The organism is Legionella sp. PC1000 (genome assembly GCF_014109805.1).
Taxonomy (GTDB): domain Bacteria; phylum Pseudomonadota; class Gammaproteobacteria; order Legionellales; family Legionellaceae; genus Legionella; species Legionella resiliens.
On sequence record NZ_CP059400.1, the window covers coordinates 799,042 to 914,384 of the forward strand.

The window sequence follows — 115,343 nt, forward strand, 5'->3', positions numbered from 1 at the left end:
TTGAATATCAAAAGAATCAGGCATGGACTTGGGAGCACCAAGCTTTATTAAAAGCGCGTATTTTGACAGGAAACGCAAGGATTAGGCATGCTTTTTTGCAGTTGAAAAAGTCCGTATTGTTATTGGCGCGCGATAAACCTACATTACTGCATGATGTGGTGGCGATGCGATCCAAAATGGAGCAGCATCACGATCGAAATCCTATTTCTGGTGGTCTATTGGATTTGGAATTTTTAGTACAGTTTTTAATGCTTCATTTAGGAGATCCTTCCTTAGCCCGATATACAAATACATTAACCCAACTTCATCATTTATTTTTAGCAGGGGTCTTAAATAAAAAACATTACTCTTTGTTAAAGAAAGCCTATAAAAAACACCATCAATTATTGCATCAAAATTTATTGCGCCCAGGGATTGGAGAGTACAAAAACATGCAGGATGAAATACTGGCTGTATGTAAAGCGCTTTTTAACACAGCTTTTGTATAAGAGATTAGGGTGTATCTCCTAATCTCTCTTGCTGCCAAAGAGAACCTTCCTGATGGTTTCTTTGGCCAAAAATAGGAGGGATTAGTTATTATTTGAATTCAGCGTAAAGATCGTACTCATCACTATCCGTAATCAAGACCTCTGCAAAAGACCCCACTTTGACCCCGGGGGTTGGCGGTAAAATAACGACACCATCAATTTCCGGAGCATCACTTTGGCTTCGTGCAATGATTTGTTCCTGATTGACTTCATCAATTAATACGGTTTGCATACTGCCAATTTTATTTTCGAGCTTATCGCGGCTAATTTCTGCTTGTAATTGCATGAAGCGATGATAACGTTCTTCTTTAATTTCTTCCGGTACTGGGTCGCTTAACTCATTTGCTTTGGCGCCTTCAACTGGAGAGTATTTGAAACAACCTACTCGATCTAGCTGAGCTTCCTCGAGGAAGTCGAGCAGCTCTTCAAATTCTTCTTCGGTTTCTCCGGGAAAGCCAACAATAAAAGTCGACCGCAGGGTAATCGTCGGGCAAATTTCTCGCCAAGAAGCAATGCGCAATAAAGTATTTTCACTGCTTGCGGGGCGCTTCATTGCTTTGAGTATTCGCGAATTGGCATGTTGTAATGGAATATCCAAATACGGGAGGATAAGGCCGTCTCGCATTAAAGGTATAATTTCGTCTACATGGGGATAGGGGTAAACATAATGCAGACGAATCCAAATGCCAAGGGCCCCTAATTGCTCGCATAAATCATAAAAACGGGTGTTAACGGTTTTTCCTTTCCAGCTTACTGGTTGATAGCGTGTATCCACACCATAGGCACTCGTATCCTGAGAAATCACTAAGATTTCGTTAACACCTGCATCTTTTAATTTTTGGGCTTCCGTTAGGACTTGAGCCATTGGGTAACTTTGCAATTTTCCACGCATGCTAGGAATAATGCAAAAAGTACATTTTTGATTGCATCCCTCAGAGATTTTCAAGTATGCATAATGACGTGGAGTTAGTTTAATTCCCTGAGGGGGAATAAGTTGGGTAAAAGGATCTGCAGGCGGGGGTAAATGCTGATGAACCGCATTGACCACTTCTTCATAGGCGTGTGCACCACTAATGTGCAGAACATCTGGGCATGCTTCTTTAATAATCTCTGCTTTAGCACCTAGGCAACCCGTGACAATAACACGCCCGTTTTCTGCCATTGCTTCTTTAATCGTATCTAGCGATTCTTTAACGGCGCTATCAATAAATCCACAGGTATTGATAACTACTACACCTGCATCTTGATAACTGGACACTAATTCATATCCCTGAGCACGCAATTGGGTGATGATGCGTTCTGAATCTACCAGAGCTTTGGGACAACCCAGGCTAACAAAACCTACTTTATGATTCATAAAACTCTAACTGTAAAAAAAGTGAACGAATTATACCTCTTAATGCGCCTTTTTGTCGACAGGATTATGGTAAATTTAAGTTATTTTAAGTTGCGGTTTTTATGGTACTTATGAGGCTTTTCTTAAAATTTTTTCATCCCGTTTCACGCTCCTTCCTACGTACCACGCTTTATGCGCGGTATCCAGGAGATCGATCTCTTTTGAAACTGAACTCAAATATATCTTGGTATCTTTCTGGATACCGCGCATAAAGCGCGGTACCTAGGGGAAATTATATGACAGTAACCTATTCTTTAAGTTTGCGACTACCTCCCTAGCAATCATCTTTGTCTTTTTATTATTGTGTCTATTGGATTATTTTGATTTAAAAATGCATGTACTTTGGCCATGGTTTCGTTCCACGAGGGGAAATTGTGATAAGCAGCAAGCGAAGAAAAACTCATCTCTTGTAATAATCCCCGGTTTTTAATTAATTTTATAATGTACTCCCTGAGCATGGTACTGTCGCCAGGAGTTATCAAGAACCCGTTAATTGCATCATTTACAATCTCAGGCACGCCGCCAGTATTCGTCGCAATGACTGGAATGCCTGCTCCCATTGCTTCCGTATAAACAATTCCGTAGCTTTCGAAATAAGAAGGAACAATGAGTAGGTGCTGCGAAAGGAGTTCTTTTTTTAAATTTTCAATATCAAGTAAGCCATGAATTTTTATATTATCCTCAAGTTTTAAATAAGTAATCATCTTGAATATTTTTCTTGTATACCTCAAATCAAAATGAAGATCGCCAACAATTGATAATTGCCAAGAGTTGTAATCTATTTGTGATAGAGCCTGGAGCAGGACATGCAGCCCCTTGTTATACAAGAGGTTGCCAATAAAAATAATCATGAGCTTATTGTCTTGGCATTTAAGCTTGATGTTATCCCTTAAAATATCCAGTTGCAGGCGATCTTTTCCAGGATAGGCAATTAAGGAGTTATGGTTTTTCCCAATAATTTTCGAAATGGATTTTTCTGTGGAAATGCTATTGAAAATAAAACCGTTTACCGATTTAAGGTAGATACTCTCTATTTTTTTAGTGAGCCATTTCCTTAAAGAATTTTGCAATGCATTTGCCTGTAAAAGATGAACAATACTTATAATGGGAAAATTTGCTATTTTTTTTAGTTTTTTATTTAGAATAAATAATGAATTAAAATTCATCTCATCTTCTAAAAGGACATCAGGAGAAAATTCAATAATTTCATGGATTAGTTTTTTCGAAAAATTATTTCTGATTAATCCCCAAAAATTCTTTTTCTCTTGCGAAAAAATCTTAACAACCACACCTTGTGAACGTAAATATTCAACTAACTTATAATCATAAATATATCCACCGGTAGTGGTAGTGATAGACCCATAAAGAATTAATCCTACGCGCATTTGGTTTCTCTATAACTGGCTTGAGCAATATCATCCTCCCATAATCTAATCGTAATTTGACTGTCAACCGGGAGGTCAATGTGATTATTAAATTTTTGCCAGAGAATTTTAGAAAACAGTTCGAGACTCGGATTTTGGTTTTTAAATTCAGGAAGCTCATTTAATATCTTATCCTGAAAATAAGATATTAATTGATCGATATGCGCCCTGACTTCAACGATATCAATCAGAAAATTGAACTCGTCAAGCTCTGTATTTGCAATTTCCAATTCAAAACTATAGTGGTGGGAGTGTCTTAAATTTTCTGCTCCAAAATCTTTCCCAATCAAGAAGTGTTGTGCAATGAAATTTTTTCTTAACATTAAATGATGCATCATTTTACTCCCCATAGGTTAAAGTGATAAATAAAGTATCATGTGGATTAGAATCCAATAATTGATAGGCTTTATTCGCATCAGTAATATGAAATTTATGAGAAATGAACCGTTCCGGCTTTATTTTCTCCAACATTTTAAAAACAACTTCGAATCGTCGATCTTTTGTCCATCTCCCTTGGAGTTCAGAGGCAATCGTACTGACCTGACTTGCAATGACTTTAATACGATTTCGATGAAAACGCCCCCCTAAATCAATAGCACATGGTTTTCTTCCATACCAAGATCCCAGAATGATGCGCCCTTCATAAGCAGCAAATGAGATAGCGCTATTGAGTGCATCAGGATTACCTGTCAATTCATAAATAAGATCGATCGTGTTTGATTTTACGTTTTTAAGGTAATTGGTTACCTGCGAATGAAGATCAGATTGGGATGCATCAAAAGTACGTTCAGCTCCTAACTGCATACAAAGATTTCTTCTTTTGGCATGTAAATCAATCCCAAGAAGACTGGTTAACGGGAATTGTTGCAATAAAGCAGCAGTAAGAAGGCCCACAATTCCAAGCCCCAAAATAAGTACGTTTTCTCCGATTAAAGGGGAACCATCCAATACCAGGTTTATTGCTGTTTCCATATTGGGTATAAATAATGCGTCATAAGGAGATATGTGCTCCGGTAACACAATAATTTGTGTTTCCTTGGCACAAAAATAACTTTCGTGTGGATTAAATACAAACACCCATTGATTGAGTAAATGGTTTAATTTTCTATTACCTGCTTCAATTACTTTCCCAATAGAACAATAACCGTACTTGAATGGGTAACTTAGTTTATGTTTCAGAGAAGGAATTGTTTCATCCAGGCACAGCTCAGTGGGCATTAAGCCGCGATAAAAAAGCATTTCTGTACCCGAACTTATTCCTGAAATAATGTTTTGAATCAACACTTCATCCGTTTTCGGTCTTGGAATAGATTCTTCTAAGACAGATACTTGCTTGGGTTGATTAAAATAGAGCACATGATTTTTCAAGTTGGATTCCTTTCTATATCAGCCATGATGATAATGTCTTTGCCTAATTTATACTGAAGTACATTTTTTAATTCAGGAAACCCCAAATTTTCCTTAATTTCTTTGGATAAAACAGAAACTCCGCCGACAAAAATTGGAGCCACGGTAATGATTACTTTATCCACATGATTTTCATTAATGAAATTAGTAATAATGGCTCTTCCCCCTTCAACCATTACTGTTTTAATACCAAAAATAAATAATTTCTCCAGAGTTTGACTTAAATCAATACGACCATCTGCAGTTGCATCCACTACCACAATTTTAGCATTCATTTCTGTAAGAAGTTTTTGTTTTTCAGGATTGGCTTGCTTTGTTGTAAAAATGATGGGGGGATTGGAGTTTTTTAAAACTCGCGCAGTTAAAGGAGTGCGGAGCTTACTGTCTAAAATGACCACTTGTGGATTCTTTCCTTTATAATGGCGTACGGTGAGAAGAGGATCATCCGCAATAACCGTACCTACTCCAACCAATATTGCATCATTTTCAGAGCGTAATTTATGGGTCATTACCAGCGATTCTTGAGAACTGAGCATCAGTCTTTTTTTTCGGTGAAATGAAATAGACCCATCCAGGCTTTGTGCATAAGCCAAGGTCACTACAGGTTTTCTTTTTTTAAAGAAAGAGGAACATTTTTCATACAATTCTTTAAGATCATTCTCTTCAAAAAAATGATTCATTTTTTGTTTTTTAGTTAACAAGTAAAAAGCATTTTGAGGATGAACAGAACCTTTAATAGGAACTCTTGAAGTAACATTCAAATTATACTGATTCAGCGCTTCTATTTTTTGAGGATTATTAGTAAGCAACCGCAGCGATTTAATTTGTAACTCTTTTAAAATATGAGCAGCTACCTCATAAGATCGTTCATCTTCCTCATGACCTAGCGCGAGGTTGGCGTCAACTGTGTCTTTTCCTTGATCCTGCAAATTGTAAGTATGCAATTTGTTAATTAAGCCAATCCCTCTTCCCTCTTGTCGGAGGTAAATAATAATGCCGCGTCCTTCAATAGCAATTTGACTCATGCTCATTTGCAGTTGTTCCCCGCAATCACAGCGCAAAGAGCCCAGGATATCGCCAGTCATGCATTCTGAATGAATTCGCACTAAAATATCATCTGCATGGTGCACTGCTCCAAAGGTGAGCAAAAGATGTTCTTTATCATCTTGATTCGTAGTAAATAATGAAAGTTCAAAAGAACCATATTTTGAAGGAATTGCAGCAGAAACTTCTTTTTTTACAATGAGTTGATTATCCATAATCAAATCCTTAGACGGAATCTCCGACTCTTATGTTTTTCAGTGCCTTTATAACTATAGTTCATTAAAATTATGGGTCAAATTTTATTCAAAGAAATTATAAAATAGTCAAACCTAAGAAAAACCTGGGTCAGAAGGCCAAAGCAATTACATGACAGGGAGTTAAAACAATGCTGCAGCCTCTGTAGTTTATATACTTCGCAAAATCCCCCACAAGCCATAATTCTTTCTTAATGCCCAATAATTATACTACCTGAAAATAAATTATCTAAAACTATAAAAAAAGCAATAAATGAATGTAAAAATATGGAGTCGCTAAAATGTCCCAGATAACTGGCCGAGATATTTACTCACTTAATGAATGGCAAACTATTTTGCTTTCTTCAAGTTATAATAAAGAAAATAGAATTATTATTGAAATAACGGATGCGATAACAAAATACCACCAAATTGAAAAGAAAAAAGCAGACAACATCATTGGCCGCAAAGAAGCGTTATGTCGCATAGAAAAATTGTGTGAGATTTATATTGCAGGGCGTGGAGACGCTTTATGCCAAAAACCAAAGGGGTCCCCCAAAAAACTAGAAAGCAGTATCGATTACTGGATTTTGTCATTGCAAAAAAAGTCTAATCATAAGTCACAATACCTTAACAAACTAGAATCGTTCTTAGCTAATGCTAAATCGCATCATATTAATCGCAATGAAATGATTGAACATCTAAAAGTACGCAACAAATCGAACACACACTCGCGATTAAAATTATTTAGTGGGACCTATCTCGAAAAAATTGATCCATTACATCGTCAATTTGAATTTAATATGAATAGATTACCTAATAAAAAATTCGGACTAAATTCTGCATTTTTAGACTGGGTAGAAAGCAATGAGACTACTTCATTCTTTCTATGGCTGGAAGATCATGAGGTATTAACCCAAAATCGAGTTTCTAAAGAAAAGTACGAAATTAGTTTGATTGATTATAATTTGAAGGCTGCACATATTGCGACATTTAAAAATATTGATGGGCAAAATTATATTGTTTCAAATCCCCAAAATAGCGATGAAGAAACTGAGAAATTAAATTCAAGACAAATGAAAAATTACAGCTTTAAAATGGGTACGGCATATGGATCAACAGCATTTGTATGGTGCATTGATAATGAAAATCAGTTTCTTACCCATCCTCATCAAGCTGGCAAATTCCATCATTCTTCATTGAGTGCGGGGAAAAGTGTCCGATGCGCAGGTATGTGGGTAGTAAACGATGGAATTATTACACACATAAGCAATAGCAGCGGACATTACAGGCCAAGCTCGCTTTCGTTTTATTTGCTCATCAAATTCTTAGAAAGCAAGCAAGTGATTAATGATAATACGAGGGTAGCTGATTTGCGCAAACCCGATGAACTTGTCGATCCCAACCAACCATTTGGATCCACAAAAAGCCTCTATGCTCCCCTAAGAGCCTATCTTGATTGGGCTGAGCAATTATCTGAAGTACGGGAATACCTACAGACCGTCAATACAAGTGACGATACACCAAACGTGAAATGCATTATTTTTTAATTCAATCTCCAAGCCATCGCCTCTGAATGTGAGGCTAAAATGGCGGCTTTTATACCGAACAAATAGAACCATGGGATGGTCAACATTGTTTGTTGTATTTTCAGGATATTGTCTCCAGGTTCTAAATTAATTTCTTTTTAAAGTTTCGGGCATCAAAGATAAAAAAAGAATCAGGCCAATCAGTGCAAAGAAAGCCAAAGTATAAAAGCCCATATTATAATTATATAATTTTACAATGTATCCGCTGGCAAAATTACTAATTGCATAGGCCAAACCTTGGCAAAGAACCATCAATCCAAGCATAAAATTAAACCGGCCGGAATGTGTCGCAAGTTCTGAAACCATTACAATGCCAATTACACCAAAAATACCGCCACTTATCCCATCCAAAATCTGTAGTGCAATAATAAAATAGGGGTTGTGGGAAAAGGTAAACAAAATTGCCCGTATAAAAACACAAAGAAATGCAAGTAAAAATAAAGGCTTACGCGGAATATTTTTAATGAAATATACTAAGAGAATTGAAACGAACATCATGACTATATGGGATATTATTATACTATTTGCCATAAAAATGGAGCATGCTTTTGTGCTGACTTGCACAAAAATCAAGCCAATCAGTGTCAATTGTGCTGCACTAGAAAAATGAAATAAAAAAACAGAAATCAGGAAAATAATATTGGTGCGCGAGAGTAAGATTTGTTTAAGAGATACAATTTCCTTTTTTTCAGTATCCAAATCTACAGGTGCTAATTGGCGTGCAATATCATGATCAATATCCTTTTCTTTAATCAGGAAAATTGGCAAGATGCCTAAAATGGAAAAAAGGCCATATGAGTAGATAATCCAAATATTTCCGCTGTAATAAGAGCATACGCCAACAATTAGGGCGAGAATTATATTGCCAGCATGACCTAATGTTTCATTAATGCTTTCTCTTTGTGGAAATTTTCTTGTTCCAACTAAACCAAGTGTTATGGCTACGATTGCTTTGGGCATAATTGCCGTTGCCAAACCAATCAAAATTTGAGCGCTTATTATTGCTGGAAAATAAGGAAATTGGGCAATGAGAAAACAACTTATTGCAAAGATTAAACAACTTCCTACCAATAAGAGGCGTTTTATTTTGTATGCATCAATAAGTAATCCACTAGGGATTTGATTGAGCATATTTGCAAAATTCATTATTCCGAGAGTAATACCAATCTGACCAGGGTCCCATTGCAATTCTGCTTTTAGATAAATTGTTAGAAAAGGGCTGATGCCAGTTTGGAGACCGGCAAGTAAAAGAATGACACAACTTAAAGCAAAATAGCTTTGAAATGATGTAATTTTTTTCATTTATGGATAATTCACATTACAAGAGTAATCAATATTTATCATCTTAGAGACGGTGAACAATTCGCCCGGGGGTGCCTGCAACCCGCGTTTTATGCCTAAGAGTTTTTCTCATAACCTAAACAGGAAAAAATTGTTCTACAGTCTAGAGTGCTGCTTAAAAGACTGTCATCCCTGCGCAGCAGGAATCCATCGACAATGTACATCTAAACTTAGTCAGAATATTCTATTGATCCCCCAATGTGGCAATACTGCTCTATCGCATTTGGACTCTACGTTGATATTCTTGCAGTAAAAAATATGGAACTATATATGTGGCGTTCCAGTAATTTAACATAACGTATCTAAGAACATAAAAAAAATTTAGTCTATGGATTCACTTCTAGTCTATCTTTTTTAAAGTGTTTAAAAATTTACTTGCAGAAATTTCACCAACCAGTTTGAGCCCCTTGATCTCATTGCCTTGAGCATCTAAAAATATAAAAGTGGGTGGGGCTACAACATGGAAATAATTAAGTAGCGCTTTATCGTCAGCATTATTTTTTGTGACATCAATTTTAATTACGCTAAAACGTGCTAAGGCCTCTTGTACACGAGGATCTTTAAATGTAGTTGCATCCATCACCTTGCAGGATGTACACCAATCGGCATAAAAATCAAGCATTACCGGTTTGCCCTGAGCATTAGCGATTGCTTGCTTTATAGTGCTTAAATTTTGTTCTTTCTGTGTTTTGGCCGGGGCAGCGTTTGCTGATTGGATTGTTAAGGGTTGCAAGGGATTTGTTGCACCCATGCTGGCACCTACCAAAATCAAGAATCCATAGACGAGTAGAATAAGTCCCACTCCTTGGTTGAATTTTTCGCGATGCGTTGCAGAATACGTAAGAGCACCACTGTAAATTCCTGAAAAAATAAGTAAGCATGCCCATAAGATCATGCTGACTAATGGAGGGGCTATTCGAGAAATAAGCTCAATGGCAGCAGCAATAAAAAAAATGCCAAACAGTGCCTTGATGGTATTCATCCAGCTGCCTGTCTCCGGCAACCATCTACCTGCGGAAGTACCGATGAGAAGTAATGGTGTGCCCATCCCCAAACCTAAAACGAACAAAGTCAGGCATCCTAAAAGAACATTTCCACTTTGGGCAATATAGGTTAATACTCCAATTAATGGAGCAGTAACACAAGGTGAAAGGATTAAAGTAGATAAGCAGCCCATGACTGCAGCCCCAAGATAGTGGCCGCCTCGTCGATTACTGGAACCGTGTATTTTCGCCTGCCAAGAATGCGGTAATTTGAATTCATAAAATCCAAACATGGATAAGCCTAATAGAATAAAAATTAGACTAAATATCCCAATGGACCAGGGAGATTGCATACTAATTTGCAGATTGGCTCCAAGCAAGGCCACTACTGCACCGATGATTGAATAGGTAATGGACATGCTCAGTACATAACTTAATGAGAGAAAAAAGGCTTTGCTTGTGGTAATTTCCTTACCATGCCCAATAATAATCCCGGATAAAACAGGGACCATGGGCAAAATGCATGGGGTGAATGATAAAAGCAAACCAAAACCATAAAAGGTAAGCAGAATCAGGAACCAATTGTGGCTTAAAAAGATTTTAGTGACGCTGTCATTTTGTGATTCTTCAGTGTCTGCTGTCTGGGTGCTTGAAGGTCCCTCCAGACTTACTTCCGCTAAAGCCAAACCTTCATCTATGGTGAGCTGAATTGTTTTCGTTTCTGGGGCATAGCAAAAACCATCATCAGAACATCCCTGGTAATGCAAATCAATTAAGGCTTGTCCTGGATTATTCCCTAAAATTCCAACAGGAATGGAAACTTGGTTGCGATAAACAGTATACTTATGTCCTTGTTTGTCAACTTTGTGTTCTGTCGGTGGGAAACGCAAAGGGCCTAAGTGAATTGTACCGTTTGTATTTGTTGTTAATTTAATGCGATCACTATAAAGAAAGTAATTAGGTTTTACCTCGAAATTGATGGCAAAAGTATTGGGATCAATTTTGTTTACATTAACACGAAATACTTCTGCAGCAGGAAGTGGGTTTGCATGTAGAGCAAATGTAGTTATATAACAAAATAATAGTAAAAACCATTTTCTCATTCTGAAAACCTTTATAATACAGAGGAGTAAATTTATATATGTAACTATATCAGAACATCATGGGGTATGAATAAAATTAAAACTAAAATTTTTTTTTATTTTTACCCTTGAAACTCTTTGTCTTGTCCCCATATGACAGTCAGTAACATTGCAAATTGACTTTAAAGTTTAATTAATCAGGAGATAAAAGTATGAAAATTCGTCCTTTACACGATCGAGTTGTTGTTCGTCGTATGGAAGAAGAGCGTACCACAGCGGGTGGTATTGTTATTCCAGATAGCGCTACTGAAAAACCAATGCGCGGTGAAATCATTGCTATTGGTGCGGGTAAGATATTAGACAATGGTGACGTTCGTGCTTTGGCAGTAAAAGTGGGTGATATCGTTCTGTTTGGTAAATACTCAGGTACCGAAGTGAAAATCGACGGTAAAGAAGTGGTTGTGATGCGTGAAGACGACATCATGGGTGTAATTGAGAAGTAATCGTTTCATTAGGAGAGAGAGATAATGGCTAAAGAATTACGTTTTGGTGACGATGCGCGTCTACAAATGTTAGCTGGTGTTAATGCATTAGCGGATGCAGTACAAGTAACCATGGGTCCACGTGGACGAAATGTAGTATTAGAAAAAGCTTATGGTGCACCTACTGTAACTAAAGACGGTGTGTCTGTAGCTAAAGAAATCGAATTTGACCAACGCTTCATGAATATGGGCGCTCAAATGGTTAAAGAAGTTGCTTCTAAAACTTCTGATACTGCTGGAGATGGTACTACTACCGCTACTGTATTGGCTCGTGCGATTGTGGTTGAAGGTTATAAAGCAATTGCTGCTGGCATGAATCCTATGGATTTGAAACGCGGTATTGACAAAGCGGTAACTGCAATCACCAAAAAATTACAATCAATGTCTAAGCCTTGCAAAGACAATAAAGCAATTGCTCAAGTAGGTACTATTTCTGCTAACTCTGATGAAGCAATTGGTTCTATTATTGCCAGTGCAATGGATAAAGTAGGTAAAGAAGGCGTTATTACTGTTGAAGACGGTAATGGTCTTGAAAATGAATTATCTGTTGTTGAAGGGATGCAGTTTGATCGTGGTTATATTTCTCCATACTTCATCAACAACCAACAAAACATGACTTGCGAGCTTGAGCATCCATATATTCTATTGGTTGACAAGAAAATCTCCAGCATTCGTGACATGTTGTCTGTATTGGAAGGCGTTGCAAAATCAGGCCGTCCATTATTGATTATTGCTGAAGATGTTGAAGGTGAAGCTTTAGCAACTCTGGTTGTAAACAACATGCGTGGTATCGTTAAAGTATGCGCTGTTAAAGCTCCTGGTTTTGGTGATCGTCGTAAAGCAATGTTGCAAGACATCGCAATTCTGACTCGTGGCGAAGTAATTTCTGAAGAAATTGGTAAGAGCTTAGAAGCTGCTACTTTAGAAGATTTGGGTACTGCAAAACGTATCGTAGTAACCAAAGAAAACACCACGATTATTGATGGTGAAGGTAAAGCTGCTGAAATCAATGGCCGTATTGCTCAGATTCGTGCTCAAATCGAAGAAACTACTTCTGATTACGATCGTGAGAAATTACAAGAGCGTGTTGCTAAACTTTCTGGCGGTGTTGCGGTTATCAAAGTGGGTGCTGCTACTGAAGTGGAAATGAAAGAGAAGAAAGCTCGTGTTGAAGATGCATTACATGCTACTCGTGCTGCAGTAGAAGAAGGTATTGTAGCGGGTGGTGGTGTTGCTTTAATTCGTGCACAAAAAGCTCTGGATTCTTTGAAAGGCGACAATGACGACCAAAACATGGGTATCAACATTCTGCGTCGTGCTATTGAAGCGCCAATGCGCCAGATCGTATCAAACGCAGGTTATGAAGCTTCTGTCATTGTAAACAAAGTATCTGAAAACAAAGACAACTATGGTTTCAATGCTGCCACTGGTGAGTTTGGTGACATGGTTGACATGGGTATTTTGGATCCTACTAAAGTAACTCGCATGGCATTACAAAATGCTGCTTCTGTAGCAAGTTTGATGCTGACTACTGAGTGCATGATTGCTGATTTACCAAAGAAAGATGAAGCTGCTGGTGATATGGGCGGCATGGGCGGAATGGGCGGTATGGGAGGCATGGGCGGCATGATGTAAGCCTCTCTCGTTCCTATTCCTTTAAAAACCCGCCTTGATGGCGGGTTTTTTATTACTGGATTTCTGATTTATATATGGGATATACGCAGCTTAGATTTGTCTAATTACGAGTTATTAGTAGCAATTAATCTAAACGCGATAATTCAGTCCAAAGCTCAATTGATTACTGTAGACTCGCAAAAACCTGGTGGGAGCGCCATTGGCTGGGACACCGTTTGAAGCTATGGTATCGTATTGTCCGCTATTAGTGGTTTGACCTATGGTTAAATAACTGTAATTGATATCGACGTCTAAGTGCTCCGTCACTCGAAAAAGACTGCCTGCACCAACTTGCCATGCAAAGCGGGTGATAGTACGTCCAAATTCATGTTGAACCGCCAGGGGCCAAAAAATAGTATTAGTTTTTGAGGTTGCTGCACCTACGCCGCCACCGAGATAAGGCTCAATTCGTTGATTCAGGGGGTAAGATAAATAGCCATTGATCATATAGGTGTAGGTGTTAATACGTCCATGAGCTGTTTCATTTCCATCATCTGTAACTGAGAAATGAATGTCTGGCAGTCCTTGCACTCGAAAATCTGTTCGGAAAAAAGGATTGAAACGATAACCAACTCCTAAGGAGTATCCCCAATTATCGCCTATAGAAGCCGCTGGTGGAGTAATTGCATTTGGAGAAAAAAAGGAAGCAGTCTCTGCTCGGTTAAAATCAAATGCATTGTAGGTGGCAAGTCCCACTCCATAAAAACCCTGCTCCTTTTTATAAGGTACAGGCCCCATATCACCTGAGTAAGCAGGGAGTATTGCTGCCGAAAAACAAAAGATCGCGACTTTTTTTAACCTAAGATGCATACCAGACACTCCGTTGTAAGATGAAATTCATCAGTTAGATGAAGATGGCTCAAGCAAACGATAAGTTAACGAACCCCCAACTTTATAGTTACAAAAAATAACTTTTAACACAATAAGCAATGTCGTTAAGAATTATGAAGCCCTTCAGGCAATTGGGGTAGTGTTGTATAGCACAGAAGAATTGCCGAATAAAAAACTAATTATAAATCCTAATTCGTTGATTAAAAATTCAATTGACTAGGTTCCGTGAACCAATTTTTTTAATTACTTGAAAAGTAGGCAGTTTTTATAGTGAAATTCGATTGCGATCGTTAACAACACTAATGGAACTGCCTACATGTATAATAATATATCAGAACGAGTCTGGGATACAATTTATTCTTTTCTGCAAGGAGTAAAAGGATTGCACATTAAGAATAATGAGAAGACAAGATGCTTTGTGGAAGGAGTCTGGTATGTATTACGTACAGGCTGTCAATGGCGCCTGCTCCCGCCCTATTACGGACATTGGCGTAAAATTCACAAGCGATATAAAATGTGGTCAGATCGCGGCATTTGGACTGGCTTAATGTCTTCAGTTAGCGATGTTGATGATCAAGCCGTCATGATTGATGCCACCATAGTGCGCGCGCATGCGTGTGCATCTGGTTACGACAAGGAAGGGAATGATGCTCAGGCATTGGGGCGCAGTAAAGGAGGTTTTACCACTAAAATTCACGCTTTGGTGGATGGACTGGGGAATCCGATTAAGTTTATCCTGACCGGGGGACATCGAAACGATATTACTCAAGCAGCAGAGCTATTGAAGGAGCAGCGTGACACGATAGTTCTTGCAGATAAAGGATATGATTCACAGGCACTTGTTGACACACTGGAGAGTCAAGGCTGTATTGCAACCATTCCGTCAAAAAAGAATGCGAAGAACCCAAGAAAAATCGATAAAGAGCAGTACAAAGAGCGGTTTTTAGTTGAAGCTTTTTTCTCCAAAATCAAACACTTTCGGCGTGTTTTTTCTCGTTTTGATAAAACAACGACCGCTTTTTCCGGGTTCTTACATTTGGCCGGAGCGCTTATATGGATGCGCTAGAAAATTGGTTCACGGAACCTAGCGGAAATGGGAACAAGCCCTGGAATTTTTGCAATGTATCGTCCACAATGATGGGGAATTATAAAGTCAGGAGTAATGATGGAAGCAATAATTAAAAAGTTGGAAGTGGTTTTGGCCGATACCTATGCCTTATATCTTAAAACACAAAATTATCACTGGCATGTTAAGGGAGCTCAGTTTAAAAGCTTGCATGAATTGTTTGAAATGCAATATAGAGCATTGGCAGAAGCGGTGGATGAAATTGCAGAGCGAATTTTAATTTTGGGACATAAGGCGCCTGCTACCTTTACTGTATTGAATCAATTAAAAACAATTGAAGACGGCAATTCCAATATTAATGCGAATCAAATGGTGAGCGAGTTGGCTCAGGATCATGGGATTTTGGTTAAAGATTTAAACAAAGCAGTAAAACTTGCTCAGGAACATGATGATGAAGGAACGGTAGCATTACTTAGTGAGCGTATTGCTGCTCATGAAAAAGCGCGATGGATGCTGAACGCCTCCGTTGCTTAGAGTTCGTTGCACATCGATACATATAGCCCGGGTGCAGGCGAAGCCGTAACCCGGGTTCCGCTTCGCTTCACCCAGGCTACATTGCTGCGGTTATTTCGTCTTCATCATTTCTTTTTCAGCTCCTTTTTTAATGACGATGATGCTGATTCGTCGATTTTCTGGACTGAAAGGGTCTTTGGTATTCAGAAGCAAAGTTGATCCGAAACCGGATACACGAATCACTTTATCGGGATCCAAGCCTGCTTTAATCAAAGCACGACGGGCGGCATTGGCTCTCTGGGTGGAGAGTTCCCAGTTGGTATATTCTAATTCATCTGGGTTATGGTAAGGGTGGGCATCGGTATGTCCTTCAATGGTAATTTTATTGGGAACTGTCTTAAGTAGATTGGCGATCTGTGTAAACATCGGTTCCATCCCCGGGTTAAGTATGTCTGAACCCACGTCGAACATGGGTTTTTTCTGATTATCGATTAATTGAATGCGTAACCCATTTTTTACTACTTCCATGATTAATTGATTTTTTAAACCAGAAAGAGAAGGATCTTGTTGGATACTTAAATTAATTTTTGATTTTAATTCTTCGAGTTTTTGCGTCTCATTTTCAGTGGATTGAATTACCTGAATGTTTTGCGGTTTTTTATTTGGTGCAGATGAGAGCTCGGTTTTAGAAACTTGCCCATTGGTATCTTTGAGATTAGGCCCGCCGCCCTTAAGATTAATTTGCTGATTACCCACATTTTCACCACCAAAAAAAGTTATTTTCATGGGTTGTTTAAAATACTCGGAAATTCCATCTTTTTGTGCTTTATTTAGTGAAGCAATCAACCACATCAACAAAAAGAAAGCCATCATTGCGGTAACAAAATCTGCAAAAGCAATTTTCCATGATCCCCCATGCAGTTTGTGCTTATTCCTTTTTATTTTTCGAATTATAGGGGTTGGACCAGTTTTTCCTTTACCGCTGTTTTCATTCATACTCTAACCTCATTAGCTCGGTGTAGCTTCAGCAGCAGAATTTTCTCCAGAACTGGATGAGGATGCTGCTGGTTTGGAGTTTTTAATTTCTTCATTGAGTTGGGTGAAGGAAGGGCGTTGGGCAGAAAACAAAACTTTACGGCCAAATTCAACAGCAATAATAGGTGGATTATTGTGCAGACTCGCTAATATTGTGGCTTTTACACAATGCAGCATCAATTGAGTCTGATTGGCATGATGTTCCATTGCTGAAGCTACAGGACCGACAAATCCATAACCAATTAAAATACCTAAAAAGGTTCCTACAAGAGCATGAGCAATGAGTACTCCTAGTTCGGGCGGCGGTAAATTGATCGATTCCATCGTATGCACCACGCCAAGGACTGCAGCAACAATACCGAAAGCAGGCATGGCATCAGCGAGTTTTGCTAAGGCATTTGCCGGGATCATTTCTTCTTCATGATGCGTTTCAATTTCCATATCAATTAACGCTTCGAGCTGAAAAGGTTGTATGTTCGAAGTAATGATCAATCTTAAGTAATCGCAAATGAACTCAATGATATGATGCTTTTTCATGAGCGCAGGATAAGCATTAAAAATAGGACTTTCTTCGGGGTTTTCGATATCTGTTTCTAAGGACATCAGTCCTTGTTGCCGCGACTTATTCAACAGATTGTATAATAAGCCTAATAGATCACTGGAATTTTCCTTAACTGATTTTTCACCTCGAAAAACTTTAGGTAATGCTTTTAACAATGATTTTAACACCGTAGCACTGTTGGCAACAATAAGCGATCCGATTGCTGCTCCGGCAATGATAAGCAATTCTATGGGTTGAAAAACCGCCGCAAGATGACCCCCAGCGAGCGCGAACCCGCCAAAAACACAGAGTAATATAATTATATAGCCTATTAGAATTAACATTTATATTCGATCTCCAAGTCCTTTTAAATCGTTCAAATTCTTTATTTAAGATAATCGTGAACAACACGACCATAAGGTGAGAGCCGTTAATAAATGTATACCGCTTACTCTACGTCGTATGGGCAGATTAGCTACCGGAGCCAAGGCATAATGTGCTAATTGCAACTGAGCTGGTCCTTGCCACGCCCCTTTAATGTCAACCTGTTCAAGAGAATATTCAACATAAGATGGACTGATGAGTGGCATGGCAAAAGCATTCGTTATTACCTCTGCTTCATTCATTTGCAGACTCCTCTTTTAAATGTTTATTGGGAGCCATGTCGTATACAGCAATACCCGTTGTTTGTGATACGCGCTGGTCCCAAGGGGATTTTTTTATGGCTTTTTGTCCATCAAGATAGCCATTTTTTATGCGTTCCGAAATACTTTTTCTGGAAAACTCATAATCTTTTGAAGAAAACTCGGTTTCATCGTGTTCATATAAAAAGCGCACCAAAGAAATCGTAGATTGATGCCCACGCGCAATACAAAGTTTTAGCTCTGGATTATCTCGTTCTTCTTTAGGAACATAGCGTGAAAGAATATGAATGGTATTTTTTAACGCATGAATCTGTTGATACATTTCAACTGCCTGGGCAAAACGACTTGAATATTCTATATCTTTTTTGCGTTTCATTACCGCATCTAATGAAGTAGGATACAAACCATAAGAGTCAAATAAATGAATCGCGAAACACAGTAAGTTTCGGGGACATCGATTTACCGATAATACGTAAGTTGCTGGGGAATTACTGGAAATCCCGCCATCCCAATAATATTCTCCATCAATTTCAACAGCGGGAAAACCAGGAGGCAATGCACCACTTGCCATAATATGCTCTGGCCTTATTTTTGTCTCTTGTGAATCAAAATACACCATTTCTCCCGAACAGATTTCAACAGCGCCAACGCTTATTCGGGTTTCTTTAGAATTGAGGCGATCAAAATCGATAAATTGTTCTAAAGTAGATTTTAAATTTCTAGTATCGTAAAAACTTAAGCTATCGGGAGCATCATAATACCCCATAAGAAGAGGAGGAAAGCGAGGTGCAAAGAAACCTGGCTGGCCAAAAAGCAATGCGAATTGTGCGGATAAGAAATGTTCAACCTTTCGACTCTCATCATCGTTGGGAAGAAGGGTACTCTCGATAAAAGAAGGTGTGGCAATGCTCTCCCAAAATTGATACATTTTTTCAACACGTTCTTTAGGTGGATTTCCAGCTGCAATTGCAGCATTAATCGCGCCTATTGAGGTGCCAGCAAACCAAGTTGGATCATAACCTGCTTCATCAAGAGCATGCAAAACACCTACTTGATAGGCGCCTAAAGCGCCTCCGCCTTGAAAACAGCAGGCAATATGGTGATGCCGCTGTTTTTGGGGTTTAGCTTTATTCGTCCGAGCCATAGAATTTACTCCATGAACCACCCATGACTAACAATTAACGATTGACCTGTAAGGGCATTTGATTCGAAAGAAGCAAAAAATAAAGCAGTTTGCGCTACGTCGTCCGTGGTAGTGAACTCTCCATCCACTGTATCCTTAAGCATAACATTCTTAATGACTTGTTCTTCAGTGATTCCTAATTCTTTAGCTTGTTCAGGAATTTGTTTATCAACTAGAGGCGTGCGTACGAAACCTGGGCAAATGACGTTGGCTCGTACATTATGGGTTGCCCCTTCTTTGGCAACTACTTTACATAAACCAATCAAACCATGCTTTGCAGTGACATAAGGTGCTTTCAGTTTAGAGGCTTCTTTGGAATGGACTGATCCCATATAAATAATGCTTCCTCCTTTACCGGAGGCATACATATGTTTTAATGCAGCGCGTGTTGTTAAAAAAGCTCCGTCCAACTGAATGGATATTAATTTTTTCCAATCAGAAAAAGCCAATTGTTCTACAGGGCTAATAATTTGTATCCCTGCATTGCTGACCATAACGTCAACGCCACCAAAGTATTTAGCAACATCATCCACGCCTTTATCAACTTCTTTTTCATCGGTGACGTTCATGGCAACCGCCATAGCCTCTCCACCCTTAGACTTGATTTCTTCAGCTGCACTCTTTGCTTGCTCCAGATTGAGATCAGCAATAGCAACTTTAGCCCCTTCTTTTGCATAGACCAAGGCGATTTCTTTACCTATTCCACTGGCAGCCCCGGTGATTATTGCTACTTTGTTTTTTAAACGCATGATTAACATTCCTTGTATTATTTTGAGTGAATGATCAATCGCTTACGCTTGATCTAAAAATTCTTATAAAAGTATAGCAATGGAAATTTGATATTGCCTCTATTCACTAAGATTTTTTATTTTTATCGTTTACATGAAATATACTTGGCTTAACTGATTAAAATTTAAAACCCTTAACCTCTTTTGGAGGTTAAGGGTGTATTTATTTGTATTGATATTAGTAATAGTAGTAAGGACGATAGTAACCAGAACGATAGTAACTAGGATAGTAACCTGAACGATAGTAATATCGTCTATCTTGTTCTCGGCCAATTGCATTCCCTACTAGTGCTCCAGCTCCGGCGCCAATTATTGTTCCTGCAGCACTACCTCCGGTCGCAGCATAACCTATACCAGCTCCTGCAGCACCACCAGCAGCGCTACCTACTTGAGCACCAGTACAACCCCCCAGCATAAATGCCGATATACCAGCAAAAAATAAGGGAGCGATAATTTTTTTCATAGTGAACTCCTTTTTATAGTTTTCAGGATCCCTGCATTGATAAAGCAGATATTCATAACAAGAAAATCCTGGTTGCTTCATCTTCACTATGATTTTAGTACAAAAAAAATATTTAATGCAAAATAAATGAACATAATTTGTTTTAACAATCATTTTTTTAAATATCAGATTTTGCTCCGACCTTCATTTTCCAGTAGTATTAACATAAGAATTATAAAAATAGGGGACCTTATGTTTAAAGGAAGCATTGTAGCTTTATTAACTCCCATGAAAAATGATCAGGTTGATGTGCCGTGTTTACGGGAGTTGGTTGAGTTCCATATTGAGATGGGTAGCCATGCTCTGGTTGCGGCAGGTTCTACGGGTGAAGCAGGTACTTTATCTCACGAAGAAAAACTGTTGGTTATAAAAACAGTAATAGACCAGGCTAAAGAACGAATTCCTGTTATTGCAGGTACCGCTATGAATGCAACACGCGATTGTATTCAACTGACCCAGGAAGCGATGGAATGTGGAGCTCACGCTGCATTAATTATGACTCCTGCTTATATCAGACCTACTCAAGAAGGCTTGTATCAGCATTACAGTCAAATAGCCAAAGCAGTTGCCATACCGATTATTCTTTATAACGTGCCAACACGAACTGCTTGTGATATGTTGCCTGAAACAGTAGCGCGACTTGCCAAGATTTCTAATATTGTGGGAATAAAAGACGCTACGGGACAGATGACTCGGCTACAACAAATTTTACGCCTTTCAGAAGGCAGCATCGATGTATTTAGTGGCGATGATTTTACTGCTGCATCCTGGATGTTGTCTGGAGCTAAGGGAAATATTTCCGCAGCGGCTAATGTGGTTGCCAAATTAATGGCTAAGTTATGCGACTCAGCTTTAGATGGTGATCATGCTTTAAGTTTACGTTTAAACGAACAGCTAATGCCTCTATATGAATTATTGTTTATTGAAACAAATCCGATTGCAATAAAATGGGCAGCAAGCAGAATGGGGTTAATGGAGAATGAATTAAGGATGCCGTTAACTCGTTTATCTAAAGAACATCATGAACCATTGGAAAAGGTAATGAAGAGTTTGGAGTTAATATAAGTGAAAAAGTTGAGTTTTATTGTTTTTTTTGTGCTTTTGTTCTCTGGGTGTAGTCGTTATGCCAGTAATGGTGAGCATCTTTACCTCAGTAGTCGTAATGGCCCCTCATTAGAAGTTCCACCGCCATTAACGAGAACAAATATCAGTAGTTTTTATGATTTGCCGCAACAGAATCAGAATGCACAGGTAAGTATGGCTCCACCTGTATCATAAGGGGTTTATTATGACACCATCAGAATCAGCTGAGTTGCTTATTATACAGGAATTATCGCAGCGTATTGTGGAAGCGCAACGCAAGATCAGGATTCTTGATAGTATTAAATGGGATGAGACAATAAAAAAGGAATTTTTTAAGAATAAAGGCAAAAAGCTTCCAGCTGTTGATAAAGAATATTACGGCAAAAAGCCTTTGCCTTTTGATGTTCATGACAAGCAAGAAGAGTTTCGTATTATTTTGCGCGATACACAAAACCAACTTGGACAATATTCTACCCTAACTCGTTTAATACGTCGTCAGTGTGAAGAATACAGTCGAGCGACACAAATGCTCGCTGTGCGAGGTACTCCTGCATTTTCTGAATTAGCAATGGAATTGTATGGCAGCCCAAACGATGTGTTCTATGCGGGCGGGCCACGCATGTCCGAAATGGGGACTTTACTCTTTGATGTGTTAACCGGACTTAGTGTTCAATTGCAGTCTGAAGCTGATGTAAAACGTTATACACCACAACAGGCTCAAGAAATTTTGCAAGCCCGTTTAGGGCAGTTTTTTGATAAGCATCCTGGTAAAGTAACCGTTATGGTCAGTGACGATATGATCGCAGATGCTTCTGCTGGAGCGGACAGCATTAAATTGAGTCAACAGGCAATGTTCAGCGATCGTGATCTTCGTTATCTGGAAGTACATGAAGGTTGGGTGCACGTCGGAACAACCTTGAATGGTTCGATGCAACCCAATTGTTTTTTTCTTTCCAAGGGCTCACCTTCCAGCAGCGTTATTCAAGAAGGTTTGGCAGTAATTACGGAAGTTGTTACATTTTCTTCATACCCCAGCCGCATGTTAAAGATTACCAATCGCGTGATTGCTCTAGACATGGTCACGCAAGGGGCAAACTTTCTGGATATTTATAATTATTTTATGGAATGCGGTTTAAGTGAAGAAGACAGTTACAATCAATCGGTACGTGTCTTTAGGGGGAGTACGCCAACGGGCGGACCTTTTACCAAAGATTTATCTTATGCTAAGGGTTTTGTATTAATTTACAATTACATCCGTTTTGCGATCAGTCGAAATCATGTTGACTCTATCCCCTTATTGTTTACCGGGAAATTGGTACTGGATGATTTACCCTTACTTACCGAATTAAAAGAGCGTGGGATTTTAACTAATCCTGTTTATCTTCCACCTCCATTTCAAGATTTGGCAGCGTTAAGTGCATGGATGAGCTTTTCCTTGTATTTGAATCAGTTTGATTTGAATGAAATTCAAAAGAATTTTCGTTTTTTGATTGTGTAAAGTGCCTCTAAAGTTTCTCTACACTTATGCCTAAAAGGTTGTCCTCCCTGCGAGGCTTCAATCTTCTAGGCATTGCTGAAAAACCAGTCAGCGTTCCTCCTACGCCCCGCAGCTTGTCCCTGAACGATCGTCAGTTTTTTAAATTTATCATGTACCACTTAAGTTTTCTCTACGTACTGCTTTCCTACGTACCGCGCTTTATGCGCGGTATCCAGAACGATATTTTAAGATGCCGCTGAGCATTTCTCTAGCAAGATCCCCTGGATACCGCGCATAAAGCGCGGTAGGTAGGCGAAAAAATTAAGGGGGGGTACGTAGGCGAAAAATTTAGTGGAGGTTTCTCAAAACTGACGATACCGCATGTAAACAGACCCTGAATGATCGTCAGTTTTTTGAATTTATCATGTACCACTTAAGTTTATCTACGTACTGCTTTAAATTTCTCTACGTACCGCGCTTTATGCCTGAGAGATGGTCACTTTTTGTGACCATCTCTCAGAGCTTGTCCGCGGGGCGTAGGAGGGATCCAATTTGAATAGAAACTAAATAACTTTTACCTGGGTTGCTTCGTTTCACCCAGGCTCCGGTTTTTTTAGATTTCAAATACGATAATCAGGACTTGCACGCTACGGTTTGCATAAGCTCCAGTGATTCTTCTTTTTCTTGTGGTGTAAAGAATCGTTGAGCGAGAGTGTAACTTAAATTGGGCTTCGCTTGGTGTTGTAATGCTCTTTCTAATTGAGGATATTCACCTACGAGCAATTTCGCTTGTTCTTTGATGTATGAATCATCAGATCGATTAATCATCGTTACGTAATGCGCTGCCTTTTTCAGATCGTCAGGCTCCGTTGAGTTACCCAATATTTGGCACATCACCAACATTGCATTGGTACACCCCAAATTAGCAGATTGGCGCATAGTTTGTTTGTACTGAGAAGATGTTGGTGGATAAATATGAGCTAAATGATATAAAGCCATAGGATTATCCTGAGCTAAAGCCATCATTTTAGGTAAATGTTGGACCACAGCTTGCTTTAAAACAGGATCATTAGGTGATCTGTGTAATTGATTTACCAACGTAGCAAATTCATTACTTGAAGACATATCCTACCCCTAACTTTGACTCATTCCCTTGTAGGATAAAAGATCAAGGTTAAGGTAAGATTAAGAGGGATAGGCTTTACGTTTTTTTTACATTATCAAATACTGCCCACCCTAAATGGAACAACATATGCGCAAGGATTGCTACAATAAGTCCATATTGCCAAAATAGATATCCAAAAAATAAAGATTGGTAAAGGCTAAGTAAAATTAGAGAATAAATAAAACGACGGTTTGAGGTACAACCGGCGGCGAGGTAAGCGGGGAGTTGGCTTACTGCAAATACCAAGCCACTAATAAAAATTGAAATCCAAATGATTAAGACAGGATATTGTTTCGTAAAGAGCAGTGCGAAAAAGGTAGTAAGATTCATTAATCCCCATCGGGCTATGATTTCCTCTACTACACCTCCATAAAGAACACAGCCATCGAGGCCAAGGGCCATGCGTAGATTGGTCATGATTTTCATGTTTTTTTCATCCATGATGCGAGCAATAACACCATAGTAAAGGACCAAAAACACCAGCAATCCAAAAAAAGCATACAAAACAGTAGGTAATAAAATAGGAAGTAATGCATTTATTCCTACAGTACCCTGTAACAGTTCTTCAAGTATTGTGGCATGTAAGCCAGTAGTGTTTGATAATACAGCGCCTGCAATACACAGGACCAAAACCATAAATAGGGTTTGCAAGATGGCGAAGCGACTCGCCCGTTTTTTTAGCTCTTCGGAATTATCTGGTAATAAAAAATAAATTAATCGTTTTATTGCAATGACAACACCTGGGATGGATAAGCAGAACAAAACGATAATTAACGGCCAATTGATTGTCATTTATTATCCTTAAATATAAGCGCTCAGCCTAATCAGTGAACAGCCAATCAATGCTCACATACTGATGTATGCTGCGCTTGCTTAGAAAAATTTTCTCACAACCTGCACTCAAATCCAACTGTTCAAGTTAACATGGGAAACGAGTTAATTACTCTTAAATAGTACAGCATAGAAAAATCCATCCATACCTTGTTCCCCGGGTAAAATTTGCAGGCCATGCTTGGTTGCATGTCCACTGATCCCGTATTCTTTTATTATCGTACAGTCTGGATGGGTTGCAACAAAATTTGCAATTTGTTGCTCATTTTCGGCAGGCATCACAGAACACGTCGCGTAAACCAGTAAACCACCTTTTGTGAGCAAAGGCCATAAGCAATCGAGCATGTTATTCTGGATTTTAGTTACAGTAACAATTTCTTCGCTGTTACGTAATAATTTTATATCTGAATGGCGTCGAATGACACCGGTTGCAGAACAAGGAGCATCCAGCAGAATACGATCAAAAAGTTGACCGTCCCACCATTTGGCAGGAGCTAAAGCATCACCATCTATTAATGTTGCATGCAAATTAAGACGGTCTAAGTTTTCTCGAACACGTTTCAATCGCTTGGGATCAACATCTAAAGCAATACATGCCGACAAATTAGGTTCTTTTTCTAAAATATGGCAGGTTTTTCCTCCAGGAGCACAACAGGCATCGAGAAGACGTAACCCTGGTTTTAAAGACAATAAAGAAACAGCTAATTGTGCTGCACCATCTTGAACGGAAATACATCCTTCTGCAAAACCAGGGAGTTGGCGTACGTCGCAAGGCGTAATTAAATTAATTCCTTCCGGTGCTACAGGATGAGGTTCAGCAGCAATGCCTTCTCGCTTTAAAACGTGTAAATATTCGGCAACAGAATTTTTTTGTACGTTAACTCTTAAGGTCATGGGGGGATGCATGTCATTTGCTTGAGCGATGGATTGCCAGTCATCAGGCCAATCTGCTTGCAAGCGTTCCAGTAACCATTGGGGTTGGCCATGAATGAATAAGGGATCAGTACTAAGACGTGCCAAAATTTCTTTTTGCTGACGGCAAAAATTGCGCAAAACAGCATTAACCAAGCCTTTTGCCCATGGTTTTTTGATTTTTTCAAGTAAGGCAACTGTTTCTTTGACTACGGCATAATCGGGTAGCTGCATATAGTATAATTGATAAAGACCGATAAGCAGCGCGACCCAAACATCCACTTCTTTGGGTTTTTTTTGCAGCAGGCATTCCGCTATAGCGTGTAAACGAAAATAATGACGACAAAAGCCAAAGCAAATCTCTTTAGTCATTGGGGCGACTTCAGCTGATGCAGGCATGAGTTGGGATAAGGATGATTTTTCAGTGAGTAGGCGAGTTAAAATTTTTAAGGCATGCAGTCGTTCATTCTTGTTCATGAAAACACAAATCCTGCGTGTACCTGTGATTTGGAGGAATTTAACCAATCTGCTATGGAAATCACTTTAGCGCCTGGAAGCTGGATTCGTTCTACGAGCAAACCTTGCTCTCCGGTGGCAATCAGCATCCCTTTTTTATCGATGCTGACTATAGTACCCGGTGTTTGGGAAAAGGGTAGGGCTACTATTTTGGCTTGATGGATCCGCAAAATTTCTTCACCTAAGTGTGTGTAAGCGATTGGCCAAGGATTGAATGCGCGAATTTTTCGATCGATTTCTACTGCAGTTTGCTGCCAGTTAATGTGTGCATCTTCTTTGTTAATTTTGCTGGCATAGGTGGCTAATTCATTATTCTGAGTTTCAGATTTTGCGGTTTGAGCCGCTAATTCATCTAAGGTTTGCAGTAAGGGTTGTGCGGAGATTTCTGCCAGGCGGTCATGCAAGCTTTGTGCGGTTTCTGATGTACTTATTGGACAGGTAATTTTACGCAGCATCGCACCGGTATCCATGCCGGCATCCATTTGCATAATCGTTACCCCAGATTCTGTATCGCCATGAAGAATGGCCGATTGAATGGGGGAGGCACCACGCCAACGAGGTAATAAGGAAGCATGCACATTAATACAGCCCAGGCGGGGAATTTCCAGAACTGCTTTAGGCAAGATTAATCCATATGCGATAACCACGATGACATCCGGTTTGAATGCTGCAAGCTCTGCGATTGCTTCAGGATTTTTGAAGTTGGAGGGTTGATAGACTGGGATTTGATGGTTTAATGCCCATTCTTTCACCGCAGAAGCATGTAGTTTTCGACCGCGCCCAGCAGGACGGTCTGGCTGAGTATAAATCGCTTGAATATGATGTGTTGAATGCAGTAGTGCACTCAGGCAAGGCAAACCAAATTCTGGTGTTCCAGCGAAAACAATGTTCAATCGACTCATGATAACTACTCACCTCGAACAAGGAGCGCTTTTAAGAGACGCGTCTTGAATGAAAAGCCTGTGAAAAAAATGCAGTGTATTATTTCAGAAATACCCCGCAATGCTCTCACCTTACGTACTTTTATCCAGAGGTCTTATTTTAAAAAAGAACCCGGGAGTGTGTCCCAAAAAAGTGTTCTGGATACCGGCGCATAAAGCGCAGTACGTAGGAAGTTTATAAAAGTTTATTATTTAACAATAAACTACTTTTTAGTTTTGTGTTCTACCACAGACATTATTTACGTGCGTGTTGACGTTTAAATTTATCCAATTTTTTACGAGCCATGGCTTTTTTTAATGGAGAAAGCAGATCAATAAACAGTTTACCATTCATATGATCAATTTCATGTTGCAAACATTCAGCGAGCAAGCCTTCGGCTTTAATCTCATAAGAGTTACCCTTTCTATCCAAAGCCTTGACTGTAACTTTTTCTGCACGTATAACCGTATCGTAAGCTCCGGGAACAGAAAGACAGCCCTCTTCAAATTTGTTTTCGCCCTCTGATGCAATGATTTCAGGATTGATAATCACCAGTTGATTCTGTTTGTCGCCTGCAATATCAATCACCGACAAACGCAGGCTAATACCAATTTGAGGTGCAGCAAGACCAACGCCACGAGCGTCATACATTGTCTCAAACATATCGTCAATTAATATTTGCAATTTGTCATCAAAATGAACAACAGGTTTTGCAACCGCTCTTAATCGAGGGTCAGGTAAATATAGAATTGGATGAATAGCCATTGTTTATCTGGTTCTCTACACAAAAATCATGCTAATATTATCCTTCATATATTGTAAGGCTGCAAGATATTCCAACAAAGGATTGACTCTAATGAGATTTATTCTCCTTATATTCTTCTTTTTTTTCTCCAATTTGAATTATGCTTTGAGCTTAAAATCAGATGCCCCAGAGCGGTATGTGGTTCAACATGGTGATACTTTATGGGGTATAGCAGGTCGCTATTTAGATAATCCCTGGGAGTGGAAGGAACTTTGGCAGGCGAATCCAAAGATAAAAAATCCACATCATTTATATCCGGGAGCAGTTCTGATTCTAGCCTATTCTGGAAGCAGACCCTATATCAAAGTACTATCGAATGGCACCATAAAATTATCACCCAATATTCGTCCCTTACCTTTAGATGACCCCATTCCTGCAATTCCTTTAAACGAGATTAAACCTTTTTTAAATGAGTCGCTTATATTGGACCAAGATGTTATCAATCGAGCTCCTTACATTGTATCTCTAATAGGAGAACACATGTTGGCTGGGCAAGGGGATAAAGCTTATGTCAAAGGATTGCATCCTTCACGAGTATTGCCTGTAAGAGGAGTTCCTGCCTATTCTGTTTTTAGAGGCGGGAAAGATTATGTACATCCGCTAACTAAAGAACTTTTGGGATATCGAGCGAATTTGGTAGCTAATGCGGAGTTGCTTGCTGGGGGGGAGCCTGCCACTATTTTATTAACCACCATTAATGAAGGAGTTAAAGTAGAAGATAGTGTAATGATTAATAATAGCTCTGAATTTAATTTGAATTTTGTACCCAAAGCGCCCCTATTCCGTGTCAAGGGATTTATTATTGATATGCCTAATGCCATGTCTGGGGGGAGTGTCGAAGGGGCTATTGGCGGCGTGGTCGTGGTTAGTTTAGGTGCTCGAGATGGGCTCGAAGCAGGGGATGTTCTGGCAATCTATAAAAAATCACGTACAGTCAGAGATCCCAAAAATAAACTATACCCTATTCGATTGCCTCCCGAACGCGTTGGCGAGGTTTTGATTTTCCGTGTGTTTACTAAAAGCAGTTTTGCTTTAATCGTTCGCTCAACCCGACCTATATATTTATTAAATTTAGTGGCCAACCCATGAATAATTTATCCTGTTACCTCGCATTAAACCGAATGGAAAGAGTGGGGCCGCGTACGGCAGGCAAACTACAAAAGCGTTGGCCTGATTTACAACACATGTTCCAGCTTTCAGCAGTTGAGCTGGAACAAGCAGGTCTACCCTCTGCTTTGGCACAAACGATAGCTGGTTTTGATTTGAGCTTAGTGCAAGAAGATCTCAGCTGGTTGGAGGCTGCAGACGATCATCATATACTCACTTGGGATTCGCCTGAGTATCCCTCTTTATTGAAAGAAATTACGGATCCTCCTATCGTTTTATATGCAAAAGGACAGCTTTCCTGTTTAAAGCAACCTACATTAGCTGTAGTAGGTAGTCGCAATCCTACTGTAACTGGGAGTGAAAACGCACGGCAATTTGCAAAAGCAATCGCATCCCATGGCGTTACTATTGTAAGTGGCTTGGCACTAGGTGTGGACGCCCAGGCTCATCTAGGATGTTTGGAGGCAGGAGGGCAAACAATAGCGGTTTTAGGTACGGGAATCGATCGAATATACCCTCATCGGCATAAGGCATTATCGCAACAAATTGCTCAAAATGGTTTGTTAGTGAGCGAATTTTCCTTAAAAAGTCCACCGATCGCTGGACATTTCCCTAGAAGAAATCGTATAATAAGTGGTTTATCATTGTGCACTTTGGTTGTTGAGTCGGCAATCAAAAGTGGTTCGTTAATCACAGCACGAATGGCCTTGGAACAAAACCGGGATGTTTTAGCAATCCCTGGCTCCATTCACAATCCTCTGGCTCGAGGGTGCCATTACCTGTTACAGCAAGGAGCCAAATTAGTTACCTCAGTTGTTGATGTTCTCGAGGAGTTACAGATTGATTCAGAACAACAAACAGCTGATAAAGCTATTTTACCTCTTGCCAGCGGGAATAAAAACCTAGTAAAGTTCATTGGCTTTGAAATGACAACTGTTGATCAGATCATTTTACGTAGTGGATGCACCGTTGAGCAAGTCCTTAGTGAGCTTGCAGAATTAGAATTAAATGGGGCTGTAGTTTCTGTGCCCGGTGGCTATATGAGGTGTTAGTATATGAAAGATAACTTATTTGAAATGTTATTGAGTTTATTTGAAAAAAGTCTTACCCAGCTGCAAAAAAGCCATAAAACCGCTGATCAGGATGCATCGGAACAACTTAGTGGAGAAGATATTGAGGCTTCAGAGGAACAAGTGTTGCATTTGAAGTTGCAAGAGCACACCTCCACACGAATTTTTACTTATGACGAGCAAATGAAACTGACTAAGGCCAGTTATCAATTTCTCATGCGTATGCAATTATGGAAAATTCTTAATCCAGAATCGTTTGAAATGATTATGAATCAATTACAATTTTCTGAATCTCGTATCGTAACTCTTCAAGAGACTAAATGGACCATAAGAAATGCCTTGGCGAGTTCATTGAATGAAGAACAGCTTGCTTTTCTGGATTTAGTTCTTTATCAATCAGAAGATGAATTGACATTACATTAAAAAAATCATCTATGCCCAAGAAACTTCAAAATGCTCGTTCTAGACGATTTGTTTTTTTTGTTCTGGAACGTAAAAATAATAGGTTAAAGAGAGTTTTTTGGAGTTTTCTTGAGTATATTACCTATATTACTAGAAGTTGGTGATATTTCATTTTCAGCGCCAATGGGCCGTACTTTTCTTCAGGTTCGGTCATTCCCGGTGCTAAGGGATGAAGTGAAAAGGATAAGGTTGACGTTACTATGAGTAAACATTTGGTGATCGTTGAGTCACCCGCCAAAGCGAAGACAATTCAAAAATATTTGGGTAGTGATTATGAGGTAGTAGCCTCTTATGGACATGTCCGTGACTTGCCAGCCCGCAAGGGTTCGGTCAATCCCGATAAGCACTTTGCAATGACGTATGTGCCCATTGAAAAAAATTCACGCCACATCGAAACCATTGCAAAAATGCTCAAAAAGTCAGATTCCTTACTGCTCGCAACGGACCCTGATCGTGAAGGCGAGGCGATTTCCTGGCATATTTATGAATTAATGAAAGAAAAAAATCTAACCAAAGATAAACCCATCCACCGGATTTTTTTCAATGAAATTACCAAATCAGCAATTCAGGATGCAATAAATCATCCACGTTCTATTTCTATGGATTTAGTGAATGCCCAACAAGCACGACGGGCATTGGATTATTTAGTGGGATTTAATTTATCTCCCTTGTTATGGAAGAAGGTTAGAAGAGGACTTTCTGCAGGGCGCGTACAAAGCCCGGCTTTGCGGCTTATTGTCGAACGAGAAGAGGAAATTGAGCGTTTTATAGCTCAAGAATATTGGAAAATCTTAGCTCAATGCATGCATACAAAGGTATCCTTTGAAGCGCGTTTGACTCATTATAAAAATGAAAAATTACAGCAATTTACGATAACCAAAGAAGATCAGGCACAACAAATCAAAGAGCATCTGATTCGTCAGGCGCAAGGTTATTTACTGGTTACGCAAATTGAGAAAAAGCAACGCAAGCGTAAGCCTTCACCGCCGTTTATTACTTCCACGCTACAACAGGAAGCCGCACGAAAATTAGGCTTTACTGCTCGGAAGACGATGATGGTCGCCCAGCAATTGTATGAAGGGATAGACATTGGGACAGGAACAGTCGGTCTTATTACTTATATGCGTACGGATTCGGTTAATTTATCTGCAGAAGCAATAGAAGAAACGCGACAGTTTATTACCGAGCGTTATGGAGCCGACAACTGTCCTGAAAGCCCAAGAGTTTACAAGACCAAATCAAAAAATGCCCAAGAAGCACATGAAGCGATTCGACCAACATCGATTAAACGTTCACCGGAAATGGTGCAAGCATCATTAACCGCAGATCAATACAAACTCTATAGTTTGATCTGGAAGCGTACGGTCGCTTGCCAAATGGCCGATGCGATATTGGATACGGTTGCTGTAGATTTAAGCTGCGGTGAAGGAATAATTTTTCGTGCCAATGGTTCTACAATTACTTTTCCCGGATTCCTTTCCGTATATGAAGAGGGTCGTGATGATAACAAAGAAGATGAAAATGAAGGTTCATTATTACCCCCATTGGTTGTTGGTGAAAAAGTCAAAGTAGATGACATCTTAGCCAATCAGCATTTTACCGAGCCGCCACCAAGATACTCGGAAGCAACACTTGTGAAGGCACTGGAAGAATATGATATTGGTCGTCCTTCAACTTATGCGTCCATTATTCACACCTTACAGCAGCGCGAATATGTTGTTGTTGATAAAAAAAGATTCTTTCCAACAGATGTTGGTCGTATCGTGAATCGCTTTTTGACCGGTTATTTTACACGTTATGTAGATTATAAATTTACCGCAGAGCTTGAAGACACTTTAGATGCTATTTCACGCGGTGAAAAAGAGTGGATTCCAGTTTTAGAAGAATTCTGGCAGCCATTTGTGCAACAAATTCAAACCACTGATCAACAAGTGCAGCGTAAAGACGTAACCTCTGAAGTTCTGGACGAAAGTTGTCCAAAATGCGGAAAACCACTGTCAATAAGATTAGGTAAACGCGGACGCTTCATTGGATGTACTGCTTACCCTGAATGTGATTACACTCAAGATATGGGGGGGCAGGATAACGAAAAGAATGAACCCGAAGTTGTTGAGGGAAGAGTCTGTCCAGTATGTTCCAGTTCCTTACATGTCAAAACAGGACGTTATGGCCGTTTTATAGGCTGCAGCAATTACCCGCAATGCAAACATATGGAGCCTATTGAAAAACCAGCTGATACTGGCGTGGAATGCCCCAAATGCCATGAAGCAAAAATTTTGCAACGTAAATCAAGGAAGGGAAAGATTTTCTATTCCTGCGGTAATTATCCTAAATGCGATTATGCCTTATGGAATGAACCGATTAACCAACCCTGTCCAAAATGTAATTGGCCAATATTGACGGTAAAAGAAAGCAAAAAATTTGGCCGGCAAATTCTTTGCCCACAAGAGGGGTGTGGTTACTCTTCCAAGGAAGATGCGGATTAGAGTCAAACAGACCTGAGGGATCATCAGTTTTCATCATCCTATTTCTACGTCCCGCGGCTTGTCCGCGGGATCCAGTTTTATTGCAAAGTTCTAGATCCCGCGAACAAGCCGCGGGACGTAGGAGGTAGTAAGCAAGTAGAATGTTTATTGAAAATGGCATACATCAGGGTTTCTTATCAAAAATACTGACGCTCCCTCAGGTCAGACTAGAAATGAACGTGCGAAGAAAGATTTTTTGCGAAACAACCCTGAGGGATTGTCCGTTTTTCATCATCCCATTCCTACGTCCCGCGGCTTGTCCGCGAGATCCAGTTTTATTGCAAACTTCTAGATCCCGTGAACAAGCCGTGGGACGTAGTAAGCAAGTAAATACCTTAGAAATCCTGGGTTACGGTTAAGCCTTCACCCAGGATGCATTTTTTTAATTAGTAAAAATCAATAGTTGTTGTTGTCACATCTAGAGGTCCCACTGGGTAAGAATAAACGGTTACCGGTTGAACAACAGGTGTCACAACACGGGTAACAACAGGTGTGACAACTGGTCTGACAGCAACCGGCCTATAGGTAACTGTTCGTGCATAAACCGGTGTATAGGCTGGTGTGTAGTATGTAACACCACTGGTACAACAACATCCAGCCAAAACAACACTTCCCAACAGAATAATCCATTTCATTATGAAGTCCCCTTTAATGGATGCTTTCACAAGGAAGTGTAGATTATTTGTTCATTTATCTCAAGATTTGATCATATCTAAGGTGTTCCATCCGGGATGCTAAAAGCCAATCCCCGGGATTATCCAGAGGGCAATCACCCCAGCTCCCAGGCGATATAAATAGGAAAATTATCAGCACCAATATGCCTTTTAGCCGAGGATACAAACTGATTCTTCCTGTTCATTTTGAATCAGTATATACTCATCATCTCTTCATAGAAAATACTCAACAGGATGTAGTGATGTTAGACAGGACCATTATAGTTGATGAGCAATTTTTAAAGCGAGTAGAGCAAGCGGACTTCCCAAAACCCAAGAGTACAATGAGTCCGGAAACGGCGGAATTGGATAAAAAAACTGCCATAGAGCTTTTTGATTCGCAAATTAAATCACGCCTTCTTGATTTGATTGCCAGACAGCTTAAGGAAAAAGGCTTGTCTTTTTATACTATAGGCAGCAGTGGACACGAAGGTAATGCGGTTTGGGGGCAGGTTTTTCGCCCAGACGATATGGCATTTTTGCATTATCGAAGTGGGGCTTTTTATTTACAACGTGCCAAGAAATTACCCGGTGTAGATGGTGTTAGAGATATCTTATTTTCTTTAGTTGCTGCCGCAACTGATCCGATTTCAGGAGGACGCCATAAAGTTTTTGGTAGTGTTCCTTTAAATATTCCGCCGCAAACATCAACAATTGCTTCCCATTTACCCAAGGCTTTGGGCGCTGCGTTATCAATTACGCGAGCAAAAGAATTAAACATTCATAGCCACTTAAATCCAGATTCAGTCATCATTTGCTCTTTTGGTGATGCATCAACGAATCATGCTTCGGCGCAAGCCACTTTAAATTCTTGCTCATGGATTTCGCAACAAAATTATCCGTTACCCATTGTGTTTATTTGTGAAGACAATGGAATTGGGATTTCAGTACCTACGCCATCGGATTGGATAGAACGTTCAGTTCGAGCTCGACCTGGATTGCATTATATTGCTTGTGATGGCTTGAATGTCGCTGATGCGTATGCGAGTGCCCAAGAAGCAGAATATTTGGCCCGTGTAAAAAAACAACCTGTTTTTTTGCATATGCGTTGTGTGCGCTTATTGGGTCATGCCGGTTCTGATATTGAGTCACAATATTGTACACCCGCTGAAATCGAAGCCAGAGAAGCTCAAGATCCTTTATTGCATACAGCCGGTATTCTTTATCGCGAAGGTTGGATGACTGTTCAAGACATGCTGAGTCTTTATCGGAATAATAAAGATTTAATTGAAGCAAAAGCGGTAGATGCGATAAGACAACCCAAACTTTCCAGTGCTGAAGCAGTAATGTCTTCGTTAATTCCTAGCATGCCAAAAAAACAAGCGTTTCCTCTACCTAGTGAGGAAAGGCGGACAGAGGTCTTTGCGAACGCATTCTCACAGTTATCCCAAAAACGCAATTTATGTCAGCAGATTAATTTTGCGTTGACTGATTTAATGCTGCAATACCCCAATATGGTGGTATTTGGTGAAGATGTGGCCAAAAAGGGGGGGGTTTATCGAGTGACTGCTGATCTGCAAGCCCGTTTTGGAAAACGCCGGGTATTCGATACTCTTTTGGATGAAACGACAATTATAGGCACTGCAATTGGCATGGCGCACAATGGGTTTATTCCCGTTCCGGAAATTCAGTTTTTGGCTTATTTGCACAATGCAGAAGACCAGCTACGTGGTGAAGCATCCACATTATCCTTTTTTTCCAGCGGCCAATATCAAAATCCTATGGTCCTTCGTATCGCCTCATTGGCGTATCAAAAAGGATTTGGCGGCCATTTCCATAATGATAACTCGATTGCTGTATTACGCGATTTGCCAGGAGTGATTGTCGCATGTCCTTCAAATGGGCCCGATGCTGCAAAAATGTTGCGTACGTGCATGCGTTTGGCTTATGAAGAAGGAAGGGTGGTTGTCTTTTTAGAGCCTATTGCTTTATATATGACTAAAGACTTGCATGTACCTGGCGATAACGGATGGCTTTTTAATTATCCAGCCCCAGATGCCATGATTGCACCAGGTGAAGTAGGCGTGTTTGGCGAAGGGGCAACGGTTATTTTAACCTATGCCAATGGGTATTATTTATCGCGGCAAGCGGCAGCGGTACTGCAAGAAGAACATAGCATTTCTGTGAAAATAGTGGATTTGCGTTGGCTTAGTCCCTTGCCGGTTAAAGCAATTTTGAAAGAATTAGCCAAAGCAAAACAGGTACTCATTGTGGATGAAGGCAGGCAAAGTGGTTCAGTGAGCGAGGGCTTGATGACTTTATTGTTAGAAGAAGCCTCATCCAGGTTGAAAATCAAACGAATTACCGGTAAAGATTGCTTTATTCCCTTGGGTAATGCATGGCAATATTTGTTACCCAGTAAAGAAAGTATTATTGAAGCCGTAATTGCGTTACAGTCTGATAAAAGGGAGAAAGAAAGTGGACGACTTGTTGTTTCTTGATGAGCAGTTGAATGGTGATGAGCGCATGATACGTGACAGCGTAGCGCGTTTCGTCAGCAACGATGTAATGCCTTTGATGGTTGAGTCTTTTGAACATGCTCAATTTCCACGCGAGCTTATTAGAAAATCCGCAGAAATAGGTTTATTAGGTTTGACTTTGCCTGCAGAATACGGCGGTGCTGAAGCATCTTATGTAGCGTACGGTTTAGTGTGTCAGGAACTGGAGCGCGGTGACAGTGGATTACGCAGTTTTGTCTCAGTACAAAGTTCCTTATGCATGTATCCTATTTTTCGTTATGGTTCGGAAGAGCAACGCGTGCGTTTTTTACCAGGAATGGCTACAGGCGAGATCATTGGTTGTTTTGGTTTGACCGAACCTGATTTTGGCTCGGATCCGGCGGGTATGAGAACTACCGCGAAGAAAGTTAAGGGCGGCTGGTGTTTGAATGGCGCAAAAATGTGGATAACCAATTCACCAATCGCTGATATCGCGATTGTTTGGGCAAAAACCGATGAAGGTATTCGTGGTTTTATTGTGGATACGAACTCTCAAGGATTAAGCCGTCCTGAAATCAAATTAAAAATGTCATTACGCGCCTCCATTACTGGGGAATTGGTTTTTGATAATGTGTTTGTACCTGACGAAAATTATCTACCCGGTAGTGAAAAGGGTATAGGCGCACCTTTAAGTTGCTTAAGTCAGGCACGCTATGGAATTGCTTGGGGGGCTCTGGGTGCTGCAATGGCATGTTTTGATATTACCCGCGACTATTTGTTAGAGCGTAAACAGTTCAACAAGCCATTAGCTTCTTTCCAGCTTATTCAAAAAGACCTGGCAGATATGTATACTGAAATTCTTAAGGCACAATGTCTTAATTTACAGATAGGCCGAATAAAAGATAATCATCGTGAGAATCCAGTGATGATTTCCCTTGCTAAGGGCAATGCTTGCCGTGAGGCATTGAACATTGCGCGAAAATGCAGGAATCTATTAGGAGCAAACGGAATCAGTCTTGAATACCATGTGATTCGCCACATGCTTAATTTGGAATCAGTATTTACGTACGAGGGTACGGATAACGTCCATACTCTGGTACTGGGAAAACATATTACAGGAATTAATGCTTTTGCTTAATCAAGGACAAAACGGTTAAGCACTAAGATCAATGACTTTTCGTAACCCGGAAACCCAAGCCGGGTTACACTTCGTTTCACCAAAGCTTCAACGTCATTGGCATCAGTAGCGTTTAATAAGGAGGTTTCTTTTTCTCAAAGTAGAACTTATTTTTCATGCATAGGATTGTGTGAAATAAAACAGGTTTATTGAGCAACTTACAGGAGTATCTATGGTTAAAATAATTTCAACAAGAGCGTTAATATTAAGTTTAATTGTATTCAGCATGAATGTGCAGGCCGGGCCAAGTAAAGAATTTTTGGCCAACCAATGCTACGAGTTGTCGCGAGTCATCATCTCTTTAGCAGAGAATCAGGAAAAAAATGTCTGCTCCAATAAACTCCATATGGCTTCAGTACAGATGAGCACCGCCGCTTTTTTAATTATGGAAGATTCCCCTGATCTGGCAAAAGAGATATTAAATAATGCAGTAGCTGCTCTGCAATATGCAGAATTGCTCAGTTGCAAACACTACATTCAAATCTCACACTCTAAATTTGAAGCTCAGAAGATTAAAATATTATTGTAATCATGATACTCTTCAAGTGCTTTGCAGAAGCCTTGAAGAGTTGCCAGGAGCTTAAGTGTATTCATATTTAAAAATTCTTTTTTTGATTCTCGCGATTTTTGTTATCGGTGTAGCAATTGGCGTCCGCTATCATCCATTAATTCATGTGGTGTTGGAAAAAATCTGGAATAAAACTCAAGAACCAATAACCGAAACGCTTCATTTTTGCCCTCCACCGCAAATTGTTAGAGAACATCAATATAATCCTGAAGTATTCCAAGTAGAAAAATTATACTGGCAGATGGATTATCAGGGATGGAAAGCACCGGACAAAGTTGGTTTTATGCAGGCGCTGATTAATGAGAACAATAACTTGGTTTGTTATTATCGCTGGCCAAATCCAGAAGATAAAGGAACCTATTTATGGATGACCATTCACTTATCGCCCTCAGTGAATCAATTAGTGAAGCCCTATGGTTCCTATTGGACAATACAAAAAGAAGAAAAGCAGGCTTTATGCCGATCAGGAATTAATGCATGCGGCTTTATTCTTTCAGAAAGTTCTAAAAGAGTTATCCCTCAGAAATAAATGCAGATTGTAGCCCGGGTGCAGCCTAGCGGAACTCGAGTAGGGAAAAATTTATGCAAAAATCCCGGGTTCCGCTGCGCTGCACCAAGGCTACAAAATAATAGTGAATCGATAAGCTCTTGTTATTTCCCTCAGACTTAGTTATCATTTGCCACCAAGTCGGGGCGTAGCGCAGCCTGGTAGCGTACTAGCATGGGGTGCTAGTGGTCGAAGGTTCAAATCCTTCCGTCCCGACCAAGCCCAGTAAGGGTTATAATAAATCCCCATTCACTAATATAAAATCTTGGCTACACTTCTGGCTACACTTTCTGGAAATGGTCCAAATGAGCGTAATAAATATTAAACCTATTTCTGAAATTTATCTTCGTGTTCGGGGTGAGTTAAAGTTATTGAAAATTGCTCTGATAAATAAAGACTTAAAAAAAATTATGCGGCATAGAACCACCTTGCATAGCTTAACAACAAATTTTGAAATTAGTTTAAAGCATAATGAAAAAAATTTACTTATCCATTATAGGATTAAAGAAGCATCTAAGAATTTATTGATGCTTGTGCAATCCACTCTTCATACCGCATCGCACTACCTTTCGATGAATTTAGGGTGTCTATGAGTGGCTTCCAAAGTTGTTTTCGAATTTTTTCATTATATGTTGAATTGGTTGCATGTATCATAATTGACCATAAATGCCATTTATAGGCATCTTTTCTCATAGAATTAATCAATCCAAGTCTATGTAATATGTTTTTTAATTGATTTAGAGGTTCTCCGGTTAAAAGAGATTTAGTTTGTGGTTGCAATTTAATTGAAAAATTTGCATTGAATTCTTTAACTCCCGTTTCAAAAATAGTTTTTACTATTTCTGAGTAATCTGAGGAATTTCGATATTTTTGGAATAGTTGTGCAGGACTTCCACTAGCCAGAATTTTATATTCAATCTTGATGTCTTGAGGGTTAAAACTATTTAATTGATCAAAATATTCCCTGACAGCTTTTTGCACGTTATATTTAAAATCATTCAAATTTATATCGATTTTTCTTGGTTCAACAAGCAAATTAAATTCATTTTCAGTAAAATCGCATATTAAATAGTGTATGCTTTTATTTTTGGCATCCCAATAAAATGAAGTTCTTATGTCCATATTTTTCTCCAAGAGTTAAATATAATATAGAACAATAATTAATCACTTTGTTGTTGAGTTACAGTATTAAGCCCCTAAGAAAGGCTTAATGATAAGAAAAATGAGGGTAAATTCCAAATGTATCTTGATTCCAACCAAATTGTATTCTCACCGTCAGATCTGACTCAGTTTATGGAAAGCCCCTTTGCATCATGGATGGAACATCTTGCAATAACTCATCCAAACTTAGTGCCTACTCCTGATGAAAGTGATGAATTGTTGAGTGTTTTGCATGACATGGGAAATCAACATGAATCAGAAGTATTAACTGCATTTGAAGCTAGAGGATTAACGATTGCTAATTTGCGCAAGCGGACTGATTCATATCAAGCAACTATTGATGCTATGAAAAATGGGGTAGATGTAATTTACCAGGCGCATTTGGAATTGTTACCGTTTAGAGGGTACGCCGATTTTTTGATTAAAGTCCAAGGTAAAAGTATTTTTGGAGATTATTGCTATGAAATTTGGGATACTAAATTAGCCAAGTCCGTTAAGACTTATTTTCTGGTGCAATTATGTTGTTATGCTGAAATGCTTGCTGTAATGCAACAAACAACTGCCGAGCATATCACTATTGTTTTGGGTAATAAGGAACAAAAACGATTCAGGGTTAATGATTATTTTTATTTCTACCAAAATCTTAAGCACAAATTTTTGTCTCTGCACCAAGAATTCGATCCCGTTAAATGTCTTGATCCGGCCTCATCAAAAAGTTGGGGAAGATGGAGCATACATGCTGAGAATCTACTATTGGAAGCAGACCATCTGATTCAGGTTGCTACCATTACTTCTGGACAAATCAAGAAATTGAATAAAGCAGGTATCGATACCATGACTGCTTTAGCTAACGCTAATAATAAAAATGTAAAAGGAATAAAACCTGAACTATTTGAGCGGCTAAAAGCTCAGGCCAAAATTCAAAAAGAGAGCATTGGAAAAGATATTCCTGCTTATCAGTTAATTGATAATGAAAATGGAAAAAAACAGGGATTGGCTTTGCTACCACCTAAATCAAAAAATGATATCTTTTTTGATATCGAAGGGTTTCCTTTAGAAGATGGAGGTTTGGAATATCTTTGGGGCGTAACTTATTTTGATGATAATAGTCAGCGTCAATACATGGATTTTTGGGCACATAATAAAGATCAGGAAAAAGAAAGTTTCAGAGCATTTATTGAATGGACTTACCAACGATGGCAGCAAGATCCATCCATGCACATATATCATTATGCAAGCTATGAAATTACTGCTTGCCGTAAACTAATAAGCAGATATGGCGTGTGTGAGTATGAAGTTGATCAGTTATTACGTAACGAAGTATTTGTTGATTTATACAAAATCGTAAAAGGCGCGCTATTAATAGGAGAGCCGCGTTACTCAATTAAAAATGTTGAGCATTTATACCGCTCCAAACGAGATACAGAGGTAGGCTCTGGTGGAGATTCAGTAGTTGTTTATGAACGATGGCGAGAAAATCCTGATGGTAATACTTGGCAAACGTCAAAGGTATTAAATGATATTCGCACTTACAATATTGATGATTGTAACTCTACCCAGGAATTGGTTACCTGGTTAAGAGAAAAGCAGGAATCCAGTGGCATTTGTTTCCTTGGCAAAACAGAATTAGTTGAGCCTGAGATTAAAGAAGAAATTAACGAACGCATTAAACTTCGTGACAACTTGCTTGAACAAGCTTCACAATTGAAAGGTGAGGATCAGGAACAATTATCAAAAATTAATTCTGTTATGGCTTGGTCAATTGAATTTCATAGACGTGAGTCAAAACCCGTTTTTTGGAGGATGTTTGATCGGTTAGGATTAAGTGAGGAAGAATTACTTGAGGATATTGATTGCTTGGCCTATTGTCAGCGAACTGACAAATCGCCGTATAAGCCAACGCCTAAAGCCCGCAACTTAGTCTATGAATATTCGTTTGATCCAGATCAGGAATTCAAAGGTAATGCAAAAGAGTATTACTTGTTAGGCTGTGAGACACCAGATGGTAAAAACATAAAAGCTGCTTGCCACGCGGAAGGCAGTGATCTGGAGAATGGAATTATTGCACTGCAAATAAAAAGTGAACCTGATAGCCCTATTACCTTAATTCCAAACGAATATGTTAATCCTGATCCAATACCTCAAGCTATTACAAAACAGGCAGAGGCATTTGCAAAAGGAGCACTAACTCATACTGTTATAATTGATTTTTTGGGTAAATCTATCCCAAGAATTAAAGGACATATGTCCGGTCAAGCAATAGCCCCCAGCCATGATCCAAATCAACGATTGAATGAAATTATTGAGGCAGTTACTAATTTGAATAATAGCTATCTGACTATTCAAGGCCCACCAGGTGCTGGCAAGACATATACAGGTAAGCATTTGATTGCTGAACTGATTAAAAAAGGTAAAAAGATAGGCATATCTTCCAATAGCCACAAAGCCATCAATAATTTATTAATTAACACTGCCCAATATTGCCATAAAGAAGGAATTACAGGACATTTTGCTTGTACACGCAATACTGACTCTGCCATTGACGATTTGAAGATTAGTGTGCTGGAAAATAAAGATATTGCTGGTTTTGTGCAAGCAGGCCGTGTCGTAGGAACAACTGCTTGGGGCTTTTCCAGAGATGACCTTGAAAATGGGTTTGATTATCTTTTTATCGATGAGGCAGGGCAAGTTAGTGTTGCAAATTTAATTGCTATGAGCAGAGCAACAGCCAATATCATCTTGATGGGTGACCAGATGCAATTGGGTCAACCTTCTCAAGGTAGCCATCCAGAGGACAGCGGATTATCCATTCTCGATTACCTGTTACATTCGACCCCAACTATCCCTGATTCAATGGGCGTATTTTTGGGAACAACCTATCGAATGCACTCGGCAGTCAATCAATTTATAAGTGAGGCAGTATATGAGGGTAAACTTGAAACCGCTCCAGAAAATGATGAGCAATTGATAACTATCCCTATTGGTTATAATGGTATTTTAAACAAGGAGGCTGGAATAATAACTGTACCAGTTATGCATGAAGGCAATACACAAGCCAGTGATGAAGAAGTTGAGAAAATTGTTTCTTTAGTTCATGAATTATTGGGGCGGACTTTTAATACCAAAAATGGTAAACAAAGAACAATTGATTGGGAAGATATTCTTTTTGTTGCTCCATACAATTATCAGGTTAATAAATTGAAAAAAGCCCTTGGAGATAAAGCCAGAGTAGGCAGTGTTGACAAATTCCAGGGACAAGAAGCGCCAGTTGTATTTTTAAGCATGTGTGCAAGCAGTGCTAATGAGTCTCCCAGAGGGTTAAATTTTCTATTTGATAAGAATCGCATTAATGTTGCAGTATCAAGGGCACAATGTATGGCAGTTATTGTTTATTCTCCAGCATTGTTAGATTCTGTACCAAATAACATCGAACAAATCACTATGATGAATTTATTTTGCCAATTAGTGAAAGACTGATACTTTGTTTGATTGCAATGAAAACAAGTTATGAAATAAATAACCATTTTGTGGTTTTGTATAGATCATGGTGTAAAAAATGTCACCTCAACTTAATTGCCTTGATGAGATAATAAATCTATAATCGGAATCTGTTATACAAGGTAATTAATAAGGAGATGTTATGAAAGTATATTATTCTAATAGAATTGATGCCGATGAAGATAAGGACGAATATATGCCTTGGTTATCAATGGAGATATAAGTATCTCCTTTGATGGTTTTATATTGATATGAAATTAGTTTTAAACAATGATGTTTTTGCAGTAATTGATGACTTCTTAGAGCTATCAGCTTTTGAAAAAATTTGGAATTTTATTCAAACTGAAAAATTCAAGTTTGTTCATACTTCTAAATGGGTAAATGCTTTTAGTCTTGAGGATGGCTCCCCTTTATGGGGTGGTGTTACTATTTCTCACCCTAGACCTGAGTCTTGCACTACAGAGCAAATTTACCCTACAAACACAACAATTGATTTATTTATAGAGGAATTAATTGCAGGATCCACTGACTATTCTCATTTAATAGGTTTCAAAGATAAAGATTGGGATTTTTTCTATGCTAGATCCTATTTGTATCCAAGAGGGGCAGGACTATCTTGGCATACAGATGGTAAGTACAAAATATCAGGTGCATATGTATATTACTGCCACCCCACTTGGGACATAAATTGGGGAGCTGAATTATTAATTAATCCTACACCCCAACTAGATTTTGATTATCCTGAAGTGACGTTGATTGATGATAAGAAGAAAAAAGTAGGGTTCCATCTTACTAGTTCTGAGTTGAATAAGTTTGCTGCTGATGGAATAGGCTATTATATTGTACCTAAACCTAATAGGTTGGTTATTTTTAAAAATAATATTTTGCACTGTATAAAAAAAGTAGAGAATGCAGCAGGAAATCATGTAAGGGCATCGATAACCGGGTTTTTTATGAGTAATGATAAAATAAATGAAGCGAAAGAGGCTGAGCAAGAACATTCAAGCTTATAATTATTAGTTTTAGTCCCGCCAAATTATAGATGACTCCCAATCTTAATATGCTTGGAATTAAAAAATGAATTTAGTGCACGAAATCTCCCCTAGTCAGGCTCAAGAAAAAGTAAATTTTGTTATTTTGGTACCCAATACTAAAGAAGTTACTTTATATAACTTTATACTTAGGGAGGAAGAAGTTCCTTATAATGAACAACCAAGTCATTATCAATTTAAAAAATGGTCTGCTTGGTGTTCTGCTCATTTTTCCTCTTATTACTTCTTGGTGAAATATAAAAATGCTCTCTTAAGATGTAAGCAATTTTTGTATGACTTTGGACCTTTATCAACATTAGATCACGCTGCTTTATACGATCATTGGGTTTGGGAAATGAACCCCCACGTTTTGAATCAGGAAAGTATTTGTTGGATTGGTTATGATTATTCGAAATCGAAAACGTTAAGTTTTTTATCCCATGGGACTAATATTGAACTTCGTCTACTTGAAGGAAATTTAAAGGATGAGGAGTTCTTAGAACTTTGTAAATTTTTTTCTCCTCTTTCATCATCAAGTGAAATCTTAGAAAAGAGCTTTTTTGAACTATCGTATTGGTCACGCTACAACAACTGCGTAGAAAATGCATGCATTAATAGAAATGAATATAAACCACCTTCAAGTTTATGGAATTTAAGATGGCCAATGCATAATATCCTTAGTGGAAGCAAGCCAGATCACAATCTAAAGTATTTAAACTATCTAAATTTGGATTTTATTGCCGATAGTCAAATTATTTATGGCAATAAAGATCAAATAGAAGAGATTCAACTGGTTATGTTTCCGAAGAATGGAAAGAAAAGCCAAATTGCATGGTTTCGTGTTTTTAATAAAGCCTCTTTTCCAATAAAGAAACCACCACTTTCTAGATTGCCCAATATGAATTCATTTAGTGGATACAGTAATTTTAATTTAACTGTCCTAAACCCGAAGAGTGATATGATTTCCAGCAATATATACATTGCCAGTGTTAATAATTGTTATGGGCCACATGATGCTCTTTGGTGGGATAATGAAAATGCTTATCTACTACAGCTAAGTGCTAGTGTAAATAACTCTATAGAGTTATTTAAGGAAATTTTTTGTCAACTTATGGATGACAAATGATCAATGGACTCATTCACTTTTAGTATGGATATATTAAGCTAGCACCAAAAGCTACCAGTAAAGCTCCAATCCACTGATATTGGGAAATCTTTTCACCAATAAAATAAGCAAATATTTGCGCAAATACTACTGAGGTATTACGAAGAGTAAGGGCTAGACCAGCTTCAGCATGACGCAATCCTATTAAAAATAGCAAGAAAGATAATGCGCTTATAATTCCTCCTAGAGAAGTCATTTTCCAATTGGATTTAACTTGTTCTTTGAATGTTTGTCTTTGTTTTTTCTTCATCAAAAGAAAAACACAGGGCAAAGCAATCCATAAAGCTGCAGAAAAGAGCGCTGCTGGGTTTGCACCATATACTAAAGAACGACCATAGCATAAATGATAACCAGCAATGCAGATGCCACATAGAATAGGAAATAATAGTTGTCTTGATTGATCAGGGTTAAAAGTTTTGCTTGTTAGTATCAATCCAAAAAGAACAGAGGATACACCAATGATGCTAAATAAATTTATATTTTCACCAAGGAAGCATGCTGAGATAAACCAGACAATTACCATGGCGCTTCCTCGCATAATAATGTAGGCTTTCCCAAGCGAAGACTGACTTAGACTTATAGCTAATGTGATTATATAGCCGCCTTCAAATAAACCAGAGGTTAGTGCCCATAAAAAGGAATCAGATGTTTCAAACAATGGGCCAGAGAAAAAAGGAATAAATAGAAGCGAAAATACAGTTGCAAAACTCATAATTCCCAATACTTCGTAATAGGGTGTTGAATTGCGTTTGGCAAATGTATTCCATGCTGCATGGAGTATTGCGGATAAAATTATAAATACACCAGAACCCATTTTAGTTCATTTTGAGTTAAATAATCGATTATTGTAACATTGAATCAACGGGCTATAATACTTGTTTAAAACCTAATAGAAGTTCCAAAGGGATTTTAGAGTTTAAAGTAGTAGAAAAGAAGCCCCAAAGAGGGGCTTAATAGCTTGAAAAAATATATGCCTGTCCACCAAACTCTACCGAACAATAATCACTAATAAAAAGATCCCGAGCAAAAGCCTCAAAATCAAAATAGCAGATCAAATTATCCGGTATTTGATGGGCATAACAGTCATCAAATAACTGCCTGGAAAAATCAACCTCTGAATCATAACAACCTTGATAATGCTCCTCCAACATAGTTTGTGCTTCATCTATCGAATAATCACAGAGAAGGGCTAAGCCCAGTTCCCCATGCTCTTTAATAAATGATGCGTACCCAACAATATTGCATATTGATTCGTACTCATGGATTTTGATGCTGCCGAATCCTTCATAATCGTGTATGGCGTATTCTTCAGCATTGGGTTCAGGGCTGTTATCCAGCATTTCCCAGATTTCTTCCATAATGTCATCTTCGCTTTGTGTGGCATCTATCCAAACACCATGCAGGATGGCATTGTTGTATGAGGCTAAACACGCGACGTAGATTGAAGGGGTGTCCATGGGATTATCTCCTTGTATTAAGGGAGCAATCCCACACAGGAGCTTGCTCCCGTGGTAGGGTATGATTAAAACGGAATTTCTTCTGAATCGGTTTGCAACATTTCACGCATTTGCGCCATGTGGTGCTCTGCGGTCTTGTTGCTAGATTCATCAGCAGATTTGGAGTGACTGAGTAGCTGGATATGATTGACGACGACGCTTAAGGTTTGATGTGTCTTACCTTCATTGTCAGTCCATTGATTAGAACGCAGTTTACCTTCAAGGTATACTTGTGAACCTTTCTTTAAATATTCAGCTACTTTGGTAAGTTTTCCAAAAAGCACCAGTTGATGCCATTCCACTCTGGTTTGCCATTCATCATTTTTTTTGAATGATTCATTGGTAGCCAAAGTGGCAGTGACAAAAGATTGTCCGTCTTTTCCGGTGATGCTTTTAGGATCAGCGCCGAGATTACCGATTAATTGAACGCGGTTTAAAGATGCAGTCATTGTATTCTCCTGTTATTGTTAAATGTGAGCCGCATAACAGAAAAACATCCGCATAGGCAGGTGGTTTTCTGTTATGCGGATAAGACTTAATTTGCTTCAATTAACAAGCAATTCGTTGAGTATCAAACTGTTTGACAAAGGAAATCAGGGATTCCAATTTGTGCAAACTTAACTCTGCTTGCTGAATGTCATGAGGATTGATTTGGAGTCGATGGCGACTTAAATCATTGACACAACAATTCAGTTCAAATAGCAAATGTTCAATCTCAAGATGTGCTGGTTCCTGTTGTTGCATGGTAGCTCCTTGGGATAGGGAGGATTAGCCCCAAAGGGATAATTCATCCCAATTGGGTTATGCAAAAAAGATCACCGAAACATCGGTTGATTTACCTGGTTATTAATGATGATGTGCTCGAAGCACTCCTCGGGCGCAAAGCCGTAAAGACAACTCCTGATGGGGTTTCCCTGCTAAACACTTTGCCATGGAATTAGGGAACAAGATGGCATATCACAAGACCTATAGGTTTCGTCAGAATTGCGCTGACTCATCAGTTGTGTTGCTTTCAGATTATCAAGCTAGTACTCGAAAGCAAGGATTTTTTCTTGTTGATATTAAATGAGCTCAATTGAAAGCATGGTATAATTTTCTCCAATTCAGTGTTAATTCATAATAGAAGTAATCAAGTGTTAAATCACATTGGTTTAGATGTAAGTAATGTGTAGCACTGGAGGAAATTATGAAAACCAAAATAGTTAACTTTCTTGATGAAGAACATAAAATAAACCTATTATCCCTATATCCCTATATCCCTATATCCCTATATCCCTATATCATGATACATGGTGGTCTAGTGATCGAACTAATGAAAAATTGAAAATATTTATTTTAATAAGGCCAATCGATATTTTCCAATTTCTTGAAAGCCAAGGGCTTTATAAGCGCGTATAGCAGAATTATCATTGGTGAACAAAATAGCTCTTTTGACTTTCTTCATAGCAGCTTGCTTTAAACAAAGATACACAGCGGCCCTGGCAAAACCTTTATTTCTTAAAGAGGGAGGGGTATATACCGGACCTAGCTGCACAATATCAGGTAAATGGGCATTGAATCCACACAGTGAAAGGGGTGCATTATTTACAAATAAAACCCAACGATTTTGACTAAGCTGTTTATCTTGAATTTCATTAATAATGGATTCTTCAAGTTTGGGATTGTTAGCATCGTCTCCAAGTGCTTCTATATGATAGGCGATAAGCCATTCTTTGATGACATCCATTTCACAATCCTGCACTGGTTTGAGTGTGCAGCTATATGAATGAATTACTTGAGGTGTAATCATTTTTTCAAGATTAAGTGAGAATAATTTTTCCTGATAATTAATAGCGAATAGGGATGATTGTAAGTCCAGCTTATCAATGACAACATTGGCTTGAGAGTCTTCACCTAGTATTCCGGCAATTAACCTTGTCCTTTTAAGTTTAAATTTTTCAACTAATGCTGATAACGCAGTAAAATTTTCAGCCTGCATCATCACATTACCATTCCAATAATGAGCTAAAACTCCATTAAGTTGGTTGTTCTCGAAGGAACCATAATACTCTCCGTGAAATGGCTCATCTTGGTAAGTTATACCTGAGTAATACAAATTGTTCCTAATGAACATAGTCGTTTCTTGATAATGATTGAGATAGGATGACAGTTCATCTATATACAATTCGTCTAGCTTTTTTATCACAATCATTTTTTCCTCGGTAAGATGAATATTTTTAATGCACTTTTAAGACATATGCTAAGATAGCCCAATATTGGTTGTTATTAAATACAAAACATAGCATATGATTACCTTACTCCCTCATAATCCTGCGTGGATAGCAGCATTTAGCATTGAAAAACAACAGTTATTGCAATTGGGTATCAAGAATATAACCCAAGTTGAGCATATTGGCAGTACAGCTATTTCTGGCATTTATGCAAAACCAGTGATTGATATTTTAATTGGTGTTAAGTCTTTGAGTGAATTTACTTCTGAGGATATCCAAAAAATTGAATCCTTGGGTTATCGGTATAATCAAGTTTTTGAAACAGTTTTTCCACACCGGCGTTATTTCCAAAAAGATAATGAATATGGTGAGCGCACGCATCAGATTCATTTAGTTAATTATCCATCTTCTTGGTATGCGAAGCATCTGTTGTTTCGCGATTATTTGCGCGTTTACCCCGGTATTGCTAAAGAGTATGAAGCACTTAAGCTCAATTTGAGCAAAATCCATGACAATACGATTGAATATGCCAATGCCAAGAGTGAATTGTGTCAGGCTATTGGTAAGAAAGCTTTTTTGCATTTTGGAGTTAATAAACCAATCATAGAAACCTCTCGGCTTATTGCATTTATTCCCCAAGTAGCTTGTCACGAAGACTATGCAATAATGCTTTCAAATCTTGAGTTTATTCAATGTTATGGTGTTTCATACAATGAAGGCCAGGCTTTAAATCGTTTGGAATCGGATATGACGCATTACAATCAATATGGTTTTGCTCCCTGGATGTGGTATGACAAGGAAACCCATGGCTTTGTTGGGAGAGCTGGATTAAAGACATTTGTATTAAATGAAAAAGAAGAAGTTGAGTTAACTTATCAAATAGCCCAAATCTACTGGGGAAAAGGTTTAGCGTTTGAAATGGGGCAAGCATCATTGGATTATGCTGAAAAGCATTTAAATTTGGCCAGTACTATTTGTTTTACAGCACACAGTAATTATTCATCATTGCGAGTTATGGAAAAATTAGGTTTTAAATTTGAGTTTGATTTTGAGCATGCTGGAATCACGCACAAGTTGCATCGAAAATCTACAATAAAGAAGCAATAGAGGCCGCCTTAATGGATAAAGTCAAAATTAACATTCACTTAGTCGAAAAACTGATTACTGAGCAATTTCCACAATGGCAATCACTGACTATTCATCCAGTTGCTCAAAGTGGTTGGGATAATCGAACGTTTCACTTAGGTGAGGAAATGGTGATTCGTTTGCCTAGCGATAAGCAGTATGAGCCACAAATAGAAAAAGAATATCAATGGTTGCCATGGCTCTCCAAACAGCTCTCATTTCAAATCACGCAACCTATTGCACTAGGAAAACCATCACCAGCTTATCCATGGCATTGGAGTATCAATCGCTGGATTGAAGGGGAATCTGCTTCAAGACAGAATATTCATGATATAAAGTGTTTTGCGGAAACATTGGGTAACTGTTTAAACGAACTTCAATCTTTAGATGCTACAGGTGGGCCTCAGGCTGGTGCACATAATTTTTATCGGGGAGGTTCATTGAAGGCCTATGATCATGAAATGCGACTTGCAATTCCTAAAATTAAAAACGCTCATGAACAAAGTCTTGCAGTATCATTATGGCAAGATGCACTTTCTTCTGAATGGCGCTTGAGTCCTGTTTGGGTTCACGGAGATATAGCGGTTGGAAATATTTTGGTACATAGTGGAAGATTGCAAGCGATTATAGATTTTGGCCAGATTGCTATAGGCGATCCAGCATGTGATTTGGTGATAGCATGGAATTTTTTTTCCAGTGAAGAACGGGGTGTGTTTAAAAATGCAGTTCAACTGGATAATGATACCTGGATACGAGCTTTAGGATGGGCATTTTGGAAAACCTTATGTTGGCCAATTAAAGGCACTGATGTAAAAGAGGTTTTGCATGAAATTTATAAGGATTATAATGCGCTTAAATAAACATGCCGGAAGTATTCAATGATTAAGGTTTGGGAATATAAATGCAGCGTTGGCATTATAAATATTCGTGAATAACAGAAGTACAAGTCAAAGTTTTATCCCAACTATTTGAGTTTAATCAATTATGAACATGAATAATGAGAACAGATTTCATTTTAAACCAGTGAGTAAAACACAAGAAAACCTTGTTCTTGATTGGATTAGTCAGCCACATATTAATGAATGGCTTCATGGAGATGGTTTAAGTAATACAATAAAAGACATTCATGAATTTTTGAACGATGGGGAACCGTGGGCTACTCATTGGATAGCCTATGATAATGAAATCCCCTTCGCTTATTTAATTACTTCTGAAATAGAGAAATCAGAAGAATATCCTGATGGTGCAGTTACACTAGATTTATTCATTTGCAGATTGGATTATATCGGTAAGGGATTGTCCGTAAAGATGATTCATGAATTTATCTTAAGTCAATTTTCTGATGCCAAAATAGTGCTTATAGATCCTGAGATCGCTAATGAGCGTGCGGTTCATGTTTATAAAAAAGCTGGTTTTGAAATCATTGGGGAATTTATAGCTTCATGGCATCCTGTGCCACACTATAAAATGCAATTGTGTATTGAAATGCTAAAAACAAAAGGGGTCAGCCTAAGTAGACCCTGACTATAGCGATACGAGAATGGCCCATCTCAAGGCTTATAATTTCCCGGGCTTTGCGATCTATTTCTTTTTGATTTTCAGGTAAATGTTTCGATGGGATGCCTCCTTCAATAGGGCATTTAAATGGTTTATTGTCTGGAGATAATTGACTGGTGAGTTCATGATAACGCCTTTGGGCATAGGCGTGGCGTAAGCCATGGCAGTTTTTTAATCCCATCTTTTCTGTCTCAGTTTGGTATCGTCTTAGATGCTGTTTATAGGTTTTACCTTTGGGGATTAATGATTGATTGTGTGGAATTTGACGAAAGGCTTTCTCTAACCATTGTCTTTGTTCATTACTAATAATATCAAGAGTTCTCCCTATACCGCCTTTGGTCCAGCTGGGCTTGATGACTAAATGATTTCCTTGCCAGGCTTCACTAATGACCAGTTTCATTGATTCTTCACGCCGCAGACCAAAAAGATACTGCGCTTCTAGCGATAAGCGTATCATTGGGTCATTGCATTTGGAAAAATCGACATCTTTAATGGCTTTATTATAGGTTGGAGCATAACTGCGCCGACTAATTTGATAATGATCATTGCTTGGTTTGACGAGCTCTGGTTTATTTAGTAGGACGGACACCTTCCGTAATTTAGCCATGTAATTTTTGATGGTGGCAGGGTTTTTACCCTGATTTTTCCAGTGCTCAACTAAGACATGAATATGTTTGGGTTTTAAACCTTTGATATGCGCGACCATTAACCCATGTTCGTGCAGATCTTTAATACAACGATTAAGAATATGACGCATGTCTGCCTTGCTGGCGTAGGAGTATCCTTTGAGATCCTTTAGACATCCATTTATCGAATAAAGTGCGTTTTTTAGTTTTGATTTACTCATGCAGGTATGACCATAGTGTGTTTCGAGATTTAATGCCCATTTCATCGTGTAGGAGCAAGTAGGTTTGGTAGTTACCTAGAAGTGGCAGCAGATATTCATACATTTGCTTGGCATAAAGATAACGCCAGGATTTTTTTGCTGGTAAGTCATGTTTTGCAAGGGTATTGTGCCAATCTGACCGGATTTGTTTATAGCCCAAAAAGTGTATCAGGCTGATACCATTAGTTAGTTGGTTTAAATCAGACAGAATTTGTTTTTGCACTTCATTTCTGATGGGAATCATCCTGTCAGCAGAGTTAAATGCGATATCACGGGTAATCCAGAGTTTTTGTTCTTTGATATGGATACCGGGTTTGATGTGGAATGTTTCACTAAAAGTTAATCCGAATTGTGTTTGCAATGCCATGATTAATTGAGAGGTACTATCAGTGAATGATTCCCAGATATTGGGCTTCCAGTCTAAGCGTTGGCCTGATAGTCTTTGACGGTTTAATTGCAATGATTTGTTATCTATATTAGGTATTGGGCAATCGATACTCTGTAAATAGTTTCTAATGATGGTCATGTGACGCATGATGGTTGCATCTTTCAGATGGTATTTTCTCCAATGCTCAACCAGTTTTTTGATATGCTCTTGTTCCAAGTTATTCCATGATTTAGGTACATCACCAATACGAAATAAATCATCTATCATTTTTTGAATGACGTAAGCCCGTTGTTTTCTCTCTCTGTAGCTGCCGTTATTATCAAGTTGTAAATAACGGTTGGCTGTTTGTCGTAAGGAATATTTTCTCATCGTCCAATCCGAAAATTCATTTGCCCTGTCTCTGGTTTAGTGTTGGTCGAGCGGCTCACTCAAAGATGAAACCCGGCAAAAGCCGTAAGCTCGAAGTAGGGGGGCAAAACAATCGTTATATGGCAAACGATCTCGCCTGTTTACAGCAGTTTTTTGTGTCGGTGTTTTCTCCTTATTAGTTGATTAATAAAAATGACAAGACAATGGGCCTTATCACAAGTCCATGGTCAAATTGAAATAAATTGACTTAAACTCCCGAGGGAGTTGCCCTGCCGGATGACAGAGATTCCTAGATGGTTTTCCCGACTAAACGTCCAGCCACAGAGTTAGGGAATGAAGTGGCGTTGCATAAGACGTCAGAAGACGTTTCGCCGGAATCGCACCAGCTCATCAGTTATGCTTTATTTAAAACTATCAAAGCGGTGCTTGCTGCGCAAGGGTTTAAGGAGAAGAATTTTGTCCTGACGCGTGAATCGCGCCAGGACAAAATGACTGAATGTGTTGATTTTACTGGGTAAAATCAAGGTTGGTTTTCTGCGTCACTGCACATTTTTGCAGTGACGCAGAACAGAGGAGTAGAATACGATGCATTAATGATTGGGTTATATATTGTCAAAGGATACTCTGAATCAGACTTACGTTCATTGCCCCTCAAAAATTTGTTTTGTGTAGTCTAAACTTGGAGGGATTATATGTACGCAGAAGAAGGATTAATATTAACTTTATAGAACTGGGGCACATGAAAATTTTTATTGGAATATCAAAAAAATAAGGGGGCATGACTCGCATGAAGCATATCAGACTGTCTAAAATAGAAAAAATGAGCCTTTTTAAGGTTATTCTTACTGTTATTTTTTTCTTCACAGAAATAAACGCCTATGCAGGCATGGAATCCTATCATATTAAATATCATAAAGATTCCAAAATAAAAAATGTATCTTTATCCAATATCGAGATATTAATAGAGTTCCATCGTAATGGAAATTCAATTGGGAGAATTACTACAAAAACAAGTAATACTCAAGATATTAAAATAGATAACACCTATGGAAAAAATTTGATTATTCATATCCTATCAATGAATATAGATGGAAAAAGGATAAGATGCTGGGGTGTATCAACACGTAAAATAAATACCATTGAGATTCAGTGTGATAAAGTTGTTTCATTGAAAAAGATGGAAGAAGAAACTAAGCCCTCTGATTCAATTAATTGAGAAAGGGATGCGACAAGCAATAATTCTCCTCAGTTCTTTTGATTATGTCTTTTGGTTTTAAAACCCCATGACTTAGAAAGAATAAAAAAATCCAGGATTGCTGAGCTAAAATACTGACTATTGACACAGAGAATCATGTAGCATGACACTATAAAGCACTAAAATCATCAGGGAAAAAACCAAAATGACAAATAAAATTCGCGGTAAAGTAAAATGGTTTAATGAAGGCAAGGGCTTTGGCTTTATTGAAAGTAGTGGCAAGGATTATTTTGTCCATTTCAGTGCCATACAAAGTAGCGGTTTTAAAACCCTTCCCGAAGGGGCAACCGTTCTGTTTAAAGTAGGCAAAGGACAAAAAGGGCCGCAAGCAGAGGACGTTGAACTCGTTAAATAATTAAATAACCAAATCAAGGAGGAAGGAAGGTGAATAAACGAATTGCTTTAGTAACGGGAGGAACTGGTGGCATTGGAACAGCCATATGTCAAGAAATGCAAAACCTCAATTATCAAGTGATTGCTTGCTACTTCAAACATGGCCATCACGAATTAGCAAGAGAATGGCAGAAAAAACAATCCACGCAAGGATTTGATATCGACATTGCCTATGCGGATATTTCTTCCTTCAATGATTGTGAAAAATTAACGGATTTGGTGATAGAGAAGTACGGCAAAATTGACGTTCTAGTTAATAATGCAGGCATTACCCATGATACCAGCTTGAAAAAAATGACACCGGAACAATGGCAAGAAGTCATTAATGCTAATTTAAATAGCGTTTTTAATATGACGAAAACCGCATTATCCAACATGCTGGATAATGGTTATGGGCGTATTATCACGATTTCTTCAGTTAATGGACGCAGAGGTCAATTTGGGCAATGTAATTATGCTGCCAGTAAATCAGCACTCTACGGATTCACCAAAAGTCTCGCGCAAGAAGTCGCAAAGAAAGGGATCACGGTGAATACGGTCTCCCCTGGTTATATTAAAACGGAGATGCTCGCCTCCATGAGAGATGATATTTTAGAAGCAATCGTTGCCCAAATTCCAGTTGGACGAATAGGGCAGCCTGAAGAAATTGCTCGGGTCGTCGCTTTTCTTGCTGATGAACAAAGTGGCTTTATCACGGGTGCTAATTTTGATATCAATGGCGGGCAATACATGTAAATAACTAAGCGTCAATTTGGAGTTACTTTTGGTTTATTAGGCCTTGATATTATAACCGCCATCCACATAAAGGATCTGACCGGTAATGGAGGCGGCTTTATTGGATACCAAAAAAGAGGCTGTTTCACCAATGTCCTCTATTGTAACCAGCTGATGCAAGGGCGCTTCCTTTGCCGCCTGTTCCATCAGCTTATCAAAATCAGCTAAACCTGAGGCCGCACGAGTGCTTATTGGCCCTGGAGAAATGGCATTGACTCGAATCTTTTTACTGCCAAGTTCCATGGCGAGATAGCGCACAGAGGTTTCTAAAGCCGCTTTAACAGGTCCCATGAGATTGTAATTTTTAACCACTTTTTCAGCACCATAATAACTCATGGTCATAATACTCCCTCCATCGACCATCAGTGGTTCAGCGGCTTTTGCCAATCGGATGAGCGAATGACAAGAAATATCCATCGCCATCATGAAGCCATCTTTCGAGCAATCGACAACACGACCTTGTAAATCAGTTTTTGGTGCAAAGGCAATCGCATGGATAACAAAATCAAGACGACCCCAGCAGTCTTTTATTTTCTGAAATAGGGCATCAAATTGTTCCTTATCCGTCACGTCCAAAGGCATAACAATAGGAGATGACACTTTTTCAGCCAAAGGCTGTACATAACCCTTGGTTTTCTCATTTTGATAAGTGATGGCTAGTTCAGCACCCGCTTCATGTAATACTTTGGCACAACCCCAAGCGATGGAGTGCTCATTGGCAATTCCAACAATCAATCCTTTTTTATTCTCCATCAGCTTTTACTCCCGTTTGACGTTCAAGAAGTGACATGGCATGAATTGCCATCATGCGTTCTTCATTGGCTGCAACAACCCGTGTTTCAAAAGGCTTAAGAAATGTCACATGACGCAAGATAGTGCTTCGCACAAAGGCTGAGTTCTCACCAATACCGCCCGTAAACACGATGGCATCCACCCCACCTAGGGTTACTGCCATCATCCCCATGAATTGGGCAGCTTTAAGACAGAAATACTCTAATGCAAATTGAGCCTTTGCATCTTTGCTGTCTTGCAAGGTTTTGACATCATTGCTTAGGCTCGATAAACCAAGAAGCCCTGATTCATTGTAAAGAAGGGACTCAATCTCATTGATAGACAAACCTAGATTACGCATCATAAACGTCACAGCTCCGGCATCTAGACTCCCACAACGAGTTCCCATGGGTAATCCATCCAGGGCTGTCATGCCCATCGTCGTATCAACGCTTATTCCACGGTGTATGGCACACAAACTCGCTCCATTGCCAAGATGGGCTGCAATAAGCCGTCCCTCAGTCAATGACGGCTCATATCGCCGCAAGGTGTGAACAATCCATTCATACGATAATCCATGAAACCCATAACGACGAACACCTTGTTCCCTTATCTTTTGTGGCAATGCATACTCGGTGAACAAAGCCTTATGATGGGCATGAAACGCTGTATCAAAACAAGCAATTTGAAGTACCTCTGGTTTCAGAGTACCGATGAACTCAATGGCTTTGAGATTATGGGGTTGGTGTAAAGGAGCCAATGGGGCTAATGCCCATAATTTCTGCATGACGTGTGGATTGATTAGCACACTGCTTTTAAAGAGGGTTCCACCATGCACAATGCGATGAGCAACTGCAGTCATCTGCCACTGTTCACTCCACTCCTCAAGCCAATCCAAAATACGGCGTAAAGCCTCTTCGTGCGAGCAATTATCAGAAAGTATTTTTTTGTCAGCCAGCTTATTCTCCGGGTTTAGCATGGCATCGGTGGCTATAAAGGAAGGTCTCCCGCCAATATCAGTTACCTTCCCTTGAGCTAAAAGTTGCGGGTTTAATTGTCTTGAAAAAAGCTGAAATTTGACGCTGGAAGAGCCCACATTAATCACAAGAATACTGGCTGCTTTGATTGCAGTCATTTGATTCGTCCTTCCTTTCGAGCTGCCGCCAGCTTAACAGCCAGGGAACAAGAGAAAAGCCGCGTTCGAAGTGAGTCTGCTCGGCTCACCAGAATGATTGGAACACGAGCACCCAAAACAATTCCGGCAGCATCCGCATGACCTAAAAAAGTCAATTGCTTGGCCAAAATATTCCCAGACTCGATTTCAGGAACCAAAAGAATATCCGGATCGCCTGCCACGAGAGAAATAATCCCTTTTTCTTTGGCTGCCTCCTTGTTAATCGCATTATCAAAAGCCAAGGGACCGTCAAGAATGCCATCATTTATCTGTCCTCGGTCAGCCATTTTGCATAAAATAGAAGCATCAACCGTGGCTTGCATCTTAGGGTTGACGGTTTCGATGGCGGCCAGGATGGCTACTTTGGGCTTCTTGTCCTCGCCAAACAATACTCGCCAAAGATTAATGGCGTTTTGGCAAATGTCCGCTTTGTCGGTGGCAGTAGGGGCAATATTAATCGCAGCATCTGTAATGATGAGTGGTTTGTGGTAAGAAGGGATATCCATGACGTAGGCGTGACTCACACGATGTTGCGTGCGTAAGCCCGAGGCGGTGGGTACAATAGCCCCCATTAATTCATGAGTGCTTAATGAGCCTTTCATGATGGCATCAATCTCGCCGGAAGATGCCAATTCGGCAGCCTTGCTTGCTGCGGCATCGCTGTGCTCCGTATCAATCGTTTCCCACTGTGATAAATCAATACCTGCCTCTTGAGCTGCAGTCTTCATTTTGACCAAAGGGCCAATCAAAATGGGAATAATGAGCCCTGCTTTTACCGCATCGTTCACCGCTTCCATGACACTCATACTAACCGGATGCACAATGGCCGTGCGAACAGCACCTATACAGCGACACGCTTTGATTATCGCCTCGAAGCGATCGTGGTTATGTATTTCTATAGACGGTAAATGAGTCCGTGCAACCCGTACTTTTTTCGTTGGCGCAAGCACGGTTGCCAAGCCCTCGATGACCGTTTCCCCGTGCTGATTCACACCCTTGCAATTAAAAATCACACGGGGCTTATTCGCACCCTTATCCTTGACGATGATGGTGATGGTGATCGTGTCCCCTAAACGCACTGGCTTTTTAAATTGAATGTCCTGTTTAAGATAAATGGTGCCTGGACCAGGTATAACAGTACCAAGAAGTGTTGAAATCAGCGAGCCAGACCACATGCCATGACCCACAATACCATGAAAAATATCGCTTTGGGCAAACACCGGATCCATATGAGCAGGATTCACATCGCCTGACATGGCAGCAAATAAATTGATGTCGTCTTGAGTGAGTGTTTTACTTAGACTCGCTTGACGGCCCACCGTAAGCTCATCAAAAGTCACATTCTCAAGAAACTCCTTGTCCATTTTTCTTCCCTTTTATTTCTGCAGTACATAAGTACCTGGTGCAGCGGGTAGTGAGGTATTCATGACCAGTGGAGGGACGCGTTTTTTAGCCGATTGCTGCACTAACCAATCATGCCATTCTTGCCACCAGGAGCCTTCTTGTTGTTTTGCGATCGCAAGCCAACTCGCAGGATTGAGGTAAGCATCACCTTTCTTGCTCTCATGAACACGATAAGAGCGCCCAGGATGACCTGGTTCACTCACAATCCCTGCATTATGTCCGCCGCCGGTAAGAACGAAGGTAATATCACCCTTCGTCATCAGGTGAATTTTATAAACAGACTGCCAAGGCGCTACGTGATCTTTTTCGGTACTGACTGCAAAAAGTGGCAACTGAATGTTTTCAGCAGCCACTGGTTTTCCTTCCACGGTATAACGGCCTTCTGCAAAATCATTGTTTAAAAACAGTTTTTCAAGGTATTCGCTGTGCATTTTATAAGGCATTCGGGTGGCATCCGCATTCCAAGCGGTTAAATCAATCATCCCACGCCGCATCCCGTGCATGTAGTCTTGAACCATTTTGGACCAAATTAAATCGTAGGCACGCAACATTTGAAAGGAACCGGCCATTTGTTTGGTATCAAGATACCCTTGTTCTCCCATCATGTTTTTAAGGAAAGCCACTTGGCTTTTAGTAACAAAAAGCATTAATTCCCCGGCTTCAGTAAAATCCCCTTGGGCTGCAAGAAGGGTGAGGCTATTTAAGCGTTCATCCTTATCTCTACTCATCGCGGCCGCCGTAATCATGGCTAGTGTGCCACCTAAACAATAGCCCATCAGATTAATTTTTGTTTGAGGCAGAATGGCTGATACCGCATCAATCGCAGCCATGGCGCCTTGGCGATAATAATCATCCATTCCTAAATTACGATCCTCTTTATCTGGATTGCGCCAGGAGATGATGAACACGGTATGCCCTTGTCTAACAAGCCACTTTACCAAGGAGTTATGGGGGGATAAATCGAGAATATAGTATTTCATAATCCAGGCAGGGAGAACCAGTATGGGCTCTTTATACACGGTTTTAGTCTGAGCTTCGTATTGAATCAATTCGATTAAATGATTTTGAAATATTACCCGTCCTGGGGTAATCGCCACTTGTTTGCCAGGGATAAAATGTTCAGAGCCTGTAGGAGGTGCGCCTGTTAGCTTTTCGAACCAGTCTTCCATAGCGATTTGGCTGCCTTGAATGAGATTAAGTCCCCCAGTGCGAATGGCTTCATGGAATAAATCAGGGTTAGACCAAACACAATTGGAAGGCGATAGGGCATCGAGGAATTGTCGTGCCCAGAACGAAACGGTATGCTCCACCTGGTCGGGTAATCCTGGCACATGGGTTGTGGCGTGTCGCCACCAATCCTCCACCTGCAAAAATCCTTCTGCATATAAACGCCAAGGCATAGGCTGCCAACTGTCTTTTTTGAAACGTACGTCTTTGCCACCGGCAGCACGCTCAACACAAATGATGTTATTAATGCAATCATTAGCATGAAAAACAGGATAAAAGGCCAGTTCCCATAATACTTCTGGGGATTGTGCTAATTGCCAAAGCCAAGTGGAGTAGGAAGAGCCTATCGCTGCAGGACTTATCCCCGCAGTCCATTTAGCAAGGTTTGCTTGAAATAACTGACCGAAAAAAGCAAAGGCATTATCTGTAGTATCTGCATCATCGGGTACACAGCAAGAGTCTATATGTTCTGAAGATTCTTCCTGCTTAGTTAATATAATGTTCTTGGGGCAGCATTCCTTTTCTAGTCCGTTCATCACCGATATCCCTGGTATTAAGCTATAGAATCAATAAAATATAGTAAATCATAGCATAAAATTTAACCTGTCATTCCATTTTCAAAGAGTTCTAACGCCATTTTATTACCAAAAAGGTGGTTTATGGTGTTCAATATCTGTTGAACTGATTAATTCAAAATTATATTAAATCTAATTTATTGTGACAAAACCTTTCGGGCGTACACATAAAGATAAATGCTCCTTTTATTAATTATTCGATGATTCTAGGGGTGTGGCATAACATGCTGTACAACACGTTATATTAGTCATTTTTCATTTCAGGAGCATTGACTCAATACCTAGAGTACGCTCATCTCTTTTTCAAAAAGTGACAATGATTGGCAGCGCGTGTTTTTAATAGTGCTATTATAATAATAAGTTATCTAATGATACAGGTTGTTTTTATATTGATTCAATAATCGCCTTATTTCATTGCAAGGAGCATTGCTATGCAACCTATCAGACTATTTAAAGTAGTTATTGGGGTAGTGATATTATTAAGCTCAACCCTTCTGTTTACCTCGTGTGCTTCATCAACAAAAGCCACTAATTCACATACTGTTTCTCATACCTATGAAGGGCACAATACTGGAGGGATTGGTTGGCATTAAGCTTAATGGCTTTTCGATGCCTTTCAAAGCCTATTCTTCTGCAAATTGAGTTGCTCAGGAGGTGAAAAAATATTAGTGCCTTCTAGGATGAGCAACCCAAACGCGCCCAACAGATGCTTTACTGTGTTTGTCGCTATTCTTATTATCATTACTTTTAGACTCATTGGTTGTCGTTGTCGCAGAAGTACACGCGCAAACAAAAAAGGTAAAAATTATCACTAAAAAAGTAATTTTTTCTAACCTGGTTAACCTAGCCATTTTTGCCTCCCTAAAATTAAGGTTATTTATTTTAAACAAGAATTTCTATTAGTGATGAATGTCCTTTATTTCTTTTTAGCAATTTTGTGCGATAAGGGCATTGAAGTCCAATGGTGTCGAGTAACCACTCCTCATTGTTTTCTAAGTCGTTTAAGTGTTCTTTGTGCTAAGCTATATATTAATTGTTGCGGCAAACGAGACGGTATTTTCATGGACGAACATAATTTAAAGCGAGCGAAAGACGCTATCCCCAAAGAACAAAAGTCCTCATTGACCGAGGTATTTTCTCAATCTTACCCACTTTGGAATGATTTGTTTCATTATCACATTGATTATTGGCAGCGAAGTGTCCTATTTTTCGACACACTTCGTCAGCGGGCCAATGACATGATGGAACATGAACAACAAGGGATGCCACCACCTCTGTGCTTTAGGTATGAGCTGGTGCTGGATGGCAGAACCTTGGAACCCAAAACGAATTATGCGCTACTTAAAATTCTTGAAATTGATGATGTGTGTTTTGAACAGTGTTTCGACCCCAATAAGCCGCCAGTCATTATTGTTGACCCAAGGGCAGGTCATGGGCCAGGGATTGGTGGAATGAAACGGGATTCTGAAATAGGAATTGCGCTACATCGGGGTCATGCCGTTTATTTTGTCATGTTCTACCCTCAACCCATCCCGCATCAAACATTGGCTGATGTATTGGCAACAATGAAGCAATTTGTTGCACAAGTGAAAACCTGGCATCAAGACCAACCACCCATTCTTTATGGCAATTGCCAGGCGGGTTGGATGTTGGCGTTACTGGCTTCTGATTGCGCAGGCTTGGTGGGCCCACTCGTGATGAATGGCTCTCCCATTTCTTATTGGTCCAGTGGCGAAGAAGAAGTAAATCCCATGCAATTGCTCGGCGGGCTTTTAGGCGGTGTGTGGCTTACTCGTTTCATTACTGATTTGAACGATGGAATCCTTGATGGGGCATGGCTTGTACAAAATTTTGAACTGTTAAACCCCACTACCGCCATTTGGGATAAATACCACCATCTCTTTGATGCAGTTGACACGGAGCGCGAGCGCTTTTTAGATTTTGAACATTGGTGGAATGGATTTTATCACTTCAGCACAGAGGAAATAACAGCAACGGTTGAGAATCTTTTTATTGGTAATAAACTAGAGCGAGGTGAAATTGCTATTCATCATGATTGTGTTTATGATTTAAAGCGCATCCATAACCCTATTGTGATTTTTGCTTCGCAAGGGGATGAAATTACACCACCTTATCAAGCCCTGCATTGGTTAAGAAGAATCTATCCAACGACAAATGATTTAAAAAAAGCCAAGCAACGCATTATTTATCTTTTGCATCCTACCATCGGTCATTTAGGCATTTTCGTTTCAGCCAAAGTAGTTCGCTTTGAACACCGCGCCATTTTGGAACATTGCGCGGCCATTGAGAAGTTACCACCCGGTTTATATGAAATGATAATCACCAACCCAACAGGCAATCCAGATTGTAGCAAGGAGCAATATGAGGTTTACTTTAAAGAACGTGATCTCGCAGAACTGTGTTCCAGCAATCCCATCGAACCCTTCGAGAGGGTGCGCAAACTGTCTGAGGCAAACGACACATATTATCGCGCTCTTTGTCAACCTTGGATTCAGGCAATCAGTAATCCTCTCCTGACATTCTGGCTAGAGAAAACGCATCCCATGCGTCTGAGCCGCTATGTCTTTTCTGAAAAAATAAATCCAACCATGCGGCTCATTTTATTGGTAGCAAAAGCAGTCGAAGCGAATCGTCAGAGGCTAGAAGGTACTAATTTATTTAAAAACAACGAACAGCTGTTTTGTGAGATGGTTCGCTCGTCATTGGAGGCAGTGAGGAATGTGCGAAATAACCTCATGGAACACTTATTTGAATCCCTTTTTGGTGGAGATAACAAGGATAAAGGATGATGAACACAGAACATGACCAACACCAACAGACCAAAAAATCCGGGTTTCCTTCTGCGCGTGGATTTATCCTAATTCTCATTTTCGTGATTATCGGTTATTACCTTTTCACAGAACACAAAGCCCATGTGATCGGTTTTTTGGCGGCTTTTCCCTGGTGGATACTGTTGTTTTTATTATGCCCTTTAATGCATCTTTTTCATGGTGGGCATGGGGGACATAGCAATCACAAAACGCAACATGATAAAAAAGATAACAACCTGGATTCGAATGAAAAGGATAGATGATGGAACATTCTAATGCTTATGGTCTTTGGCTTTTAGTGATGGTTAACTCAGCCATTTTTATTCTCTTTGCCCTCAGTTTTACTCAACTCAAATCCAAACGCGATTGGAAGAGCCTTGGCGCCTTTTCTGCCTTTGTCATCGCTTATTTTACGGAAATGTATGGATTTCCTTTAACCATCTACTTATTATCCGGATGGCTTTCTAACCATTACCCTGGCATTAACCTCTATGGCCACGATTCGGGTCATCTACTGCATACGCTATTAGGGCTGAAAGGTGATCCGCATTTTGACTTATTCCATATCTTGAGTAACGTATTCATCTTTGGCGGTCTTTACCTCATTTATTCGGGGTGGAGTACCCTTTATGCGGCGCAAAAAACCAATCAACTCGCCACCACAGGACTTTATGCCTACGTTCGGCATCCGCAATACGATGGGTTCATTCTAGTGATGATTGGATTTTTATTGCAATGGCCAACGCTTATTACCTTAATCATGTTTCCCATCCTTGTTTACGTCTACGTACGTCTTGCTCACCGAGAAGAACAAGAAACGCAAGCGTTGTTTGGGGAAGCCTATCAACGTTATGCGGCAAAAACACCCGCATTTATCCCCCATCTTTTTCACAAACGCCAAAGAAAAGGAGATCTGCCATGATGTTTCTATTTCACACAGCTATGACGCTGGGCTTAATTGCTTTTTCATTAGGTGTAAGTCTCATTATCTGGGGGCTACGCAATCAAGGAGCTGGCGTACAATTGGCAAGAGTACTGGGATCTTTAGTCGCTATTATTGCTGTGATTAGCATGCTATGCAGTAGTTATTATGTCATTAAATATTGGCATGAGGGTTACTTTGAATCACCTGCTGCTATAGTGAAAGATCGGGGATAAAAACCTATAAATGAAGTCGAATACGAAACATATTATCTTGACGTTCCTGTATTGCCGATAAAAATGGAACGCTTATTCACATCAATCCTGATTTGATCAAGATGATTAATGAGATGGAAATAGCACGATCTGCCAAATGCTGTGATATAAGAAATTATTTTTTGCAGAACATTGAGGTCATTGCTATCACAAGGCTGTACTCTAGTGATAGGTAAAAAACAAAGAGAAAAAAAACAAAGAGAATTGAAAATGTAATGCATTTGTTATACAATTTAATTATAAGATATTTTGGAGTAAATAACATGAGTAAGGCAGCGACAATTAATGCTCGTATTGAGCCTGCTCTTAAAATGCAGGCGGAAGCGATATTGCATAAAGTAGGTTTATCTACAGCCGAGGCAATTCGACTGTTCTATAGTCAAGTTTGTCTTCAAAATGGTCTCCCGTTTGAGGTAAAAATACCGAACAAGAAGACACTTGATGCAATTAAAGAGCTTGAATCAGGTAAAGGAGAGCGATTTAAAACCATGAAGGATGTTTGGGATTCTATAGATAATGCTTGAATTAGAATTAGCCACTCAATTTAAGCGCGATTTAAAAAAGATAGTGAAGCAGGGGAAGGATAGAAAGCTAATCGATTCGATTGTGGGGCAATTGCAAAGGGAAGAACCATTGCACCCAAAGCATCAAGATCATAACCTTTCTGGAAATTGGCATGGCTATCGTGAATGTCACATCACCCCTGATTGGCTATTAATTTATAAAGTCATTAAGGATGAGTGTATGCAGTTGCTAAGATTATCGAGAACTGGCTCTCATTCTGATTTGTTTAAATAGGCATAGGTTCAATTGAATTTAATTATTTTAGTTCTTATTTAAAAACGTTATTAACCCACCGAACAAATTCAGTCACATTGATTAAATCTATTCTTCGTTTTAACTGGATGGTTCGTTACACGATGATTACGTGTTAACCTTGTGTGCATTTTAATAGCATGGATGTAGCGATCTGCCACCTGATTATGGTGATTGGAAAAGCTCTCAAAGACGTTTCTGTCGTTGGCATGGTAAAGGGCTATGGGAACGCTTGCTTGAGATTTTAGTTAACGAGTCTGATTATGAATGACTTATGATTGATGCAAGTAACCTAAAAGTACATGCTCATGGAGCGCATAAAAAAGTGTGAGGTAATTAGTCGAGAGGCTACTCGACTAATTATATTTTTTATGTCCATTTAGGCAATGGTGAGTCCCATGGCAGAGGACCTCAAGGCAGCTATTAAGTAGCCGATCTTGAGGTTTGGGATGAGTAGAACGGCTAGATCATTCCAGCTGAACTCTTCTTTTTTGATTTCTAACGAATCAGTGTCTAAGCAAATAGCCTAGCATGCCAACTGAAAGCCAAAAGACACATCTCATCATCATACAGCCTGACTACTGAATCAAGGAGTAGTCGAAGCACCTGAAAGGGAATAAGTGGCGCGAATTTGTTCAAGCACCTTTTGCAATTTTTGCCAGTTTACCTTCGTGCCTTCTTTATCGTTAGCGTCACCGGTTTTATCAAGACGCTTTGCCAATTGCTCAGTGTATCCCACGTTTTGCTGAAGATTTTTTAATTGTTCTTCGGACAAGTTTTTACTTAAACCAGGTAGTGCTTTGACTAAGTCCCGAATCGCAAACGCATGCTGATGAATGGTATCCAACTGATTGTTGGCAAGTGCTTTATTAATTGCTGTCGTGCGTTCATCTATTGCCTCCCAAATGGCCGGAATGGTGGTTGGGATGGATTGAGCCTGCTCATCAGGGTTGGTTGCGGCATGCAAAGGGGATAATAAAGCCAATAAAACCACCAGCAAAGAAAATAAATCCACTGCTTTCTTATTAATACATTCCATTATTCGACTCATCATGACTCTCCTTGAGGGTTTTGGTTTTCCTTTAAATACAAATGCTGCTCACGCCATGCTTCGATGGCATTATAAACTGTTGGTACTACAAACATATTTAAAAACGTTGAGGTAAATAATCCTCCTAGCAATACTTGGGCCAAAGGACGCTCAAGCTCCTTCCCAGCAGGAGAACCCCACAACAGAGGGATTAAGCCAAGAGCGGCCGTTGCTGCTGTCATTAACACGGGCACCAAGCGGTCAAGGGTGCCCTGAATGACCACTTGTTCACGGCTTTGTCCTTGGATGCGCAATTGATTGTAGTGACTCACTAAAATAATCCCATTACGTGCCGCAATTCCAAATAAGGTGATAAAACCAATCATGGCCGCGACACTCATGTCACCACTGGCAAGATACAAAGAAACCACTCCACCAATCAAAGCCAGTGGTAAGTTGAACATCACGAGCAGTGCTTCACGGAACGTGCCAAAGGCCTTATGAAGCAGAATCAACATAATGAAAATAGCAAGCCCACCAAACACAATAATTACGCGTGAGGCTTGTTGTTGACTTTCAAATTGACCACCATATTGAATAAAATAACCGCTCGGTAGGGTGACCTTTTCCTTAACTCGTTGTTGCACTTCTTGAATCACACTACCTAAATCCCTCTCTTGCACATTAAAGGCAATCACTAAGACGCGCTGGACGTTTTCGCGGTTAATCGCAAAAGGCTGAGGCTCTAAGCGAATATCAGCCACAGCACGCAAAGGAATTTTGGTTTCCTGATTTGTCACTCCATGGGCATCAATGAGCATGTTTTGAATGGCTTTAATGCTGTCTCGCCCTGTTTCATTCATGCGCAAATACAAATCGAACGTTCGCTGGCCTTCGAGAATACTTGATACTGTTACACCATTGAGAAGAACTTGCACATCCTCAGAAATTTGCCCGACATTAACCCCATAACGAGCCGCTTTCTCTCGGTCAATGTTGATGATCAACTGTGGTACATTGATTTGCTGCTCTTTGTTAATATCCACTATTCCTGGAATGGTTTTCAAAATGGCTTCGACGGACTGGCCTAGTTCGTTAAGGGTCGCAAGATTATCACCAAAGAGCTTCACCGCCACTTGTGCTCTGACGCCTGATAGCACCTCATCCATGCGATGGGCAATAAATTGCCCTACGTTAAACAGTGCTCCTGGGATGTTCGCTAGATCTGCGCGAATGCGTTGCAACAACTCATCCGGAGACATGGTTTTGTCTTTGTCAAAATTTAAGCGCACATCAAACTCACTAACATTAGGTGGTAGTGCGTCTTCATCCAATTCACTGCGTCCTGCCCGTTGGGCAATGGAGATAACTTGCGGATACTTCAGCAAAGTTTTACTGACCTGTTTACCTAATCGCATGGACTCATCCAAAGAAGTTCCAGGCAACGTGCTCATCACAATAATAAAATTACCCTCATGAAATTCAGGTAAGAACGAAGTCCCAAAAAAAGGAAGCAAGGCCAAGGCGAAAAGAAAGGCACCGATTGCCATGGCCACGACTGTTTTACAATGGGCCAGAGACCAATTTAACCCAGTTAAAAAATGTTTTTTTAACCAAATCACAAAACGAGTTTCCGCTTGAGCGTGTTGGGCCGCTTCTTCTTCCGTCAAATGATAACGTTCTTCTTGCGATAAAGCATGCATCACTACTTTAGTATCCTGCTGTTTTTCCGTTTTTCGTACTAAAAGAAGATAACAAAGAGCTGGCACCATAGTAATAGAGACCACAAGAGAACCTAATACTGAGGCGATATAAGCAATCGCTAAAGGGCTAAAAATTCGCTCAGGAATACCTGACAAAAAGAAAATAGGCAAAAACACCAAGCTAATAATAATGGTCGCATAGACCACTGAACTTCTAATTTCCAAAACCGCATCAAAAACAATTTCAATGGCGGGTAGAGGTTTTTTGGCCAATCGATTAAGTCTTAGTCGATGTACTACATTTTCAACTGTGATAATACCATCGTCCACTACCTCACCAATAGCAATTGCCATCCCTCCTAACGTCATAGAGTTAATGCCAAAACCAAAATAGTGAAGTACTAGAATACCCACAATAAAAGAAACCGGCATGGAGAGAAAGGTAATGAAGGAAGCTCGCCAGTTCATTAAAAAGAGAAACAATATAGCAATCACAATGATGCCCCCTTCAATAAGGGCTTTGGTCAAATTGTGAATGGCTGATTCAATGAAATTGGCTTGACGAAACACATCGGTGATTAACTCAACACCCGCTGGCAAAGATTTTTTGATATCGGCTAAAGCGTGTTCCACTTTCTGAGTCGTGGTTACCGTATCGGCACCGAAGATTTTAGAAACGGTACCAATGACCGCGTTTTCTGCATTATAAGCCCCATCCCCTCGTTTGATTTCACCACCAAAAGCGACAGTGGCTACGTTGTTAATGGTGATGGGTACTCCATTACGAACCACAATGAGTGTTTTTTTAATGTCTTCCAGCGTCTTAATACGCCCAATGGTGCTCACAACGAATTCAGTACCTGCCTGATGAACAAAAGCACCAGGCACGTTTTGATTTCCTGTCGCTAACGCTTGGCGCACTTCTTCAACCGTGATGCCATAGGCCAGCATGCGCTTAGGGTCAAGTCGTACCTGATATTGCTTCACTTCCCCACCTAGAGACACCACGGAAGCGACGCCACCAAGAGCCAAAAGGCGCGGACGGATGGTCCAGTCTGAAAGTGTACGTAATGTTTCAGGGCTTGCAGTTCGACTAATAAGCGCATATTTAAGTAGCCACCCCACTGCCGAGGTGACGGGCAATATCACTGGTGACGAGACACCTGGAGGAAGACGGTTTATTACTTGTTGAATCCGTTCATTAACCAATTGGCGATTGCGATAGATATCCGTTTTATCATCAAATACCACAGTAATCGTCGATAGTCCGACGGAGGTTTTTGAGCGAACACTGGCTACTCCTGGCGTTCCATTGATGGCACTTTCTAAGGGATAGGTCACCAAAGTTTCCACATCTTGGGTGGCCATACCAGGCGCTTGGGTTTGTACCACCACTTGTGGTGGAGCAAATTCAGGAAAAACATCCACGGGCATTTGTTTTAAGGTATAGCCACCCAGTAAGCAAAGGATAATCGTTAACGCCAAAATCAAAGGGCGATTATGTAAAGACCAGGCAATTAATCGCGTAAACATTTAATGATGCTCCTCTTGGCCTGACTGCGGTTTACTGCCCCCAGTGAGCCATAGTGTATAAAGTTCGCGATTGCCTTGAGTCACAACGAGGTCGCCAGGCACTAAGCCGTCTGTAATCTCTGAGTAGTCATCGTCTACTGCACCTACTTTAACGTCCACTCGTTCATACTCATCCCCATTTTGCACAAAAACGAATTGCTCATTATCCGCCTGTAAAAGGGCGGTATTAGGCACCGCAAGTGCCGCTTCATTATGAGCTAAAATGACATTGGCACGAACAAACATGCCCGGTTTGAGTAGTTCTTTCTCATTATTCAAAGTAATTCGCAGGTTCACTGTGCGAGTTAACGGGTCAAGATTGGGTTCAATTAAAGTGACTTTGCCTGGAAAAACCAGCTTTGGGTAACTCAACGCATGAATATTGACTTCCTGTCCTACCTTAACCTTGCCTAAATCTTCTTCATAAACCTGGGCAATGACTAACAGTTTATCGCGGTTGCTGATGTGAAAAAGAACCGTATTCGGTTCAACGGCTTGACCTAAATTGATGTTTCTCGCATCAATGATGCCGGCAATGGGGGCTGTGACCGCCACACTGGGTGGGGGATTACCCACTAGTCTTGATTGCACAGTAGCTAAGCGTTGTCCTGTCTTGACACCATCGCCTAAATTCACATCAATGGCCGTCACGCTCCCACTAATCCGAATACTGACATCCGCCTGCGCATCGGGTAAGAGTTGAATTTGGCCATTCAAACCAAGCATTTGCGCCATGGGACGATTGGTTGCTTTTGCGACTTTGATTTCGAGCATTTTGGTTTGTTGGGGTGTCAAATGCACAGGACCTTTGGCTCCTCCTTCACTCACTTCGATTTCTTCTCCATGGGCAAACACTCCCTGAGCATGGATGAGGAGACCAAGAAAAACACTGGTGAGTAAAATTGCTCTAATTCGCTGTTGTAATGCCATCATCATAACCATTCCTTTGATAAGCTAAGTAAGGACAAAATCCTTGTGTGTGGCCAGGGCCAATGGCCGTACATAAAGCCACATACACTTGTAAATACTTTTCTAAAGTCGTGAGATAAGTCATTTGCAAATCATTTTGTTGTTTTTGCACTTGCAACACATTCAAAAGCGAAATTTGTCCGTTTTCATAAGAGTCACGCGCCAGTTTCACGCTTTCAACGCCTATTTTAAGAGATACGCTTTGCGTTTCTCTAAGGCTCATCCTAAGTGCTTTCAATTGGGCATAGTTACTCGCTATTTCTGTTTCAATGCTTAAATTCAAGGCGCGTAACGCCATCATCGCCTGAGTTCCCGTGCGACTTGCCTCTAAAATTCGTCCCTGATTCTGATTTAAAAGAGGAAGTGGAACAGAAAGCGTCATGCCCAAAGTGCGATCGGCTGGTTGGGGTGGTCCCTCTTCCACCACAATTTTATCTTGTTGGACACCAAGCCCTACTGTCCAATCAGCAAAGCGCTCCGCTTTTGCCAAGCGGCGATCGGCAATGGCGCGGTTAATTGATAGAGCAATGGATTGGCGGTCAGGACGATTATTAAGTGCTAACGTTTTTAGCGCAGGTAATTCAGGAAAATTTTGCCCTGTATTTAGGTCAGCCTTAAGAGATAAAGGAGAATTCGCATCTCGGCCCATCAATTGGTTCAGTGTGGCCATTTGACTGATGCGAAGGCTATGTAATAAATGCTTTTCTTGAACAATGCGCAGATACTCAATGCGAGCTGCATTCTCATCCAACTTTGAAATTTCAGCGGCATGATAACGATTATGGATGACGTTCACTAATTCTTTGTTGATTCTTAATAAATAATTCAATTGTTGCAGGCGACGCTCCGTAATCACCGCGGCATAAAATGCATTCGCCACTTTGGCACTGAGTTGACGCTCGGCCTCCCTAATTTCGGCGATGGCTTTCATGACATCGAGGCGTGCGACAGTCTTTTGTTTTGCAATACGTCCAGAAATAGGGAATGCTTGACTAAAACCAGCACTGCGCGAATACTCTCCTTCATCATTAAACAAGCGATCATCATTGTTTGAGAGATTAAGGTTTGGATTAGGCCAAAGACCGGCTTGGATCAATCGGGCCTTTGCAATAGCTACATTATAACGAGCCGCTTTTAAATCCTTGTTATTTGCTAGAGCAATTTGGGTTATTTCCTGAAGGATCAATGCATTCCCTGCTATTGCCGAATAGGAGCACAACAGGAGCACTATCCAACAGGAAAACTGCCAAGCACGATAATGTTTCATAAACGGGAAGACTCAAAATGATTATTAATTTGTCTTACAGCGGTAGGCTTTACCCGCCATCCCATGATCCGCCACAAAATCATTTTTGGGATTGCCTTCATAAGTTTGCTGATGTTCGGTTACCCGAAGTGTATTTGCTCCTAAAAGCGCTGCCTTGTTTCTTAAGATATTGAGTTCATCCTTAATCAAATGCTCATGGGATTGATAAGATTGGCTCATCCCATTGCGATCGTAGGCTCTGACCTCACCTAAAAAAGTGCAATTCTTTGTAGGCTTTCCTGACTGTACAATGGTTACTTTTTCGCCTTCAGGAGTTAACTTGGCATTATAAGAACAACCAACAAGGACTGCCGGAACCATTAATAGGAGAGTGCGTTTCTTTAGAAAATGTGTCATTAATCAATACCTTTTTTTTGTTATTCTATCCTTTCAGTATCTCTTATCCAATGTGATTAAACAAGGCATGACATCAAGAAGAAAAAGGGGACTCATTAGAGTCAATGAACTGTTATTGAGAGACTGGTTTTTGTTGGCTTTTACTCCTTATGGGGTAATCTGATTTCCACTAAAATTGATTGCATTATTTTTTGTCGTAATCATGGAATTATAGACACAAACCGAACCATTGATTTTTCTTTGTTTTGCTGCATAACAGGCCAAGTCAGCTTCTTTAATCACGGTATTCACTGAAGCCGAGTGGTGATTCATCTGGGTAATGCCAATGGAGCAACCCAGATTAAGCTCAGATAGAGTACCTTCTTTTAGAGATTTTTTCGTCACCGTAATAAGATTCTCAGCAATCTTTTTTGCCTCATCCATGGAGGTGTTCTCCATCAAGACAATAAATTCGTCCCCACCATAACGAGCCACTACATCATCCCTTCGCAAGCGCTGCCTTAGGAGTCCACCAAACATGTGTAACGTGGTGTCACCTACCTCATGACCATAGCGATCGTTGACCGTCTTAAATCGGTCCATATCAATAAAAAGAACAATAACAGAGCCTTCATTCATCTTGACTTGTTGAAATCGTGTGTTCATCATCTCAAAAAGATACTCTCGATTATTGCAGCCTGTCAGCGAATCATAGGTTGCGTGATGCCGTAATACTTCATAGCGATTTTTAAAATCATCCATCAACTCCATTTTTTGAATGGTATTGGTCATAAGACGACAAGATGAATAGATATAGGTAGCACCTAATAAAAGCACGCTGGCATAAAAATTATTAAGACAGTGGGGATCGACTAATAGACCGTAAAAAATGCTGGCTGAATAACTGAGAATAAAAACCGCAATAAAAGCAAGATAACTGAACCACTGCCTGCGATAATGATTTGTTTTTTGAAGTAACTTATTGATTAAATAGGCTCCACTGATAAGAAGGACAATACCTAACACGATCATTACGACTGGGAACACCATAATTTTGCCTTAAAAACAGCCTGATTGATTCCTTTTAGTATAGATTCTGTCTCTTGATTTGTCAGAAACATTTAAGGGCGCAAATAAAAAAACAGCAAAAATTAATAAAATTGTCTAAAATTGAATAGCGGCCTGTCATTATCGGCCATCGTGACACTATTCATCGTTTAAGGGAGAAAACCATGAAGATTAGATTATTTTTAATTCCGGCCATATTATCATTTGGCCTTATCAGTTCATTGGCGCAGGCAGCCGACACAGAAAATAAACAAATGACGGCGACGTTTAAAACACAGGATGGAAAGACGATACAGTGTTTGATGGCTCCAGAGGGCAGTAAGGACATGAAGACGGGTGACATGATGGAAATGATGAGCATGCATAGCATGCAGGGAAGCCACATGAAAGGATGCCACATGCAGGGAAACCAGATGAAAGGATGCCCCATGAAGGCGATGTTTAAAACACAGGATGGAAAGACGATAGAGTGTTTGGTGACCCCAGAGGTCGGTAAGGAAATGAAGGCAGGCGAAAAGATGGAAATGATGGGTATGGGTATGCAGAACATGGAAGGAAGTGGCATGGAGGGAAACCATCAGTAATTTGAGGATAGAGGTATGGCGTGCGGTTTGTTTGGGCATGGAGTTTGCAGGGAAAAATTAATTTGGACCTGCAAACTTAAATAAAGATGGCACATAAGACATTGATATGTCTGTGTATGTTTTATCTCTTGCTGCCCTCCTTATTTCTATTGAAAGCTTAGGGTTATAGACACAAACCGAACCATTTATTTTGCTTTGCTGCTAAATAGGCTAAATTAGCATCTTAATCACGGTATTAATTGATGCAGAATGGTGGTTTGTCTGAGTGACACCAATGAAGTATCTTAAATCAAGAGTTGATAGTATTTCGTCTTTAAGACGATGGCTTGCTACAAATATCAAGGCTCTCAACACTTTTCTTGGCTTCATCCATGAAAATACTCTCTCGCCATCATAATGAATTGGCTGTTAAGCATATTGTTTAAAAACAGTACCTATTATTGCTGTGTTTAGAACCTCAATTGAGCATGATTCATGTCGTACTAAAATAATGTTGTTGTGTCCCTTGGGCCACGACGGCTTCGCCGTAACGATTTAGGGCGTGTATATAAGCTGCTGTACGCATATCAATTTTATTCTTTTCCATTATTTGATACACTTTTAAAAACTCAGGTACCATAATATCATGTAACCGTTGTTGTACTTGTTCACCACTCCAGTAATATCCAGTTTTATTCTGTACCCATTCAAAATAACTGACAGCAACCCCTCCCGCATTAGCTAACACATCGGGTACTACTAAAATATTTTTATTTTTTAAAATAGGTTCAGCATCTAGCATTGTTGGGCCGTTGGCAATTTCTACAATCACAGGTGATTTTATTTTTGCTGCATTATCTTTGGTAATTTGGTTTTCTAATGCGGCAGGGATAAGTAAATCAACATCCAATTCCAGAAGTTCTTCATTTGAAATTTTGTTCGCTTCAACTAGTTCACATTCGCATACTGATCTAGTGCAGTAAACTGCTTGAATATTCTTACTACTGTTTTTTTTATGAATCAACGTAGGAATATCAAGTCCTTTTGCTCGATAGATACCTCCTTGAGAATCACTTACTGCTACTATTTTATAACCTGACTCATATAGACAGAGTGCGATGTGCTGTCCTGCATTTCCAAATCCTTGAATTGCTACACGAATGTTTTGGGGTTTCCAATTTTTTTTCTTAGCTAATTCATTAATGCAATAAAAAGCACCACGACCAGTCGCATCCTCCCGTCCATAACTGCCACTTAAAGCAATGGGTTTCCCGGTGATAACAGCAGGACTGTATTCTTGTTTAAGTTTAGAATATTCATCCATCATCCAGCCCATAATCATGGCATTTGTATAAACATCGGGTGCCATAATGTCTTTGTTAGGTCCAATAAAACTGGAAAAATGCTCCAAGTAAGTCCGGCTTAAACGCTCCAATTCCAATCTGGAAAGTTGTTTTGGATCAACTACAATTCCACCTTTCGCACCTCCAAAAGGAATACCAATTACTGCGCATTTAATTGTCATCCAAAACGACAGAGCCTTTATTTCTTCGAGAGTAACGAGAGGATGAAAACGAATACCCCCTTTAGTTGGGCCACGAGTATTGTTATGATGAACTCGATAGGCGGAATACATAGCTAAACTGCCATCATCTTTTCGAAGAGGTAAAGACATTTGAATGATTGCTTGAGGATGCTTCAATCTCTCGATAGCTTCTGGATCAATTTCTGCATACTGATAGGCAACATCTAATCGTGCTAATGCATCCGTAAAAATGTTATCCATTCAATATTCCTTATATGGGTTTTGAGAAGAGTCCGGTCGGACTGTTCCAGCAATTCTTGTGTCTTATCTTCTTATGGGTGTTTAGTATAGTGAAAGAAGAAGTTATAGCCGTTATAGCTTTCGCTTTCTTTCACTTTTTATGTTTTATAAAGATCGTACAGTATCTTAAGCTGCCTAAAACCTGTATTTACACGATTAATAAAAACACAAATCACCCAAATAACATAAGTTATATTTCAAAATAAGGAATTTATCAACGGTACGAAATTATTTTGCTATTAATTAACTAATTAGTGTTGCTGCCATTAAAGTTGATGAGCAATATAAAATAAAATTATTTATGGTCTAACTCAATAGTTGATTATTTACATAATACACAAATATTAGGCTCTCCTTGAAATAATTGAGTTGGAAATAACCCTCCGTTTTATTTACAAGAATAAACTTAGTAAAAGGTAGTATTGTATTTAGTATCTTTTACTAAGTTTATTCTTGTAAATAAGTTAGTAACCTATATAATAGGTAGTAAATAAATTACTACTATTTAATAAAATAATTATGATACAAAATAATTGGCATTATGCTAGGTTCCGTGAACCAATTTTCTAGCGCATCCATATAAGCGCTCCGGCCAAATGTAAGAACCCGGAAAAAGCGGTCGTTGTTTTATCAAAACGAGAAAAAACACGCCGAAAGTGTTTGATTTTGGAGAAAAAAGCTTCAACTAAAAACCGCTCTTTGTACTGCTCTTTATCGATTTTTCTTGGGTTCTTCGCATTCTTTTTTGACGGAATGGTTGCAATACAGCCTTGACTCTCCAGTGTGTCAACAAGTGCCTGTGAATCATATCCTTTATCTGCAAGAACTATCGTGTCACGCTGCTCCTTCAATAGCTCTGCTGCTTGAGTAATATCGTTTCGATGTCCCCCGGTCAGGATAAACTTAATCGGATTCCCCAGTCCATCCACCAAAGCGTGAATTTTAGTGGTAAAACCTCCTTTACTGCGCCCCAATGCCTGAGCATCATTCCCTTCCTTGTCGTAACCAGATGCACACGCATGCGCGCGCACTATGGTGGCATCAATCATGACGGCTTGATCATCAACATCGCTAACTGAAGACATTAAGCCAGTCCAAATGCCGCGATCTGACCACATTTTATATCGCTTGTGAATTTTACGCCAATGTCCGTAATAGGGCGGGAGCAGGCGCCATTGACAGCCTGTACGTAATACATACCAGACTCCTTCCACAAAGCATCTTGTCTTCTCATTATTCTTAATGTGCAATCCTTTTACTCCTTGCAGAAAAGAATAAATTGTATCCCAGACTCGTTCTGATATATTATTATACATGTAGGCAGTTCCATTAGTGTTGTTAACGATCGCAATCGAATTTCACTATAAAAACTGCCTACTTTTCAAGTAATTAAAAAAATTGGTTCACGGAACCTAGGCCTTCATTGGCAAAAAAATATCTCGATTTATTTGCGTTAGGATTAACTTCTGCTCGAGGATTATTTGCTAGAAGAAGAATGGGAAAAACCGAGTTTTTGAAAAAAGATTTTATCCCCGCAGCAGAAAAAGCTGGTTATGTTGTTGTATATACAAACTTATGGGAGTTAGAGATAGATCCTGCAACAGCATTAGTATCAGAATTTTATAAAATGGTAGAGCCTAAAGGATTTACAAAAATCTGGGATAAATTGAATCAATCAATAAATTTCAAAAAATTTAAAGCTTCTGGAAAAATACCTGGCATTGGTGAAGGATCCGTAGAAGCAGATTTATTAGATCCTAAGAGAGTCACAGGTACATTATTAATGGAAGCAATGAACTCTTATGATCGCAAAAAAATAAAAATGGTGTTAATTATAGATGAAGCACAAGTTTTAGCTTATGAAGAAAACTCACATTTTGCCCATGCTTTAAGAGCTGCTTTAGATGTTAGAAAAGAGGGTATCAAAGTAATATTTGCAGGAAGTTCTGAAACGACGCTTAGACGTATGTTTGGGGTTGCATCTGAGCCATTTTACAATTGGGCACCATTAGAGTCGTTTGAATTATTGGGTGAAGATTTTGTAAAAGCTATGGTAGAGAAGGTAAATACCATTTCTAAATTTCCCTTGGCTATAAATGATGGTATTAATGCATTTGAACAACTTAAAAATACCCCTGAATTTTTTCGCAGATTTATAGAATATTATTTGAGTAATCCAGAGCAAGGGCCACAATCAGCTATTGAACATACCAAAAATAAAGTATTTAGTGATAAAAACTTCCATAAACAGTGGAGTGCATTATTACCTACCGATATGGTTGTTTTATCAATGATTGCAGATGGAATAAAAGACTTATATGGCCAATATGCTATAAAAAGACTTGGTGAATCTCTTGGAGTAGGGGGGAATGTAAATAAAAATACCATTCAGAATTCATTAAGGAGATTAGAGAAAAAAAATTTAATTACCAAAATTGATTATGGCACGTATCAATTTGAGGATGAGACTTTTTCAGATTGGGTAAAATATAAGGAAGATTAGAACTTAGAAGCTGTCTAGAAAGTTGCAAACAGAGTATTAAATGCTAAATGAATAATAAGGGAGTAATCATGGGCTGTGATATCCATATTGAAATAGATATATATCAAAAGGGTAATTGGGCTGGTAATCCCCCAAAACTTCCTGACTTTCTTGAGTCACATCGACTCTTTAATTCATTTTTCTCTTCACTTTCAAGATATCATGTATCCCTATTTAGTGGTGCTTATAAAATCCAATCCCTTTTATGTCCGTCCAGGCAGTCGTTTGATGGCACATAAAACATTGATCCACCTGTGCATGTTCCTTTCTCGCTACCTTCCTTGATATCATGCGAAAATGCTCCATGTAATGACTGGGTGGCGCTTGATGACATTGGGAGCAATCCTTTGACCTAGGGGATGGATGAATGAATTCTGGGATGTTCCAATCTGACGTTTCATGGCAGGCAGAACAATTGTTGCCAAATAAAGTAAAGTGTTTGTCTTCATTTTGATGACACGTGGTACATTGCAGGGTGCGCTCGGCAGGGGATACGTGCGGATTGATGAGCGGTGATTGTTTTGGAGATTCATTCATTTCCAAGTAGTGCTGAACTTGCTCAAAAATCAATCGTTGCTCTTCATTTTTGACTGCATTTTTTTTAAGTTGCTTTAGCTCAATTGCAACAAACGCATTATGATCCATTTGGGTGGGACGTCTATTTTGGCCTTGATGTTCCGAATGACATTCAACGCAACTTCCAATGTCGGCATGAAATGAGGTGGGTTGTCTTTGTAAAAGAGCAACATCATTCGCATGGCAGGTGATGCAGTTTACGGCTTCCACTCCTCTGACAGGCGTATGGCAGGCATTGCAATTGTGACTGAGAAAGGAATGCGCTTTAGATAATGTTCCGGGACTTGCCATTCTTTGCCATTCAACAGGATTAAACCAATTCGTAGGCCCTCCTTGTTCATGGCTGGGCGCATAATAGGCTGCAACAAACAGTGAAATTAAAACAGCAAGGGCAGCAAATAGGGCTCCACTCAATTTCATTGAAACCACCTTAGCCCAAAGTAAATTCCAGACCAGACATGCAAGGCAAGCAAACCATACAACACAAGGGCAATCACAATATGCAGCTTCAACCATGTCCGAAAGGCGCGTTTGAATTGTTCATGAAATTGAATGGCGTATTCCAGCTCCGCAATGGCTTCAACCAAACGTAAGGCACGTAGACTTGCTGGGGCTGTGTTTTCGCCAGTTAATACGTTCTCATTAAATAGCCAAGATGCGAAACGCGCTCTCATATAATGAAAGCGTGTTAGGGTTTTCTTTAAATCAGGGTTCGTTTGCATTTCCTGAGCTACCCTTTGATACTGATTCTGAAGGCCTGAAAGGAGTTCTTTTTTCTCACGAACTTCATCGGCTATAAAACTCAAGAGGTAGCGCCCCACAAAACCACTTATCGTGACAATTAAGGTCATCCCGGTCAGGGCAATACCCAGCACACTTTGAAATTTATGTCCGGTATGAATCAGTACTAAAATGGGGCCAATAATGCCTGCATAGATATGCCAGGAAAGTAAGGTGTTCATGGAAACATACTGGGTGACCCAATGTTTTAAAATAGGGATACGTTTAATAAAAAGGTAAAATAAGGGCACGAGCATTAACACGGAACCACTAATGCCAATGACGCCACCCCACAAGCTTCCTGCAAAACGAGGAGACACATGCACCGTAAATCCCAGCCATGTCATCATCATGAGCAGAATCAATCCGAGTGCCATCATGCGTCCTGGTGCATTCATCACACATCAACCTCAATATTCTCATCGGTTTTGGCCTGGCATGCCAGGATAAAACCGTGCTGCTTTTCTTCCTCTGAAAGCGCATCATCACAATCCATGGATACCTTGCCTGTGAGTAATTTCACTTTACACAGCCCACACTGGCCTGTGCGACACGAGTTATCAATAGAAACACCATTGGCCTCGGCGATTTCAAGAAGCGTGTAGTTGGGTAAGATTGGGGCTGTTTTATGAGAACGCGTAAATAAAACAACTGCCTTATTTTCTGGTGCAATAGCCTCCATTTGTTGCGGGGTCAATGGTGGCTTCATGGCCGTACCAAACGCTTCGGTATATATCTGTTTTTCAGATACACTAAGCTCCTTTAAACTATTCAGCACCGCATTCATCATGCCCGGAGGACCACATACATGGATGCGACGCTTGGCGACATCCGGCACCAGATAGGAAATGATGCTGGTTGTGAACTCGCCCTTTAAACCCATCCACACCGTTCCTGATGCGCGTAACATGGTGGCAAAGACATTGAGGTTAGGGTACCTTTTTTGCAGCCGCTCTAATTCGTCACGAAAGATAAAATCGCTGGTTGTTCTGCAGCAGTACAGTAAATAAATATCACCGTGCCATCCTATATCCGTTAAATAACGAATAATGCCCATCATTGGGGTAATTCCCACCCCGCCACAAATAAGGACAATGCTCGATGCTTCTTCTCCGGTAAAAGTAAATTTTCCATTGGGCCCCATCACCTCAAGCACATCGCCTTCTTTAACCTCATCATGCAAATAACGTGAGAACAAACCTTGTTCTTCGCGTTTCACTGTGATGGCACAATAGTGAAGTTGGGTAGGCGTTGAGGCGATAGTATAGCTTCGCTTCGCCCGGGTGCCATTAATGGTGGCTGTGATGGTGATGAATTGACCAGGGAAATAGGTAAAGGGCAAGGCCACTTCTTTTAATGAGGCGAGCCAATAGGTTTTTACCCCCGGTGTTTCATCAAAGATACGGCACACACGCAATTGCCCCTCCCACTGGTCAAGGGGGATTGTTAGCGTACGCATGACCGGAAACTTTGGCGGTTTCGCAGGTGGTGCTAATCCTCCAGAGGATGGATGAGTCTCTTCAATGACCTCAGAAGCGCTTGCAGGAGGAGGACTTATTGGGCTAGTGGCTGAAACATCTCCTTTACTGGCCAAACTTTCAAGTAATGCCGATGCCCTGCGCATTTTAAAAAAATACATCCAAATCATAATGATAAAGAAGACAAGAAACAGCGCGATAATCGTCAAATGAAAAAGCGGGCCACCTAAAAGAGTATGGGTGGCTGGTGCCAGAGGGAGTAAATTCATTTCCTGTTTGAACCATAACAAGGCCACTTGGCGCGGTACCTTTCCCTCGGCAAGCGCACGAGATGCAGCCAATCCACTATCATACTGTGAAAGACCTTCACGTATCGAAGCGACTGCATCCTGCATCTGAGAAAAATTCGTCTTAGCCGATGCTTTAAGAAGCGTATCAATCCCTTTAGCCATCAAAGACAGACCCGATTGCATCCGTTCTTGTGCCAATTGTTGTATTTCACTGCGCCTTTCCAGTGGGATATCGGGCAGACTCATCAACGAAGGATACAGCGCTTTTCGTTTCGGCATGCCCATTTGCTTCATCATCTCACCCATAGCACCCATCATGTCTTTACCAGGAGTTTGTCCAGCTACACTCGGAATGACACTGAGATTACCCTGGCTGCTTTTATGATGACTGGCATGCTCATCGGATGCCTGAGCATTGGATGATGCGGTGGCGCCCATTAAAATCATAACCAACAGCACTTTCAGTAGGGGATGCCATTGGCGAATTGTCTTATTGGTGTTGTGATATCGAATCATTCTTTTCCACGATAAAGTAATATTTCCGAGCTATGCCTATATTATGCTATTGATATTAGTACTATTTTACAAGGGGTGTGTCCTCGCCAATCATCCCCCTTTCGAAACCAAAGAGGGCGCAAGAGATAGGTCCTCACTCAATGTCCAAGTGGTGTTCCTTCATGTCATTGCCAATAATCGCTTCCGCACATCGGATGATGTTCTGAATTTCTTCAGTAATTTCTTCTTGACGCAGTATATTAAGATATTTTTTTAATGCGCTTCGTTTATTCTCTAAGCTATCCAAGGCATGATTCAAATGAAACAGCCTTTGGTGGTTTTCGCCATAAAATGATTTATAAAAAATGGAATAACACATTGAAAATAAATACTGTTCAGCAAACTCAGATAAAAATTGCTCATGGGATAAATTGAGAACCGGTGGAACGGAACATGGCTTGTCATTGGTTAAAAAAAACTCTTGGAATGGGCGCACTGTTTTTACCTCAATTTGATTTTTTTCCTCCTCATTGAACAGGATCCCCCACTGCCAAGAGTGCCATTCCATACGCTGTTGTGATGCTACTTCCTCAAGAGACTGCAACAGATGTAAAATCACCGCAGGAATTTCTTCGAGGGCATTAGCGCCATCTAATGCCTTGATGACACGCGAATCGTTTGCCATTTTCAAAGCCAATTTACGCCCTACAACAAGGAATACTGGCAAAAATTCAGGGTCTTGTTGTTCCCTCTCCGCTATCCAGTGAAGCACATTATCATTAAAACCACCACAAAAACCTCGTTCAGAACCAATAAGAATATAAAGGGAAGAATTACCATTTGGTGTATTCATGGGGGAAATGGGGTAAGCACTAAAAAAATCATGCCCTGCGTCTCTAATGGTTTGCATGACTTGTTCCTGCATAGGAAGAAATTTGGTGATTTTATTGAGCTCAATAGAACAAAGAGTTTTCATGGCGGTCATGATATTACCAATGTCGTCTAAGGCCGTAAAATGATCGTTTAGTTGACTACGCTTGGTCATAAATTTCTTCCCAAAATTCAATGTGCCTGAGAAACAGGCATGGTACTACCCATTTAACCAGCCTTTGACTGCATTGCTCCATTCCTCGCGAGAACTGGCCAGTGACAAGTTGCTTTTTTTGACTTCTTGCTCTATTTTTTTTAGAACCTTCGGGATGTCGTCTAAACTTAAGTGGGCAAAAAGTCCCTCATTGTAGGCAATCAACCAGGCGAGTTGGAATTCAATTGGCAAGGGCGAAAGACGCTCTTGTTTAAACACTTCTCTTAACAGTCGTCCATTTTGAATGTGTTGTTGCATTTTAATATCAAGCTTAGCCCCAAAACGCGTAAACAGTTCCAAGTCAAGAAATTGCATGTAATCCAACTTCATTCGACCCGCCTCTTTTTTTATGTTGGGGTGTTGGGCTTTACCGCCTACGCGAGAAACGGATTTGGTGATATCAATTGCCGGTAGAAATCCTGCTGAGAATAAATGTTCATCAAAAAAGAGTTGCCCATCGGTGATTGAAATCAGATTTGTGGGGATATAGGTCGCAATTTCCCCTTGTTTTGTTTCTATAATAGGAAGTGCGGTCATACTGCCCCCTCCCATTTCAGGAGACAGGCACGTTGAGCGTTCTAATAAGCGAGCATGTAAATAGAAGATATCCGCAGGAAAAGCTTCACGCCCAGGAGGCCTGCGCAGTAAAAGCGACAGTTCACGGTAACAGTTGGCATGAGCACTCAAATCATCGTACACGACCAACGTATCAAAGCCTTGCTTCATCCAATGCTCCGCAACAGCACATCCTGCGAAAGGGGCGAGATAAAGCAATCCGGGTAATGAGGTGGCCAGTGCCACAACCACCGTGGTGTATTCCAACGCCTGAGTTTCTTTTAGCAATTGGATGGTATTGGCAACCGTAGAACGTTTTTGGCCAATTAACACATAGACACAACGCACGTTTTTATCTTTTTGATTGATCACAATATCAATAGCCAAGGCGCTTTTTCCCAACCCATTATCACCTATAATGAGTTCCCGCTGTCCTTTTCCAAGAGGAATGACATTATCAATCATTTTATTACCGGTATAAAAAGGGCGCGTCACAAAATCACGGTGAATAATAGGGGTCGATAAAATGTCAAGTAATCCTTGTTCATCACAGGGTGGTGGTTCCTCTTCATCTAATGGATGCCCTAAAGGATCAACCACTCGCCCCAAAAGCGAATCCCCTACAGGAATACTTAATGAACGCTTCAGATGAAACATAGGCATCCCGGATTTTAATTTTTTAGTTTGCAACAACATGATGGCGCCTACAAGGCGTTCGGTGAGATGAAAAACCATAGCGATACAACAGCCATCGACTGAAATAAGAATTTCATCAATAGCTGCCGTTGGCAGCCCTGCAATCCAGATAATTCCATCGCCCACTGAGACAACATGCCCCACTTCAGAACGCCTTACTTCAAAGTGATAGTTCTCAATTCGTTGCCGCTGATGCTCAAGAATGGAGTGGTTGTCGGGTAAGTTCATTGTTCGTCTCGGTAAAGAATTTTAATTCATCGCGAAGATTCGCTTGCAGAAGGATTGAGCCCATTTGAAGTGTTAACCCTGCCAGAAGCGCTGGGTTTTCAACCCATTCTATAGTTGGTTTTTTACACATTATTTTTTCAATGGCCTGGCCTAGGCGGCGTTGTTGGCTTTTATTGATTGCATAAGCACTTTGGACAACAAGAGCATCCTGTTCAGAAACATCCGCCATTAATTGCCATGGTTTTTCTGGATAACGATTAAGGTCTTCGATTGTTTTTTCAATGATTTTCTGTTCAAGGTGCTCATCAGCAAACTGGATTAACAATTTTTCTGTAAATTTTCCGGCCAGTAACAGCGCTTCTTTGGCATTTTTTTCAATATATTCTTTGGCCTTTTTCATTTCACGTGCATTTAATTGTTCTTGATCTTTTTTTATTTTTTTTTCAAAATGGAGCATTTCCTCCGACTTCCATCGTTCCATCGCTTGTTGGAATTCCTTTTGCAACGTATTCTTCTCTTGTTGCCAATCCGCGAGACGATGTTCATATTTTATTTGTAACTGCTGGGCTTCATTGTGACGTTGTTCCGCATTTTCTAATTGTTCTTGGACCATGTGCCTGCGCTTTGCAATGGTTTGCTGGATTGGGGCATAAAAAAAATAGTTTAAAATCCAAATCAAAACAAGAAAATTAATGAGTTCCAATAAAAAGGTTGACCACGATAGCTCCATTTTTTAGTCCTTATTGGGAAACGAGGTAAGACAATAATGGATTTCTAAATAAAATAATCAAAACAATCACCAAGCAGTAAATAGCCAATGATTCGATCATGGCTAAACCGATAAATAAGGTTCTGGTTATTGATTTTTCAGCCTCTGGCTGCCTTGCTAACGCATCAAGAGCATGACTTATGGCACGCCCCATGGCGATCGCAGGACCTATAGTCCCAATAGCAATCACCAATGCGGCAATCACTGTTGATGCTAAACTAAACCAGCTGATGCTGTTCATGACCACTCTCCTTGTTTCTTCAACTCGTGGGATTGAATACCCCCGGCAATATAGATTAAAGCCAGCATACCAAAGATATAAGCTTGTATCACTGCTTCAATAATATGAAGCATGAGAATGGGTATCGGTGCTAAGAATCCAGCAATCATCAGAACAATAAGTGCCGTTAACTGAAGACTCATGACGTTACCGAACAAGCGGATAGCCAAAGCCAATGTTCTCGATAATTCGCTGATTAAGTGAAACGGTAATAAAAAGGGCGTAGGCTTCAGGTAATGCTTTAAGTAGGCTTTCCACCCCTCCGCGCGAACTCCAAACCAATGCACGGAAAAAAACGTCACCATCGCTAGAGCCGCCGTAACCGATAGATCCGCTGTAGGCGAATAGAATCCTGGAATAATGCCAATTAAATTGGAAATAAGGATAAAAATCCATAACGTAGCAATAAAAGGAAAGACCAAATCAACAGAGGTCAAAGGCAATACTTCTTTCATTGTATCCTGCATTGCGACCACAATACCCTCTAAAACAACTTGGCAATTCCCCGGAAGAAGCGATAAGTGTCGCGCCGAAAGCCATAAAAAGAGGAACAAAGCCATCATAATAAGCCAGGTGGTTAACACACTTTGTGTGATGACCACTGAGCCTAGCGAAAAAGATAGTGCGTTTAAAATCCCTTCTTCCCCCATGGCTATTCCTTAATCAGGAGGTACACATTCACCGCACCAACGATAACCCCAATAATAATTAAGTTGATCGTCCAGCTAATAGAAAAACCCTTCAGTTTGCTGTCTAACCAAACCCCTAAGTAGGCCCCTGCAATAATGGGCAAAATAAATACAAATCCCAAGGTGCCTAAATAAATCGTTTGCGCTAGCACAGTGGATTTCTCCTTTTTGGCTTTGTTGATTTTGCTCACGTCCCATTTGACGTGTTGTGCCAGATCTTTTTTTGGATCTTTAAATTTCATAAGCATTCTGCCGTTTTAAATTCCATAGACGCTGTAATATCTCTTCATCCAAGCGATGTAAACTGTCGTTGATACTGATAAGATGGTCTTCTTCACTCTTTAATTCGTTCTCTAAGATATGCTGTATGGCTTGATACTCTTTGTGACGAACATAATGTCGCGTAGCGAGAAACAATTGATTGTCTTTAAAATAGAAGATTGCTCCTGGCAAAGCCAAATACTCCGTCTCATTACTATCGTAACGAAACCATGCCAAACCGAAATGTAAGCACGTCATCATTTGGGTATGCTGGGCTAAAATACCAAACAGGCCTGAAGCATCTTCACCAACAAAACTGACGACATTAGGGATTTTTTCACATTGTGTCGAACTCTGTAAGTATAAATCGAAACACGCCATTTTAGTTTTAGCTCCTTTTCATGGTTCCTATCATGTAGCACTCATCCTCAGATAATTCATCGAAATCACCATTGATGAACGCTTCGCAATCGGCTAATGTCTCTGCTAATGACACCGACTGTCCTTCCATGGTCGTTTGTTGTTTCGTCACATGAAAAGGCTGGGTAAGATAGCGTTGCAGTTTGCGTGCTCTTAATACCATAGCACGGTCTTTAGGGGACAGTTCTTCAATCCCCATCATGGAAATAATGTCCTCTAATTCATCATAACGTGCTAAATGCTCTCGTACCGCCTCTGCAATCGAATAATGGCGTTCCCCCAGCACGATTTTATCCATAAATTTACTTTTAGACGCCAAAGCATCCACTGCGGGATAAATGCCTTTGCCCGCTTGGGCTCGAGAGAGCACCACAATGGAATCCAAATGGGTAATAATTCCAGTGACTGCGGGATCACTCATATCATCCGCGGGAACATAAACCGCTTGCACTGAAGTCACAGCACCTTGAGCTGTTGACGTAATACGTTCTTGGAGCTCTGCTATCTCCGTCATTAATGTAGGCTGATAACCGACATTAGCAGGCATTCTGCCTAATAACCCTGAAATTTCACTGCCGGCTTGTACAAACCGATAAATATTATCGACTAGAAACAGTACGTCGCGTGCCACGGTGTCTCGCAAATACTCCGCATACGTTAATGCCGATAACCCTGCTCGAAAACGAACGCCAGGCGGCTCATCCATTTGACCAAAGACCATCAAGGTTTTTTCCATCACACCCGCTGCGTTCATTTCATACCACAACTCATGGCCTTCTCGTATGCGTTCCCCAACCCCTGCAAAAACTGAAATGCCCTGATGCCATTGAATAATGGCATGCATCAATTCCATCAGCAGTATGGTCTTTCCTACGCCCGCACCACCAAACAATCCTATCTTACTGCCCCTGACGAAGGGGCAAAGCAAATCAATCACCTTGATTCCCGTCTCAAGAACAGTCGCCTGGGCTGTCTTCATTTCAATGGGCGCAGGACTTGCTAAAATATCGCGATATTCCTCAGTGTGTAGCGGCAAACCCCCATCAAGCGGTTCGCCAAAAATATTTAAAAGTCGGCCCAGGCAATGGGGAGAGACTGGAATGTGCAGTGAGTTGCCTTGGTCATACACGGCGAATCCGCGCTGCAACCCAGTGGCCCGATGAAGGGTCAATGCCTTCACATGATGTTGATCAAGATGCTGAAACACTTCTAGAATATATCGGTCCGTATCGGAATAGGTATTAAGCGACTGGTGCAAGGGCGGCAACCTATCGCACCGTATGGTGACAACAGGCCCATTGACTTCGACAATATGGCCGATTAATTGTTCATTATCCTTAACAGCAACCGAAATGTTATCCATTTTTTTAATTAGGCTCATCACACCAAATAGAAAGCTTATACCTTGCCTTCTGGGCTTGCAATAGAAGGAATCTTCATAAAGCAGGATGTCCTGTTATGAACCAATCCGACTCACTTAGGTCAAATTAAATAACCCCACCACTTATAACCTATGAATCATACGATTAGAACGCGTTTATCAAAGATATGGACTCGCTTTATTAATGACTACACTAATTGATGGAACGGATCGCATCGAACTCATCATCCCAGTCCAAGACACAGTTTGGTTCGTTCTTTTCATGAAACTCTTTCTTTTGTGGCCGCCATAATGCGGTTTCTTTTTCTTCTTCTACACATTCTTCGACTAAGGGTTTTAAGACCTCCGTATCCATCCTAATCATTCCTTGTTATGAGAGTTATTATCACGAACCTCAACATGATTGGAGCATGAAAAAAATTAAGCCTTTCATTCTGTTGAAAGGCTTTCTATTTAAAATATCACGGCAACACCGAAAGACACCGTCGTCTGAGTGGTCGATTCTCCTAAATCAGTAAGAATCCTCTTGTAGGCACCATAATCTTTGTCATACTCAAATTCAGTATAGACATTTAAACCAGGCATAACGCGATAATAAGGTCTAATGATATAACGCATTTGATTTAAGCCAGAACCAAGCTCATTTTCGACCACGGTATGAGTGGCGAGAATGCTGCGGATCCCCGTTAGGAAGAAGAAGTTATTGGTAAGCTGGGTAGCCCGTGATAACTGAATGTCAAACTTAACACTGCCATCACGATAATAAGTTCTAATGTTGGTGTCAATGTAATAAGGCATCAACCCTTCGATGCCAATACCGGGTTGCCAATAAGGTCCTCCAGGGCGATAAAAATAATTGACCCCGCCTTTAATGGCCCAGAATTGACTAATCAAATGCCAATAAAAAACGTCGATGTCCGCATTTTCAACAATTCCTTGATAAATTTCAGCATCCTCAGTATACAGCTGGAGTTTTTGGTAATCAGTCCCATAATATCCTCGAAACGTCATTTCTTGAGCGTTATGAAAAGGATCGGCATTCACCTCAAGAAAATTGGCGCGATAGAACCCTTGATGATGTCCTGCGGGGTGAGTAATAAGGGCCTTATCAATAGGCATCACCTCATCGACTCGTACAATCGGTCGATTGATATAGGGTGTTGGAGCAATTTCCGTTTCAGGCTTGGCTTTTCCGTTCACCACGTCGATAATGGTTTCATATTGGAATACTCGCGCCATACCCGACGTCATGTGAAACAGATGATGACAATGGAAAAACCATTGGCCGCTGGCCTCCGTATCAAAATCAGCCACAGCAGTAGCACCGGGATCGACTTCAATGGTATGCAACAAGGGATCATAAACGCCATGACCATTGCGTAAAATAAACCAATGGCCATGAATGTGCATGGGATGGCGCATCATGGAGTTGTTGGTAAAGATAATACGATAGCGTTTTCCAGGTTCAATGACAATCGGTTTTGCTTTGTATTCCGGCAAGCCATTAATCATCCAAATATACCTGTCCATATAACCAAACAATTCCATGCGGATGATCCCATCGACGGGTATATCCGGGTTGTTGGTAGGAACCGCTGCGGTTAATTGTTGGTATTTTGTTCCTACGGTTTTAGCGCTTATGGAATTGGGCGCTGAAATCGTATCCCCGATAATGGTTGGTTCGATGGGCATGGTCATGCCATTATCCATGGACATCCCATTGTTCATCGTATCGTCTTGCATGCCTCCATCACCCGACATCGTAGCGTGTTTCGTCTGCGTGGTAGACTGGCTCCCCATCGAACCCGTTGACATAGAACTCATGGGAGGCATGCCTTTGGGTTTCATTGGTCTGGAGGCTGAAGTGGACTCGTTCATTGAAGAAGAGGGGGCTGTCGACATTTTATTTTTAAGCATGGACGCATGATTCATCCCCGACATCCCTTGGTCTTGTTTCATAGAGGACATGGAGTGATTAGAGTGCTTGGTATTACCCGGACTATTTTGAGAAGTCATTGCTGGCATGTTGTGTTGATTACCTTGCGAACTCATCGTTTTGGAATGGGAAGGCATGGCCATAGGTTGTTTCATTGCCATACCCCGCTTATTACTCATGGAATGATTGTTTTTTGCCATCGAGCCATGATTCATCCCTGACTTCATCATGTTGGCCATCATCTCTCTTGTGACAGGAAGAGGCTCTGGAAAGGGTACAATGTGCTGATAATCAACGGGTTGTCTGGGCTTAGTCACTAAGGCGCCATAGACTTTGCCCAGCGTATCAATGGATTCAGCATAAATAATGTAAGGCCTGTTTTTTTGAATTTTAACCAAGACATCATAGGTTTCCCCAGGTGCAATCCAAAAATCATCGATGAGATAAGGGCGCACATCATTTCCTTGGCTGTGCACCATTTCCATTTTGGCATCAGGAATTTTAACGCGATAGATAGTACTGGCACCAGCACCAATGAACCGTAACCTTACGGTGTCCCCAACTCGAACAGGTGCCGTCCAGGGGGATGATTTAGGCTGACCATTGAGTAAATACGCATCATAAGCAATGTCGCTTAAATCATAAATACTCATGCGCATTTGCTGCATCATTTTGTAATCAGCGATTAATTCTTTACGTTCTTTAGCTGGTGCTTTGCGATAGTCATGCAGAAATTTCATGAGCGAGGGCTGCAATGGGAATCGAGGGCTATAGTAATCCCCATCTTTTTTTAAATTAGCAAACACGTTATCGGCAGGGGTGTTGCTCCAATCGGATAATACCACCACATGATCTTTGCTGTATTTGTAGGCTGGGGGGCTCGGTGGGTCAATAAGAAAGGCGCCGTACAAACCCTCTTGCTCTTGAGCCTTGGCATGGGCATGGTACCAATAGGTTCCTCTTTGATAAAGAGTAAATCGATAATGGAACACACCTCCTGGCGGAATGGCTTTCTGACTGACGTCCTCGACACCATCCATTTGCCAGGGGACAAGTAAACCATGCCAATGAATGGAGGTTTCCTTATCCAAATGGTTGTACACATTAATGGTGACCTGCTCACCTTCCTTGAAATGTAGGGTAGGGGCAGGGATTTGACCATTGACGGCAATGGCACGTCGAGGTTTACCAGCAAAGTATACGGTTTTATAAGCCACTACCAAATTAATCGTACGCGCTGGGCCACGTGGAAGGGACAGGGGTTTTATTGCCCTGGCAGGTTTCTTTTTAGCCGTTTGTTGTTCCGTTTTTTTTCCCGTAGGTTTGGATTGAGACAGTGTCGTCTTGGAAGAAGTCTCTGTTGGGGTCGCCGCACCATGCTGTTCATGTTGGGCAAACAAAGCAAAAGGACTGAACACCAAAAGGAAAAAAATAAGAAAATAGTTCCTTAGTACATGATGGAAGTCCTTTTTTAACATGTTACTATCCTTCTATAAAAATTTAATGTTGAAGTACTGCTTTTTGTGCTTGGGTAGGTGCAAGAACACCATAACCATAGCGATAGACTAACTCTCCTCCATGCCAGGCCGTTGTTAACAACAGTGCTTGGACAATGAACAAAGCAATCAAGAAAGCCAGGGTTGGTTTTTGGGTTTTACTATAACGCAAAACAGACCAGAAAGCCATTAATAGGATAGTGCTTGCTGTGACGAGAGCCCAGTTTCGATGAATCACTTTCGCTGCATGCATGACCTCATCATGCTTCACCGTGTAATAGGCATAAAACCCGGCTGCTACAGTAGTTAGAGTACTCAGTGCCCCTAGCCACAAACACCAACGAGCCACTATTTCAAATTCGACAACAAAAAGATGTGTTTTCCAGCGGGTATAAGACGCCAAATAGACTAAGGCATACAATAGAGTCGAAATAGTGAATAAGGCCACTGTAAAATGGACAAAAATAGGATGCCAATTAGGGATGATTTCGATCATTGCCTGTGTCCTCCTTGCTGATTTGGGAAATAAGCTATTTCTACCACTATGTCATGAAACACTTCGGCCGCAATAATAGAAAGGATACTATTGCCTCGAATCAAAGATGACCTATCACTCGAAATTACATTGTTCACAGTATTATCCGCCGCAGCCTCAGCGCATTGATAATAACTGAAACAGAAGAAAGCGCCATAGCCAGTGCGGCGATGATTGGACTTAATAGTAATCCTGTGAATGGATACAAGATTCCCGCAGCCAAAGGGACACCCAATATGTTATAAATAAAAGCGAAGAAAAGATTTTGGCGTATATTACTCATAGTCTCTTCTGACAAACGGCGAGCCTTGGCGATACCACGCAAATCACCATGCAATAAGGTAATACCAGCACTCTCAATAGCCACATCAGTCCCTGTTCCCATGGCAATACCAATATCAGCTCGTGCCAGTGCCGGTGCGTCATTCACCCCATCTCCTGCCATTGCCACGGTGAGTCCTTTCTCTTTTAATTCACTTATAATACGGCTTTTATCCTCGGGCATGATTTCAGCCACTACCTTTTTTATGCCAAGTGTACCTGCCACAGCTTCTGCTGTTTTTTTACTATCCCCTGTCAGCATATAAATTTCAATGCCGCTTTGTTGAAGAGATCGGATAGTTTCAGGAGTAGTTGATTTAATTGGATCCTCTACCACCAAAAGAGCTACCGTTTTATCATTGATTGCCATAAACATCACAGAGGCACCTTTGCCACGAAATTCATCTGCCTTTTCAAAAAGAGAAGCATTATCGTTCCCATGCTCTTGCATTAATTTGATATTACCAATGGCAACACGATGACCATTTACTTTACCCACTACTCCTTTCCCAGTTGGGGCGTCAAAATCTTGAACTGGTTCAAGAGCCAACTGTTTTTCCTTTGCAGCACTCACGATGGCTTGGGCAAGCGGATGTTCGCTTTGATGTTCAAGCGATGCTGCTAGCACTAATGCCTCTTCCTCATTTAAGCCTTGATCAGTTACAATCTGCGTCAATTTGGGGTGCCCTTCAGTGAGGGTTCCTGTTTTATCTACAACAAGCGTGTTCACCTTTTCCATTCGTTCAAGCGCCTCAGCGTTTTTAATCAATACACCACTCTGAGCACCTTTCCCTACTCCTACCATAATAGACATCGGAGTTGCCAAGCCTAAGGCACAGGGACAAGCGATGATTAATACAGATACAGCAGCAATTAAGCCATAGCTAAGTGATGGTTGTGGCCCCAACAATGCCCACAAAATAAAAGATAGCATTGCAATTAAAATCACAGCAGGCACAAACCATCCAGATACAGTATCTGCTAAACGTTGAATAGATGCGCGGCTTCGTTGAGCATCGCTCACCATCTGAACAATACGTGAAAGCATGGTATCACTACCAACGTGAAGTGCTTTCATAACAAAACTACCCGTTTGGTTAATCGTCGCACCAATAACTTTAGCACCTGCTTCTTTAGTAACCGGAATAGGCTCCCCAGTCACCATGGATTCATCTACAAAGCTTCGTCCTTCTTGTACTTCACCATCTACCGGTATTTTTTCACCAGGGCGAACGCGCAATAAATCACCGATATTAATCCTATCCAGTGATACTTCCTCCTCACTTCCATCATTCTTAATACGATGTGCACTGTCAGGTGCTAACTTCAATAAAGCACGGATAGCACTGCCTGTCTGCTCTCTTGCTTTTAATTCCAGCACTTGTCCTAATAAGACAAGGGTAGTAATGACAGCTGCCGCTTCAAAATACACAGCGACCACCCCTTCTTGACTTCGAAAAGCTATAGGGAATACCCCAGGCAGCAGTACTGCCACCACACTAAACCCATGCTACCCCAATACCCATAGCTATTAGAGTAAACATATTCAATTGACGTGTTTTAAGAGTTTGCCAGCCACGCTGAAAAAATGGCCAGCCACACCATAACACAACAGGTGTAGCAAATAGCAGTTGAATCCAGTTTGAAACACCGGCAGATATAATGTTTTTCAACAAATGTCCGCCCATCTCCAATACCACAACAGGTAAAGTAAGAATCACTGCCATCCAAAATCGGCGCCTCATATCAAGGTATTCAGGATTTATTTCACTTTCGGCGGTCACTGTTTCCGGCTCTAAGGCCATACCACAAAGAGGGCAAATCCCGGGATTAGTCTGACGTACTTCAGGATGCATGGGGCAAGTATAGATGATTGCACCCTCTGTTTTGGAGGAAGCATCGCGTGACTTCTGTACCCTATGTTCCTGATGACAACAAGCGTCCTTTTTTCCAGTGTTTGTATGCTTTTGTTGATGATGGTCGTGTTTCATTGATCACCTATTCGTATTAGTAGTTTCACTTAAGCAGAGAACATGTTTCAATGCCCACCGCCATGGCCACCCGCACTGTGTCCACCATAGCCTCCATCGACCTCAGTCTCTTGCGAGCCATGCTTCATGGCACCATCACAGGCACTTAAAAAGAACGCTGCCCCGATTAGTCCAACAAAAACAATAAACACCCTCATTGTTTTAAAAATTGACATGTAACACTCCTTGTAAATAATAAATGTAATCGTCTTACTTATCCTTTTAAAGCCTTTGCTAGTTTGTTTTTTACTAACTCCTCCACAATCAAATCACTCACATCAATGGTATTGGTTATATGACTTACCGTATTACAAGTAATGATTTGCGTGCCTTCCATTTCTGATAATAGGGAATAGGCATCTTCTGCAAAAAGCGCATGCACACCAATGCAAGTCACTGACTTAACTCCTAAATCTTGCAAATGCTTCACCGTTACTATCATGGTTCTGGCTGTGGAAATAATGTCATCGACGAGTACCGGCGTAGAGGATTGAAGCGTGGGGACAGTAGGCACGGAAATCACCACCTCTTTATCACCCCGTCTCTTTTTTTCCAAAATCACATAGGGAAAATCTCCCTTTTCTGCAATGTCGGCAACCCATTGCTGACTTTCCATATCGGGCCCAATAAGCACTGGCTTATTAATGTGGCTTGTAATCCATCTCGATATATTTGAAGTAGCATGTAAGACAAAAGTAGGAATGGAGTAGACTTCATCTAAAGAGTTATAACGATGCAAATGGGGGTCGATGGTCATGAGCCAATCAAATGAAGTGGAGAGTAATTCAGCAAAATAACGCGACGTAATCCCTTCACCCTGATGAAAACGTATATCTTGACGTAAATACGGAAGATAAGGGGCAATCAAGCCGATTTTTTTAGCTCCTAATTCTTTAGCTGTTTTAGCAAAAAACAGCAAAGGCAGTATTTTTCCATCGGGTCGGTTTAAGCTATCCACTACAATGAGGCTGCGATTTTTAACTTCCGAATTAATTTTTACGTACCACTCTGTATCTGGAAAACGATGCAACGTGACATCACCCACCTCCACTTGAAGCGCTTCTTTTAAACGTCTACTGATTTCTGAAGCATCAAATAATGAAAATAAAATGGGCTTCAAGGCTTCTCTCCCAGAACAATGGTATTTTGTTTATCGCGAATAAAATCGCGAGCATAAGTCATCTCTCCTGAAGACTCTGAATGGATGGTGAACAAAGGCTGTCCTTTTTCAACTTGGTCGCCAATATGAACATGCAAATCAACCCCTGCTGATTTAGACTTAGGGGCCCCTGCAAGCTTGGCAATTTTTGCGAGAATTCGATTGTCAATGAGAGATACTTTACCTGCTTTCTCAGCACCAATAGGGTGAGTAAAACGTGCCGCCGTCAATTCCCGCATGCCTCCTTGTGCCTCACAAATCGCCTGAAATTTTTTAAACGCCTCTCCGCTATCTAATAATTGTTTGGCTATCGATTGACCTAAGCCAGGTTGTACTGTTGATGAAAATTCCAGTACTGCTCCTGCAAGAGTTAATGATTTTTCGCGCAAATCCTTTGGGGCATGAGGCAATCCTTGTAATACCGCCAACACATCGCGTGCTTCCAGGGAAGGGCCAATACCATTTCCTATCGGTTGTGCGCCATCAGTAATTAGGGTATGGACCACAAGGCCTAACTGTTTTCCTACTTCTTCAAGGGATTGCTTAAGAAGTAAAGCCCTGGACTTATTTCTGACTTTTGCGGTAGGTCCCACTGGAATATCAATAACGGCATGGGTTGCTCCTGTGGCAATTTTTTTAGAAAGGATTGAGGCGACCAATTGACCTTCACTATCTAACTCAAGAGCACGCTCCACCCGAATAAGCACATCATCGGCAGGGCTTAAGCTCACAGCACCTCCCCAAACGATACAACCGTTTTCCTTTTCAACCACGTGACACATAGCCTTTGGGCTCAGTGACACCGGTGCTAAAGTTTCCATTGTATCTGCAGTACCTGCTGGAGAAGTAATTGCCCGAGAGGAAGTTTTTGGGATAATCAAGCCAAAAGCAGCTACAATGGGAACCACAACAAGGGTGGTGCGATTTCCTGGCAAACCACCAACACAATGCTTGTCTACAATCAAAGGAGATGACCAGGATAAGCGATCGCCACTGTCAATCATGGCTTTTGTAAGTTTCATGATTTCAGTATTGCTTAAACGTTCTGCGGCACTGGCCGCTAAAAAAGCAGAAATTTGCAAATCAGAAAGACGACCATTTAAAACGTCATCAACGATGGCTTTGATTTGTTTAAAAGAGAGTTCATTACCATAAATCTTCGTATGCACATAACTTAATGATTCCAGAGGTTTAGGATGGGATAATTGGATTTCATCCCCTTCTTTAGCATTTAAAGAATCCCAGGCATAGTGTGACAAGCTGGCTTCCCCGGGCTTAAGCAGCTCTGAGGTAACGACATTAAGCGTTGCGATAATGGAGCGTTTGCCAAGGGTCACTTGAATACGTGTCTGCACTTCAAAGCCTTCTGCATGACACACATGACAATCCTCTCGCATGTAAATAATGGCTTCATGATACGTCTTGATGCCTAAATATTTTAAACGCAAGGCATGACCCACTTCTTTTGTCACGACAAATCCTCCACATGCTGGTAAGAAGGAATCATGCAGGTGAAACCAAATTGCTGTTCAATCTTGTCTTTGAGCGATTGTGCACTGTGAGGTTCACCATGAGTGATAAAGACTTTTTTGGGTGGCCGAATAAAGTGCTTTAGCCAACCTAACAGTTCCTGATAATCGGCATGCGCAGAAGTACTGCTCATGACAACGACCTTGGCGCGTATAGGAATCATACTACCATGAATTTTGACCTCACGTTCCCCATTGACAATCCTAGCACCACGAGTGCCTCCTGCTTGAAAGCCGGTAAAAAGAAGGGTGCTCTTAGGATCAGGGGCAAAGGCTTTCAAATGATGCACAATACGACCACCCTGGGCCATCCCACTGGCGGCTATAATGATTTGAGGCATTTTATGACGATCGAGTTCTTTTGACTCCTCAGGGGTATTGATATAAGTAGCTGCGTTACATAAGCCATGGCATTGTTCCTCATTTAAACGATGATCCTCTTTATAAGTGCAGAGCAAATGGGTCGCATTGATGGCCATTGGGCTGTCTAAAAACACTGGAACGTCTTTGTGAACCTCTCCTTTTTGTTTCAGTTGATAAATAAAATAAAGAAGACTTTGCGCACGCCCTACGGCAAAGGCTGGAATGACGACAGAACCCCCTCGTTTGATGGTTGTATTAATCACTTGCCCCATTTGCGGCAACGGATCAGTTGCATCATGCAATCGGTCGCCATAAGTGGATTCCATGACCAGATAATCCGCTTCTTGAATGGGAGTTGGTGCCTTCATGACCGAATCATAAGGTCGACCAATATCCCCGCTAAACAAAAGGGAACACTTACTTGTTTTTATTTTGATCATCGCGGCACCCACGATGTGTCCTGCACGATGAAATTCGAAACTAAATCCATTAAATAATTGGTGCGGCGCATTAAAATCAACGGTTTCAAAATGGTTTAATGCCGTTCTAGCGTCTTTTTCGGTATAAAGAGGAAGCGCTGGCTTATGTTTCGAGAACCCGTATTTATTGGCTAATCGTGCTTCTTCTTCCTGAAGATGACCACTATCCGGTAATAAAATAGCACACAATGCTTTTGTACCGGGTGTTGCATAGATTTTTCCTTGAAATCCATTTTTTACTAATAGGGGCAAATAACCGGTGTGGTCAATATGCGCATGAGTGATAATCACAGCATCAATATCGCGCGGGTCAATAGGCAATGAAGCCCAGTTACGTAATCGTAATTCTTTATACCCTTGAAAAAGACCACAATCGATGAGAATTTTTTTAGAATCGATGGTCAAAAGGTATTTTGAACCAGTAACGGTTTGGGTTGCCCCTAAGAACGTTAATTTCATCTTGCCTCCATTAGACTTCCTTGTTTTTTCAAATCCACTTGCCAGCGCCACATCACATAAACCACGGGAATCACAATTAAAGTCAGCAATAGTGCTGAAAAAATCCCACCCACCATGGGAGCCGCGAGGCGTTTCATCACATCAGCACCAATACCTGTCGCCCACATCACCGGTAACAAACCCAGTATATTCGCAAGCCCTGCCATCGCCATAGGGCGAATACGCGATACGGCGCATTGCTGCACCGTTTGAATCAAGTCCGGCAAGGTTTTGAGTAATCCTTTTTCTTTTTGCTCGTTGTAATCAGAATCAAGGTAAGCGAGCATCACCGCACTCGTTTCAGCAGCCACTCCAGCAAGTGCAATCATCCCAACCCAGACCGCGATACTCATGTTGTACCCTAATAGAAGGAGCAGCAAAAATCCGCCAAGTAGAGCAAAGGGTACACCTAGCATCACCATCAATGTCTCAGTGATGGTGCGGAAGGTAAAGTAAAACAAAATAAAAATAATGGCTAAGGTGAGTGGTACAAAAATTTTAAGTCGTTCATACACGCGTTGCATGAATTCGTATTGACCTGACCAGGCAAGCGTGTAGCCCGGGGGTAATGTGACTTTTGCCTTGACCACTTGCTTTAACTCTTCCACGTAGCTTCCAATGTCTCGTCCGCTAATATCAATGAACACATAACCTGCTAACATCGCATTCTCATCGCGAACCATGGCAGGACCTGAACGAAAGGTTAAAGTCACCAATTGAGCAATAGGTATTTCAGCACCACTGGGTGTTTTCACTAAAATACGATTGATCTTATCCGGATCATCGCGTAATTCTCGCAAATAACGCACATTAACAGGATAACGTTCACGGCCTTCAATTGTGGTCGCTATGTTTTCACCACCCACGGCTGATTCGATGATACGATTGACATCCATAATGGTTAAACCATAGCGCGCAAGCTCGTCTCGATGGATGTCAAAATCAAGAAAATACCCTCCAGCCACCCGTTCCGCATACACCGTACTTGTCCCCGGTACTTCTTTGGCTACCATTTCGATTTCTTTGCCAATGGCTTCAATTTTTTTAATGTCAGGACCAAAAACTTTAATCCCTACAGCGGTTCGAATTCCTGTGGTGAGCATGTCATTACGCGCTTTAATGGGCATAGTCCAGGCATTGCTCACACCGGGAAATTGCAAGGCTTTGTCCATCTCAGCGACCAGGCTTTCATAGGTCACGCTTTTGCGCCAAAATTTCTTAGGCTTAAGTTCAACAATCACTTCCATCATGCTAAAAGGAGAAGGATCGGTTGACGTATTAGCCCGTCCCGTTTTTCCAAACACATAAGCCACTTCCGGGAATGATTTTAATTTCTTATCCATTTCCTGGAGCAGTTCTGTGGCTTGTGTGACCGATATGCCAGGTAAAGTAACAGGCATATATAAAATCGTACCTTCATACAGAGGCGGCATGAATTCTGAGCCAATGAGTTTATAGAGGGGAACCGTGGCTAATGCTGCTACCACAGCAATCGCTACTACAACACCACGGTAATGCAGTGCTAATTTCAAAACTGGTGCGTACATTTTTTGCATCACGCGGGTAATGGGATGTTTTTGCTCGGGGATGATACGCCCACGCACCAAAATAGGTAATAACATGGGGATTAAAGTAATGGCCAGCAAAGCACTCATAAAAATGGCTAAATTTTTTGTATAGGCCAAGGGTGAGAATAACCGTCCTTCTTGGGCCTCCAGGGTAAAAACCGGCATAAACGATATGGCAATAACCACTAATGATGCAAAAATGGCAGGGCCTACTTCTTTCGCTGAATCAATCAACACTTTGTTGCGATCGCCGGGACTTCCTTTTGCTTCCCAATCGGCTAACCGTTTGTGTGCGTTATCGACCATGATAATGGCCGCATCCACCATATCCCCAACCGCCACAATGATGCCGCCAATGGACATGATATTAAGGCCGATATTGAAAAAATAAATGGGAATAAACGAAATCAAAATAGCAAGCGGCAAAGTAATAATTGGAATCAAAGCGGAACGAAAATGCCCCAAGAAAACAATGATTAATAACCCAACCACCACAAGTTCTTCAATCAAATTCCAGTTGGCCGTTGAAATGGCTTCTCGAATCAGATTACTGCGGTCATACACATTGACCATTTTTATTCCTTCTGGAATGGCAGTAGCCAATTCTTTGAGCTTATCCTTGATTCGACCAATCACTTCCAAAACGTCTTCCCCAAAACGCATGATGACGATGCCACCAACGGTTTCGCCTTGACCATTTAAATCGACCACACCACGACGCATGTCTGAGCCTAGCTGCACGGTTGCCACATCTCGTAATAAAATCGGCGTCCCATTGGCATTCGTACCAATGGCTATTTTTTCAATATCATCTGTCGACGTGATATAGCCTCGTCCACGAACCATGTACTCTGTCCCTGAAAATTCAATGACACGCCCACCAGTATCATTATTGCTCATACGAATTTTTTCAATAATTTGGGGTACAGAAAGTTTATAGGAAAGTACTTTGACGGGATCTAAATTAATTTGATACTGCTTAACAAAACCACCCACGGTGGCGACCTCTGATACACCAGGTATAGCTCTTAACCAATAACTTAAATACCAATCTTGAAAAGTGCGTAAATCGGCCAGATTATGCTTCCCGCTTTCATCCACTAAGGCGTATTGATAAATCCAACCGACTGGTGTGGCATCAGGACCTAATTGAGGGGTCACCCCTTCAGGCAGTTTTCCGCTCAATTGGCTCATGTATTCTAATACGCGCGAGCGTGCCCAATAAATATCGGTTCCATCTTTAAAAATGATGTACACGTAAGAAAAGCCAAAATCAGAAAAACCACGCACAGCTACGACATTCGGTGCAGATAATAATGCTGTTACAATGGGATAAGTGACTTGATCTTCCACCAGATCCGGTGCTCTGCCCATCCATGTGGTATACACAATCACTTGCGTATCCGAAATATCAGGCAAAGCATCCATGCGAGTATTTTTTAAACCCCACCAACCGCCCAAGGAGAACCCCACGACAAATAGCAACACGATAAATCGATTGTTTGCGCAGAATTCAATTATTTTCTCAACCATGTAAATCCTTTTATCGTATTAATGCGTCAATGCTGCATTCCGCCCATTGCGGCTTTTAACTGACTCTCGGAATCAATGAGGAAATTGGCTGACGTAATAATATTATCTCCCTCTTTGATGCCTTGTACCACCTCGATCAAATCACCAGCACGCACACCCAATGTCACATTGCGCCACTCAATTTTTCCATCCCCATGATAAATAAACACCACCGCACGCTCGCCCGTTATCAAGACAGCATTTTTGGACACTACAAGTCGCTTGCCTAAAGGAATTTTTAAGTCAATATTGGCGTACATCCCCGGTTTTAATTGATCTTTGGCATTATCCACCACAAAACGAACCTTGGCGGTACGAGTTTTCATATCGACCGTTGGATAAATAAAATCCAGTTTGGCTTTAAACAATTGATTAGGCAAATACGACAAGGTGACATCTGCTGTTTGATCGAGTTTAATATAAGGTAATTCATACTCATAAATGTCGCCTAAAATCCACAAACGAGATAAATCGGCTATGGTATACAGTTCATCTTCTGGTTTGATTCGCATACCGACTAATGCCATTTTATGAATAACTGTTCCATTAATTGGAGAACTAATGGTCATCGTATTGGTAATTTTACCGCTTTGGGTTAATTGCTTAATTTCCTTTTCAGAAATCCCCCACAGCAAAAGTCTTTGCTTGGCAGCCTCGAAGGAGGTTTCTGAGCCTGATGCAATCGAACTATTTTGGTTTTTTCCAAGAATTTTTTTGGCCTGCAAAGCCAACAAACATTCTTGTTGAGTAGAAACCAGATCAGGACTATAAACAGTAAATAAAGCTTGACCCTTTTTAACTTTCTCTCCAGTAAAATTGACGAATAATTTTTCTATCCAACCATCAAAACGCACATGAATATGGGCAACCAACCGTTCATCTGCTTCAACATAACCCACCGTACGAATCGTTTTTTCAATCCATTGGCTTTTTACCGGCTCCGATGTAATGCCTATGGCTTGTAAGCGAACTGGGTCTATCATGATTAAATTGTCCGAGGTGGATTTTTTCATATCCATCTTGTCATGAGTAATTGTTGTTGATTGCGCAATACCTATTTGAACGGCGATTAATAACACAATAAATAAGACGATTGGCTTTCTAGACTTCATGTGAGCTTCCCTGTAATTTCTTCTATCTGCGTGATGGCTTTTTCGTGATTTGCCAACTCATTATGCAATTCAATTTCATTTTCTTGTAACGTCAGCAAGTTATTAAGCAAGGTTAAAAAATCCACTTTACCAACTCCATAATTGGCTTGTGATGAATTAAACGTTAGTGTGGCCAAAGGAATGATGGAGCCTTGAATCAATTCAATTAACTTTGCAGAACGCTGTTCCACTAAAAAAGCGTTTTTGACCTGGAAAAGCAGTGCTTGATAGGTAGTGTGCAAATCTTCTATTTCAGCATTGTAACGAGAAAGGGATTCTCGCAAGCCATTATTTTGCTTCTCCATAAAATACAAAGGAATAGTGGCTTTCAAGTTGACCATATATCCGTCATTATTCGTTACTGTGTTATGTAATTTTCCTCCTTCAATTTCAACATCAGGAAAATAATTCATTTTACTTAATTTAACCGTTTGGCGTCGTTGCTCAACGCTTCGTTCGCGTGCTTTTAATTGTGGAGAGCGCTGTTTGATGAGGTTATTGAGAAATGCCAAATTATGACGATGATGGGTTACAGATAACTGCGGTGGGGTATGAATTGCAATATCCAAAGGTCGATTTAAAAGACGGTTAATATCAGCCTCAAGCGATTCCCGCTCTTGTTTTAAGATAACCAAACGCATATCCAGGCGAGCGATTTCGGTTTGCGCCCGAAAAATATCTTGTTGCGGTACTTTTCCCACGCTGTAATTCACTTGAGCACTTTTTTCAAGCTCTTGCAGAAGCAGTAGGGTTTTTTGCAGGATTTCAATTGATTTATTAACCGAATAAAGGTTGTAATAGATACGCTTTAATTGGGCAATAACAACCAGGCACGTTGCCTGATAGTCAGCAGCTGCTCGCTTCGCCTTTTCCACCGCTATTTTCCCACGAACTGCAAGCTTCCCTGGAAATGGAATTTCCTGACTTGCACCAATCATTTGTAGCCGCATGGGATCAATATTCATCGGGGAACCAACACTGACTTTTGGATCAGGTAGTGAACGGGCTTGGGGTGCAACACGATTGGCAGCGAGCCAGCGCGCCTGAGCCGCCTTAATTTGTGGGTTATTTCCCTTAGCCTCTTCAATCAGTTTCTCTAAAGCCGGTATTGGAGCAGCATGGCTTAAAGAGAAAACAGGATAATTGATCAAGCTTATTATCATGATAACCCAGAAGCATTTTTTTAAATTAAAACGCCTCATGAGGTGAATTCCTTAATGTAATCATTTTCTTCAATTCCAAAATCAGTAAAGGGATGGTTCCTAAGACTATCCAAAGCAAGCATTCAGATAAAGTCACTGGACTAATTCCAAAAAGACGTTGCAAAAATGGGACATGATGAATGAAAATCTGCAACGCAAAACTAATGCTGACAATAAAAAACAATCGCATGTTTGAAAACAATCCTACTTGCCATATGGTCTTGGTTTGACTACGAGCCCCAAAGGCTCTCAATAGTTCAGCAGTCACTAAAACAGAAAAAGCAGCGTCCTGAGCCTGTATCAAATCCGCATTGACTAAATATTCGTAAGCAAACACACCAAAGGTGACTAGTGCCGTTAAACAGCCTATAAAAGATACCTGCTTGAAAAATGAAAAATTCATCAGAGATTGTTGTGATGATCTTGGCGGACGTTTAAGAATTCCAGGCTCAGCCGGATCGGTTGCCAAAGCCAATGCCGGCAAACCATCCGTCACTAAATTTATCCATAACAATTGGATTGGCAATAGTGGTAAGGGCCAGCCGATTAAAAGAACACTAAAAACAACCAGCAGTTCACCCATATTTCCCGCTAATAAATAAGCAAGCGTTTTGGCAATATTGTCATAAATTGTCCGCCCTTCTTCAATCCCATCGACAATAGAGGTAAAGTTATTATCCATGAGAATAATATCGGCAGATTCTTTAGTCACTTCAGTGCCTGTGATCCCCATTGCGATACCAACCGAAGCTTCTTTTAGTGCCGGTGCATCGTTTACACCATCACCAGTCATTGCAACCACCATGTGGTGTTTTTTCCAGGCACGAACGATTTTTAATTTATGTTCAGCAGTAACGCGAGCATAAACAGCAATCTGTTTCACACACGCCATAAAGTCATCATCAGACATCTTATCCAGTTCATTACCTGTCATCAGGCGATCGCCTGGATTCAGTATCTCTAATTCACGGGCAATTGCTTTGGCGGTATCGGGGTGATCGCCTGTGATCATGACTGGTTTAATGCCCGCCATTTTACAACGTTTAACCGAAGCTTTTGCATCAGCATGCGGGGGATCCTGGAGTCCTATAAGACCCAGTAAAACAAGATTATTTTCAATGTCTTCATCAGCAGCCTCCAATAATGAAGAATCGCATTGCCGTTGTGCAAAGGCCAAGATTCGCAATGCTTCACTGGCCATCAATTGACAGGATTGTTGCATACGGGCACGTTCTTTAGGGGTTAATTTTTTGATGCCCTCTCGAGTCAAAATATGGGTACAGCGTTCGAAAATCACTTCAGGTGCCCCTTTGACAAACGCAGTCAGTTGCTCTGCTTGCCTACGGATTATCGTCATACGTTTTCGTTCTGAATCGAAAGGCAATTCTCGTATGCGAGGAAAAGTAGACTCCAGATTATCACGCCAAATATCTCCTTTGGCAGCCGCTACTAATAGTGCAATTTCTGTTGGGTCCCCAACAGTGGATAGTTGTCCTTGTTGCAAACGAATTTCTGCATTGTTACAGGCCGAAGCGGCGTTCAAAACCGTCTGTAACAAATTATCTTTGGCGACATCGATCTCTTGACCTTGGGAAATAAAATGACCATCCAAGTGATATCCTTCACCTATGATACTGTACACTTCCTCTGCGGTAATGAGTTTACGGGCTGTCATCTCACCCACTGTTAATGTCCCTGTTTTATCCGTACAAATGACTTGGAGACAACCCAGAGTTTCCACAGCTGACATACGCCTTACCAAGACGGCACGTCGTACCATGCGTTGAACACCTAAGGCTAAAGCAACAGTGACTACCGCAGGTAAACCCTCAGGAATAGCCGCTACAGCCAGACTAACGGAGCTCATAAACAATTCAAAAAATGGAATACGACGTAACCAACCGAGAATAAAAATCAGTAGGACAATGGAAAAACAAAGCCATAATAGCCGGGAACCCACTTGATTAAGCCTTTTTTGTAATGGGGATTCATCACGAGAAGCCTCATTCAACATGGTCGCAATACGTCCCATTTCGGTACTCATTCCGGTTGCGACTACAATGGCTCGACCTGTACCATTCGCCACGGATGTTCCCATGAAGACCATGTTTTTGCGCTCAGCGAGTGGCGTTTCAACACTACAAAAATTGAGATTTTTTTCAATAGGCAATGATTCACCAGTTAAAGGGGCTTCCTCCGTCTTTAAGGAAGACAGCTCAAAAAGACGAGCATCAGCTGCAACTAAATCTCCTCCTTCAAAAAGAAGTGTATCGCCTGGCACGATATCGGAAGTAGTGATCATCTTGGCATGACCATCTCGAATTACCCTGGCTTTAGGGGAAGCCAATTTTTGCAACGCTAAAATAGCACGATCAGCTCGAAATTCGATAATAAAGCCGATAATGGCATTCAAAACCACAATGGCAAAAATGGCAATGGCATCTACTGTTTCACCCAGTAAAAATGAAATGACTACAGCGCCTAAAAGAACCCAGGTGACTAAACTGTTTACTTGTTGGAAAAGAATTTTCAAAAAAGAAGTTTTTTTCTGTTTGACCAATACATTAGCGCCAGACTCTTCTAAGCGTCGTTGTGCTTCTTCCTCAGTTAAACCAACTGATAAATCAGTTTTAAGTACTTTGGCCACTTCTTGGGGCTTCTTGTCATGCCAAATCTGCGTCATTGCGTCCATCCTTTGAATCTGCTCACCTATTATACATGTGAGTCTAATTTCCCTAAAAATTCAAACGCCTAAGTTGGTATTATAAGAGAATCAATACTCACGACAAACCCTTACAATTCAGTCTAAAGCCCCTGATGTTAACGACCACTGCCACCTCCATGGCCTTGCGCGACATGAATATTTTAATTCTTTGTACTATCGTTGGCAGCTCCACTGTTTGTACAAACAGCAAGTAATAAACAGCAGGCTAAAATAAACCAATGACTTTGTTTTATGATGATTTTTATCCATGATTTTAAAAGGAAATAATTAAAATATAGACTGTCATTCAATCACCAGTCAAAATAAATAGCTCTAATTGATTGAACGAATAACATCAAACTCTTCTTCCCAATCCAAAAGATAGACTAGATTATTTTGTGCATGATTACTATTTTTTGGGTGAAAACAGAGAGCTTTTTCTTTTTCCTCTTCGGCTCTTGCTTCAGGAAAATACTCCAAGATCTCCATATCACTCATGATAGTTCCATCGATAAATAGATTGCCTAATAATAACTTAAAATAAAGTGAATTATCTTAAGCATATCTAATTTTTCTTATACTTTAATTCGCTAAACTGATTTAAGCAATTGAATGAGATGTTGTATAAACTCTAAAAAAAACAGTAATCATATAAAGCGGTTAATTGAAACCTAGGTAGTTAGTGTTTATCTACGATATAATGATACAGAACGGTTGAGTGTCCTTGGAGCCAAAATTATTGTGAAAAAATTTATCATTGCCCTCATTGGTTTGCTATTAAGCAATTCGTATTATGGAATTGCTATTGCTGGAAATTCACATCATCATGCGATGAAAAATCCCTCAAAAAATTCATCGAAGTCACAGCAAAGTGCTACCATGCGATTATCAATTCAGAGGATAATTGAAAAAAAGGATAAGAAACTAGTCTTCCTCAAGTTATCTAAAACAACAAATAATAACCCAGTTACCCTAAACGATCTTGTTGAGGCACATACACAAAAGATTCATTTATTGATTATTGATGACAATCTCATGGACTACAGCCATGTTCATCCAGTTGAAACAACGACACCCGGTGTTTACCAATTTGAGTGGCAGCCTATCCTCAAAAATGCTTCTTATCGTGCATGGGCCGATCTATTGCCTGCGAATACAAAAATTCAGGAATATATTATTGCTGATTTTCCATCTCCTAAAAACATTAAGGGATTAGGAGGTCATATTGATCACCAGCCTTTATTTGAAAGCACTGTTGATGGCTATCAGTTCAAATTATCTTTTGATAAAACACCATTACAAGTGGGGCAACCAGCCATGGGTAAAATAGATATTGTTGATGCCAAGGGAAACCCAGTTCATACGTTAGAACCAATTATGGGTGCCTATGCTCACATCGTTGGTTTTAATGAAGACTTTAAAACCGTTACCCACGTTCATCCTATGGGGAAAGAACCCCAAAATAAGGCTGAACGTGGAGGACCCGAATTACAATTTCATATTGAGCCCAATAAAGCGGGATTTATTAAATTGTTCACCCAAGTACAAATTAATGGGAAAACACTTTTTGCCCCGTTTGGAATCCCAGTAAAAAATACAATGCAATATTAGATCCGCAATACTGGATACATCACTTGAATCACGAATCCATTCATCTCATATTGAACAAATAAAACTGGAGAAACCATCCATTGGCATGGTGGGTTAATTTTCTGGTAGTTGATTGATTTTCAATTTCATTGAATAGATATCAGATGACTTATCTTTGTGGCTTAAAGGTAAAGGAACTCTTACTTTATAAAGTTCTCCCCCATTTACTAAAACAAAAGCCTGCCCCTTTGGCAAAGAAATAATATCCTCTACTCCAATCATAGGCACAGAAGAAGTTTGTACTCTGTCCTCATTGGTTGTATTAAAATAAACCCCATCTTCCCCATGAGGTGTATCATTAACCATAGAAACTTGGGTATGTCCAATAACTCCAACTTGAGGCAGCACTTTAACCAGTAAATTGGCTGTTTCTTCATTTTTAACACGCAGCATAATTAGGGTATTAAAATTTCCCTCGGATACTTCTGCTTTAGCCCTGGAACCCAGTGCAACTTCCATATCTTGAATAGTTTGAGCGTAAGCGGTCACTTGAAAACCAGCACCGCCCGCTTTATTGAGAATCTTCACAAAAGAATCCTGGATAATCTCTGACAGCTCATCACAATGCAGATTCAATATATAGCGAGCATTGGGTTCCTTGTAAATTTTACCAGCTGTAGAAACCAGATCTGACAAAATAGCTTTACCCACTGCTTGGGCAATATTAGGATTAGTTAAACTATCTAAACCAATATAAAGCACTTTCTTATTTTTAATCACATCCATCAGCTCAATGTCACCTGCTTTGGCCTTTGACGATAGAATTTTTGAAGCATTACTTTTATTGATTTCAGACAATACAGGGCCGACGCTGGCTGTGATTTTGTCATAGTAGTGTTTATCCATAATAGCTGCATCATAAAGGTCTATCAGGATTTGGTCGTGAAGCGCTTCGGCATTGTTGCTTTTGATGGTTTTGTTGATGTGGTCTTTGACATATTGAATGACTGCCTGGTGGCGTTCCATAGGGGATTTGGTTTTATTGTTTTTACCAATCTTGCTGTCATGTTCCTCTATAATAGCTTCAATCTCTTGATGATATTTGGGATAGTGATTGGGTAGAATGGTGTCGGCATATGTCATCAATAGTTGATCTAATCGACTGATATAAAAGGCTATGGATTGGTAGGTAATGGGTTGTTTCATTTCTTCAAGACAAATGGCAACGATATTAACATATTTCCATGCAAAGGCTGCAAATTGCTTCCCTTCACCTTCTGCGGATATTGCATCGGTGATTCGTGTAGCCACTTCACTGATTTGGTCGAAATTTTTGAGAGGATTATATCGTGCGGATTTCTCTGGAAAGCCTAAGTGAACGATTTTGAAATCTTCTGTTCTGCCTGATACCTTACAGGCAGCCATCATGTCTCTAACCAAGTCCTGGTCGCCTTTAGGGTCTACAACAATAACGGCATCACCGTTTCGGATGTCCTGGTTAATCAGAATACTGGCTAATCGAGTTTTGCCGACTCTGGTAGTACCAACCACAAAAGTATGACCTACACGTACATCTTGAGGAATGTAAACTGGTTTATCTTCTTCTCCAACTCCGTGAAGGAAAGGACTTCCTCCGACGGGAGGATCGGGTCTGAATGGATTTAACTTGGAACGGTTGTTAAGCCATTTTGCTAATCGAGTGTGTTCATGGTTTTGGCAGAATTGTCTGGCCAGCTGATAGCTATAGCTCCTTTGCATGAACTTTTCATTTTTGACCTGTTTGATTTGATGCAGCTTTTGGGTATGGCTTGGTCGCCAGCGGAAACCTTTACCTAGAAATAGCCAGTTTTTGGATAAAGGAATTTCTGTGGTGGATAGGGCATAGGTTGGCATGGCTAAAAGTCTGTGCTGATATCGCTTAACCTTTATTGCTTGCCATGCTCTAAAGACACCAGGGATTGATAGTGTAATCGCTGCATATAGACTCATTGTTTGCGTAAGCAAGAACAGATGTGGTTGGCTATAAGCGAGTAGAGCCAAAGACAAACAGGTAATCGCTGACCAGGCTTCGGTTGGTTCCCGAAATAGGTTATTAATAGGATATTCGCTCATAACATTCTCCAAATCATCAGTGCATCAATAAATAAGAAAATAGCCAGTAGATACCAGCGGACTTTGAGGGCTGTTTTGAGTTGTTCGGATGAGAGTTGATTATTAATCTGTATGCGTGTGACCAGCTTTGGCCATAACAAAATCAAAGCCAGATAAAGTAGTCCATGTAAGCCTAGAAACAACGGTTGTATATTAGCGAATGTATGTTGCCAACGAGTGAGAATATTTGTATTGATAATCCAAGGAGCAATCATCAATAAACCAATGATTGGTAAAATGGCTTGAATCAGTACTAGAATGAATGAACGGATGTAATGTTTAATCATAGGGATAGCTCCAAATGAGAAAGGTATTTCGCTTGTTGGCGGTAGTTCTTGATGCCCTTGTTGGCGTAGCCGAGGATAAACCTGCTAAACGCTATTTGACTGTTTATGAGGCTCAAGAAAAATTTGATAAGGGCTTGATTAGTATTCGTGAATACAATGAATCCCTTGAGTCTAAATAAGGCCTTCATCGAAGACCTCCTGATATCACTTTAACGCCTGTTTTAGCTACCTGCATACCTGATTGACTTACGTTATCGCTATGGCGTTCAGAACCGCTGACTAAATCCATAAGACCTGCACCAGCGTCACCGCCAAAATGACTAGATAATCTGAGTAACAAAACGGGTGCTACAAAGTAAAACATTACAGCCATATTCTTCATGGCCGAAATAGCCTCGTTTTCCCCTAATGGATCAAGCACAGAGCGTTCGAGAAATCCGACCAGATGCCAGAGGTATTGAAGAAAGATAGCCATAACAAACAAGGCGCACAGACTGCCCAACGCTCTTGGACTATAGCAACTTAAGGACAATACTATTGGCGTTAAAATGATTAAAAAGAACATGAAAAACGCTTGCATGACGGGCAGGGTTTGCATGATTGCTTCTCTTTTTAATGGGGTGGATGTCCAGGATTTTGTCCATTGTCCGACATTGACCAAGCTATGGGTAATGGCAGATGCGACCTTACCATTATTATTGTCCATGAGGTTTTGCACAGAACTGGTCTGCATGTCTCTGCTTTCTTGCAAGAGCATTTTTGCAATAAAATCTTCTGCGCTGATGTCTGCTTTCCAGGCTTTCGGATGTTTCATTTTATATTGGCGAACCCTATCCAACATAGCGTAGTAGTTCAGATGTTTATTGAAAACGCTGGCCTGATTAGAGACTTCAACCAAGTCAGTTTTGATTTTATTCCACCATTGCTGACAGCTGGGATAACCATCTTCTGGCAATCGTTCGGGTGGGATATCGCCACGATTAGCTGCTTTTTCAAGATTGCGATTAGGGGCTTGATGAAAGGTAAATCCTGGCACTGGTTGGCGTGCATGAAGTTTGCTGTAATACATCTTTTGCAGGATTTTAGAACCTATCCAGTTTAAATCATCTTCACCGCCATAGCGTTTGAGCATAGGGTCTAATTCACTGGCTTCATGCTTTTCACTATTGAATTGAGTTCTTGCTTCAATAAAACATTGCCTATGAAAATCCAATGCTTGTTTGCGAACGCTTTGGGGTAGATAGGTTGATACCAAATCGCCTTGAATAGATTGCAAACTATCGGTGCAACCCGTTACCTTCATAAGGCTGTAAGTGAAGCTCGACATGAAATTCTGGATAATGGCAAAGCCTATAGGAATTTTGACCTGGTTAGTCAGTAGATCTGCAAAGGCTTCATCATAAGTTGTGCCGCTGTCGCCAATGACCGCAGTCGTTGGGTTCTTTAGTCCACATAGGGGTTTAAATTGTAAGGCTTTGGTTTCCAATGGTACGCAAGGATAGACAAATAAACTGCATATCAGGAAAGTGACTGCCAATTCATAAAGGAAATTATTTAAAGCATGTTCCACAGCATAAAAAGCGCCAGCTGGATTAAGCACATTTTTAAGAAAGCGATAGCCAATGGCCAAAAACCCAAGATATAACAGCCCTGTTTGCCACAGGGCGTTAAATAGAACCTCATACTGTTGCCAGCCTAGATAGGTGGTGTAGAGGGATAAAGGGTTAAAGACGATCATGATTAAGCTCCTTTATTTTCTTTGACGTAGATTGCACCATTTTTTACTGCTGGCTGTTCATGATCCTGGCCTGGGATATTTTGGTTTTGTGCTTGGTGGCGAATGTCCATGATGGTTCCCAAAGTCTCATTCATCATTTTTTTGCGGACATCGTTTTCAAATGACAATGAGTGAATGTCATCATCCAGTTTTTTCAGTGCAAAAAGGACCATGTTCATAGCAGGTTTTAAGTTTTGTACTTCTTGTACTTGCAGTCCTGCTTGTAAAATACGACGCATCATTAAGGCTTTATCCAACATGTTTTGGACAGCAATTTCCTCAGCTAACTTCGAGACAGTGAGCATCTGTTCTTCACGAGGTAAATGTTGAATTGTGATAATGACTTCATCAGTAATCAGTAAATTGGAGGCGCTGACTTTATGCAGATTTTCTTCGGTCAGTGTCCATGTACCATTGACTAAATTCCATAAGGCTTTGGCAATGTTCTGACTACAGGTATTAGCGTTCGCACAGCTTTGCAATAAGGCTGATAAGCCTATCCCTGCTTTAGCATCGTGATTTTGTTTGTTTTCACTGCTGCTGACTTGAATATCACCTAGAACCTTAACTGCCCAATTGGCAGCATCAGTAGGTGTTGGCCAGCTTAGTGTCATAGGGATTTTAGTACTTGGTTTCTCCAAGGAATTTAAAGGTTTTCTCTCCAAAAGAATGTTGTACCCAGCAATGACTACATCATTAATCACCTTAATGGGGCGTTGGAATTTACCGCCAGCATTGCCTTTATCGCTGCCTATCCAGGGTAGACCGTATTCATCTCGTTTTTGGGCAATACTTTTTGACGTTTCGGTCACATCGACGTTTTCCTTCTTAGCCCGTTTGGCAGCATCGAGCCATCCCTGACTATCTGATACTGATAAGATGCCTTCCATAGGAGATTGGTTTTGTTCCAATGCTTGTTTGACTTCCTGACAATCTTTAACTTTGAGGGTAAATTCATTTTGCGCGCTAGATGCAGCATTTTGTAGAACATTGTATAAAGCAGGCATGGACTGTTGTAGCTTATAAAGCGGAAATCCTGCGACAGAGCCTTTCAAATTATCAATTACACCGCCAGGGATATTTAATGCTGATTTCTTTAAATCCTGAAAAGTATTGGTAATGGATACCACAGGATTAAAACCGCTACAGGAAAAGCCCATACGGCCATCTATATCTGCACCAATAACCAGTGTTTGATCTTTATTGACGGGTGGAATAAATAAATTAGATGTTCCTCCTAATTCGTAATAGTAATCAGATTGGCTAGGCATAAAGCTGCCAGCTTGGATCAGAGAGGGGATTAGTAAACTAAGTAGTAGTGATTTCTTCATGGCATCGTCCTATCGTTTTTGAGGTTGTTCTACTTTGGGAAAGGTTAAAAAGTTCACGAGTTTGCCTTCGTGCTGGATACAGCCGCGGTATTTACGCCAGAGGACAAATACATAATTACCATTACCCGCTTTGTCATCTTCTGTACCAAAGTCCTGTGCATCCCCTGGGTGAATATTTCGGTTAATGGGGTAGATTTCCTGCCAGATGACCTTGGTGTTTCTGGGGTCATAAATGGCATTAGCTACTACACAGTTTCTCCCACAGGAATTACGAGTTGATTTGGTGACATGTAAGGGATTTTTATTGGTGACGATATCCGCTGCGTGCATGGCCGCTACAACTGAGGCTCTATAGTTATAGGGCTGAGTCACTCGCATTAATCTTGGAATTTCAGAACCCCAATTTTGGGTGAATGTGCCAATGTCATGATTAATTAATAGGTATGGATGAGTTCCCATATACAACAACTCAGCGGCTTCTGTTCTATCCATGACTGCATCAGCTTCGGCAAGATAATAAGGAACACCAAAACCTGTTTCAGGTCTATGTGACAGGTAAGGGATACGATAGAAAGCAGCAGGGCTGCCAATAACATCAACGATACGGGTGCGTTCATCATTAATATGAAGATCGGTGGTTTGGCCGCTGTCATTGCCAAAACCTAATTCAGAACCAGTCGCAGCTTTATAAGCTTGTTGATACAGTGTTCTTGCTGCTTTATTTTCGTAAAGCGTTCGTGCCTCAAGCCAGGGATTTTCTTCTGGCTTATTGCTGACAGTAATGATTAGATCAGGCAAGAATT

General features: G+C 40.5%; 107 protein-coding genes, 1 tRNA gene and 2 pseudogenes (2 of these 110 only partly in view). 40 read left to right on the forward strand and 70 right to left on the reverse strand.

Features of this window, described 5'->3' with window-relative positions:
* Positions 1 to 488, forward strand: the end of a protein-coding gene (gene glnE / locus FOLKNPGA_RS03445) for a bifunctional [glutamate--ammonia ligase]-adenylyl-L-tyrosine phosphorylase/[glutamate--ammonia-ligase] adenylyltransferase (RefSeq protein ID WP_182351762.1). 2,266 nt of this gene lie to the left of the window's left edge; the window shows 488 of its 2,754 coding nt (coding positions 2,267-2,754); its start codon lies beyond the left edge, outside the window; its stop codon occupies positions 486 to 488.
* Positions 489 to 576: 88 nt separating this feature from the next.
* Here glnE and rimO read toward each other — a convergent pair whose 3' ends face one another.
* From rimO to ribA, 5 genes are all read right to left on the reverse strand, one after another.
* A complete protein-coding gene (gene rimO, locus FOLKNPGA_RS03450; protein WP_182351763.1) occupies positions 577 to 1,884 on the reverse strand; it encodes a 30S ribosomal protein S12 methylthiotransferase RimO in 1,308 nt (435 codons plus the stop codon).
* A 320-nt stretch (positions 1,885 to 2,204) separates the two neighbouring features.
* Positions 2,205 to 3,308, reverse strand: a complete 1,104-nt coding sequence (locus FOLKNPGA_RS03455) for a glycosyltransferase family 4 protein (protein ID WP_182351764.1) — start codon at positions 3,306 to 3,308, stop codon at positions 2,205 to 2,207.
* A complete protein-coding gene (locus FOLKNPGA_RS03460; protein ID WP_232890546.1) occupies positions 3,299 to 3,685 on the reverse strand; it encodes a 6-carboxytetrahydropterin synthase in 387 nt (128 codons plus the stop codon). The genes FOLKNPGA_RS03455 and FOLKNPGA_RS03460 overlap by 10 nt, the downstream gene beginning before the upstream one ends.
* A 1-nt stretch (position 3,686) precedes the next feature.
* Complete coding sequence (locus FOLKNPGA_RS03465) at positions 3,687 to 4,715, reverse strand: zinc-binding alcohol dehydrogenase (RefSeq protein ID WP_182351765.1); 1,029 nt, start codon at positions 4,713 to 4,715, stop codon at positions 3,687 to 3,689.
* Positions 4,712 to 6,013, reverse strand: coding sequence for a GTP cyclohydrolase II (ribA, locus tag FOLKNPGA_RS03470; RefSeq protein WP_182351766.1), 1,302 nt, complete (start codon positions 6,011 to 6,013; stop codon positions 4,712 to 4,714). The genes FOLKNPGA_RS03465 and ribA overlap by 4 nt, the downstream gene beginning before the upstream one ends.
* A gap of 320 nt (positions 6,014 to 6,333) precedes the next feature.
* Between ribA and FOLKNPGA_RS03475 the strand changes: the two genes are divergently transcribed.
* Positions 6,334 to 7,581 carry a hypothetical protein gene (locus FOLKNPGA_RS03475; RefSeq protein ID WP_182351767.1) on the forward strand — a complete coding sequence of 416 codons (1,248 nt, stop codon included), beginning with the start codon at positions 6,334 to 6,336 and terminating at the stop codon, positions 7,579 to 7,581.
* 126 nt (positions 7,582 to 7,707) lie between these two features.
* On the opposite strand, the gene FOLKNPGA_RS03480 is transcribed toward FOLKNPGA_RS03475, so the two are convergent.
* Both FOLKNPGA_RS03480 and dsbD read right to left on the reverse strand, forming a co-directional pair.
* Positions 7,708 to 8,922, reverse strand: coding sequence for an MFS transporter (locus tag FOLKNPGA_RS03480; RefSeq protein ID WP_182351768.1), 1,215 nt, complete (start codon positions 8,920 to 8,922; stop codon positions 7,708 to 7,710).
* A gap of 379 nt (positions 8,923 to 9,301) precedes the next feature.
* Positions 9,302 to 11,047 carry a protein-disulfide reductase DsbD gene (gene dsbD / locus FOLKNPGA_RS03485; RefSeq protein WP_182351769.1) on the reverse strand — a complete coding sequence of 582 codons (1,746 nt, stop codon included), beginning with the start codon at positions 11,045 to 11,047 and terminating at the stop codon, positions 9,302 to 9,304.
* Between the two features lie 191 nt (positions 11,048 to 11,238).
* Here dsbD and groES point away from each other — a divergent pair, with 191 nt between their 5' ends.
* Both groES and groL read left to right on the forward strand, forming a co-directional pair.
* Positions 11,239 to 11,529: a co-chaperone GroES gene (gene groES / locus FOLKNPGA_RS03490; protein WP_019234809.1), complete on the forward strand. Its 291-nt coding sequence runs from the start codon at positions 11,239 to 11,241 to the stop codon at positions 11,527 to 11,529.
* 24 nt (positions 11,530 to 11,553) lie between these two features.
* The gene (groL, locus tag FOLKNPGA_RS03495) at positions 11,554 to 13,203 is read left to right on the forward strand and encodes a chaperonin GroEL (protein ID WP_182351770.1); all 1,650 of its coding nucleotides are present in this window, start codon (positions 11,554 to 11,556) and stop codon (positions 13,201 to 13,203) included.
* Positions 13,204 to 13,332: 129 nt separating this feature from the next.
* Here the strand turns inward: groL and FOLKNPGA_RS03500 are convergent, their stop codons facing one another.
* Entirely contained in the window at positions 13,333 to 14,052 is a 720-nt protein-coding gene (locus tag FOLKNPGA_RS03500) for an outer membrane protein (protein WP_182351771.1), read from the reverse strand.
* A 337-nt stretch (positions 14,053 to 14,389) separates the two neighbouring features.
* On the opposite strand from FOLKNPGA_RS03500, the gene FOLKNPGA_RS03505 reads away from it, so the two are divergent.
* Both FOLKNPGA_RS03505 and FOLKNPGA_RS03510 read left to right on the forward strand, forming a co-directional pair.
* On the forward strand, positions 14,390 to 15,139 hold the full coding sequence (locus FOLKNPGA_RS03505; RefSeq protein WP_058441825.1) for an IS5 family transposase: 750 nt from the start codon (positions 14,390 to 14,392) through the stop codon (positions 15,137 to 15,139).
* 99 nt (positions 15,140 to 15,238) lie between these two features.
* Positions 15,239 to 15,673, forward strand: coding sequence for a Dps family protein (locus FOLKNPGA_RS03510; protein WP_182352748.1), 435 nt, complete (start codon positions 15,239 to 15,241; stop codon positions 15,671 to 15,673).
* Positions 15,674 to 15,763: 90 nt separating this feature from the next.
* Here FOLKNPGA_RS03510 and motB read toward each other — a convergent pair whose 3' ends face one another.
* The 6 genes from motB to FOLKNPGA_RS03540 all read right to left on the reverse strand — a co-directional run bounded on the left by motB (position 15,764) and on the right by FOLKNPGA_RS03540 (position 20,306).
* On the reverse strand, positions 15,764 to 16,648 hold the full coding sequence (gene motB, locus FOLKNPGA_RS03515; RefSeq protein WP_182351772.1) for a flagellar motor protein MotB: 885 nt from the start codon (positions 16,646 to 16,648) through the stop codon (positions 15,764 to 15,766).
* A 12-nt stretch (positions 16,649 to 16,660) separates the two neighbouring features.
* Complete coding sequence (motA, locus tag FOLKNPGA_RS03520; protein ID WP_182351773.1) at positions 16,661 to 17,572, reverse strand: flagellar motor stator protein MotA; 912 nt, start codon at positions 17,570 to 17,572, stop codon at positions 16,661 to 16,663.
* Positions 17,573 to 17,617: 45 nt separating this feature from the next.
* Entirely contained in the window at positions 17,618 to 17,854 is a 237-nt protein-coding gene (locus FOLKNPGA_RS03525; protein WP_232890550.1) for an acetoacetate decarboxylase family protein, read from the reverse strand.
* Complete coding sequence (locus FOLKNPGA_RS03530; RefSeq protein ID WP_182351774.1) at positions 17,847 to 19,016, reverse strand: patatin-like phospholipase family protein; 1,170 nt, start codon at positions 19,014 to 19,016, stop codon at positions 17,847 to 17,849. Before FOLKNPGA_RS03530 ends, FOLKNPGA_RS03525 begins: the two co-directional genes overlap by 8 nt.
* Positions 19,017 to 19,021: 5 nt before the next feature.
* Complete coding sequence (locus FOLKNPGA_RS03535; protein ID WP_182351775.1) at positions 19,022 to 19,804, reverse strand: 3-hydroxybutyrate dehydrogenase; 783 nt, start codon at positions 19,802 to 19,804, stop codon at positions 19,022 to 19,024.
* 217 nt (positions 19,805 to 20,021) lie between these two features.
* Complete coding sequence (locus FOLKNPGA_RS03540; protein WP_182351776.1) at positions 20,022 to 20,306, reverse strand: glycine zipper domain-containing protein; 285 nt, start codon at positions 20,304 to 20,306, stop codon at positions 20,022 to 20,024.
* A 231-nt stretch (positions 20,307 to 20,537) separates the two neighbouring features.
* On the opposite strand from FOLKNPGA_RS03540, the gene dapA reads away from it, so the two are divergent.
* The 3 genes from dapA to FOLKNPGA_RS03555 are packed head-to-tail and all read left to right on the forward strand — an operon-like array spanning position 20,538 to position 22,926.
* Complete coding sequence (gene dapA, locus FOLKNPGA_RS03545) at positions 20,538 to 21,410, forward strand: 4-hydroxy-tetrahydrodipicolinate synthase (RefSeq protein ID WP_182351777.1); 873 nt, start codon at positions 20,538 to 20,540, stop codon at positions 21,408 to 21,410.
* Entirely contained in the window at positions 21,411 to 21,623 is a 213-nt protein-coding gene (locus FOLKNPGA_RS03550) for a hypothetical protein (RefSeq protein ID WP_182351778.1), read from the forward strand.
* A 10-nt stretch (positions 21,624 to 21,633) separates the two neighbouring features.
* The gene (locus tag FOLKNPGA_RS03555; protein WP_182351779.1) at positions 21,634 to 22,926 is read left to right on the forward strand and encodes a flavohemoglobin expression-modulating QEGLA motif protein; all 1,293 of its coding nucleotides are present in this window, start codon (positions 21,634 to 21,636) and stop codon (positions 22,924 to 22,926) included.
* Between the two features lie 612 nt (positions 22,927 to 23,538).
* Here the strand turns inward: FOLKNPGA_RS03555 and FOLKNPGA_RS03560 are convergent.
* The 5 genes from FOLKNPGA_RS03560 to def all read right to left on the reverse strand — a co-directional run bounded on the left by FOLKNPGA_RS03560 (position 23,539) and on the right by def (position 28,015).
* The gene (locus tag FOLKNPGA_RS03560) at positions 23,539 to 24,030 is read right to left on the reverse strand and encodes a hypothetical protein (RefSeq protein ID WP_182351780.1); all 492 of its coding nucleotides are present in this window, start codon (positions 24,028 to 24,030) and stop codon (positions 23,539 to 23,541) included.
* Positions 24,031 to 24,106: 76 nt separating this feature from the next.
* Positions 24,107 to 24,862, reverse strand: a complete 756-nt coding sequence (locus FOLKNPGA_RS03565; protein ID WP_182351781.1) for a CPBP family glutamic-type intramembrane protease — start codon at positions 24,860 to 24,862, stop codon at positions 24,107 to 24,109.
* 144 nt (positions 24,863 to 25,006) lie between these two features.
* Positions 25,007 to 26,290, reverse strand: a complete 1,284-nt coding sequence (rsmB, locus tag FOLKNPGA_RS03570; protein ID WP_182351782.1) for a 16S rRNA (cytosine(967)-C(5))-methyltransferase RsmB — start codon at positions 26,288 to 26,290, stop codon at positions 25,007 to 25,009.
* Complete coding sequence (gene fmt, locus FOLKNPGA_RS03575) at positions 26,287 to 27,231, reverse strand: methionyl-tRNA formyltransferase (protein WP_182351783.1); 945 nt, start codon at positions 27,229 to 27,231, stop codon at positions 26,287 to 26,289. Before fmt ends, rsmB begins: the two co-directional genes overlap by 4 nt.
* Before the next feature lie 274 nt (positions 27,232 to 27,505).
* Positions 27,506 to 28,015: a peptide deformylase gene (gene def / locus FOLKNPGA_RS03580; protein ID WP_182351784.1), complete on the reverse strand. Its 510-nt coding sequence runs from the start codon at positions 28,013 to 28,015 to the stop codon at positions 27,506 to 27,508.
* A 91-nt stretch (positions 28,016 to 28,106) separates the two neighbouring features.
* On the opposite strand from def, the gene FOLKNPGA_RS03585 reads away from it, so the two are divergent.
* The 4 genes from FOLKNPGA_RS03585 to topA all read left to right on the forward strand — a co-directional run bounded on the left by FOLKNPGA_RS03585 (position 28,107) and on the right by topA (position 33,180).
* On the forward strand, positions 28,107 to 29,144 hold the full coding sequence (locus tag FOLKNPGA_RS03585; RefSeq protein WP_182351785.1) for a LysM peptidoglycan-binding domain-containing protein: 1,038 nt from the start codon (positions 28,107 to 28,109) through the stop codon (positions 29,142 to 29,144).
* The gene (gene dprA, locus FOLKNPGA_RS03590; protein WP_182351786.1) at positions 29,141 to 30,214 is read left to right on the forward strand and encodes a DNA-processing protein DprA; all 1,074 of its coding nucleotides are present in this window, start codon (positions 29,141 to 29,143) and stop codon (positions 30,212 to 30,214) included. The genes FOLKNPGA_RS03585 and dprA overlap by 4 nt, the downstream gene beginning before the upstream one ends.
* Positions 30,215 to 30,217: 3 nt before the next feature.
* Complete coding sequence (locus FOLKNPGA_RS03595) at positions 30,218 to 30,655, forward strand: DUF494 family protein (protein ID WP_182351787.1); 438 nt, start codon at positions 30,218 to 30,220, stop codon at positions 30,653 to 30,655.
* Between the two features lie 239 nt (positions 30,656 to 30,894).
* On the forward strand, positions 30,895 to 33,180 hold the full coding sequence (gene topA, locus FOLKNPGA_RS03600) for a type I DNA topoisomerase (RefSeq protein ID WP_182351788.1): 2,286 nt from the start codon (positions 30,895 to 30,897) through the stop codon (positions 33,178 to 33,180).
* 425 nt (positions 33,181 to 33,605) lie between these two features.
* Here topA and FOLKNPGA_RS03605 read toward each other — a convergent pair whose 3' ends face one another.
* Positions 33,606 to 33,836: a hypothetical protein gene (locus FOLKNPGA_RS03605; protein WP_232890556.1), complete on the reverse strand. Its 231-nt coding sequence runs from the start codon at positions 33,834 to 33,836 to the stop codon at positions 33,606 to 33,608.
* Between the two features lie 299 nt (positions 33,837 to 34,135).
* On the opposite strand from FOLKNPGA_RS03605, the gene FOLKNPGA_RS03610 reads away from it, so the two are divergent.
* The 5 genes from FOLKNPGA_RS03610 (at position 34,136) to FOLKNPGA_RS03630 (ending at position 38,881) form a co-directional block, all read left to right on the forward strand.
* Positions 34,136 to 36,373 (forward strand): alpha-ketoacid dehydrogenase subunit alpha/beta, encoded by a 2,238-nt coding sequence (locus tag FOLKNPGA_RS03610; protein WP_182352750.1) that lies wholly within the window; start codon positions 34,136 to 34,138, stop codon positions 36,371 to 36,373.
* Entirely contained in the window at positions 36,351 to 37,508 is a 1,158-nt protein-coding gene (locus tag FOLKNPGA_RS03615) for an acyl-CoA dehydrogenase family protein (protein ID WP_182351789.1), read from the forward strand. The genes FOLKNPGA_RS03610 and FOLKNPGA_RS03615 overlap by 23 nt, the downstream gene beginning before the upstream one ends.
* A gap of 211 nt (positions 37,509 to 37,719) precedes the next feature.
* Positions 37,720 to 38,076: a hypothetical protein gene (locus FOLKNPGA_RS03620; protein ID WP_182351790.1), complete on the forward strand. Its 357-nt coding sequence runs from the start codon at positions 37,720 to 37,722 to the stop codon at positions 38,074 to 38,076.
* A gap of 55 nt (positions 38,077 to 38,131) precedes the next feature.
* The gene (locus tag FOLKNPGA_RS03625; protein WP_182351791.1) at positions 38,132 to 38,644 is read left to right on the forward strand and encodes a hypothetical protein; all 513 of its coding nucleotides are present in this window, start codon (positions 38,132 to 38,134) and stop codon (positions 38,642 to 38,644) included.
* A 160-nt stretch (positions 38,645 to 38,804) separates the two neighbouring features.
* A tRNA-Pro gene (locus FOLKNPGA_RS03630) sits at positions 38,805 to 38,881 on the forward strand.
* Between the two features lie 294 nt (positions 38,882 to 39,175).
* On the opposite strand, the gene FOLKNPGA_RS03635 is transcribed toward FOLKNPGA_RS03630, so the two are convergent.
* Positions 39,176 to 39,784, reverse strand: coding sequence for a hypothetical protein (locus FOLKNPGA_RS03635; RefSeq protein WP_010652794.1), 609 nt, complete (start codon positions 39,782 to 39,784; stop codon positions 39,176 to 39,178).
* Positions 39,785 to 39,901: 117 nt separating this feature from the next.
* Between FOLKNPGA_RS03635 and FOLKNPGA_RS03640 the strand changes: the two genes are divergently transcribed.
* From FOLKNPGA_RS03640 to FOLKNPGA_RS03650, 3 genes are all read left to right on the forward strand, one after another.
* Positions 39,902 to 43,300, forward strand: a complete 3,399-nt coding sequence (locus FOLKNPGA_RS03640) for a TM0106 family RecB-like putative nuclease (RefSeq protein WP_010652795.1) — start codon at positions 39,902 to 39,904, stop codon at positions 43,298 to 43,300.
* 272 nt (positions 43,301 to 43,572) lie between these two features.
* Positions 43,573 to 44,334, forward strand: coding sequence for a 2OG-Fe(II) oxygenase (locus FOLKNPGA_RS03645; protein WP_010652796.1), 762 nt, complete (start codon positions 43,573 to 43,575; stop codon positions 44,332 to 44,334).
* A gap of 64 nt (positions 44,335 to 44,398) precedes the next feature.
* Entirely contained in the window at positions 44,399 to 45,478 is a 1,080-nt protein-coding gene (locus FOLKNPGA_RS03650) for a hypothetical protein (RefSeq protein ID WP_010652797.1), read from the forward strand.
* Positions 45,479 to 45,497: 19 nt separating this feature from the next.
* Here FOLKNPGA_RS03650 and FOLKNPGA_RS03655 read toward each other — a convergent pair whose 3' ends face one another.
* The 5 genes from FOLKNPGA_RS03655 to FOLKNPGA_RS03675 form a co-directional block, all read right to left on the reverse strand.
* The gene (locus tag FOLKNPGA_RS03655) at positions 45,498 to 46,331 is read right to left on the reverse strand and encodes an EamA family transporter (protein WP_010652798.1); all 834 of its coding nucleotides are present in this window, start codon (positions 46,329 to 46,331) and stop codon (positions 45,498 to 45,500) included.
* 136 nt (positions 46,332 to 46,467) lie between these two features.
* On the reverse strand, positions 46,468 to 46,974 hold the full coding sequence (locus FOLKNPGA_RS03660) for an antirestriction protein ArdA (RefSeq protein ID WP_010652799.1): 507 nt from the start codon (positions 46,972 to 46,974) through the stop codon (positions 46,468 to 46,470).
* 65 nt (positions 46,975 to 47,039) lie between these two features.
* Positions 47,040 to 47,462 carry a single-stranded DNA-binding protein gene (locus FOLKNPGA_RS03665; protein WP_010652800.1) on the reverse strand — a complete coding sequence of 141 codons (423 nt, stop codon included), beginning with the start codon at positions 47,460 to 47,462 and terminating at the stop codon, positions 47,040 to 47,042.
* Positions 47,463 to 47,562: 100 nt separating this feature from the next.
* Complete coding sequence (locus FOLKNPGA_RS03670) at positions 47,563 to 47,757, reverse strand: hypothetical protein (RefSeq protein WP_010652801.1); 195 nt, start codon at positions 47,755 to 47,757, stop codon at positions 47,563 to 47,565.
* 586 nt (positions 47,758 to 48,343) lie between these two features.
* On the reverse strand, positions 48,344 to 49,204 hold the full coding sequence (locus FOLKNPGA_RS03675) for a GNAT family N-acetyltransferase (protein WP_010652802.1): 861 nt from the start codon (positions 49,202 to 49,204) through the stop codon (positions 48,344 to 48,346).
* A gap of 94 nt (positions 49,205 to 49,298) precedes the next feature.
* On the opposite strand from FOLKNPGA_RS03675, the gene FOLKNPGA_RS03680 reads away from it, so the two are divergent.
* From FOLKNPGA_RS03680 to FOLKNPGA_RS03690, 3 genes are all read left to right on the forward strand, one after another.
* Positions 49,299 to 50,330, forward strand: coding sequence for a bifunctional GrpB family protein/GNAT family N-acetyltransferase (locus tag FOLKNPGA_RS03680; RefSeq protein ID WP_010652803.1), 1,032 nt, complete (start codon positions 49,299 to 49,301; stop codon positions 50,328 to 50,330).
* Between the two features lie 11 nt (positions 50,331 to 50,341).
* Entirely contained in the window at positions 50,342 to 51,208 is an 867-nt protein-coding gene (locus FOLKNPGA_RS03685; RefSeq protein ID WP_010652804.1) for an aminoglycoside phosphotransferase family protein, read from the forward strand.
* Positions 51,209 to 51,332: 124 nt separating this feature from the next.
* Positions 51,333 to 51,872, forward strand: coding sequence for a GNAT family N-acetyltransferase (locus FOLKNPGA_RS03690; RefSeq protein ID WP_010652805.1), 540 nt, complete (start codon positions 51,333 to 51,335; stop codon positions 51,870 to 51,872).
* Here FOLKNPGA_RS03690 and FOLKNPGA_RS03695 read toward each other — a convergent pair.
* Positions 51,853 to 52,752, reverse strand: a complete 900-nt coding sequence (locus FOLKNPGA_RS03695) for a phage integrase N-terminal domain-containing protein (RefSeq protein ID WP_010652806.1) — start codon at positions 52,750 to 52,752, stop codon at positions 51,853 to 51,855. The two genes, FOLKNPGA_RS03690 and FOLKNPGA_RS03695, sit on opposite strands and share 20 nt — an antisense overlap.
* Positions 52,745 to 53,548: a phage integrase N-terminal domain-containing protein gene (locus FOLKNPGA_RS03700; protein WP_010652807.1), complete on the reverse strand. Its 804-nt coding sequence runs from the start codon at positions 53,546 to 53,548 to the stop codon at positions 52,745 to 52,747. Before FOLKNPGA_RS03700 ends, FOLKNPGA_RS03695 begins: the two co-directional genes overlap by 8 nt.
* A 293-nt stretch (positions 53,549 to 53,841) precedes the next feature.
* On the opposite strand from FOLKNPGA_RS03700, the gene FOLKNPGA_RS03705 reads away from it, so the two are divergent.
* The 4 genes from FOLKNPGA_RS03705 to phbB all read left to right on the forward strand — a co-directional run bounded on the left by FOLKNPGA_RS03705 (position 53,842) and on the right by phbB (position 55,931).
* Positions 53,842 to 54,066 carry a hypothetical protein gene (locus FOLKNPGA_RS03705; RefSeq protein ID WP_010652808.1) on the forward strand — a complete coding sequence of 75 codons (225 nt, stop codon included), beginning with the start codon at positions 53,842 to 53,844 and terminating at the stop codon, positions 54,064 to 54,066.
* A 269-nt stretch (positions 54,067 to 54,335) separates the two neighbouring features.
* Complete coding sequence (locus FOLKNPGA_RS03710; RefSeq protein ID WP_010652809.1) at positions 54,336 to 54,764, forward strand: hypothetical protein; 429 nt, start codon at positions 54,336 to 54,338, stop codon at positions 54,762 to 54,764.
* 184 nt (positions 54,765 to 54,948) lie between these two features.
* Positions 54,949 to 55,158: a cold-shock protein gene (locus tag FOLKNPGA_RS03715; RefSeq protein WP_010652810.1), complete on the forward strand. Its 210-nt coding sequence runs from the start codon at positions 54,949 to 54,951 to the stop codon at positions 55,156 to 55,158.
* Positions 55,159 to 55,187: 29 nt separating this feature from the next.
* The gene (gene phbB, locus FOLKNPGA_RS03720) at positions 55,188 to 55,931 is read left to right on the forward strand and encodes an acetoacetyl-CoA reductase (RefSeq protein WP_010652811.1); all 744 of its coding nucleotides are present in this window, start codon (positions 55,188 to 55,190) and stop codon (positions 55,929 to 55,931) included.
* Between the two features lie 36 nt (positions 55,932 to 55,967).
* On the opposite strand, the gene fabI is transcribed toward phbB, so the two are convergent.
* Genes fabI through FOLKNPGA_RS03740 form a run of 4 tightly spaced genes read right to left on the reverse strand, consistent with a single transcriptional unit; the run spans position 55,968 to position 61,082 of the window.
* Entirely contained in the window at positions 55,968 to 56,723 is a 756-nt protein-coding gene (gene fabI / locus FOLKNPGA_RS03725) for an enoyl-ACP reductase FabI (RefSeq protein WP_058441833.1), read from the reverse strand.
* Positions 56,713 to 57,876, reverse strand: coding sequence for an acetate/propionate family kinase (locus tag FOLKNPGA_RS03730; protein ID WP_083500882.1), 1,164 nt, complete (start codon positions 57,874 to 57,876; stop codon positions 56,713 to 56,715). Before FOLKNPGA_RS03730 ends, fabI begins: the two co-directional genes overlap by 11 nt.
* Positions 57,873 to 59,279, reverse strand: a complete 1,407-nt coding sequence (locus FOLKNPGA_RS03735; RefSeq protein ID WP_058441832.1) for a bifunctional enoyl-CoA hydratase/phosphate acetyltransferase — start codon at positions 59,277 to 59,279, stop codon at positions 57,873 to 57,875. Before FOLKNPGA_RS03735 ends, FOLKNPGA_RS03730 begins: the two co-directional genes overlap by 4 nt.
* A 12-nt stretch (positions 59,280 to 59,291) precedes the next feature.
* Positions 59,292 to 61,082 (reverse strand): alpha/beta hydrolase, encoded by a 1,791-nt coding sequence (locus FOLKNPGA_RS03740; RefSeq protein WP_131793441.1) that lies wholly within the window; start codon positions 61,080 to 61,082, stop codon positions 59,292 to 59,294.
* Between the two features lie 470 nt (positions 61,083 to 61,552).
* On the opposite strand from FOLKNPGA_RS03740, the gene FOLKNPGA_RS03745 reads away from it, so the two are divergent.
* Positions 61,553 to 61,714: a hypothetical protein gene (locus FOLKNPGA_RS03745; protein WP_010652816.1), complete on the forward strand. Its 162-nt coding sequence runs from the start codon at positions 61,553 to 61,555 to the stop codon at positions 61,712 to 61,714.
* 72 nt (positions 61,715 to 61,786) lie between these two features.
* On the opposite strand, the gene FOLKNPGA_RS03750 is transcribed toward FOLKNPGA_RS03745, so the two are convergent.
* The gene (locus tag FOLKNPGA_RS03750; protein WP_131793442.1) at positions 61,787 to 61,972 is read right to left on the reverse strand and encodes a hypothetical protein; all 186 of its coding nucleotides are present in this window, start codon (positions 61,970 to 61,972) and stop codon (positions 61,787 to 61,789) included.
* A gap of 210 nt (positions 61,973 to 62,182) precedes the next feature.
* Between FOLKNPGA_RS03750 and FOLKNPGA_RS03755 the strand changes: the two genes are divergently transcribed.
* The 7 genes and pseudogenes from FOLKNPGA_RS03755 to FOLKNPGA_RS18840 form a co-directional block, all read left to right on the forward strand.
* Complete coding sequence (locus FOLKNPGA_RS03755) at positions 62,183 to 63,931, forward strand: DUF3141 domain-containing protein (RefSeq protein WP_131793449.1); 1,749 nt, start codon at positions 62,183 to 62,185, stop codon at positions 63,929 to 63,931.
* Entirely contained in the window at positions 63,928 to 64,215 is a 288-nt protein-coding gene (locus tag FOLKNPGA_RS03760; RefSeq protein ID WP_370529181.1) for a DUF2933 domain-containing protein, read from the forward strand. Before FOLKNPGA_RS03755 ends, FOLKNPGA_RS03760 begins: the two co-directional genes overlap by 4 nt.
* On the forward strand, positions 64,215 to 64,874 hold the full coding sequence (locus FOLKNPGA_RS03765) for an isoprenylcysteine carboxylmethyltransferase family protein (protein WP_182352751.1): 660 nt from the start codon (positions 64,215 to 64,217) through the stop codon (positions 64,872 to 64,874). The genes FOLKNPGA_RS03760 and FOLKNPGA_RS03765 overlap by 1 nt, the downstream gene beginning before the upstream one ends.
* On the forward strand, positions 64,871 to 65,110 hold the full coding sequence (locus tag FOLKNPGA_RS03770) for a hypothetical protein (RefSeq protein ID WP_058441830.1): 240 nt from the start codon (positions 64,871 to 64,873) through the stop codon (positions 65,108 to 65,110). Before FOLKNPGA_RS03765 ends, FOLKNPGA_RS03770 begins: the two co-directional genes overlap by 4 nt.
* A gap of 302 nt (positions 65,111 to 65,412) precedes the next feature.
* Positions 65,413 to 65,673 (forward strand): type II toxin-antitoxin system RelB/DinJ family antitoxin, encoded by a 261-nt coding sequence (locus FOLKNPGA_RS03775; protein WP_058441829.1) that lies wholly within the window; start codon positions 65,413 to 65,415, stop codon positions 65,671 to 65,673.
* The gene (locus FOLKNPGA_RS03780) at positions 65,666 to 65,947 is read left to right on the forward strand and encodes a type II toxin-antitoxin system YafQ family toxin (protein WP_058441828.1); all 282 of its coding nucleotides are present in this window, start codon (positions 65,666 to 65,668) and stop codon (positions 65,945 to 65,947) included. The genes FOLKNPGA_RS03775 and FOLKNPGA_RS03780 overlap by 8 nt, the downstream gene beginning before the upstream one ends.
* Positions 65,948 to 66,116: 169 nt before the next feature.
* Positions 66,117 to 66,233 (forward strand): annotated as a pseudogene (locus tag FOLKNPGA_RS18840) (IS5/IS1182 family transposase); the annotation flags it as partial.
* A gap of 318 nt (positions 66,234 to 66,551) precedes the next feature.
* On the opposite strand, the gene FOLKNPGA_RS03790 reads toward FOLKNPGA_RS18840, so the two are convergent.
* The 6 genes from FOLKNPGA_RS03790 to FOLKNPGA_RS03815 all read right to left on the reverse strand — a co-directional run bounded on the left by FOLKNPGA_RS03790 (position 66,552) and on the right by FOLKNPGA_RS03815 (position 73,931).
* Positions 66,552 to 67,016, reverse strand: coding sequence for a transporter (locus tag FOLKNPGA_RS03790; RefSeq protein ID WP_083500881.1), 465 nt, complete (start codon positions 67,014 to 67,016; stop codon positions 66,552 to 66,554).
* Positions 67,016 to 70,231, reverse strand: coding sequence for an efflux RND transporter permease subunit (locus FOLKNPGA_RS03795; protein ID WP_058441827.1), 3,216 nt, complete (start codon positions 70,229 to 70,231; stop codon positions 67,016 to 67,018). The genes FOLKNPGA_RS03790 and FOLKNPGA_RS03795 overlap by 1 nt, the downstream gene beginning before the upstream one ends.
* On the reverse strand, positions 70,232 to 71,200 hold the full coding sequence (locus FOLKNPGA_RS03800) for an efflux RND transporter periplasmic adaptor subunit (protein ID WP_058442212.1): 969 nt from the start codon (positions 71,198 to 71,200) through the stop codon (positions 70,232 to 70,234). It lies immediately after the preceding gene.
* The gene (locus tag FOLKNPGA_RS03805) at positions 71,178 to 72,506 is read right to left on the reverse strand and encodes a TolC family protein (protein ID WP_010652828.1); all 1,329 of its coding nucleotides are present in this window, start codon (positions 72,504 to 72,506) and stop codon (positions 71,178 to 71,180) included. The genes FOLKNPGA_RS03800 and FOLKNPGA_RS03805 overlap by 23 nt, the downstream gene beginning before the upstream one ends.
* A gap of 24 nt (positions 72,507 to 72,530) precedes the next feature.
* Positions 72,531 to 72,902, reverse strand: coding sequence for a DUF4156 domain-containing protein (locus tag FOLKNPGA_RS03810; protein WP_058441826.1), 372 nt, complete (start codon positions 72,900 to 72,902; stop codon positions 72,531 to 72,533).
* A 147-nt stretch (positions 72,903 to 73,049) separates the two neighbouring features.
* Positions 73,050 to 73,931, reverse strand: a complete 882-nt coding sequence (locus tag FOLKNPGA_RS03815; RefSeq protein WP_029489106.1) for a GGDEF domain-containing protein — start codon at positions 73,929 to 73,931, stop codon at positions 73,050 to 73,052.
* Positions 73,932 to 74,113: 182 nt separating this feature from the next.
* Between FOLKNPGA_RS03815 and FOLKNPGA_RS03820 the strand changes: the two genes are divergently transcribed.
* Positions 74,114 to 74,533 carry a hypothetical protein gene (locus FOLKNPGA_RS03820; protein WP_010652831.1) on the forward strand — a complete coding sequence of 140 codons (420 nt, stop codon included), beginning with the start codon at positions 74,114 to 74,116 and terminating at the stop codon, positions 74,531 to 74,533.
* Positions 74,534 to 75,005: 472 nt separating this feature from the next.
* On the opposite strand, the gene FOLKNPGA_RS03825 is transcribed toward FOLKNPGA_RS03820, so the two are convergent.
* Positions 75,006 to 76,298 carry a Glu/Leu/Phe/Val dehydrogenase gene (locus tag FOLKNPGA_RS03825; RefSeq protein ID WP_010652832.1) on the reverse strand — a complete coding sequence of 431 codons (1,293 nt, stop codon included), beginning with the start codon at positions 76,296 to 76,298 and terminating at the stop codon, positions 75,006 to 75,008.
* A 605-nt stretch (positions 76,299 to 76,903) separates the two neighbouring features.
* Positions 76,904 to 77,653 (reverse strand): IS5 family transposase, encoded by a 750-nt coding sequence (locus FOLKNPGA_RS03830; RefSeq protein ID WP_058441825.1) that lies wholly within the window; start codon positions 77,651 to 77,653, stop codon positions 76,904 to 76,906.
* A 107-nt stretch (positions 77,654 to 77,760) separates the two neighbouring features.
* On the opposite strand from FOLKNPGA_RS03830, the gene FOLKNPGA_RS03835 reads away from it, so the two are divergent.
* Positions 77,761 to 78,840 (forward strand): hypothetical protein, encoded by a 1,080-nt coding sequence (locus FOLKNPGA_RS03835; RefSeq protein WP_058441824.1) that lies wholly within the window; start codon positions 77,761 to 77,763, stop codon positions 78,838 to 78,840.
* A gap of 213 nt (positions 78,841 to 79,053) precedes the next feature.
* Here FOLKNPGA_RS03835 and FOLKNPGA_RS03840 read toward each other — a convergent pair whose 3' ends face one another.
* From FOLKNPGA_RS03840 to FOLKNPGA_RS03955, 24 genes and pseudogenes are all read right to left on the reverse strand, one after another.
* A complete protein-coding gene (locus tag FOLKNPGA_RS03840; RefSeq protein WP_010652834.1) occupies positions 79,054 to 79,875 on the reverse strand; it encodes a hypothetical protein in 822 nt (273 codons plus the stop codon).
* Positions 79,872 to 80,633 carry a hypothetical protein gene (locus tag FOLKNPGA_RS03845; protein ID WP_010652835.1) on the reverse strand — a complete coding sequence of 254 codons (762 nt, stop codon included), beginning with the start codon at positions 80,631 to 80,633 and terminating at the stop codon, positions 79,872 to 79,874. Before FOLKNPGA_RS03845 ends, FOLKNPGA_RS03840 begins: the two co-directional genes overlap by 4 nt.
* Positions 80,633 to 82,519 (reverse strand): 2Fe-2S iron-sulfur cluster-binding protein, encoded by a 1,887-nt coding sequence (locus FOLKNPGA_RS03850; RefSeq protein ID WP_182351792.1) that lies wholly within the window; start codon positions 82,517 to 82,519, stop codon positions 80,633 to 80,635. The genes FOLKNPGA_RS03845 and FOLKNPGA_RS03850 overlap by 1 nt, the downstream gene beginning before the upstream one ends.
* A gap of 133 nt (positions 82,520 to 82,652) precedes the next feature.
* Positions 82,653 to 83,543: a F0F1 ATP synthase subunit gamma gene (locus tag FOLKNPGA_RS03855; protein WP_182351793.1), complete on the reverse strand. Its 891-nt coding sequence runs from the start codon at positions 83,541 to 83,543 to the stop codon at positions 82,653 to 82,655.
* A gap of 45 nt (positions 83,544 to 83,588) precedes the next feature.
* Positions 83,589 to 85,061 carry a F0F1 ATP synthase subunit alpha gene (locus FOLKNPGA_RS03860; protein WP_182351794.1) on the reverse strand — a complete coding sequence of 491 codons (1,473 nt, stop codon included), beginning with the start codon at positions 85,059 to 85,061 and terminating at the stop codon, positions 83,589 to 83,591.
* Positions 85,030 to 85,791, reverse strand: a complete 762-nt coding sequence (locus tag FOLKNPGA_RS03865; RefSeq protein ID WP_182351795.1) for a F0F1 ATP synthase subunit delta — start codon at positions 85,789 to 85,791, stop codon at positions 85,030 to 85,032. The genes FOLKNPGA_RS03860 and FOLKNPGA_RS03865 overlap by 32 nt, the downstream gene beginning before the upstream one ends.
* Before the next feature lie 10 nt (positions 85,792 to 85,801).
* A complete protein-coding gene (locus FOLKNPGA_RS03870; protein WP_010652840.1) occupies positions 85,802 to 86,071 on the reverse strand; it encodes a F0F1 ATP synthase subunit C in 270 nt (89 codons plus the stop codon).
* Positions 86,068 to 86,760, reverse strand: a complete 693-nt coding sequence (locus FOLKNPGA_RS03875) for a F0F1 ATP synthase subunit A (protein ID WP_182351796.1) — start codon at positions 86,758 to 86,760, stop codon at positions 86,068 to 86,070. Before FOLKNPGA_RS03875 ends, FOLKNPGA_RS03870 begins: the two co-directional genes overlap by 4 nt.
* Positions 86,761 to 86,762: 2 nt before the next feature.
* A complete protein-coding gene (locus FOLKNPGA_RS03880; protein WP_182351797.1) occupies positions 86,763 to 87,041 on the reverse strand; it encodes an AtpZ/AtpI family protein in 279 nt (92 codons plus the stop codon).
* Positions 87,031 to 87,441 carry a F0F1 ATP synthase subunit epsilon gene (locus FOLKNPGA_RS03885; protein ID WP_182351798.1) on the reverse strand — a complete coding sequence of 137 codons (411 nt, stop codon included), beginning with the start codon at positions 87,439 to 87,441 and terminating at the stop codon, positions 87,031 to 87,033. The genes FOLKNPGA_RS03880 and FOLKNPGA_RS03885 overlap by 11 nt, the downstream gene beginning before the upstream one ends.
* Before the next feature lie 7 nt (positions 87,442 to 87,448).
* Positions 87,449 to 88,861, reverse strand: coding sequence for a F0F1 ATP synthase subunit beta (atpD, locus tag FOLKNPGA_RS03890; RefSeq protein WP_182351799.1), 1,413 nt, complete (start codon positions 88,859 to 88,861; stop codon positions 87,449 to 87,451).
* Positions 88,862 to 89,054: 193 nt separating this feature from the next.
* The gene (locus FOLKNPGA_RS03895) at positions 89,055 to 89,216 is read right to left on the reverse strand and encodes a hypothetical protein (RefSeq protein WP_182351800.1); all 162 of its coding nucleotides are present in this window, start codon (positions 89,214 to 89,216) and stop codon (positions 89,055 to 89,057) included.
* A gap of 98 nt (positions 89,217 to 89,314) precedes the next feature.
* Positions 89,315 to 92,275 (reverse strand): multicopper oxidase domain-containing protein, encoded by a 2,961-nt coding sequence (locus FOLKNPGA_RS03900; RefSeq protein WP_182351801.1) that lies wholly within the window; start codon positions 92,273 to 92,275, stop codon positions 89,315 to 89,317.
* Positions 92,276 to 92,297: 22 nt separating this feature from the next.
* A complete protein-coding gene (locus tag FOLKNPGA_RS03905) occupies positions 92,298 to 92,789 on the reverse strand; it encodes a DUF2231 domain-containing protein (protein WP_182351802.1) in 492 nt (163 codons plus the stop codon).
* A 133-nt stretch (positions 92,790 to 92,922) separates the two neighbouring features.
* Positions 92,923 to 95,140, reverse strand: a pseudogene (locus tag FOLKNPGA_RS03910) (copper-translocating P-type ATPase).
* A 47-nt stretch (positions 95,141 to 95,187) separates the two neighbouring features.
* Positions 95,188 to 95,355 (reverse strand): hypothetical protein, encoded by a 168-nt coding sequence (locus FOLKNPGA_RS03915; protein WP_010652848.1) that lies wholly within the window; start codon positions 95,353 to 95,355, stop codon positions 95,188 to 95,190.
* A 38-nt stretch (positions 95,356 to 95,393) separates the two neighbouring features.
* Entirely contained in the window at positions 95,394 to 96,299 is a 906-nt protein-coding gene (locus FOLKNPGA_RS03920; RefSeq protein ID WP_058441822.1) for a ribose-phosphate pyrophosphokinase, read from the reverse strand.
* Entirely contained in the window at positions 96,296 to 97,810 is a 1,515-nt protein-coding gene (locus tag FOLKNPGA_RS03925) for a thymidine phosphorylase family protein (protein ID WP_010652850.1), read from the reverse strand. The genes FOLKNPGA_RS03920 and FOLKNPGA_RS03925 overlap by 4 nt, the downstream gene beginning before the upstream one ends.
* A complete protein-coding gene (locus FOLKNPGA_RS03930) occupies positions 97,807 to 99,168 on the reverse strand; it encodes an MBL fold metallo-hydrolase RNA specificity domain-containing protein (protein ID WP_182351803.1) in 1,362 nt (453 codons plus the stop codon). Before FOLKNPGA_RS03930 ends, FOLKNPGA_RS03925 begins: the two co-directional genes overlap by 4 nt.
* Positions 99,165 to 102,308, reverse strand: a complete 3,144-nt coding sequence (locus FOLKNPGA_RS03935; RefSeq protein ID WP_010652852.1) for an efflux RND transporter permease subunit — start codon at positions 102,306 to 102,308, stop codon at positions 99,165 to 99,167. The genes FOLKNPGA_RS03930 and FOLKNPGA_RS03935 overlap by 4 nt, the downstream gene beginning before the upstream one ends.
* 26 nt (positions 102,309 to 102,334) lie before the next feature.
* A complete protein-coding gene (locus tag FOLKNPGA_RS03940) occupies positions 102,335 to 103,459 on the reverse strand; it encodes an efflux RND transporter periplasmic adaptor subunit (RefSeq protein ID WP_010652853.1) in 1,125 nt (374 codons plus the stop codon).
* A complete protein-coding gene (locus FOLKNPGA_RS03945) occupies positions 103,456 to 104,700 on the reverse strand; it encodes a TolC family protein (RefSeq protein ID WP_010652854.1) in 1,245 nt (414 codons plus the stop codon). The genes FOLKNPGA_RS03940 and FOLKNPGA_RS03945 overlap by 4 nt, the downstream gene beginning before the upstream one ends.
* Complete coding sequence (locus FOLKNPGA_RS03950) at positions 104,687 to 107,383, reverse strand: cation-translocating P-type ATPase (protein ID WP_010652855.1); 2,697 nt, start codon at positions 107,381 to 107,383, stop codon at positions 104,687 to 104,689. The genes FOLKNPGA_RS03945 and FOLKNPGA_RS03950 overlap by 14 nt, the downstream gene beginning before the upstream one ends.
* Positions 107,384 to 107,737: 354 nt before the next feature.
* Entirely contained in the window at positions 107,738 to 107,902 is a 165-nt protein-coding gene (locus tag FOLKNPGA_RS03955; RefSeq protein WP_154080663.1) for a hypothetical protein, read from the reverse strand.
* A 243-nt stretch (positions 107,903 to 108,145) separates the two neighbouring features.
* Between FOLKNPGA_RS03955 and FOLKNPGA_RS03960 the strand changes: the two genes are divergently transcribed.
* Entirely contained in the window at positions 108,146 to 109,015 is an 870-nt protein-coding gene (locus FOLKNPGA_RS03960; RefSeq protein WP_010652856.1) for a hypothetical protein, read from the forward strand.
* A gap of 93 nt (positions 109,016 to 109,108) precedes the next feature.
* On the opposite strand, the gene traD is transcribed toward FOLKNPGA_RS03960, so the two are convergent.
* Together traD and FOLKNPGA_RS03970 are read right to left on the reverse strand one after the other, a co-directional pair.
* A complete protein-coding gene (traD, locus tag FOLKNPGA_RS03965) occupies positions 109,109 to 111,106 on the reverse strand; it encodes a type IV conjugative transfer system coupling protein TraD (RefSeq protein ID WP_010652857.1) in 1,998 nt (665 codons plus the stop codon).
* Positions 111,103 to 111,432, reverse strand: a complete 330-nt coding sequence (locus FOLKNPGA_RS03970) for a hypothetical protein (protein ID WP_010652858.1) — start codon at positions 111,430 to 111,432, stop codon at positions 111,103 to 111,105. Before FOLKNPGA_RS03970 ends, traD begins: the two co-directional genes overlap by 4 nt.
* Positions 111,433 to 111,446: 14 nt before the next feature.
* Here FOLKNPGA_RS03970 and FOLKNPGA_RS03975 point away from each other — a divergent pair, with 14 nt between their 5' ends.
* Complete coding sequence (locus FOLKNPGA_RS03975) at positions 111,447 to 111,611, forward strand: hypothetical protein (RefSeq protein WP_010652859.1); 165 nt, start codon at positions 111,447 to 111,449, stop codon at positions 111,609 to 111,611.
* A 5-nt stretch (positions 111,612 to 111,616) separates the two neighbouring features.
* Here FOLKNPGA_RS03975 and FOLKNPGA_RS03980 read toward each other — a convergent pair whose 3' ends face one another.
* The 3 genes in view from FOLKNPGA_RS03980 to FOLKNPGA_RS03990 are tightly spaced (at most 9 nt apart) and all read right to left on the reverse strand, a layout consistent with a single transcriptional unit that may run on beyond the window.
* The gene (locus FOLKNPGA_RS03980) at positions 111,617 to 113,170 is read right to left on the reverse strand and encodes a conjugal transfer protein TraG N-terminal domain-containing protein (protein WP_010652860.1); all 1,554 of its coding nucleotides are present in this window, start codon (positions 113,168 to 113,170) and stop codon (positions 111,617 to 111,619) included.
* Between the two features lie 2 nt (positions 113,171 to 113,172).
* On the reverse strand, positions 113,173 to 114,540 hold the full coding sequence (locus FOLKNPGA_RS03985; protein ID WP_010652861.1) for an integrating conjugative element protein: 1,368 nt from the start codon (positions 114,538 to 114,540) through the stop codon (positions 113,173 to 113,175).
* A 9-nt stretch (positions 114,541 to 114,549) separates the two neighbouring features.
* Positions 114,550 to 115,343, reverse strand: partial view of a TIGR03756 family integrating conjugative element protein gene (locus FOLKNPGA_RS03990; RefSeq protein ID WP_010652862.1) — the 3' portion only. 181 nt of this gene lie beyond the right edge of the window; the window shows 794 of its 975 coding nt (coding positions 182-975); its start codon lies beyond the right edge, outside the window — the gene reads right to left on this strand; it ends in the stop codon at positions 114,550 to 114,552.

Coding starts and splice junctions, on each gene's coding strand:
- rimO (WP_182351763.1), bottom strand. CDS start 1,884: ATGAATCATAAAGTAGGTTTTGTTAGCCTGGGTTGTCCCAAAGCTCTG.
- FOLKNPGA_RS03455 (WP_182351764.1), bottom strand. CDS start 3,308: ATGCGCGTAGGATTAATTCTTTATGGGTCTATCACTACCACTACCGGT.
- FOLKNPGA_RS03460 (WP_232890546.1), bottom strand. CDS start 3,685: ATGATGCATCATTTAATGTTAAGAAAAAATTTCATTGCACAACACTTC.
- ribA (WP_182351766.1), bottom strand. CDS start 6,013: ATGGATAATCAACTCATTGTAAAAAAAGAAGTTTCTGCTGCAATTCCT.
- FOLKNPGA_RS03475 (WP_182351767.1), top strand. CDS start 6,334: ATGTCCCAGATAACTGGCCGAGATATTTACTCACTTAATGAATGGCAA.
- FOLKNPGA_RS03480 (WP_182351768.1), bottom strand. CDS start 8,922: ATGAAAAAAATTACATCATTTCAAAGCTATTTTGCTTTAAGTTGTGTC.
- dsbD (WP_182351769.1), bottom strand. CDS start 11,047: ATGAGAAAATGGTTTTTACTATTATTTTGTTATATAACTACATTTGCT.
- groES (WP_019234809.1), top strand. CDS start 11,239: ATGAAAATTCGTCCTTTACACGATCGAGTTGTTGTTCGTCGTATGGAA.
- groL (WP_182351770.1), top strand. CDS start 11,554: ATGGCTAAAGAATTACGTTTTGGTGACGATGCGCGTCTACAAATGTTA.
- FOLKNPGA_RS03500 (WP_182351771.1), bottom strand. CDS start 14,052: ATGCATCTTAGGTTAAAAAAAGTCGCGATCTTTTGTTTTTCGGCAGCA.
- FOLKNPGA_RS03505 (WP_058441825.1), top strand. CDS start 14,390: ATGTATAATAATATATCAGAACGAGTCTGGGATACAATTTATTCTTTT.
- FOLKNPGA_RS03510 (WP_182352748.1), top strand. CDS start 15,239: ATGGAAGCAATAATTAAAAAGTTGGAAGTGGTTTTGGCCGATACCTAT.
- motB (WP_182351772.1), bottom strand. CDS start 16,648: ATGAATGAAAACAGCGGTAAAGGAAAAACTGGTCCAACCCCTATAATT.
- motA (WP_182351773.1), bottom strand. CDS start 17,572: ATGTTAATTCTAATAGGCTATATAATTATATTACTCTGTGTTTTTGGC.
- FOLKNPGA_RS03525 (WP_232890550.1), bottom strand. CDS start 17,854: ATGAATGAAGCAGAGGTAATAACGAATGCTTTTGCCATGCCACTCATC.
- FOLKNPGA_RS03530 (WP_182351774.1), bottom strand. CDS start 19,016: ATGGCTCGGACGAATAAAGCTAAACCCCAAAAACAGCGGCATCACCAT.
- FOLKNPGA_RS03535 (WP_182351775.1), bottom strand. CDS start 19,804: ATGCGTTTAAAAAACAAAGTAGCAATAATCACCGGGGCTGCCAGTGGA.
- FOLKNPGA_RS03540 (WP_182351776.1), bottom strand. CDS start 20,306: ATGAAAAAAATTATCGCTCCCTTATTTTTTGCTGGTATATCGGCATTT.
- dapA (WP_182351777.1), top strand. CDS start 20,538: ATGTTTAAAGGAAGCATTGTAGCTTTATTAACTCCCATGAAAAATGAT.
- FOLKNPGA_RS03555 (WP_182351779.1), top strand. CDS start 21,634: ATGACACCATCAGAATCAGCTGAGTTGCTTATTATACAGGAATTATCG.
- FOLKNPGA_RS03560 (WP_182351780.1), bottom strand. CDS start 24,030: ATGTCTTCAAGTAATGAATTTGCTACGTTGGTAAATCAATTACACAGA.
- FOLKNPGA_RS03565 (WP_182351781.1), bottom strand. CDS start 24,862: ATGACAATCAATTGGCCGTTAATTATCGTTTTGTTCTGCTTATCCATC.
- rsmB (WP_182351782.1), bottom strand. CDS start 26,290: ATGAACAAGAATGAACGACTGCATGCCTTAAAAATTTTAACTCGCCTA.
- fmt (WP_182351783.1), bottom strand. CDS start 27,231: ATGAGTCGATTGAACATTGTTTTCGCTGGAACACCAGAATTTGGTTTG.
- def (WP_182351784.1), bottom strand. CDS start 28,015: ATGGCTATTCATCCAATTCTATATTTACCTGACCCTCGATTAAGAGCG.
- FOLKNPGA_RS03585 (WP_182351785.1), top strand. CDS start 28,107: ATGAGATTTATTCTCCTTATATTCTTCTTTTTTTTCTCCAATTTGAAT.
- dprA (WP_182351786.1), top strand. CDS start 29,141: ATGAATAATTTATCCTGTTACCTCGCATTAAACCGAATGGAAAGAGTG.
- FOLKNPGA_RS03595 (WP_182351787.1), top strand. CDS start 30,218: ATGAAAGATAACTTATTTGAAATGTTATTGAGTTTATTTGAAAAAAGT.
- topA (WP_182351788.1), top strand. CDS start 30,895: ATGAGTAAACATTTGGTGATCGTTGAGTCACCCGCCAAAGCGAAGACA.
- FOLKNPGA_RS03610 (WP_182352750.1), top strand. CDS start 34,136: ATGTTAGACAGGACCATTATAGTTGATGAGCAATTTTTAAAGCGAGTA.
- FOLKNPGA_RS03620 (WP_182351790.1), top strand. CDS start 37,720: ATGGTTAAAATAATTTCAACAAGAGCGTTAATATTAAGTTTAATTGTA.
- FOLKNPGA_RS03635 (WP_010652794.1), bottom strand. CDS start 39,784: ATGGACATAAGAACTTCATTTTATTGGGATGCCAAAAATAAAAGCATA.
- FOLKNPGA_RS03640 (WP_010652795.1), top strand. CDS start 39,902: ATGTATCTTGATTCCAACCAAATTGTATTCTCACCGTCAGATCTGACT.
- FOLKNPGA_RS03645 (WP_010652796.1), top strand. CDS start 43,573: ATGAAATTAGTTTTAAACAATGATGTTTTTGCAGTAATTGATGACTTC.
- FOLKNPGA_RS03650 (WP_010652797.1), top strand. CDS start 44,399: ATGAATTTAGTGCACGAAATCTCCCCTAGTCAGGCTCAAGAAAAAGTA.
- FOLKNPGA_RS03655 (WP_010652798.1), bottom strand. CDS start 46,331: ATGGGTTCTGGTGTATTTATAATTTTATCCGCAATACTCCATGCAGCA.
- FOLKNPGA_RS03660 (WP_010652799.1), bottom strand. CDS start 46,974: ATGGACACCCCTTCAATCTACGTCGCGTGTTTAGCCTCATACAACAAT.
- FOLKNPGA_RS03665 (WP_010652800.1), bottom strand. CDS start 47,462: ATGACTGCATCTTTAAACCGCGTTCAATTAATCGGTAATCTCGGCGCT.
- FOLKNPGA_RS03670 (WP_010652801.1), bottom strand. CDS start 47,757: ATGCAACAACAGGAACCAGCACATCTTGAGATTGAACATTTGCTATTT.
- FOLKNPGA_RS03675 (WP_010652802.1), bottom strand. CDS start 49,204: ATGATTGTGATAAAAAAGCTAGACGAATTGTATATAGATGAACTGTCA.
- FOLKNPGA_RS03680 (WP_010652803.1), top strand. CDS start 49,299: ATGATTACCTTACTCCCTCATAATCCTGCGTGGATAGCAGCATTTAGC.
- FOLKNPGA_RS03685 (WP_010652804.1), top strand. CDS start 50,342: ATGGATAAAGTCAAAATTAACATTCACTTAGTCGAAAAACTGATTACT.
- FOLKNPGA_RS03690 (WP_010652805.1), top strand. CDS start 51,333: ATGAACATGAATAATGAGAACAGATTTCATTTTAAACCAGTGAGTAAA.
- FOLKNPGA_RS03695 (WP_010652806.1), bottom strand. CDS start 52,752: ATGAGTAAATCAAAACTAAAAAACGCACTTTATTCGATAAATGGATGT.
- FOLKNPGA_RS03700 (WP_010652807.1), bottom strand. CDS start 53,548: ATGAGAAAATATTCCTTACGACAAACAGCCAACCGTTATTTACAACTT.
- FOLKNPGA_RS03705 (WP_010652808.1), top strand. CDS start 53,842: ATGGTTTTCCCGACTAAACGTCCAGCCACAGAGTTAGGGAATGAAGTG.
- FOLKNPGA_RS03710 (WP_010652809.1), top strand. CDS start 54,336: ATGAAGCATATCAGACTGTCTAAAATAGAAAAAATGAGCCTTTTTAAG.
- FOLKNPGA_RS03715 (WP_010652810.1), top strand. CDS start 54,949: ATGACAAATAAAATTCGCGGTAAAGTAAAATGGTTTAATGAAGGCAAG.
- fabI (WP_058441833.1), bottom strand. CDS start 56,723: ATGGAGAATAAAAAAGGATTGATTGTTGGAATTGCCAATGAGCACTCC.
- FOLKNPGA_RS03730 (WP_083500882.1), bottom strand. CDS start 57,876: ATGACTGCAATCAAAGCAGCCAGTATTCTTGTGATTAATGTGGGCTCT.
- FOLKNPGA_RS03735 (WP_058441832.1), bottom strand. CDS start 59,279: ATGGACAAGGAGTTTCTTGAGAATGTGACTTTTGATGAGCTTACGGTG.
- FOLKNPGA_RS03740 (WP_131793441.1), bottom strand. CDS start 61,082: ATGAACGGACTAGAAAAGGAATGCTGCCCCAAGAACATTATATTAACT.
- FOLKNPGA_RS03745 (WP_010652816.1), top strand. CDS start 61,553: ATGCAACCTATCAGACTATTTAAAGTAGTTATTGGGGTAGTGATATTA.
- FOLKNPGA_RS03750 (WP_131793442.1), bottom strand. CDS start 61,972: ATGGCTAGGTTAACCAGGTTAGAAAAAATTACTTTTTTAGTGATAATT.
- FOLKNPGA_RS03755 (WP_131793449.1), top strand. CDS start 62,183: ATGGACGAACATAATTTAAAGCGAGCGAAAGACGCTATCCCCAAAGAA.
- FOLKNPGA_RS03760 (WP_370529181.1), top strand. CDS start 63,928: ATGATGAACACAGAACATGACCAACACCAACAGACCAAAAAATCCGGG.
- FOLKNPGA_RS03765 (WP_182352751.1), top strand. CDS start 64,215: ATGGAACATTCTAATGCTTATGGTCTTTGGCTTTTAGTGATGGTTAAC.
- FOLKNPGA_RS03770 (WP_058441830.1), top strand. CDS start 64,871: ATGATGTTTCTATTTCACACAGCTATGACGCTGGGCTTAATTGCTTTT.
- FOLKNPGA_RS03775 (WP_058441829.1), top strand. CDS start 65,413: ATGAGTAAGGCAGCGACAATTAATGCTCGTATTGAGCCTGCTCTTAAA.
- FOLKNPGA_RS03780 (WP_058441828.1), top strand. CDS start 65,666: ATGCTTGAATTAGAATTAGCCACTCAATTTAAGCGCGATTTAAAAAAG.
- FOLKNPGA_RS03790 (WP_083500881.1), bottom strand. CDS start 67,016: ATGAGTCGAATAATGGAATGTATTAATAAGAAAGCAGTGGATTTATTT.
- FOLKNPGA_RS03795 (WP_058441827.1), bottom strand. CDS start 70,231: ATGTTTACGCGATTAATTGCCTGGTCTTTACATAATCGCCCTTTGATT.
- FOLKNPGA_RS03800 (WP_058442212.1), bottom strand. CDS start 71,200: ATGGCATTACAACAGCGAATTAGAGCAATTTTACTCACCAGTGTTTTT.
- FOLKNPGA_RS03805 (WP_010652828.1), bottom strand. CDS start 72,506: ATGAAACATTATCGTGCTTGGCAGTTTTCCTGTTGGATAGTGCTCCTG.
- FOLKNPGA_RS03810 (WP_058441826.1), bottom strand. CDS start 72,902: ATGACACATTTTCTAAAGAAACGCACTCTCCTATTAATGGTTCCGGCA.
- FOLKNPGA_RS03815 (WP_029489106.1), bottom strand. CDS start 73,931: ATGGTGTTCCCAGTCGTAATGATCGTGTTAGGTATTGTCCTTCTTATC.
- FOLKNPGA_RS03820 (WP_010652831.1), top strand. CDS start 74,114: ATGAAGATTAGATTATTTTTAATTCCGGCCATATTATCATTTGGCCTT.
- FOLKNPGA_RS03825 (WP_010652832.1), bottom strand. CDS start 76,298: ATGGATAACATTTTTACGGATGCATTAGCACGATTAGATGTTGCCTAT.
- FOLKNPGA_RS03830 (WP_058441825.1), bottom strand. CDS start 77,653: ATGTATAATAATATATCAGAACGAGTCTGGGATACAATTTATTCTTTT.
- FOLKNPGA_RS03840 (WP_010652834.1), bottom strand. CDS start 79,875: ATGAAATTGAGTGGAGCCCTATTTGCTGCCCTTGCTGTTTTAATTTCA.
- FOLKNPGA_RS03845 (WP_010652835.1), bottom strand. CDS start 80,633: ATGAATGCACCAGGACGCATGATGGCACTCGGATTGATTCTGCTCATG.
- FOLKNPGA_RS03850 (WP_182351792.1), bottom strand. CDS start 82,519: ATGATTCGATATCACAACACCAATAAGACAATTCGCCAATGGCATCCC.
- FOLKNPGA_RS03855 (WP_182351793.1), bottom strand. CDS start 83,543: ATGACCAAGCGTAGTCAACTAAACGATCATTTTACGGCCTTAGACGAC.
- FOLKNPGA_RS03860 (WP_182351794.1), bottom strand. CDS start 85,061: ATGAACTTACCCGACAACCACTCCATTCTTGAGCATCAGCGGCAACGA.
- FOLKNPGA_RS03865 (WP_182351795.1), bottom strand. CDS start 85,791: ATGGAGCTATCGTGGTCAACCTTTTTATTGGAACTCATTAATTTTCTT.
- FOLKNPGA_RS03870 (WP_010652840.1), bottom strand. CDS start 86,071: ATGAACAGCATCAGCTGGTTTAGTTTAGCATCAACAGTGATTGCCGCA.
- FOLKNPGA_RS03875 (WP_182351796.1), bottom strand. CDS start 86,760: ATGGGGGAAGAAGGGATTTTAAACGCACTATCTTTTTCGCTAGGCTCA.
- FOLKNPGA_RS03880 (WP_182351797.1), bottom strand. CDS start 87,041: ATGAAATTTAAAGATCCAAAAAAAGATCTGGCACAACACGTCAAATGG.
- FOLKNPGA_RS03885 (WP_182351798.1), bottom strand. CDS start 87,441: ATGGCGTGTTTCGATTTATACTTACAGAGTTCGACACAATGTGAAAAA.
- atpD (WP_182351799.1), bottom strand. CDS start 88,861: ATGAGCCTAATTAAAAAAATGGATAACATTTCGGTTGCTGTTAAGGAT.
- FOLKNPGA_RS03895 (WP_182351800.1), bottom strand. CDS start 89,216: ATGGATACGGAGGTCTTAAAACCCTTAGTCGAAGAATGTGTAGAAGAA.
- FOLKNPGA_RS03900 (WP_182351801.1), bottom strand. CDS start 92,275: ATGTTAAAAAAGGACTTCCATCATGTACTAAGGAACTATTTTCTTATT.
- FOLKNPGA_RS03905 (WP_182351802.1), bottom strand. CDS start 92,789: ATGATCGAAATCATCCCTAATTGGCATCCTATTTTTGTCCATTTTACA.
- FOLKNPGA_RS03915 (WP_010652848.1), bottom strand. CDS start 95,355: ATGTCAATTTTTAAAACAATGAGGGTGTTTATTGTTTTTGTTGGACTA.
- FOLKNPGA_RS03930 (WP_182351803.1), bottom strand. CDS start 99,168: ATGAAATTAACGTTCTTAGGGGCAACCCAAACCGTTACTGGTTCAAAA.
- FOLKNPGA_RS03935 (WP_010652852.1), bottom strand. CDS start 102,308: ATGGTTGAGAAAATAATTGAATTCTGCGCAAACAATCGATTTATCGTG.
- FOLKNPGA_RS03940 (WP_010652853.1), bottom strand. CDS start 103,459: ATGAAGTCTAGAAAGCCAATCGTCTTATTTATTGTGTTATTAATCGCC.
- FOLKNPGA_RS03945 (WP_010652854.1), bottom strand. CDS start 104,700: ATGAGGCGTTTTAATTTAAAAAAATGCTTCTGGGTTATCATGATAATA.
- FOLKNPGA_RS03950 (WP_010652855.1), bottom strand. CDS start 107,383: ATGACGCAGATTTGGCATGACAAGAAGCCCCAAGAAGTGGCCAAAGTA.
- FOLKNPGA_RS03955 (WP_154080663.1), bottom strand. CDS start 107,902: ATGAGTGATATGGAGATCTTGGAGTATTTTCCTGAAGCAAGAGCCGAA.
- traD (WP_010652857.1), bottom strand. CDS start 111,106: ATGAGCGAATATCCTATTAATAACCTATTTCGGGAACCAACCGAAGCC.
- FOLKNPGA_RS03970 (WP_010652858.1), bottom strand. CDS start 111,432: ATGATTAAACATTACATCCGTTCATTCATTCTAGTACTGATTCAAGCC.
- FOLKNPGA_RS03975 (WP_010652859.1), top strand. CDS start 111,447: ATGAGAAAGGTATTTCGCTTGTTGGCGGTAGTTCTTGATGCCCTTGTT.
- FOLKNPGA_RS03980 (WP_010652860.1), bottom strand. CDS start 113,170: ATGATCGTCTTTAACCCTTTATCCCTCTACACCACCTATCTAGGCTGG.
- FOLKNPGA_RS03985 (WP_010652861.1), bottom strand. CDS start 114,540: ATGAAGAAATCACTACTACTTAGTTTACTAATCCCCTCTCTGATCCAA.